83 protein-coding genes, 2 tRNA genes and 3 rRNA genes (2 of these 88 only partly in view) are annotated in these 115,343 nt (G+C 40.1%); 26 read left to right on the top strand and 62 right to left on the bottom strand.

The window, feature by feature from the left end; genetic code table 11:
- Nucleotides 1–765, top strand: partial view of a radical SAM family heme chaperone HemW gene (gene hemW, locus CBM24_RS01720; RefSeq protein WP_088160004.1) — the 3' portion only. Its footprint begins 363 nt before the window's first position; 765 of the gene's 1,128 nt are visible here — the last part of the coding sequence; its start codon lies off the left edge, out of view; its stop codon occupies nucleotides 763–765.
- Between the two features lie 134 nt (nucleotides 766–899).
- Nucleotides 900–2,351: a glyceraldehyde-3-phosphate dehydrogenase gene (locus CBM24_RS01715; protein ID WP_232475663.1), complete on the top strand. Its 1,452-nt coding sequence runs from the start codon at nucleotides 900–902 to the stop codon at nucleotides 2,349–2,351.
- 84 nt (nucleotides 2,352–2,435) lie between these two features.
- On the opposite strand, the gene CBM24_RS01710 is transcribed toward CBM24_RS01715, so the two are convergent.
- On the bottom strand, nucleotides 2,436–3,680 hold the full coding sequence (locus tag CBM24_RS01710) for a 3-deoxy-D-manno-octulosonic acid transferase (RefSeq protein WP_088160002.1): 1,245 nt from the start codon (nucleotides 3,678–3,680) through the stop codon (nucleotides 2,436–2,438).
- 65 nt (nucleotides 3,681–3,745) lie between these two features.
- Between CBM24_RS01710 and CBM24_RS01705 the strand changes: the two genes are divergently transcribed.
- Nucleotides 3,746–4,738, top strand: coding sequence for a UDP-glucuronic acid decarboxylase family protein (locus CBM24_RS01705; RefSeq protein WP_088160001.1), 993 nt, complete (start codon nucleotides 3,746–3,748; stop codon nucleotides 4,736–4,738).
- Nucleotides 4,738–5,769: a UDP-glucose 4-epimerase GalE gene (gene galE / locus CBM24_RS01700; RefSeq protein ID WP_088160000.1), complete on the top strand. Its 1,032-nt coding sequence runs from the start codon at nucleotides 4,738–4,740 to the stop codon at nucleotides 5,767–5,769. The genes CBM24_RS01705 and galE overlap by 1 nt, the downstream gene beginning before the upstream one ends.
- Nucleotides 5,770–5,891: 122 nt before the next feature.
- On the opposite strand, the gene CBM24_RS01695 is transcribed toward galE, so the two are convergent.
- The 8 genes from CBM24_RS01695 to CBM24_RS01660 all read right to left on the bottom strand — a co-directional run bounded on the left by CBM24_RS01695 (nucleotide 5,892) and on the right by CBM24_RS01660 (nucleotide 14,855).
- Nucleotides 5,892–7,562, bottom strand: coding sequence for a helix-turn-helix transcriptional regulator (locus CBM24_RS01695; protein ID WP_088159999.1), 1,671 nt, complete (start codon nucleotides 7,560–7,562; stop codon nucleotides 5,892–5,894).
- 327 nt (nucleotides 7,563–7,889) lie between these two features.
- Nucleotides 7,890–8,474 (bottom strand): 5-formyltetrahydrofolate cyclo-ligase, encoded by a 585-nt coding sequence (locus CBM24_RS01690; protein ID WP_088159998.1) that lies wholly within the window; start codon nucleotides 8,472–8,474, stop codon nucleotides 7,890–7,892.
- Between the two features lie 252 nt (nucleotides 8,475–8,726).
- The gene (gene efp, locus CBM24_RS01685; RefSeq protein WP_046674772.1) at nucleotides 8,727–9,287 is read right to left on the bottom strand and encodes an elongation factor P; all 561 of its coding nucleotides are present in this window, start codon (nucleotides 9,285–9,287) and stop codon (nucleotides 8,727–8,729) included.
- A gap of 257 nt (nucleotides 9,288–9,544) precedes the next feature.
- Nucleotides 9,545–10,174 (bottom strand): ATP-binding cassette domain-containing protein, encoded by a 630-nt coding sequence (locus tag CBM24_RS01680; protein ID WP_312208582.1) that lies wholly within the window; start codon nucleotides 10,172–10,174, stop codon nucleotides 9,545–9,547.
- A gap of 17 nt (nucleotides 10,175–10,191) precedes the next feature.
- The gene (lpxA, locus tag CBM24_RS01675; RefSeq protein ID WP_075990789.1) at nucleotides 10,192–10,980 is read right to left on the bottom strand and encodes an acyl-ACP--UDP-N-acetylglucosamine O-acyltransferase; all 789 of its coding nucleotides are present in this window, start codon (nucleotides 10,978–10,980) and stop codon (nucleotides 10,192–10,194) included.
- Nucleotides 10,981–10,990: 10 nt separating this feature from the next.
- Complete coding sequence (locus CBM24_RS01670; RefSeq protein ID WP_172840641.1) at nucleotides 10,991–12,391, bottom strand: bifunctional UDP-3-O-[3-hydroxymyristoyl] N-acetylglucosamine deacetylase/3-hydroxyacyl-ACP dehydratase; 1,401 nt, start codon at nucleotides 12,389–12,391, stop codon at nucleotides 10,991–10,993.
- A gap of 139 nt (nucleotides 12,392–12,530) precedes the next feature.
- Nucleotides 12,531–13,571 (bottom strand): UDP-3-O-(3-hydroxymyristoyl)glucosamine N-acyltransferase, encoded by a 1,041-nt coding sequence (gene lpxD, locus CBM24_RS01665; protein ID WP_088159997.1) that lies wholly within the window; start codon nucleotides 13,569–13,571, stop codon nucleotides 12,531–12,533.
- A gap of 33 nt (nucleotides 13,572–13,604) precedes the next feature.
- Nucleotides 13,605–14,855, bottom strand: a complete 1,251-nt coding sequence (locus CBM24_RS01660; protein WP_075990786.1) for an HD domain-containing protein — start codon at nucleotides 14,853–14,855, stop codon at nucleotides 13,605–13,607.
- A 220-nt stretch (nucleotides 14,856–15,075) separates the two neighbouring features.
- On the opposite strand from CBM24_RS01660, the gene CBM24_RS01655 reads away from it, so the two are divergent.
- Genes CBM24_RS01655 through CBM24_RS01645 form a run of 3 tightly spaced genes read left to right on the top strand, consistent with a single transcriptional unit; the run spans nucleotide 15,076 to nucleotide 18,122 of the window.
- On the top strand, nucleotides 15,076–16,629 hold the full coding sequence (locus CBM24_RS01655; RefSeq protein WP_075990785.1) for a bifunctional response regulator/alkaline phosphatase family protein: 1,554 nt from the start codon (nucleotides 15,076–15,078) through the stop codon (nucleotides 16,627–16,629).
- A gap of 12 nt (nucleotides 16,630–16,641) precedes the next feature.
- Entirely contained in the window at nucleotides 16,642–17,052 is a 411-nt protein-coding gene (tsaE, locus tag CBM24_RS01650) for a tRNA (adenosine(37)-N6)-threonylcarbamoyltransferase complex ATPase subunit type 1 TsaE (RefSeq protein ID WP_088159996.1), read from the top strand.
- Nucleotides 17,053–17,075: 23 nt separating this feature from the next.
- Nucleotides 17,076–18,122, top strand: a complete 1,047-nt coding sequence (locus CBM24_RS01645) for an ABC transporter ATP-binding protein (RefSeq protein WP_088159995.1) — start codon at nucleotides 17,076–17,078, stop codon at nucleotides 18,120–18,122.
- 9 nt (nucleotides 18,123–18,131) lie between these two features.
- Here the strand turns inward: CBM24_RS01645 and CBM24_RS01640 are convergent, their stop codons facing one another.
- Both CBM24_RS01640 and CBM24_RS01635 read right to left on the bottom strand, forming a co-directional pair.
- Nucleotides 18,132–18,983 (bottom strand): alpha/beta hydrolase, encoded by an 852-nt coding sequence (locus tag CBM24_RS01640; protein ID WP_075990782.1) that lies wholly within the window; start codon nucleotides 18,981–18,983, stop codon nucleotides 18,132–18,134.
- 79 nt (nucleotides 18,984–19,062) lie between these two features.
- Nucleotides 19,063–20,274, bottom strand: a complete 1,212-nt coding sequence (locus CBM24_RS01635; RefSeq protein WP_075990781.1) for an alanine dehydrogenase — start codon at nucleotides 20,272–20,274, stop codon at nucleotides 19,063–19,065.
- Between the two features lie 85 nt (nucleotides 20,275–20,359).
- Between CBM24_RS01635 and CBM24_RS01630 the strand changes: the two genes are divergently transcribed.
- The 5 genes from CBM24_RS01630 to ytxJ all read left to right on the top strand — a co-directional run bounded on the left by CBM24_RS01630 (nucleotide 20,360) and on the right by ytxJ (nucleotide 25,028).
- Nucleotides 20,360–22,333 (top strand): polysaccharide biosynthesis protein, encoded by a 1,974-nt coding sequence (locus CBM24_RS01630; RefSeq protein WP_410528382.1) that lies wholly within the window; start codon nucleotides 20,360–20,362, stop codon nucleotides 22,331–22,333.
- Nucleotides 22,334–22,411: 78 nt separating this feature from the next.
- Nucleotides 22,412–23,083, top strand: coding sequence for a tetratricopeptide repeat protein (locus CBM24_RS01625; protein ID WP_088159993.1), 672 nt, complete (start codon nucleotides 22,412–22,414; stop codon nucleotides 23,081–23,083).
- Between the two features lie 88 nt (nucleotides 23,084–23,171).
- Nucleotides 23,172–23,660 (top strand): 6,7-dimethyl-8-ribityllumazine synthase, encoded by a 489-nt coding sequence (gene ribH / locus CBM24_RS01620; protein ID WP_075990779.1) that lies wholly within the window; start codon nucleotides 23,172–23,174, stop codon nucleotides 23,658–23,660.
- Between the two features lie 287 nt (nucleotides 23,661–23,947).
- Entirely contained in the window at nucleotides 23,948–24,688 is a 741-nt protein-coding gene (locus CBM24_RS01615; RefSeq protein ID WP_157698354.1) for a hypothetical protein, read from the top strand.
- A 1-nt stretch (nucleotide 24,689) separates the two neighbouring features.
- Nucleotides 24,690–25,028, top strand: coding sequence for a bacillithiol system redox-active protein YtxJ (gene ytxJ, locus CBM24_RS01610; protein ID WP_198386024.1), 339 nt, complete (start codon nucleotides 24,690–24,692; stop codon nucleotides 25,026–25,028).
- Between the two features lie 121 nt (nucleotides 25,029–25,149).
- On the opposite strand, the gene CBM24_RS01605 is transcribed toward ytxJ, so the two are convergent.
- Together CBM24_RS01605 and CBM24_RS01600 are read right to left on the bottom strand one after the other, a co-directional pair.
- Nucleotides 25,150–26,175, bottom strand: a complete 1,026-nt coding sequence (locus CBM24_RS01605; RefSeq protein WP_232475662.1) for an isoaspartyl peptidase/L-asparaginase family protein — start codon at nucleotides 26,173–26,175, stop codon at nucleotides 25,150–25,152.
- Nucleotides 26,176–26,191: 16 nt separating this feature from the next.
- Complete coding sequence (locus CBM24_RS01600; protein WP_088159990.1) at nucleotides 26,192–26,602, bottom strand: RNA-binding S4 domain-containing protein; 411 nt, start codon at nucleotides 26,600–26,602, stop codon at nucleotides 26,192–26,194.
- Nucleotides 26,603–27,001: 399 nt separating this feature from the next.
- Here CBM24_RS01600 and CBM24_RS01595 point away from each other — a divergent pair, with 399 nt between their 5' ends.
- Genes CBM24_RS01595 through folP form a run of 4 tightly spaced genes read left to right on the top strand, consistent with a single transcriptional unit; the run spans nucleotide 27,002 to nucleotide 29,779 of the window.
- Nucleotides 27,002–27,820, top strand: coding sequence for a 2,3,4,5-tetrahydropyridine-2,6-dicarboxylate N-succinyltransferase (locus CBM24_RS01595; protein WP_075990775.1), 819 nt, complete (start codon nucleotides 27,002–27,004; stop codon nucleotides 27,818–27,820).
- Between the two features lie 24 nt (nucleotides 27,821–27,844).
- The gene (locus CBM24_RS01590; RefSeq protein ID WP_088159989.1) at nucleotides 27,845–28,423 is read left to right on the top strand and encodes an L-threonylcarbamoyladenylate synthase; all 579 of its coding nucleotides are present in this window, start codon (nucleotides 27,845–27,847) and stop codon (nucleotides 28,421–28,423) included.
- Nucleotide 28,424: 1 nt separating this feature from the next.
- On the top strand, nucleotides 28,425–28,904 hold the full coding sequence (locus CBM24_RS01585; RefSeq protein WP_088159988.1) for a DUF4920 domain-containing protein: 480 nt from the start codon (nucleotides 28,425–28,427) through the stop codon (nucleotides 28,902–28,904).
- Between the two features lie 32 nt (nucleotides 28,905–28,936).
- The gene (folP, locus tag CBM24_RS01580) at nucleotides 28,937–29,779 is read left to right on the top strand and encodes a dihydropteroate synthase (protein WP_088159987.1); all 843 of its coding nucleotides are present in this window, start codon (nucleotides 28,937–28,939) and stop codon (nucleotides 29,777–29,779) included.
- A 7-nt stretch (nucleotides 29,780–29,786) separates the two neighbouring features.
- Here the strand turns inward: folP and CBM24_RS01575 are convergent, their stop codons facing one another.
- The 23 genes from CBM24_RS01575 to CBM24_RS01465 all read right to left on the bottom strand — a co-directional run bounded on the left by CBM24_RS01575 (nucleotide 29,787) and on the right by CBM24_RS01465 (nucleotide 68,970).
- Nucleotides 29,787–30,809: a cytochrome-c peroxidase gene (locus tag CBM24_RS01575; RefSeq protein WP_088159986.1), complete on the bottom strand. Its 1,023-nt coding sequence runs from the start codon at nucleotides 30,807–30,809 to the stop codon at nucleotides 29,787–29,789.
- Between the two features lie 148 nt (nucleotides 30,810–30,957).
- Nucleotides 30,958–31,806: an MbnP family protein gene (locus tag CBM24_RS01570; RefSeq protein WP_088159985.1), complete on the bottom strand. Its 849-nt coding sequence runs from the start codon at nucleotides 31,804–31,806 to the stop codon at nucleotides 30,958–30,960.
- Nucleotides 31,807–31,828: 22 nt separating this feature from the next.
- Nucleotides 31,829–33,817: a TonB-dependent receptor plug domain-containing protein gene (locus tag CBM24_RS01565; protein WP_088159984.1), complete on the bottom strand. Its 1,989-nt coding sequence runs from the start codon at nucleotides 33,815–33,817 to the stop codon at nucleotides 31,829–31,831.
- A 5-nt stretch (nucleotides 33,818–33,822) separates the two neighbouring features.
- Nucleotides 33,823–34,728 (bottom strand): hypothetical protein, encoded by a 906-nt coding sequence (locus tag CBM24_RS01560; RefSeq protein WP_232475661.1) that lies wholly within the window; start codon nucleotides 34,726–34,728, stop codon nucleotides 33,823–33,825.
- Between the two features lie 414 nt (nucleotides 34,729–35,142).
- Nucleotides 35,143–35,520 (bottom strand): hypothetical protein, encoded by a 378-nt coding sequence (locus CBM24_RS01555; RefSeq protein WP_075990767.1) that lies wholly within the window; start codon nucleotides 35,518–35,520, stop codon nucleotides 35,143–35,145.
- Between the two features lie 197 nt (nucleotides 35,521–35,717).
- Entirely contained in the window at nucleotides 35,718–37,055 is a 1,338-nt protein-coding gene (locus tag CBM24_RS01550; protein ID WP_088159983.1) for a DUF5125 domain-containing protein, read from the bottom strand.
- 57 nt (nucleotides 37,056–37,112) lie between these two features.
- On the bottom strand, nucleotides 37,113–38,585 hold the full coding sequence (locus CBM24_RS01545; protein ID WP_232475660.1) for a glycoside hydrolase family 30 protein: 1,473 nt from the start codon (nucleotides 38,583–38,585) through the stop codon (nucleotides 37,113–37,115).
- Between the two features lie 79 nt (nucleotides 38,586–38,664).
- Nucleotides 38,665–40,182, bottom strand: coding sequence for a RagB/SusD family nutrient uptake outer membrane protein (locus tag CBM24_RS01540; protein WP_088159981.1), 1,518 nt, complete (start codon nucleotides 40,180–40,182; stop codon nucleotides 38,665–38,667).
- A gap of 11 nt (nucleotides 40,183–40,193) precedes the next feature.
- Nucleotides 40,194–43,139: a SusC/RagA family TonB-linked outer membrane protein gene (locus CBM24_RS01535; protein WP_232475659.1), complete on the bottom strand. Its 2,946-nt coding sequence runs from the start codon at nucleotides 43,137–43,139 to the stop codon at nucleotides 40,194–40,196.
- A 289-nt stretch (nucleotides 43,140–43,428) separates the two neighbouring features.
- Nucleotides 43,429–45,057 (bottom strand): DUF6377 domain-containing protein, encoded by a 1,629-nt coding sequence (locus CBM24_RS01530; RefSeq protein ID WP_088159979.1) that lies wholly within the window; start codon nucleotides 45,055–45,057, stop codon nucleotides 43,429–43,431.
- Nucleotides 45,058–45,221: 164 nt separating this feature from the next.
- On the bottom strand, nucleotides 45,222–49,772 hold the full coding sequence (locus tag CBM24_RS01525; protein ID WP_088159978.1) for an efflux RND transporter permease subunit: 4,551 nt from the start codon (nucleotides 49,770–49,772) through the stop codon (nucleotides 45,222–45,224).
- 13 nt (nucleotides 49,773–49,785) lie between these two features.
- Nucleotides 49,786–50,892 (bottom strand): efflux RND transporter periplasmic adaptor subunit, encoded by a 1,107-nt coding sequence (locus CBM24_RS01520; protein WP_088159977.1) that lies wholly within the window; start codon nucleotides 50,890–50,892, stop codon nucleotides 49,786–49,788.
- A gap of 184 nt (nucleotides 50,893–51,076) precedes the next feature.
- The gene (locus CBM24_RS01515) at nucleotides 51,077–51,439 is read right to left on the bottom strand and encodes a hypothetical protein (protein WP_070561742.1); all 363 of its coding nucleotides are present in this window, start codon (nucleotides 51,437–51,439) and stop codon (nucleotides 51,077–51,079) included.
- 145 nt (nucleotides 51,440–51,584) lie between these two features.
- On the bottom strand, nucleotides 51,585–52,517 hold the full coding sequence (locus CBM24_RS01510; protein WP_198386023.1) for an endonuclease/exonuclease/phosphatase family protein: 933 nt from the start codon (nucleotides 52,515–52,517) through the stop codon (nucleotides 51,585–51,587).
- Nucleotides 52,518–52,523: 6 nt separating this feature from the next.
- A complete protein-coding gene (locus tag CBM24_RS01505; protein ID WP_088159976.1) occupies nucleotides 52,524–54,815 on the bottom strand; it encodes a GH92 family glycosyl hydrolase in 2,292 nt (763 codons plus the stop codon).
- Nucleotides 54,816–54,980: 165 nt separating this feature from the next.
- Nucleotides 54,981–56,903, bottom strand: coding sequence for a RagB/SusD family nutrient uptake outer membrane protein (locus CBM24_RS01500; RefSeq protein WP_088163421.1), 1,923 nt, complete (start codon nucleotides 56,901–56,903; stop codon nucleotides 54,981–54,983).
- Nucleotides 56,904–56,922: 19 nt separating this feature from the next.
- The gene (locus CBM24_RS01495; protein ID WP_088159975.1) at nucleotides 56,923–60,177 is read right to left on the bottom strand and encodes a SusC/RagA family TonB-linked outer membrane protein; all 3,255 of its coding nucleotides are present in this window, start codon (nucleotides 60,175–60,177) and stop codon (nucleotides 56,923–56,925) included.
- Between the two features lie 158 nt (nucleotides 60,178–60,335).
- Entirely contained in the window at nucleotides 60,336–61,037 is a 702-nt protein-coding gene (locus CBM24_RS01490; protein ID WP_088159974.1) for a response regulator transcription factor, read from the bottom strand.
- Nucleotides 61,038–62,360, bottom strand: coding sequence for a sensor histidine kinase (locus CBM24_RS01485; protein WP_198386022.1), 1,323 nt, complete (start codon nucleotides 62,358–62,360; stop codon nucleotides 61,038–61,040). It lies immediately after the preceding gene.
- A gap of 88 nt (nucleotides 62,361–62,448) precedes the next feature.
- The gene (locus tag CBM24_RS01480; RefSeq protein WP_088159972.1) at nucleotides 62,449–64,743 is read right to left on the bottom strand and encodes a GH92 family glycosyl hydrolase; all 2,295 of its coding nucleotides are present in this window, start codon (nucleotides 64,741–64,743) and stop codon (nucleotides 62,449–62,451) included.
- Between the two features lie 10 nt (nucleotides 64,744–64,753).
- Nucleotides 64,754–65,476 (bottom strand): basic secretory protein-like protein, encoded by a 723-nt coding sequence (locus CBM24_RS01475; RefSeq protein ID WP_088159971.1) that lies wholly within the window; start codon nucleotides 65,474–65,476, stop codon nucleotides 64,754–64,756.
- A gap of 10 nt (nucleotides 65,477–65,486) precedes the next feature.
- Nucleotides 65,487–67,835, bottom strand: coding sequence for a GH92 family glycosyl hydrolase (locus CBM24_RS01470; RefSeq protein WP_088159970.1), 2,349 nt, complete (start codon nucleotides 67,833–67,835; stop codon nucleotides 65,487–65,489).
- Between the two features lie 148 nt (nucleotides 67,836–67,983).
- Nucleotides 67,984–68,970 (bottom strand): LacI family DNA-binding transcriptional regulator, encoded by a 987-nt coding sequence (locus CBM24_RS01465; protein ID WP_088159969.1) that lies wholly within the window; start codon nucleotides 68,968–68,970, stop codon nucleotides 67,984–67,986.
- 386 nt (nucleotides 68,971–69,356) lie between these two features.
- On the opposite strand from CBM24_RS01465, the gene CBM24_RS01460 reads away from it, so the two are divergent.
- The gene (locus CBM24_RS01460; protein WP_088159968.1) at nucleotides 69,357–70,790 is read left to right on the top strand and encodes an arylsulfatase; all 1,434 of its coding nucleotides are present in this window, start codon (nucleotides 69,357–69,359) and stop codon (nucleotides 70,788–70,790) included.
- 209 nt (nucleotides 70,791–70,999) lie between these two features.
- Here CBM24_RS01460 and CBM24_RS01455 read toward each other — a convergent pair whose 3' ends face one another.
- The 9 genes from CBM24_RS01455 to CBM24_RS01415 form a co-directional block, all read right to left on the bottom strand.
- The gene (locus CBM24_RS01455; RefSeq protein WP_088159967.1) at nucleotides 71,000–73,477 is read right to left on the bottom strand and encodes a phosphocholine-specific phospholipase C; all 2,478 of its coding nucleotides are present in this window, start codon (nucleotides 73,475–73,477) and stop codon (nucleotides 71,000–71,002) included.
- A gap of 141 nt (nucleotides 73,478–73,618) precedes the next feature.
- Nucleotides 73,619–75,142, bottom strand: a complete 1,524-nt coding sequence (locus tag CBM24_RS01450) for a SusD/RagB family nutrient-binding outer membrane lipoprotein (RefSeq protein ID WP_232475658.1) — start codon at nucleotides 75,140–75,142, stop codon at nucleotides 73,619–73,621.
- A 22-nt stretch (nucleotides 75,143–75,164) separates the two neighbouring features.
- Nucleotides 75,165–78,512, bottom strand: a complete 3,348-nt coding sequence (locus tag CBM24_RS01445; protein WP_088159965.1) for a SusC/RagA family TonB-linked outer membrane protein — start codon at nucleotides 78,510–78,512, stop codon at nucleotides 75,165–75,167.
- Nucleotides 78,513–78,515: 3 nt separating this feature from the next.
- A complete protein-coding gene (locus CBM24_RS01440) occupies nucleotides 78,516–79,472 on the bottom strand; it encodes a FecR family protein (protein ID WP_088159964.1) in 957 nt (318 codons plus the stop codon).
- 56 nt (nucleotides 79,473–79,528) lie between these two features.
- Nucleotides 79,529–80,083, bottom strand: coding sequence for an RNA polymerase sigma factor (locus tag CBM24_RS01435; protein WP_075990732.1), 555 nt, complete (start codon nucleotides 80,081–80,083; stop codon nucleotides 79,529–79,531).
- Between the two features lie 304 nt (nucleotides 80,084–80,387).
- Nucleotides 80,388–81,971 carry a DUF3843 family protein gene (locus CBM24_RS01430; RefSeq protein ID WP_088159963.1) on the bottom strand — a complete coding sequence of 528 codons (1,584 nt, stop codon included), beginning with the start codon at nucleotides 81,969–81,971 and terminating at the stop codon, nucleotides 80,388–80,390.
- Nucleotides 81,972–82,242: 271 nt separating this feature from the next.
- Nucleotides 82,243–83,043 (bottom strand): tyrosine-protein phosphatase, encoded by an 801-nt coding sequence (locus CBM24_RS01425; protein ID WP_232475657.1) that lies wholly within the window; start codon nucleotides 83,041–83,043, stop codon nucleotides 82,243–82,245.
- 177 nt (nucleotides 83,044–83,220) lie between these two features.
- Nucleotides 83,221–85,212: a DUF4836 family protein gene (locus CBM24_RS01420; RefSeq protein ID WP_088159962.1), complete on the bottom strand. Its 1,992-nt coding sequence runs from the start codon at nucleotides 85,210–85,212 to the stop codon at nucleotides 83,221–83,223.
- A 91-nt stretch (nucleotides 85,213–85,303) separates the two neighbouring features.
- Entirely contained in the window at nucleotides 85,304–86,008 is a 705-nt protein-coding gene (locus tag CBM24_RS01415; RefSeq protein WP_157698353.1) for a hypothetical protein, read from the bottom strand.
- Nucleotides 86,009–86,500: 492 nt separating this feature from the next.
- Between CBM24_RS01415 and CBM24_RS01410 the strand changes: the two genes are divergently transcribed.
- Together CBM24_RS01410 and CBM24_RS01405 are read left to right on the top strand one after the other, a co-directional pair.
- Entirely contained in the window at nucleotides 86,501–88,039 is a 1,539-nt protein-coding gene (locus tag CBM24_RS01410) for a DNA/RNA non-specific endonuclease (protein WP_088159960.1), read from the top strand.
- A gap of 64 nt (nucleotides 88,040–88,103) precedes the next feature.
- Complete coding sequence (locus tag CBM24_RS01405) at nucleotides 88,104–88,748, top strand: HAD family hydrolase (protein WP_088159959.1); 645 nt, start codon at nucleotides 88,104–88,106, stop codon at nucleotides 88,746–88,748.
- 135 nt (nucleotides 88,749–88,883) lie between these two features.
- Here the strand turns inward: CBM24_RS01405 and CBM24_RS01400 are convergent, their stop codons facing one another.
- Entirely contained in the window at nucleotides 88,884–89,090 is a 207-nt protein-coding gene (locus CBM24_RS01400) for a hypothetical protein (protein WP_088159958.1), read from the bottom strand.
- Nucleotides 89,091–89,300: 210 nt separating this feature from the next.
- Between CBM24_RS01400 and CBM24_RS01395 the strand changes: the two genes are divergently transcribed.
- Complete coding sequence (locus CBM24_RS01395) at nucleotides 89,301–89,579, top strand: DUF4342 domain-containing protein (protein ID WP_070561781.1); 279 nt, start codon at nucleotides 89,301–89,303, stop codon at nucleotides 89,577–89,579.
- A 65-nt stretch (nucleotides 89,580–89,644) separates the two neighbouring features.
- Here CBM24_RS01395 and CBM24_RS01390 read toward each other — a convergent pair whose 3' ends face one another.
- On the bottom strand, nucleotides 89,645–91,654 hold the full coding sequence (locus CBM24_RS01390; protein WP_088159957.1) for a beta-N-acetylhexosaminidase: 2,010 nt from the start codon (nucleotides 91,652–91,654) through the stop codon (nucleotides 89,645–89,647).
- A gap of 412 nt (nucleotides 91,655–92,066) precedes the next feature.
- Here CBM24_RS01390 and CBM24_RS01380 point away from each other — a divergent pair, with 412 nt between their 5' ends.
- On the top strand, nucleotides 92,067–92,876 hold the full coding sequence (locus CBM24_RS01380; protein ID WP_317042056.1) for a hybrid sensor histidine kinase/response regulator: 810 nt from the start codon (nucleotides 92,067–92,069) through the stop codon (nucleotides 92,874–92,876).
- A gap of 187 nt (nucleotides 92,877–93,063) precedes the next feature.
- On the opposite strand, the gene CBM24_RS27140 is transcribed toward CBM24_RS01380, so the two are convergent.
- The 7 genes from CBM24_RS27140 to CBM24_RS27135 form a co-directional block, all read right to left on the bottom strand.
- Entirely contained in the window at nucleotides 93,064–93,501 is a 438-nt protein-coding gene (locus tag CBM24_RS27140) for a hypothetical protein (RefSeq protein ID WP_157698351.1), read from the bottom strand.
- A 15-nt stretch (nucleotides 93,502–93,516) separates the two neighbouring features.
- Nucleotides 93,517–93,628 (bottom strand): 5S ribosomal RNA (gene rrf / locus CBM24_RS01375).
- 124 nt (nucleotides 93,629–93,752) lie between these two features.
- Nucleotides 93,753–96,634 (bottom strand): 23S ribosomal RNA (locus CBM24_RS01370).
- 227 nt (nucleotides 96,635–96,861) lie between these two features.
- Nucleotides 96,862–96,935 (bottom strand) — tRNA-Ala (locus tag CBM24_RS01365).
- Nucleotides 96,936–96,946: 11 nt separating this feature from the next.
- A tRNA-Ile gene (locus CBM24_RS01360) sits at nucleotides 96,947–97,020 on the bottom strand.
- A gap of 121 nt (nucleotides 97,021–97,141) precedes the next feature.
- A 16S ribosomal RNA gene (locus CBM24_RS01355) occupies nucleotides 97,142–98,671 on the bottom strand.
- The 16S, 23S and 5S rRNA genes sit together here with 2 tRNA genes alongside, the layout of an rRNA operon.
- Nucleotides 98,672–99,799: 1,128 nt before the next feature.
- Nucleotides 99,800–99,955 carry a hypothetical protein gene (locus CBM24_RS27135; protein WP_157698350.1) on the bottom strand — a complete coding sequence of 52 codons (156 nt, stop codon included), beginning with the start codon at nucleotides 99,953–99,955 and terminating at the stop codon, nucleotides 99,800–99,802.
- A gap of 58 nt (nucleotides 99,956–100,013) precedes the next feature.
- Here CBM24_RS27135 and CBM24_RS01345 point away from each other — a divergent pair, with 58 nt between their 5' ends.
- Complete coding sequence (locus CBM24_RS01345; protein ID WP_157698349.1) at nucleotides 100,014–100,634, top strand: hypothetical protein; 621 nt, start codon at nucleotides 100,014–100,016, stop codon at nucleotides 100,632–100,634.
- Nucleotides 100,635–100,701: 67 nt separating this feature from the next.
- Here CBM24_RS01345 and lepB read toward each other — a convergent pair whose 3' ends face one another.
- The 3 genes from lepB to CBM24_RS01330 all read right to left on the bottom strand — a co-directional run bounded on the left by lepB (nucleotide 100,702) and on the right by CBM24_RS01330 (nucleotide 103,827).
- Nucleotides 100,702–102,279: a signal peptidase I gene (lepB, locus tag CBM24_RS01340; RefSeq protein WP_088159952.1), complete on the bottom strand. Its 1,578-nt coding sequence runs from the start codon at nucleotides 102,277–102,279 to the stop codon at nucleotides 100,702–100,704.
- A 9-nt stretch (nucleotides 102,280–102,288) separates the two neighbouring features.
- Entirely contained in the window at nucleotides 102,289–103,020 is a 732-nt protein-coding gene (locus CBM24_RS01335; RefSeq protein WP_088159951.1) for a hypothetical protein, read from the bottom strand.
- 333 nt (nucleotides 103,021–103,353) lie between these two features.
- Nucleotides 103,354–103,827 (bottom strand): hypothetical protein, encoded by a 474-nt coding sequence (locus CBM24_RS01330; protein WP_088159950.1) that lies wholly within the window; start codon nucleotides 103,825–103,827, stop codon nucleotides 103,354–103,356.
- A 367-nt stretch (nucleotides 103,828–104,194) separates the two neighbouring features.
- On the opposite strand from CBM24_RS01330, the gene CBM24_RS01325 reads away from it, so the two are divergent.
- The 3 genes from CBM24_RS01325 (at nucleotide 104,195) to CBM24_RS01315 (ending at nucleotide 108,015) form a co-directional block, all read left to right on the top strand.
- Nucleotides 104,195–106,363: a TonB-dependent receptor gene (locus CBM24_RS01325; RefSeq protein WP_088159949.1), complete on the top strand. Its 2,169-nt coding sequence runs from the start codon at nucleotides 104,195–104,197 to the stop codon at nucleotides 106,361–106,363.
- Between the two features lie 111 nt (nucleotides 106,364–106,474).
- Nucleotides 106,475–106,951, top strand: coding sequence for a DUF4625 domain-containing protein (locus CBM24_RS01320; RefSeq protein WP_075990700.1), 477 nt, complete (start codon nucleotides 106,475–106,477; stop codon nucleotides 106,949–106,951).
- A 44-nt stretch (nucleotides 106,952–106,995) separates the two neighbouring features.
- Complete coding sequence (locus CBM24_RS01315; protein ID WP_088159948.1) at nucleotides 106,996–108,015, top strand: DUF4625 domain-containing protein; 1,020 nt, start codon at nucleotides 106,996–106,998, stop codon at nucleotides 108,013–108,015.
- A 103-nt stretch (nucleotides 108,016–108,118) separates the two neighbouring features.
- On the opposite strand, the gene CBM24_RS01310 is transcribed toward CBM24_RS01315, so the two are convergent.
- From CBM24_RS01310 to CBM24_RS01290, 5 genes are all read right to left on the bottom strand, one after another.
- On the bottom strand, nucleotides 108,119–108,568 hold the full coding sequence (locus CBM24_RS01310; protein WP_088159947.1) for a PepSY-like domain-containing protein: 450 nt from the start codon (nucleotides 108,566–108,568) through the stop codon (nucleotides 108,119–108,121).
- Between the two features lie 82 nt (nucleotides 108,569–108,650).
- Nucleotides 108,651–109,934: a sensor histidine kinase gene (locus tag CBM24_RS01305; protein WP_088159946.1), complete on the bottom strand. Its 1,284-nt coding sequence runs from the start codon at nucleotides 109,932–109,934 to the stop codon at nucleotides 108,651–108,653.
- Nucleotides 109,931–110,608, bottom strand: coding sequence for a response regulator transcription factor (locus tag CBM24_RS01300; RefSeq protein ID WP_088159945.1), 678 nt, complete (start codon nucleotides 110,606–110,608; stop codon nucleotides 109,931–109,933). The genes CBM24_RS01305 and CBM24_RS01300 overlap by 4 nt, the downstream gene beginning before the upstream one ends.
- Before the next feature lie 137 nt (nucleotides 110,609–110,745).
- Nucleotides 110,746–113,802: a beta-L-arabinofuranosidase domain-containing protein gene (locus CBM24_RS01295; protein WP_088159944.1), complete on the bottom strand. Its 3,057-nt coding sequence runs from the start codon at nucleotides 113,800–113,802 to the stop codon at nucleotides 110,746–110,748.
- Nucleotides 113,803–114,066: 264 nt separating this feature from the next.
- Nucleotides 114,067–115,176: an acyltransferase family protein gene (locus tag CBM24_RS01290; RefSeq protein WP_088159943.1), complete on the bottom strand. Its 1,110-nt coding sequence runs from the start codon at nucleotides 115,174–115,176 to the stop codon at nucleotides 114,067–114,069.
- Between the two features lie 118 nt (nucleotides 115,177–115,294).
- On the opposite strand from CBM24_RS01290, the gene CBM24_RS01285 reads away from it, so the two are divergent.
- Nucleotides 115,295–115,343 carry the start of an ATP-binding protein gene (locus CBM24_RS01285; RefSeq protein ID WP_088159942.1) on the top strand. The gene runs 1,883 nt beyond the window's last position, so the window shows 49 of its 1,932 coding nt (coding positions 1–49); it begins with the start codon at nucleotides 115,295–115,297; its stop codon lies off the right edge, out of view.

The raw sequence follows: 115,343 nt of genomic DNA, 5'->3' as shown, positions 1-115,343 counted from the left end.
GAGGATCTTAAATGGATGAACAGAGCACATAATCAGCAGGAAGCACTGGCTTCTATCATGCGGGTGCAAGATGCGGGCTTTGAAAATATTACCTGTGATCTTATTTATGGCTACCCACTGTTGACTGATGAGAAATGGCGCCACAATATGCAACAGCTGATTGACTTTGAAATTCCCCATATTTCTTCGTATTCCATGACCGTAGAAAATAAGACAGCGTTGGATCACTTTATAAAAAAAGGCTTAAGTCCAGCTATAGATTCAGATCAGGCAGCGGATCAGATGAGTCTTCTTATTCATACATTGAAAGCCGCGGGATATGAACAATATGAAATTTCCAATTTTGCAAAAAATGGCCTTTATGCACGTCATAACACAAATTATTGGAAAGGCAAACATTATCTTGGTATAGGTCCTTCGGCACATTCGTTCAATGGAACTTCCAGATCCTGGAATGTTTCCAACAACGCGAAATATATGACCTCAATCAATTCAAACCAACTTCCCCTGGAAATTGAGGAGCTTTCTACGCTGGACCAGATCAACGAAAGTATCATGACTTCGCTAAGAACCATGTGGGGACTGGATTTGATTGCGCTGGAAAGCAAATTCGGACAATCTGTCAAAAACCGAGTCCTAAAGGATGCTGAACCATTTCTAGCAGAGAAAAATCTCGTTTTGGAAGAAAACAAATTACGCTTGACGGATCCCGGTAAATTAATGGCCGATCATATCATGTCCGAATTATTCATAATAGAGGATTAACAAATAAATCACTAATATTTTATTAAAATAATAATACTACAAGTATTTACGTTTAAAAAATTACGAAAATCAAAATATAAGTCTATTTTCTAGGCGGTTTGTACTATGTTTGCATCATAATCTATTATAAAATTATGATGTCACACAAGCCATCTTTTGACTTAGAGATCAAAAGTTACAGAGAGCAACAAAACGCTGCCGTAAGCTTAATTCAAATTGTCAGTAACCTGTGGTATAACCACGCTATTGAACTTGTATTTTTTCGAAATCAACTCATTGATGTAAAATCGAGTTCAATTCTCAACCTGATCAAGGAAAGCGTCCTCCTTACCGACGAGCCATTCAATATTTCTGACACCCTCCACGTGGCACAGGTATTGGAAAAACTAACCCTATCACCTGCGCGTATCGATATCGGAAAACTTACCTTACAAGTCAAGAAACAGACTATTGAAAACAACGATCTACCTAGTTTTATTACAAATGAATTAAAAGATATCAATCAACAAGCGGAATTAAAACCACGCGATGTTGTGCTTTATGGATTTGGCCGTATCGGCCGTTTACTCGCCCGAGAGCTTATGCATAAAGCCGGTGCTGGACAGCAGCTTCGCCTTCGTGCCATTGTAACGCGGGACGCCAATGATAGCAAGTCCATATTGAAAAGAGCGACACTATTAAAAACAGATTCCATACATGGTGCGTTCGAAGGCGACGTACAGGTCGACATTCCAAATCAGGCTCTTATTATCAATGGCATCACTGTCCACCTTATCTCTGCCAAACAGCCAGAGGATATTGATTATACTTATTATGGAATACAGCATGCTTTAGTCGTCGACAATACGGGTGCTTTTCGAGATGAGCAAGAACTGAGTCGCCACCTGAAATCCAGAGGTGCCGCCCAAGTTTTATTGACAGCACCCGGAAAAGGTGTTCCAAATATCGTATATGCTGTCAACGAAAATGATATTGACGTGGAACAGCATGCGATATTTTCCGCCGCTTCCTGTACGACCAACGCAATCTCTCCTATTTTGGCGGTCCTTGAAAATAGAATAGGTATTGAAAAAGGGCATATCGAAACCATACATTCCTATACCAACGATCAGAACCTTGTCGACAATATGCACAAGAAGTCCAGAAGAGGGCGTGCCGCAGCGCTCAATATGGTGATCACAGAAACTGGAGCGGGGGCTGCCGTTTCAAAAGTATTGCCTTCACTGAAGGGCAAACTGACCTCCAATGCCATTCGCGTACCCGTACCAAATGGATCATTGGCAATTTTAAATCTCGAAATTAAATCTAAAACTACCGTCGAAGAAATCAATGCACTTTTAAAAGAGGCATCACTACAGGGTGACCTTGTCGAACAGATTAAATTTTCTAAAGACAATGAACTCGTTTCTTCCGATATCATCGGCTCCACTGCCGCTGCGATCGTGGATGCTCCAGCGACGATAGTCTCGGCAGATGGCAGGAATGTCATTCTATATGTCTGGTACGACAATGAATACGGATATTCCCATCAGGTAATGCGTTTATCTCGTCATATTACCGGCGTAAGAAGGTATACCTATTATTAGGGACCAGTAAAGCATCAAGAAGAACAAGAATAAATAAATCACGCGGAACCGGTTGAATATAGGCGGCGGCAGTACAGCTACCGCTTATATTTTTACGGGATTGCTTTTGAGGTATTTCATAATGATCGGTGTTGCTCCTGCTTTCTGCAGAACATATTCACGGGCCAGTTTTCCGGCCTCTTGACGGACAGTCTGATCTTCTAAAACAGCAAAAACTTTCTTTAATTCTTTAGCACTGGCAATGGCGAAACCTGATCCATTTTGCACAAGATCTTTCGCTTCCTGAAATTTCTTGAAATTTGGTCCAAATAGAACCGGTATGCCATATGTTGCTGCCTCTAGAGTGTTATGTATTCCAACGCCAAAACCACCACCAATATAGGCCAGTTGGCCATACCCATACAAAGACGAAAGCATTCCAATGTTATCGATAACCAGCACCTTTGAATTGGCTATTGTTGCGGCATCGTAGGTAGCCATGTCCGAAAAGCGGAGTGCCTTCGGCCAAAGGTTAAAAATGCTCGCCAGATGTGATTCATTGATTTCATGCGGAGCCAAGATCAGCTTATAGTCTGAATAATCCAAAAGCAATTCCTGTAGAGCCAGCTCATCCTCGGGCCAGGTACTTCCTGCAACCAGGGCCGGATTTTCCCCAATAAATTGGCTGATCTCAGGAATCATTTTTCTGCTTTTAGGAATGTCTACCACACGATCAAAACGTGTATCTCCGGCTAACCCGGCATTCCGTATCCCAAATTCTTTCAAAAGACGTACACTTTCTTCATTTTGCACAAAGAAGTAAGTCACATAACTTAAAATTTTCAGAAAAAAAGTACCATAGGCCTGAAAGAAAATCTGATCGGGTCTAAATATTGCTGAGATCAAAAACAAGGGAATGCCCCGTCTATGCAGGCCTTCAAAAAAATAATACCAATATTCATATTTCGTAAACACAGCGAAACTTGGATTGATCAAGTCGAGAAAAAGCCGTGCGTGCTGAGCAGTATCGTAGGGGAGATAAAAAACATAATCGGCCAAAGCAGTGTTTTTTCTGATTTCATAGCCAGAGGGAGAATAAAATGTTACAATTATTTTATGATCCAAATAATTATTTTTCACTGCTTCCAGGACAGGTCTTCCTTGCTCAAATTCCCCCAATGAAGCAAAGTGAAACCAAATATGTTTTTGGGAAGAATCAACCGTTTGTTTCATCCTCGAATACCAGTCTTTTCGTCCCTCTACCATGAGCTTGGCTTTGGCATGAAAAGGAGCCAAAATACGCAGTAAGAGTCCATAAAGAAAGATTCCAATTGAATAAAGCAAACGCATGTTTTTAAAATAATGTTTATCTTAGTCAAAGATATTAAACCCATTTCATTAAACGGAACCATTGAGTGGAAAATAAACATCGCAAACGGATTTTGATAACAGGAGCAGCTGGCTTCCTCGGTTCTCACCTTTGCGATCGCTTTATTGCGGAAGATTACGATGTAATTGGAATGGACAACCTGATTACCGGAGATCTACAGAATATAGCACATCTATTTAAGTTGGAAAATTTTGACTTCTATCATCACGATGTCTCAAAATTTGTGCACGTTCCCGGGCACTTGGATTATATCCTGCATTTCGCTTCGCCAGCCAGTCCCGTTGATTACCTTAAAATTCCCATACAAACATTGAAGGTAGGATCTTTGGGCACACATAATCTCTTGGGCCTAGCGCGTGCTAAACAAGCACGCATTTTGGTAGCCTCCACCTCTGAGGTATATGGCGATCCACTGGTTTCACCACAATCCGAGGACTACTGGGGCAATGTAAATCCCGTGGGACCTCGTGGTGTATACGATGAAGCGAAGCGCTTCCAAGAGGCAATAACGATGGCCTATCACAATGCACATGGTCTGGATACCCGTATTGTCAGGATATTTAACACCTTTGGTTCCAGAATGCGTCTCAATGACGGCAGAGCTATTCCCACCTTTATCGCACAAGCGATACGTGGCGAAGACATCACGATTTTTGGCGATGGTTCACAAACACGATCATTCTGTTATATTGACGACCAGGTCGAAGGCATCTTTCGCTTGTTGCATTCGGCATGTGCTACACCTATAAATATTGGTAATCCAGACGAAATCAGCTTGCTACAATTGGCCCATGAAATTGTCGAATTGACAGACAGCTCGAGTAAAATCGTCTACGAACCATTACCGGTTGATGATCCCAAACAACGGAAACCCGATATTGGCTTGGCCAAATCAAAATTAGCCTGGGAACCTCAAATAGACCGAAAAACAGGATTGAAAAAAACCATAGCATTTTACAAAAAGATCCCTTTGGATACCTTATCACATAAAGACTTTACTTACTATAATCAACAATAATGAACAAAAAAATACTAGTCACAGGAGGAACAGGTTATATCGGTTCGCACACAGTGGTCGAACTACATCAAGCAGGATATGTACCTGTCATCGTGGATGATCTGTCCAATTCAAACATCAAAATTTTGGATCAGGTTGAAAAGATCATCGGCGTTAGACCTGAATTTCACCAATTTGACCTTTGTGACACAGAACGCGTGAATGAATTTGTAAAAAACAATACCGATATCTCAGGAATTATCCATTTTGCGGCCTCTAAAGCTGTAGGTGAATCTGTACAGAAGCCTTTGAAATATTACCACAACAATTTCTTCTCGTTAATTAACTTATTAGAGGCATATCAAAATAAGCCTATTAATTTTGTCTTTTCTTCAAGCTGTACCGTATATGGTGAGCCAGACTACTTACCTGTAGACGAGAGTGCTCCCGTGAAAAAGGCAACCTCTCCTTATGGAAATACAAAACAAATTGCTGAAGAAATTCTACAGGAAACTGCTGCTGCATATGACAACTACAATATTATTGCGCTCCGTTATTTCAACCCTGTAGGTGCACATGAGTCGGCACTGATCGGTGAATTACCAAACGGTGTTCCTCAGAACCTGCTTCCTTTTATCACACAAACAGCCATTGGAAAAAGAGAAAAATTAACGGTATTTGGCTCTGATTACGACACACCGGACGGATCTTGCATCCGCGACTATATCCACGTTGTTGATTTAGCAAAAGCTCACGTTGCAGCAATCAGATTATTGGAAAAAGGCAACCCGAACGGAAAATACGATGTCTTTAATGTGGGAACAGGAAATGGATATTCTGTCCTTGAAGCGATCAAGGCTTTTGAGAAAGCTTCAGGACAAAAATTAAATTACGAATTTGGTCCACGTCGTGACGGAGATATCATCAAAGTTTACGGGGACGTCACTAAATCGGCCAATCAGTTGCATTGGAAAGCAGCACTTGGTATTGATGAAATGATGGCTTCTGCCTGGGCATGGGAAAAAAATCTGAAGGAAAATCCATTGGATTAAACAGTAGCCTCTGCTGCTACAGCAAAGCATTATACCCAGCTTAACTTTATATGACCGTCTTAAAAACGTAGACGGTCATAACTTGGCTCCCAAAGGGTCCTTCTGCCAACTGAAGGTCGACATTAAACAAACTCTTTGTCGGAAATATATTCCATGAGCATCCCGGCCTGATCTCCGAGCTTCTTTTTCAAGCGCTGCATAGATTTTTTTATCGCGTCTGGAGTAACCCCCAATACGTTGGCTACTTCCTTATTATTTAGCCCCAGTTTCATAAGCACAATTATCCTCAGATTAGATTCCGTTATATCGGGAAATCTAGATTGTATATCCTGGAGTAAATTGGGAAATTCTTTTACAATCAATAATTTAAATTCCTGCCATTTCTCTTCAGTGATGAGATGTGACTGCAACAATATTTTTAGCTCCTCGCGATCTTTTTCAACAACATTCCCTTTTTCTTCAAGCATCGCAGAAAGTACATTTATCTGTTCATTATTCCGCTTAAGATAAGCGACGTATTCTTCAACTTGGCTTTTAGAACTCACCAGTTCCCTGTCTAATTCTGCTTTTGTATACTTTAAATTAAGAAGCTGATATTCATAGTCACGTATCCGTTTTCTAGCACGGGATCGAATAGCATTATAAATAAAAAAGAATAATACCAATACCAATAAACTTAATATTAGCCATAATCGCCTCTCAGCTTGCTTTTTCTTAATAACAGCTTGTGCCAGCGATAATTTATCGGCGTACTTTTGCTTGTCGGCCATAAACTTCAATTGGGACAATACTGGATCACCATCTAAAAAACGTAGTGAGTCTTGGAGACGTTCTATTCTTCTTCGTGCATTCAGCTCACGACCTATATCGTTACTTTGCATCGCCAAATTCAACTTGTGAATCTCAAGTTCAAGTATTGTCTTCTTATCATCCGAGCCCAATAAAAGAGATTCAGCTTCCGCAATCATATGACGAACATCCTTCGTTTCCTTATTCGCTATATTTAATCGAATACGCATCACTAAGGCGAAAATTGTATTTCGGTCATTCCCAAGAGATCTGGAAATCTCAAGATCTTTATCTAGGAGCGATAAAGCCTTATGGTAATCCTTCATACCTTCAAACACAGCCGCCTGATTACCTAAGATCTTCGCGTAGCGTAATGAGTCATTTTCTGAAAGTGCTAAAGTTTGAGCCAATTCAAAAATTTTCATTGCCTGCAAGGTATCACCACCACTTTTCAATGTCAGTAAACCTAAATTGTCCAAGATTTCAGCTTTCAATTTCGGTGAAATTTGTTCTTGTCGTTGCCCTAAATCCAGATATTTAATTCCAGAAGTATAATCACCTAAAGTTCCAAAAAAATAGCCAAGCTTCTTGTAAGTTTGCGTTAGGTCTAAAACAAGCTCTTTCGGTATATCTTCAAGCCCTTTCTCTCCTTCCAAGATAAAAGGTAATGCCTCAGAGGCTTTCAGGCATCGATATAGGTAAAAGCCATACATTACCTTTACCCAAATGCGTACATTTTGATAGCTATAGCCTTCTTCAAGGTCCAGCGCTTTTAAATAGTATTTATCACTAAAGTTATTTCTTGCGCCTTCGGCATTAAACGACTGATCCGCCAGTAAACAATAATAGATTGCCAAAAGTGCCTTATCATTTTTTCGTACCGCTTGGCTAAAATATGGTGCAAGATATTTGCTTAACGACAGACTAGAGGATTGATACTGCGCTGATTCTTTTATAATTGTTTCGTAAAAGTTCTTCTCTTCTATCGAGGAATTGGAATCCATTAAATCCATACCATAGACAAAACGACAAGGGATGATTGTTAGAAAAAGAAAAAATAGAAGACATCGAAACATATCGGCTCAGGCATTGAATTTCGCAATAAAAATAAAAAATAATTTTAATTAAATCATCATGAGACAAAATCAACCAACCGCAAACACAGTTAAGGTTTAGACCGTAATCATGCCTTACATTCTTCGATTAAAAATAACAATAGTGTATTAAATAATACGCTACTATTGTTCGCGAATTAAACAAAGAAGCCACTTATTGGAAAACCTTGTGACTATTCACTAAACGTGGTGAGATTATTCTTTTGACCAATAGTATTACTTTTTATCAAAAAAATGATAAATATGATCTGGTGTTATAGCTTTCGTTAATTGGACATCATATTCATTTTTATCCGCAATAACATCAATTGGATTAAAAAAAGATAGTCCGACACGCTGTACACCAACTTTACAAGACGAGAAAAAACGGTCGTAAAACCCTTTTCCATAACCTACTCTATAGCCGAAAAGATCAAAAATTAACAACGGCACTATAATCATATCAATAAGCGATGAAGCTACCTTAATGCCAGAGGTTGGCTCTGGAATACCCCAGTTGTTCGTCTCAAATCGTGTATGTTCATCCAATATGAAATGTTGCATCGAGTAATCATCAAAATTAGATCGCGAAACAACGATCTTTATCTGCGGAAAAAACGCTTGAATATAATTTATTATTAAATATGTATTGGGTTCGTGGTATTTCCCTATGGGAAGGAAAATATGCAAAAATTCGACCCTTGAGAGATCAAGCTTTGTAAATTGCGAAAGTAATCGTTCATTGAGCGCAGTTTCTCTCTCTAAAGACAATTGACATCGCTTAGTTTTATATTCAAGTCGTAATTCTTGTTTCGATTTCATTTGTAGAATAGTTATTCCTAAAATTTATTTCCCTTTCTTACCAAAATCCCCATTAAATTCCATCACTTATGCCAAGATCAATCAAAAATAGCATTCCTTCCAATTCAATTTTTATTTAAGCTTCAAAAGCAAATAGAAATTCTCGTTCAGAATAGAAAAACCAGGTGTTAAACGCAGTCTAGTCATAAAAAAACGGCCTTGTAGCGAGCGCTAACAAGACCGAATAATCAACCTAAACCTAAAATCTTTCTATTATTTTACGCGCTCGATATAATTACCTGTTTGCGTATCGACTCTTACTTTCTCACCTTGATTAATGAACAACGGTACCATAATTTCAACACCAGTCTCTACAGTTGCTTTTTTCAACGCATTTGTAGAAGTATCTCCTTTTACAGCCGGTTCAGTATATGTAATTTCTAACTCAACACTTTTTGGAGCTTCTGCCATGATAGGCTCATCACTTTCAAAAGCAATAATTACAGTCATTCCCTCTTTCAAGAAACGAGCTGAATCACCGAACAAAAATTTAGGAATATTGAATTGCTCGTATGTATTGTTATCCATTACCACGAAGAAATCTCCATCCTCATACAAATACTGATAATCGCTAGTTTCTACACGTGCAATTTCTACAGATTCGTCAACTCTAAAACGGTATTCAACTAACTTACCAGTTTTAACATTACGCATTCTCGCTTGATAAAACGCACGTAAATTGCCTGGTGTACGGTGTATATATTCTTCTACGGATACTAATTCTCCATTAAATCTTAAGATATTTCCTGATTTTACCTCTGATGCCTTAGCCATTCTTTGAATTGAACTTTAAACGGTTATCTCATTATTGAGTCGTCAAAAGTACAAAAACTAATTGTGTTATTAAAATTTCATTCGCTACTTTTTTTTCTGAAAGTGTTTGTTTTTATTGGCCGGAGAGAACCTTCAGTTCACTTTCGTAGCTGTTAATGGTTATGCAATCTTGATGGTTTATGGGAAATAATCATTTTTGATACAGGACAAAAAACTTTTCTCCTATTTTTAATAGGGCAGAAACAATTGTTGATCCCCTAAGACTTGAAATCGACGATAGAAATACTTTCATCGCAGAATTCATACTCTTTTTTTTGGTTGGAACAGACGATAAACAATCTAGATTCCACTTTTGTGCGCTCAATTAAACGAAGATACCATTGTTCACCCGCACTATCCAAATTACTTGTAGGCTCATCCAACAAAACCAAGGCAGATGCAGAACAACAAGCTAGCGCTAGCTTTACACGTTGACGCATGCCTGATGAAAAAAACCGGATCTCTCTGTCAAGCGCATGTTCCAATCCCAATACGTTTACAACAGTTTCTTTATCAAAAGAAGGAAGATAATTTTTAAATTTAAAATGAAAATCAATCAGCTCGTTTAAGGTAAACTCCTCGATCAGTTCAACATAAGGAGCTGCGAGAGACAGCTGCTGATATATAGTTTCCACACCTAGGACTTGGTCTCCATCCGTGTAGATCAATTCACCCGATGAGGGTGTCAAACTACTTGAAAGCACTTTTAGGAAAGTAGACTTCCCAGAACCATTATGGCCAAGGATGGCATAACTCTTGCCGGACTCGAAGGTATAGTTTATATGCCTAAAAATCCATTCATTGTTATACCTCCTACCAATATCTTTTAATGTAATTTTCAAATTCACTAGAATCGACAACGCGACTACATCGCTCTATTATTGAATCCTTTCATGATACCCCGGCCGGAGTTCCGAATAAAATCCAAAATTTCATCACGGATTTCCGTTGCCTGATATTCAGCTTCTATAATTTCTATTGCTTTAGCCAGGTTTCTGTTTTGGACAAAAAGAATTCGATAAAGATTCTGAATCTCGGCAATTTGCTCTTCCGAAAATCCTCTTCTTCTCAATCCAACAGAATTAATACCAGCATAAGAAATCGGTTCACGTGCGGCCTTAACAAAAGGAGGAATATCCTTACGCACCAATGAACCACCGGTAACAAATGCATGCGAACCAATTTTGACAAATTGGTGAACAGCAACCATTCCAGCAAGTACAACATAATCACCTACTGTAATATGTCCAGCAAGTGTACTGTTGTTCGAAAAAACACAATTATCACCTACTTCACAATCATGTGCAACATGACTATAAGCTTGGATCAAACAGTTTTTTCCAATGACCGTTTTATACCTATCCTTGGTTCCTCTATTGATTGTTACACACTCACGAATGGTTGTATTGTCTCCAATTTCAGCTGTGGTAATCTCACCATCAAATTTTAAATCTTGAGGTTCCCCAGAGATTACTGCACCGGGATATATTTTACAGTTTTTTCCAATTCGAGCTCCATCCATGATCGTCACATTTGATCCTATCCAAGTGCCTTCACCAATGACGACATCTTTATAAATGGTTACAAATGGCTCGATGACCACATTTTTAGCAATTTTTGCCTCCGGATGAATATAAGCTAATGGCTGTATCATCTATACTACTTTAGTTGTTATTTACTCTTACGATCTGTGCCATAAGCTCCGCTTCACACACGATTTTCTCTCCTACCATTGCCACACCTTTCATTTTTGCGATACCTCTTCGGATCGGCTCCATCAAGTCACATCTAAAAATAACAGAATCCCCTGGAGTTACCTGCGCTTTAAAACGTGCATTTTCAATTTTAAGGAATAAGGTCAACCAATTCTCTGGATCAGGAACCGTCTTCAGTACTAAAATTCCCCCTGTTTGTGCCATAGCCTCTACTTGCAAAACACCAGGGAATAATGGTGCACCAGGAAAATGTCCCATAAATAAATCTTCGTTCATGGTAACATTCTTCAAACCCACAACATGTGTTTCTGTCAACTCAAGAATTTTATCGACCATAAGCATGGGTTGACGATGAGGTAAAATCTTCATGATTTCAACCGTATCGTATAATGCCGGCATATTGGGATCGTAAACTTTAATTTTTTTACGTGTTTTATCTTTCTTGATCTGCTCCTTTATCTTTTTTGCAAAAGCCACATTCGCTGCATGGCCAGGCCGTGCAGCCATAATATGCCCTTTCAAAGGTCTTCCGACTAGCGCTAAATCTCCAACCATGTCCAACAATTTATGTCGAGCAGGTTCATTTTGGTAACGCAATTGATTATTGTTTAATATTCCTTCCTTAGCAACTGCAACGGTTTCTTTATGAAAAAGATGCGCTAATTTTTGCAATTCCTCAGGAGAAGTCTCCTTGTCCACAATAACGATTGCATTACTTAAATCACCACCTTTAATAAGGCCATGATCAACCAACATTTCCAATTCGTGTAAAAAACAAAACGTACGCGAAGAGGCTATTTCAGATTTAAAATCCTCAATCGATGTTATTGCTGCATGTTGACTTCCCAACACAGGCGAATTAAAATCGATCATACAAGTCAAACGATAACCATCCATTGGCATGCCCAGTATCTCGACTTTGCGATCTGGCTCTGCATAATGAATATTATTCGAAATCTCATAATAATCCCGATCAGCATCTTGTTCTTCAAATCCCGCTTCCTCTAACAACTTCACAAAAATAGCTGAACTACCGTCTAGAATTGGTATTTCAGGACCATCAATATCAATCAGCACATTATCAATTTGTAAACCAATTAACGATGCCATCAAATGTTCAATTGTACTCACACTTGCTCCATTCTGCGTTATTGTCGTCCCCCTGGAGGTATCCGTAACATTATCCGCATCAACCAAAATTTCTGGTTGCCCCTCTAAATCTACACGTCTGAACTTAAACCAGTGATTTTCCGGAGCGGGTTTAATAGTCATCGATACAATTTTTCCTGTATGAAGACCTACCCCCGAAATTTCAACCTCGTTTTTGATGGTTCTCTGTTTTACATTCATTTCTAATAACATATTTTTAAATCAAAACTTCTTTTGACAAAACATTTATCCTTTAAGCTATATCGATGTTCGCCATCGCCTTGCTAGGAATGATTATTTCATCACAATTAAAGAACAGTTTATTTTCAATGAAAAATAATTATTTCAATTTTTTTTCTACTAACTTTTCTAACTCTTGGATTCGTTTTTCCAACTCAGGAAGACGTGCAAAAATTACATTGGAGCGCAACTGCGGCTGGTAAGGCATCACTGGCGTACCGCCCCACTTTTTACCTTCTTCTTTAATCGATCTATTCACTCCTGATTGGGCTTGGATTTGAGATCCCTTTGCAACAACAATATGTCCAACGACACCAACCTGACCTCCTAAAACCACATGTTCTCCAATTTTTGAACTACCAGAAATACCTGTTTGCGCTGCGATTACGGTATTCTTTCCAATATCAACATTATGTGCAATTTGAATCAAATTATCCAACTTAACACCATCGCGCACTATTGTAGCGCCCATTGTTGCCCTATCGATTACAGTATTGGCGCCAATCTCGACATTATCCTCCACTTGCACATAACCAATCTGAGGTACTTTTTTATATGTTCCGTCTTCTTGTGGAGCAAATCCAAATCCATCCGATCCAATCACAACACCAGAATGTACTACCACATTTTTCCCAATCTTACAATCATGATAAATCTTTACGCCCGGGTAGAGTGTTGTATTATCGCCAATCGTAACTTTATCGCCAATATAGACTTGTGGGTAGATTTTCACGTTATCTCCAATGGAAGCCCCACGCCCAATATATACGAATGCACCAATATAACCTCCTTGGCCGATCTCCGCTTCAGCATGTATAAAATGTGGTTCCTCACGTCCGCTTTTGTCAAGACGAAACTCATTATACATATTCAAAATAATAGAGAAAGCAGCATATGCATTCTTAACCCTTATGATCGTCAATGTTGGCTTAGTTGCCTGCGTCAATTGTAAATCTTCATTAACAATTACAATCGAGGCATCAGTAGTATAAATAAAATGCTCATATTTTGGATTTGACAAAAAAGAAAGATCGCCTTTTTTACCTTCCTCAATTTTGGCAAGGTTACCTACAGTAACTTCTGGATTTCCTTCAATCCGTCCTTCTAATAATGTCCCTATTTGTTGCGCAGTAAATTGCATGGTACAAATCTATGTTTTTTTATTAAAAAATAACTACTTGATGGAAGTAATTGCAACATATCCCACCTCTTTTGGATAACATAAGGCGTATTTAGCTACATTTTTCGACAGTGCTTCCAAATTACCTAGATCAGAAGCCTCCGTTATATCGACGAGCTCGCCCGATTTCAATAGTATTTTAATTTGATCCCTGGAAGAATTATAGGCCCGGTTTTGAATTTCTTGCATAAATACATAATAATGGATATCCTCTTGAGCCACCCCCATCTCAGCTTGTACTTTCGCCTTTACTAAATCAACATATTCTGGCAAGAATGGCTTATCACTCATGACAGATCGATATAAATTACGTTTCATAACACGTTGGCACATTGTACTTAAAATAGGATCCTCATGACGTTCCCATGTTTTTATGGCAGACATAATATCCGTATCATCTAAACGAGTAAACCAATCCAAATGTAACGGGTCATCCAAAAAGTTAGTTTTGTTGACCTGCTGGCTTAAAAACCAATGAAACGCCGGAGTAGAAAAGAGCTTATGGCCAGCAGCCGTCAAATATTTTGCCCGCTGCAGAATTTTAATCAATAACTGTTCCGCACCGATAACGGTCTTGTGTAAATAGACTTGCCAATACATCAACCGCCGCGCAATCAGAAATTTCTCTACAGAATAAAGTGCTTTATACTCCACCACTATTTCATCCTCCACCACATTGAGCATTTTTATAATCCGGTCAAATGAGATGACGCCTTCCGATACGCCTGTAAAAAAACTATCTCTATTGAGGTAGTCCATTCGATCAACATCCAATTGGCTCGACACCAATTGATGAAGAAATTTACGTTCGTATTTATTATTAAAGATTGTAATTGCAAGACTTAGTCTTCCACCCAGATCATTGTTGATTCGATCCATTAAAAGGGAAGACAATAGCTCATGAGAAACACCTTCAATCAAACTATGCTCCAAGGAATGTGAAAAAGGGCCGTGACCTATATCATGCAGCAATATTGCCGACAGAACAGCCTCCTCTTCATCCCCTGAAATTATAACACCTTTACTCCTCAAAGTTTCCAATGCCATCGACATCAAATGCATCGCTCCTATGGCATGCTGAAAACGAGTATGCAAAGCTCCGGGATAGACGAGATGTGTCATGCTCACCTGCTTGATATAGCGGAGCCTTTGGAAATAAGGATGTTGCACTAGGTCAAAGACCAATCCTGTAGGAATAGCGACAAATCCATATACCGGATCATTAATAATTTTATTTTTGTTCAATGTGGAGACAAATTAATACGATCATCAACACTATAAATATGAAACCGAGCCCTTTAATCGTGAACTCCTGGTTAACACTAGTATAAACTTAAAACAAAGATAGTTAGTTCATCGTTAAGAAATGTTAAAAATAAAATCTGAAGCACGATATTTGCTTATGTTAGCATGAGATCGAAAATCCGATCCTCCCCTCTACTACTAATAGACATATAATAACAAGATGCAAAAAACACATATTCTTTGGGCTGACGATGAAATTGACTTTCTAAAACCACACATTTTATTTTTAGAAAGCAAAGGTTACAAAGTTGACACAGTCAACAATGGAAATGATGCCGTTGAAGCCTTTAAAAATGGTTTTTTCCACCTCGTTTTCTTAGACGAAAATATGCCTGGGCTAACCGGGCTCGAAACACTTGCCATACTCAAATCGATCAACCCTACTGTCCCCGTTGTTCTGGTCACAAAAAATGAAGAAGAACATGTCATGGAAGATGCCATCGGTTCCAAAATAGATGATTATCTTATCAAGCCGGTCAACCCCAAGCAGATCTTGATGACAATAAAAAAATTAACGGAAAACAAACGTCTTGTCAATGAGAAAACATCCATGGCTTATCAACAAGACTTCCGCAATTTGGGGATGATCCTGAATGACAATCTGGATTTCAACCAATGGTCAGAAGTTTACAAAAAACTTGTCTACTGGGAATTGTCCCTCGAAAAGCTTGAAGATAACAATATGCATGAAATTCTGACGATGCAAAAATCCGAAGCAAACATGCAATTCTCCAAATTTATAGAAAACAACTATATCCAGTGGATTAATCGCCCCGAAAACGCGCCCATTCTATCACACCAGCTATTTAAGAAGAAGGTATTTCCGACCATAGAAGATGATATACCGACATTTTTCTTTTTAATAGACAATTTGCGTTTCGATCAATGGAAAATTATCAATGAGGTAATCACCGACTATTTTAGACTTGAGGAGGAGATAAACTATTACAGTATTTTACCAACAGCAACACAATATGCTAGAAATGCCATCTTTAGTGGATTAACTCCACTGGAAATGGAAAAACGCTTCCCGAAATTATGGCAAAACGATGAAGATGAAGGCGGCAAGAATTTATATGAGGATAAATTTTTGGAAGATCAGATCAAGCGACTTTATCGCAAGTCCATAAAACATTCCTACACGAAAATTTTGACCCTGGAACAAGGAAAAGACGTATTAGACAATCTCGGCAATTTGATGCACAATCAACTGAATGTATTGGTGTATAACTTTGTTGACATGCTTTCGCACGCACGTACGGACAGCTCTATGATTCGTGAATTAGCAAACGATGAAGCGGCTTATCGCTCCCTCACTTTGTCATGGTTTGAACACTCACCTCTATTGGAGGCTTTAAAATGGCTCTCACAAAAGAAAGTTCGTGTGATTATTACAACCGACCATGGCACGATCCGTGTAAAAAAGCCAAGTAAAATTGTTGGTGATCGAAATACAAATACAAATTTGAGATATAAGCAAGGGAAAAATCTGAACTATATTGACAAAGATGTTTTTGCTATCAAAAATCCCCACGAGGCACAGTTGCCTAAACTTCATGTTAGTTCAACATACGTCTTTGCCAAAGAAGATTCGTATTTTGTTTACCCCAACAACTATAATCAATTTGTCAATTACTTTAATGGAACATTCCAACATGGTGGAATCTCTTTGGAAGAAATGATTATCCCCTTTGCGACATACTTACCGAAATAGTAATTTTGCAACATGGAAATTATTGTAAATACGACAGCAGATCTGTCTCAAGCGGCTCAGACACTTTTAAATAGTTTTCCAAAGGACCGGATTTTTCTATTATATGGTTCAATGGGAGCAGGAAAGACAACTTTTGTAAAATACCTGTGTAAACAATTGAACGTACAAGATAGTACCTCTAGTCCAACATTCTCCATTGTTAATGAATATGAGTCTGCCGCTGGCCCCATATATCACTTTGATTTTTACCGCATTAAAGATGAGCAGGAGGCTTTCGATTTTGGCTATGAGGAATATTTCTATTCAGGTGCATATTGCTTTGTTGAATGGCCGGAGAAAATCCCCAATTTACTTCCTGAAGAAGCAAAAGAGATACATATTAGCATCATAGATGCAACAACACGTAAAATTTCTATTCGTTAACCTCCTTTTTTCGACTCCTTACTATGGCTCATTTATCATCTTGTCAATATATTCCATCTGATATCCATGTTCCTGGACTAGCGGCTATACACGCCGAGCACCTTAGCTTTTCCTTTCATGAGAACAATATGCAGTTTGCTGTTGAAAATAGTTCTTTCGATATCGATGAAGGAAAAATAACAGCAATCATTGGTGAATCTGGCAGTGGAAAAAGTACATTACTGCGACTTATCTACGGTCTTTTGGAACCAACTGGGGGCATTGTGCGCTATAAAGGTTGGCAGGTTCCAACGCGCAAGGACAAGTTAATCCCCGGACATGATGCCATGAAATTAGTCTCGCAAGGCTTTGACGATTTGAATACTTATGCCAATGTATGGGATAATGTTGCTTCGCAGTTGCCAAACACAGATATCAAACGCAAACAAGACAAAACTGCGGAAATATTACAACGTCTACGGATAGATCACCTCGCTAAAAAAAGAGTAGCAGACATCAGTGGCGGAGAAAAACAACGTGTCGCCATCTGTCGTGCTTTGATCAACGAGCCTGAAGTTTTACTAATGGATGAACCCTTCAATCAGGTTGATGCCTCTTTTAGGGATACCTTGCAACAGGACATAAAAGATATTGTTAAAGAAACTGGGCTGACCGTCATTTTAGTTTCACACGATCCTACGGAAGTACTTGCTTTAGCAGATAACCTCATCGTGATGAAATCTGGTAAAATCCTAGATCAAAACAATCCACATGTATTGTATAGCAATCCATCGCACCCTTATACGGCGCAATTACTGGCAAAAAGCAATATATTAAAAGTTGAGCAAGCTCAAAATTTAGGCATAACAAGCGAAAAACCAGTCGCGATACATCAAGAATGGATTTCAATAAGTCCTTCTGAGCAGTCTACTTTTTTTGTAAAAGATGTGCGATTCAGAGGTTTTTATTATGAAATCGTCGTCAGTAATAATGAGATTAACTTACATGCGATTATAACATCGCAGATAATTCCACAGAAACTACAGGCTGTCGATCTAACAATATCGCACTGGATACATTTTGACCATTAATTGTATATCCTAGTCTTGTGTGTCTAGCCAAGATAAAAATGCGTCAAACCATAACTTGTCTGAGGTTTTGTTAATTAACCCAAAGCCGTGCCCCCCTTGCTCAAAGGTATAAAGCTTGTTGGGCACTTTTGACTTGTCCAAAGCTGCCATCATTCTATAGCTATTTTCTATTGGCACAGCCATATCGTCTTTGGCATGCACAAAGAAAACCGGACAAACCTCAGAAGATACCTGCAAATTGGAAGAAAACAGCTTGATTTGGTCTTCCGAAGGGTTTTCTCCAATGAGATTTATACGTGAACCTTTATGTGTTATATCGTTTTCCATAGAGATTACCGGATAAATCAATCCTGCAAAATCAGGTCTTAGGGATACATGGGAAGGATTCGCTATGTAATCTTTCTTAAACTTCGTAATTAAAGTGGAAGCCAGGTGCCCGCCAGCGGAAAACCCTATCACCCCAACTTTTCGAAGTTCAGGATGCAAGGTTCGGATCAATTGCATTGCTCGCTGGGCATCTTGAAGAGGTCCTATTGATTTGTCACGCATAATGTTCGGCGAAGGCAATCGGTATTGTAAAACAAATGCTGAATAACCATTTTTTATCAACTCTTTAGCAACAGCATGACCTTCATGATCCATTGCTATATGAGAATACCCACCTCCCGGAATAACTAGTACGGCGATATTTTTATCAATACTTTTATCTGCCATATATGCAAATAACTTCGGTACATTTTTTTCTAAATTTACTTGCCCCTTATCAGTCGAGTTTGGAATGGAATCTGCATAAAGGTTGATTGTTTCCTGCGCCTTAACGAGAGAAATCAACGAACATAAAATCATAAAAATTCTTTTCATTAAAATGATATTTTAAAAGATAGCTCCAGACTACATATACTAGAAAAAACGAATCAAACATGAGCTGGATATCCATGGTTTATAAGGAAGAAACAACTAAAAGATCTAAATCTTTCGCCGTCATATTAAATCTTGAGGCCATGTCAACATTTGTAAGGTTTCCTTGGTATAAATAAATTGAACTCCGAATACCGGGATTCTTCCAAATTGCATTTTTCAGTCCCCCAAGTTCAGCAAAATCAAGCAAAATAGAAGTGAAGATATTGCTCATTGCATAAGTAGCTGTTCGCGCTACCCGAGACGCTATATTGGGAACACAATAGTGAATAACATCAAATTTACGAAAGATAGGTTTATCGTGAGAGGTCACCTCCGATGTTTCAAAATTGCCTCCCTGATCAATGCTTACATCTATAATAACGGAATTGGGTTTCATTTTAGAAACGGTTTCTTCCGAAATCACACAAGCCGAACGTCCATTACGCGCTCGCAAGGCGCCAATAACTACATCCGAACTGATCACAGCCTTATTTAAAATAATAGGTTGTATAACGGAAGTGAAAACACGGCTACCAAGATTGTTTTGCAGTCGTCTAAGTTTATAAATCGAATTATCAAACACCTTTACCTCTGCTCCTAACGCCAAAGCCGTTCGGGCAGCTTGTTCACCTACCGTACCCGCACCTATAATAACGACTTCTGTGGAAGCTACGCCTGTCACACCACCGAGCATCAGTCCCTTCCCTCCAAATGCATTGCTCAGATACTCTCCCGCAATTAAGGTTGCCGTTGCCCCTACGATTTCGCTCATCGCACGCACCACTGCTAGGCAACCGCCCTCATCTCTTAAATATTCATAAGAAATTGCAGTGATTTTTTTATGCATTAACGCCTTTAGTACATCCAGGTTCATGAGTGAAGGTTGTTGAGAAGATAATAAAAGCTGCCTTTCTTTCATCAACTTCACTTCACTAAGGATAGGGCTACCAACTTTAATGATCAGATCTGCTTGGTACACCTCTTCCCGAGAAGAAACGATACGAGCCCCCTGTTCACTATAATGATGATCTAAAAAATTGGCTCCAGCACCTGCTCCAGTCTCAATGATAACTTCGTGTCCATTTTCTACCAATAATGCAACCGCTAATGGCGTCAAGCAGATCCGCTTTTCCTGAAGCGAGATTTCCTTTGGAATGCCTATAAATAAACTTTTTGCATTCTTTTTCTTCTCAAACAGCATCTCTTTTGGAGAAATCATAGCCTGACTCGCAAGCTTTCCTAACTCATTCATCTTGTAAAATTGATAGTTAGCTAAAATTACAATAAAAAATCAATCTTATCAAACGAAGATAAATTTGGTTTGGCACGGCTTTGGAATGAAACAAATTTATCTACATTTGTTTAAACTAATCAGATATAGTACCATGCTCAGTAAAGTCAATATAGTGCCACGGTGGATCATTTTTTTATTGGACATCTTTAGTGTTTCCATCGCTTATCTCCTCGCAAATGTTATTTACTATGATTTTAACTTCGATTTTCTGCTCGACATTGATTTTAGCATTCGTTACATTTTATTTATAGCCATATGTTCTTTATCATTCTATCTCTTCAAGATGTATACTGGGATAGTTCGTTACACGAGCGCTATCGATTCAATACGTATATTATCAACGATAACATTTAGTGTTTTCGTTCTCCTGGTTATAAAATTAGTGATCCAAGCAAACGAGATAGAGCGAAACATTCCAACTGCACTCATTATCTTCTTTGCACTCTTCTCCTTTCTTATTTTAACCGTATATAGAACAATTATTAAAATTTTCTTTCTATACACCAAAAAAGTCAATGGATCCAGAAAAAAGACACTGATCTACGGTGCCGGTGACTTGGGAATTGCTGTAAAAAGAACTTTAGACCATGATGTACGATCCAAAAATGCTATTGTTGGATTCTTAGATGATAATGAACAAAAAATCAACAAGGTAATTGATGGGACCAAAATATATTCCTCGCAGAAGTTCAGCCATCTGATCAATACATTAAATGTTGAGGAGGTTATCATCGCTTCGCACAACATTCCTTCGGACCGTAAAAATGAAATTACAGATGTTGCGCTCGAAAAAAATGTCAACATATTAACGCTCCCTCCTGTTAAAAAGATCATGAATGGTGATCTTAATCCCAATCAGATCCAAAAAATAAAAATTGAAGATTTACTAGAACGGGAGCCGATTAAGATTAACGACGATCACATCCTAAGCCAAACGAGAGGTAAAAGAATCTTAGTTACTGGGGCAGCAGGCTCCATAGGTAGTGAGATTGCATCCCAATTGGGAAAATACGAGCCTCAGATGATTATCCTTTGTGACCAAGCGGAGTCCCCGTTACACAATCTCCAACTTGACCTTCAAGATGAATTTCCAAATCAAGTTTATCATACTTATATAGCAGACGTCCGAAGTACAAAAAGGATGCAATTACTTTTTGATACTTTCAAGCCGCATTATGTATATCATGCGGCAGCATACAAACATGTGCCAATGATGGAAAACCATCCTTTGGAAGCAGTACAGACCAATGTCATGGGTACTAAGAATCTAGCTGATTTAGCCGTGGAATTTCAAGTTGAAAAATTTGTTTTTGTCTCTACCGATAAAGCTGTCAACCCCACTAATATCATGGGAGCGACAAAGCGTATCGCAGAAATCTATGTACAATCGTTAAACAATCATTTGGAAAACTCCTTAGGGGCAACTGTGCACACCAAATTTATCACAACCCGATTTGGCAATGTCTTAGGCTCCAATGGATCAGTTATCCCTCGATTCAGAGACCAGATTCAAAAAGGTGGCCCTGTAACAGTTACGCATCCAGAAATTACGCGGTATTTTATGACCATTCCCGAAGCATGTCGACTAGTCCTTGAAGCTGGAACAATGGGACAAGGTGGCGAAATTTTTGTATTTGATATGGGTAAATCTGTAAAAATAGTTGAGTTAGCTAAAAAAATGATTCGTCTTTCAGGATTTAAACCGAATGAAGATATTGAAATAAAATTCACTGGATTAAGACCTGGTGAAAAACTGTATGAGGAATTGCTGAATGATTTAGAGAATACCTTACCGACTCACCACGAAAAAATCATGATCGCCAAAGTCAGAGAAAATAATTATGATATCGTGTGTATGAAAATTGGCGAATTGCAACAGCGTTTAGCGACACAAAACAAAAACGAAGTTGTCTATCAAATGAAAATTATTGTACCTGAATTCAAAAGTAAAAATTCCATCTACGAACAGCTAGACAAGGAAATTGAACTATCGAATGAGTCGGAAAACCAAAGTTAATTCACTTTAAAATTTGCAAAACACTTGCAAATTTGCTCGAAAAGTGTATTTTTGCAATCCATATTTTACTGATTAGTAATGTCTAAAAACACAAATAATACAAATCAAGGTTTCAAACCTTCAAAAGGATCTTTTTTTCAAGATAACCAAAAAAGTGTAGTGTTCATTTTAGGTGGTATCGTTGTATTGATCTTACTTTATTTTGGATATCAAAAGCTGTATCTAGATCCAAGAGCAGAAGAAGCTTCGAACCGTATGTACAAAGCAGAACAGCTTGCTACAATTGATTCTTTACAAAGTAAAGCAATCATGGGCGATGGTGCGTTTCTTGGATTTAAACAAATTGCGGACGAGTATTCCAATACAAAATCTGCAAATATTGCAAACGCCTATTTAGGAGGTTTATATTTGCGTCAAGGTAAATTCGATGAAGCTGCGAAAGCGCTTGAAAAATATGCTCCAACAGGAAGCCAAATTCTAGACCCACTCGTAATTGGTTTAACAGGTGATGCTTTTTCAGAGTTAAAAGACTACAAAAAAGCCGCTGATTATTACAAGCAAGCTTCTGAAAAATCAAGCAACTCGTATACAACTCCACTCTTTTTGAAAAAACTAGGACTTGTATATGAAGCACAAAATGACTATAAAAGTGCAGAGACTGCTTACAAGAAGATTAAAACAGATTTTCCAGAGAGCCAAGAAGCTTCAACAATTGATGGTTTATTGGGGCGTGTACAAGCACATTTATAAGAGAATAATTATAAAAATATAATAAAAAGAGGCTATTTGATAGCCTCTTTTTTTGTGACCATCTAAAATCACTATCTTTGTTACTATTATGGCAAGTAGCATTAAAAATTTATCCGACTTTTCGCACATCCAGGTTGCGGATGCAAGTCCATTCAAATTTGCAATCGTTGTTGCACAATGGAATGCAGAAATTACAGGTGCATTATTGAATGGTGCAATAAAGGGCTTGGAAGAGCATGGCGCTAAGGAAAACAACATCCAAGTCATAGAGGTTCCTGGAAGTTTCGAATTAATTTCAGGAGCAGACCTCGCATTCAGAAACCAGGGTTTTGACGCTGTTATCTGTTTAGGTTGCGTCATTCAGGGTGAGACCAGACACTTCGATTTTATCTGCGATGCAGTTGCAAATGGTATTGCCAATGTAGGGCTCAAATATAATAAACCGGCTGTTTTTGGCGTATTAACAACGGACAACCTTCAGCAAGCATTGGATCGTGCCGGAGGGAAACATGGTAATAAAGGTGAAGAAGCTGCTATTACAGCAATACAAATGGCTCATATTGCCAAAAAATTCTAGTTTGGTATCAATTTTGCCTACCATTCAATGATGAAAAGTATTACTGAGCACGACTTATTACTCAGGTACTTATATTTTAAACAAATCGATTAATAAAATATTCAGTTATCTTATTAATCGATTTTTATTTTTTCACTAGAATAAATTGTTATTGAATTGTCTTGATTGTAGTGTAAATCGGTTATACAACAGTCGGTAGTTTTATAGACAATGACGCAATGATGAAGTTTCATGGGATCAATTTTGATACGAATTACTTGATGATTGTTTCTTTAAAAAATAGGATTATGAAAACATTATCGAATGTACTCTTGGTCGTTATACTGACGTTATTTTGTCAGTTGGATCTAGTGGCACAAGACGATAGTCTAAACAAGCAGATTTGGCAAAGTATCGGTGGCCAGGAAAAATGGGATTCTTTGCAGTTTTTGGCTTTCTCAGCAAAGGGAAATACCATCTCAGACCAGTTGTCAAACGACGAACGAAAGTTCCTGTTCAATAGAACAACTGGAGCATGTCGATTTGATGGTTATAAGGGAACGGATCAGGTGACCTATTTGTTTAATTTTAAAAACCCAGGGTCAGACAAACTCTTTATTGGAGGGAATTTATCTACAGATGGGCCAGAGCTCAAGAAATCAATTAAAAATCAGCTATTTTCGGATCTCAATCTACTACTTTTGCCTACTTTGATCGGACAGAAGAATGTGCAGCTGAAAAGCCAGAAGGAAAGTTTCAGTGCTGGACAGAAATTAGCGATAGCAAATATCAGCTCGTCAGGCCCTATCTTTGGTTCAAAGATTGATGGTTTGCTTTATATTGATCAAAATACCGGTGAGATTGTCCGTTACGAATACGCAGATAAGGGCGAAAAAAACACCTATGAAGTGAGCAAATATAAGGAGATTGGCGACGGGATACGTTTACCCAGTTTCTTCAATTCCACAAGCAATGACCAAAAGAGTTGTATATTCTCCTCTATTTCATCTTTTGTACAGGTAGAACAGAAAAAATTTACAGAACTATAATATGATTAATTGGATAGAATTAAATACAGAAGAACAGCTACAGGAGCTTTATCAATCCGATAAAGTTGCGGCCATCTTTAAACATAGCACGACTTGTGGTATTAGCAATATGGCTAAGCGTAGTCTTGAGCGTATGTCTGCTACTTCAGACCATGATTATGCGATTTATCTTTTAGACCTTTTGCGTTACCGCCCACTATCGAATGAGATTGCCCAGCGTTGGAATGTAGAACATCAATCACCTCAAATACTGATTGTTGAAGGAAAAGACAGTTTATATGACGCTTCACATGGTGATATCCAATTTGATGAGATAGAACAATACCTAACGGCAATTTGACATAATAGGCCATAACTGCTGTTCAATAAAAATAGTTAGCATAAAATATCCCAAGCGATCTTCAACATGTATTGTATTGATCACTTGGGATATTTTATGATGCTGAAAACAGCTGAATTGGCTATTTATAAATTTCTACTGTTATTTTACCGTCTTTAGTCACCGTACCCCGATACATGCCGGCGGTATTAAAAGGCATAGCAACATGTCCATTTTTATCTAATGCTATCATGCCGCCATTACCGCCCATTTCACCAATCCGATCGATTACTTGCCTGCTCGCTTGATCAACACGTTCACCTTTATATTCCATTAAAGCGGACACCGAATACGCGGCCACGGTGCGGATATAATATTCACCCCATCCAGTACAGGAAACAGCACAGGTATTATTGTTCGCATACGTTCCAGCACCAATAATTGGTGAATCTCCGACCCGCCCAAACTTCTTGTTTGTCATCCCTCCTGTAGACGTACCCGCGGCCAAGTTTCCTGCTTTATCCAAGGCAACACATCCTACTGTACCAAATTTAGCGTCTTTATTGATGATGCCTAAACGTGAGCTTTGTTTTTGATCGTGATCTAGTTGTGTTCGTGTACTGTCATCCTTGCTCACTTTCTGCAAAGCCTCCCAACGTGCTTCCGTCCAAAAATAAGAAGGATCTACGATGGTTAATCCCACTTGCTTCGCAAACTCTTCGGCACCTTTACCCACCATCATAACATGCTCAGATTTTTCCATCACCGCCTTGGCTGCCGAGATTGGATTTTTGATCGTCGTCACTCCTGCAACGGCGCCTGCGGCCAAGGATTTACCTTCCATGATGGAGGCATCCAGTTCGTTATGTCCGTCATGTGTAAAAACCGCTCCTTTCCCTGCATTAAACAAGGGTGAGTCTTCCATAACATGGATAGCAGATTCGACGGCTTCCAAACTGGATTTACCTTCTTGCAACTTTTGATAGCCCATACGAAGCGCTTGCTCCAAGACGATCCTATAAGCTTGCTCCATCGAATCTGTCATATTCTTTTTCAAGATCGTCCCCGCTCCACCATGGATCGCCAAAACAAATTCACCCTCCGTCATGGCTACAGGTTTTTTATACGATTTACAGGAAATTGCCAACAGGCTTCCCACAATTATCATGGCGCATATCTTGAGGTTATTCATCTTCCTTCTCCCACCATTCTGAAGATTGTAAATCATCTATCTCACGACGGTCTTTTTTAGTAGGGCGCCCTGTACCGCGGTCGCGTTTCAGGACAGGAGCATGAAATACGGATTTAAACCCTACAGTTTCTTCAACAGGTGTTTGATCCTCGTAGAATTGAACAGCAGTCTTGGCGTCAACACGACGTTCCAAAAGACCTGTCACCATCACCACTTTTTTCTCAATTCCCTTTTGGACATGGTATACATCTCCGATCTTAACTTCATAAGAGGGTTTTATATTTTGGCCTTTTAGTTTCACCCGACCTGCCTTACAGGCCTCTGTTGCCAAAGTTCTTGTCTTAAATAAGCGAATTGACCACAAATATTTATCAATTCTCAATTTTTCTGATGTTCCAGCCATAATACAAAAATAATTATATTTTTAGAACCATTATAACCAAAAGCAATTATGGAAAATTCCTATTAAACTGAGTTCAATTATTAAAACGTCTTTCATCCGTTCGCCGGAAGAGTTTAAGAGCTAATTGCGGACAAGTTGTCATCAAATCCATACCAACTCCTGACTGCAAGCGGGTTGTTAAAACAATGTCTGTAGCGTGAATGCACCTTAAAAAGGTGGACTCAACGTGGACTCACTGTGCACACACTGTGGTTGGAGTCAGAAGTTGATCATAATTTGGTAGGCTGTTGTTATCAGGAAAGTCTATTGCAAGGAACAATGGATAAAGTTGTTTTTAAGTCCAACTTTATCTAAGTTTGTACATCAAAATAAACTAATTCAAATAAGAAAATAAATAATATGGTAGAGCCACTTAAAAAACTGATTGAGGAAGCTTGGGAAGATAGGCAATTATTAGAATATAAAGAATATACAGAAGCCATCCGCGCTGTTATCATGAAATTAGATAGCGGTGAAATCCGCGTCGCTGAAATGATCGGTACAAGATGGCACGTCAATGACTGGATTAAGAAAGCTGTTATTTTATATTTTCCAATCAATGATATGCGCGAAATGACTGCAGGTCCTTTTGTGTTTCATGATAAAATGAAATTAAAGACAGACTACAAGCACACTGGAGTACGTGTTGTACCAGGGGCTTCTGCTCGTTTAGGTGCATATTTGGCTAAAGGAGTGATTATGATGCCTTCTTACGTTAACATCGGTGCTTATGTAGACGAAGGTACCATGGTGGATACTTGGGCAACTGTTGGATCTTGTGCACAAATTGGTAAACATGTACATTTAAGTGGCGGCGTCGGAATTGGTGGCGTATTAGAGCCCGTACAAGCAGCTCCAGTTATTATTGAGGACAATGTTTTTATAGGTTCAAGAGCGATTGTAGTTGAAGGTATTCGTGTAGAAAAAGAGGCTGTATTGGGTGCTAATGTCGTATTGACAGCGTCAACAAAAATCATCGACGTTACGGGACCTCAACCAGTAGAATATAAAGGTTATGTACCTGCCCGCTCTGTTGTTATCCCGGGTTCTTACACCAAAAAATTTGCGGCAGGGGAATATCAAGTTCCTTGCGCTTTGATCATTGGTCAACGTAAAGAGTCTACGGACAAAAAGACTTCATTGAATGATGCACTACGTGATCATAATGTAGCTGTATAAAGTTAAAACTAGTATAAAGATAAGATGAGTGCATTCGTAGATCGTGAGGATTTGAATAAGGCCTTGGAGACGTTAAAAAACGGCGGATTAATTCTATACCCCACCGACACCATTTGGGGGATCGGTTGTGATGCCACCAATCCTGATGCCGTGGAGAAAGTTTTCCAGCTGAAAGGAAGAGATAAATCCAAAAGTCTGATCGTCCTTTTACACAACGACAATCAATTAGCAAGTTATGTAAATGAAATCCCGGATGTGGCTTATCAACTTATTGAATACACTGAAAAACCCTTGACAATTGTCTATTCGAATGCCAAAAATCTTGCGCCCAATGCGATTGCTGAGGACGGTTCAATTGGCATTCGAATTGTCAAGCACCCTTTTTGTGAACAACTTTTACAACGGTTTCGCAAACCGATAATTTCAACTTCAGCAAATATCAGTGGTGAACCAACGGCGAAAGATTTTGATGAAATATCTGATGCCATCAAAGATGGGGTAGATTATATTGTCGCCTATGACAGAGACGTAACAACAGATGGGAAATCATCTACTGTCATGAAGCTGGATCCAAGTGGTAAATTTGAATTTATTAGAAAATAGCATGAAAAAGATCGTTTTATTTTTTGCATTAGCATTTGCTGTTACCAATTTATCTTTCGCACAGCAAAAAGATATTCCCGCCGCCAAGCCTGGTGTAAAATATGGAAAAGAAATCTCTGCGTCCAATGCGATTTCAGTGGCAAAGCTTGAAAAAGAACTCACGCAAAAGAACGCATTCAACGGAAAGGTGACAGGTAAGGTCGTTGAGGTATGTAAGAAAAAAGGCTGTTTCATGACCCTGCAACGAGAAGGCGAAGAGCCTATTACCGTCCGTTTTAAAGACTACGGATTCTTCATGCCAGCAGACATTGTCGGCAAAACGGTTGTTGTCGAGGGTATCGCAAAGAAAAAGGAAGTTTCTGTAGCATCGTTACAACATGCGGCAAAGGATCTTGGTAAATCACAGTCTGAAATAGACCAGATTACACAAGCTAAAAAAGATATTAGCATTATTGCTGACGGTGTTTTGGTTGTCAAATAAGACGCTCTCACACCAAACCTAGCATTGTTCTGATGAAAAGATTCCACACTTCACCCTGTCACTCCATACTGGTCGATGGTACCTTAATGACCTTCGAAAAGCCCATTATTATGGGGATACTCAATGTGACTCCAGATTCTTTTTATGACGGAGGTGACAATACAACCGTCGAACTTGCGGTAGAGAAAGCAAAGAAGCTATTGCTTGAAGGTGCTCAAATTCTTGATATTGGCGCATATTCCTCACGTCCGGGCGCTCCATTAATTTCATCACAGGAGGAAATGGATCGAGCTCTTCCCGCTATTCGAGCAATTAAAACTGCATTTCCTGACGCTATTTTATCAATAGATACCTTTAGGGCAGACGTTGCTGCTGCTGCCATCAATGCGGGAGTGCACATCATAAATGATGTTTCGGGAGGTACACTCGATGATAACATGTTCGCCACGGTAGCAAAATATCAAGTTCCTTATATTCTCATGCATATGCGCGGTATTCCCGAAAATATGCAGGAAAAAACAGATTATACAGATATTGTAACTGACGTAGCCACCTTTTTAGGTGACCGCATTGCGACGCTAAGAAGTATGGGGGTGAAAGACATTATTCTTGATCCGGGATTTGGTTTTGCAAAGACAGTCGAACAGAACTATGAATTGCTCTATCGTGTCAATGAACTTCACTACTTCGAATTACCAATTTTGGGCGGAATATCCCGTAAATCCATGATTTATAAAAAAATCGGAATCACCGCCCAAGAAGCTTTAAATGGCACCACTGCTTTAAATACCTTACTTCTGGAAAGAGGCGTACAAATTCTCCGCGTACATGATGTAAAAGAAGCGAAACAATTGCTTGATCTCTTCTATTCATAAATCAGCATTATTTACCTACAAATTTGGGATCACTTAATGTCTTAATAAAAGCTATGATAGCTTCCTTTTCTTCTTCTGTCATAGGAATTTTTTTGCCATTTTCTTTAAGAATCGGATCAAGGTTAGCTGCATCCAAAACACCTTTGTCAAAATAATCCAGGACAGATTTTAACGTTGGGAACTGCCCAAAACTTCCATAAGGCGCTGTATATTCCGCATTTCTTAAAGAAGGTACCCGAAAAGCCATATAGTCCATTTCAATACCTGTGATACGTGCTCGCCCGGCCTCGTCTGGATGTTTATTTAAAGGAAACCCTACATTTCTAAAACTCTGATCGGTAAATAATTCTGTTGCATGGCAGCTTTCACATTTCAACTTAAACAGCTGATACCCCCGTTCTTCCTCAATCGTGAATTGCTCCCCTTCACCTCGTTTTACCTGATCATATTTACTGTCGGCCGAAATTAAGGTATACTCATATTGCGCAATACTGTTATAAATTCGTTCAGGTGTAATATTCTCGTCGCCAAAAGCCTTCTTGAACAATACTTTGTAGTCAAAATCCCCATTAATTTTACCGATAACCTCCAGAATAGAAGAGTTCATCTCCTCATGCGTGATAATTGGCACTAAAGGTTGCTTTTCCAGTTCGAGTATATTGCCATCCCAATTATAAAATTTCATAAAAGCCAAATTCTGCAAAGGTGGAGTGTTCCGAAATCCGACACGATCATCTATACCCACTGCCTGCATCTTTCCATCGGAAAAAGCCAATGAGGGATTATGGCAACTGGCACATGATATCGTATTATTTCCACTGAATCTTTTTTCATGAAATAGCTTTTCACCCAATTCAACACCATACTTTGTTGGCTTATTGCTATTAAATGTATTATTCAGACTCGGAAAATCCGCAGGAATACTGAACGTGACTGTTGGGTTGTCTTCCTGCGTAGATTCAACGATATCATCCCTACTACAGGATAAAGCAATCACTATAACTGTCAGGATTAAGATGACTTTTTTCATCCTTTTATTTTTATCAATGGCTGATGAATATTCAGAATGCACATTCGAAAATCATGGTACAATCAGACGGCGTTCTTTTGTTTATGCACAACGTATTTTCAGCAAATGGCTACAACCTCATTCAAGATCATAGCCATTTACGTAAAATTTAGTTAGAAACACTCTCAACAGTGAACATCCCAGCTGTATCACTGCTACCGTTACCACCGAGATTATCAACAAACTTCACCATTTCCACTGCAGAATGAATACTAGGCACAGCATTGTTGGCACCCAATGTAATGGTATTCGTTTTCCCGCTTAAGAGCTTATCGAAATCCGCCTTGATATTAATCTGTGGTACACTTTTTCCAACAGTAACTAAGGAAGGTAAATTCAACGTAATATCCCGATAAGCATCTACCCCCTGTTTATAAGTGGATTCATCACCATTTGTTCCGTTGATCGTACTTCCAGTGTGAATAGATAACTCTTTATGATCTGCATCATAAAAGCCTTCCAATTTCGTAAATCGGTAACCTGTCCCCCATTCCCAGTGCATTTTGGTGTCATTAGCCCCAGCTGTTGCATAGAAAACTGGGAATCTCAGTTGATCCAATGTATTTATTTCCTGTTTTACCCCCAAACCGAATTTGATCTGTTTATACTCGCCAACGGGTATATTACTCAGTACATAATTTAAAGTTGCTGCTTTCGCCTGATCAATTACTGTAGCCCCTTTATCCAGGTCATTTACATTATAAGGGATCTCCGATCCATCGGCTTTAATAAGCCTGATATTACTAATTACATACTTCAGCTCAGAAAACTGATGCAGTTGTCCACTGGCTGATGTATTTGTTGAGGCAGCTGGTGAATCTGCACTACCCAGCACAATTGTTGTATTTTTAAATGTATTGTTGAAATGTAAGTTAACACTGTTGGCGACATCTTCACTTTTGCTACAAGAAACCATAACCAAAGAAATCATCAGGAGCTTAATTGCATTGTTTATCATTTTATTCTAAGTTTTAAGGTATTTAAAAATTGATTTTTAAGGATGTAAAAATATTCCTACCCATGCGTGGTATATTTCCCCAATCTGCATAGGTACTATAGTATTCATTGAAGAGGTTCTCCGCACCGACCTGAAACATTGCATTCAATTTTCCAATAGTGAAGGTATAGTCTGCCGAAACATTCCATATCTTATAGGATGCAGTTTGGTCCTCTCCGTATTCAGGGCTAAAATTGACCTGGCTAAAGTCCCCGTTCATTGAAGTTTGCACACCGATCATTTTGTATCTGTAATGCAGTGATGTTTGATAACTTAAGGGACGTATAAAAGGCAGGTTTCCGCCCATATTGTCTTGCCCTCTGGCATAGGTAAGTACGACTTTCCAATCTAGGCTTGGCAAAATTTGATATTGCGCATTGAGTGCCAGGTTAAACAGAGTCGCATGATCTAAAGAGGTATAGCCTTTCACACCTACCGATTGATAGTTCATCGGGCTACCCAAACTCAAAATCCGGCCAATAATGTAGTCTTGGATAAAGAAATAATTGGCCTTGGCCCCAATGCTTAACTTTCCGGTCTTAAATCCGGCACTGGCATTGGCTTCATAAGAGACTTCATTTTTTAAATCCGGATTTCCGATATAGTCATAACGATCGAAACTGTTGTAAATGTAATAACCATACGCTTCCGAAACAGAAGGAGCACGATGCCCAAACCCTGTTCCTAGGGAAAAGTCAAACTGACCAATATTTAACTGATAACTAGCATGTAGGCTCGGAAGAATTCTATTTTTCTTCTGTGGAGAACCAGGATGGAAGATCCAATTGAATTCAACGTATTTCGAATAGTTATAGTTCAAACCCAATGAACCTCCAAAGACAAGTCTACTGATATCAGAAAGATCTAACGCGTTATTAATGGCTACACTCGCAAAACGGGTGGTCACCCATGGCCAGCTATAGGCAAACATGGTCTGTTTGGATCGATCCTGCGGATACATGCGCATCTCAGCTATCGAGAGATTATCGTAAGCATTTACCTGTATTTCCGAAGAATAGCGATCTTTCTGCAGATTAATTTTAGATAAAAGACCATAGGTCGTACTCCAGCCTGGCATATCCATATGAACCAAATTTTCCGGACGGGTCGTATCATCCATATAGTGCTCAACTGCATTAAAATAAACTTTGGTGTCCCATACTTTTACCAAGCCCTCTTCAAACAACTGTTTGTATGCAGCGGAAGTGATAATCGCTCTGGATAAGGATAAGTCCATTGGCAAAGCAGGAAATCCCACATCTTTTGCGCGATCAAAAATAGCATCAACCCTAACAGCAGAAAGCGGACTTGTTTTATAGGCCAAGCCCAACGACGCATTGAATTTATTATATTGCGAATGCCGTACTTCATCGTCATTTCCATCGTAATAATTTCCAGCCTTCCGAAAGGCAATACTTCCATCTGCCACAAATTTGTCACTTGAGTAATATAAATTCCCAAGATTGAAAGTCTGCTTATTATTGAATTCAAAACCTGTCTGATAGGCTCCGCCAATTTTTTTCTGCAGGCCAAACGCGGTATTCCTTCTTTTTAGATCTATACTGCCAGCGACCGTAGCACCATGCAGATTACCTTCCTGCCCCGATTTAATATCTATTGCAGCAAGGTTATTACTTTCTACATACGAGGTTATCGGGTCCATTTTATCCGTACATGCTCCAAAGACATGCATCCCATCGATCGTAATTGTCGAACGCTCGCTACTCATATTATTGAGCAGGGGTTCCCAAGCATAGGCACCACGTTTTATGAAGCTGATATTACTTGCAGAAGCCAAATATTCATCCACAGAAACTGTCATCTTCAGATCGTTTTCAATCCTCTTTTTGGCAGCTGCATTGACTGTAACCTCGGCTAGACGTCTCGTTGTATCGCGGGTAACAGGATTGTTTTGTCCGTGTACGTTCCATCCCAAAGACAACATAAAGAGAATAATACTTATCTTCCTCATAGCCTCTAGAATAGAATATCAATGTATAACTCACTTTTACGACCTTCTACACCCGGTGTAAAGTCCTTGGGCACCTCTGTTCCTGCTATTACCCTTCCATTTTGGTTGACCAAAATAAAATTCAATGTCCAGTTACCTGTCATTGTGTAATTCACAACACCATGGTACAATCCGTCGGCCTGTTGTACCAAGTCCTTATTATTGGGCGAAGAATGGTTCCCCATCGAAGGTTCTGGCATACGCGGATCCAATTGTAAGGTATATCCATTGACCGCCGTATAAGACAATTGTGCAGCGTCCAACTTATAAATCCCGGCGACCAGTTTATTTTCAGAAACAGTTGGTTTCCAAGGAGCAATCAAGGCGATTAAATACTGTTCGCCATCTTTCCCAGTGAAAGTGGTTAGGTTACGATTTTTATTTACCTGCGGCTTCACAGTTACATGTTGTGTAGCGGTGAAGGTCTGACCACCAATTGTAAAATCGATTTCCAAACTCCAGTTTACTGCTGCAGAACTTTCATCTGTAAACACACTGTAACCCGAAAAGTAGCGACCATCCAACGTGTAGTCCATTTCGGACTGGTGCGGACAAACAATTTTCATTCCTTGCACATTGGTTTGGACTGGAAGCAATTTGACTGAGGAAACGGCGACAGGTTCGTTATTTTGCTGCTTATTGATTATTACGCGGATATCATTATAACCGCGGTACAATACCCCCCCTAGAGCCTCAATACGAATACTATACCCTGACGAAACAAGGCTTGTAACCTCTTTAAACTCCGTATTCTCCGCTACAGTATTTCCACGTTCTGCCTCATAGTCTGTTTTCTCCTTTGTACAAGCGATTAGGAGAAAGGATATAATCGCGCTATAAAAAACCACTTTTTTTATAAATAAATCTCTCATCTATAATTTTTCATTTGTTAGGAAGCTATCCGATTTATTGCGTGAGCTCCGGAACTCAGGCAATAAATCAAAATGATATCCTATTGTGACGAACGGATATATTTCATCGTAATAGATGCGCTCCATTCAACTTCTAGCGAAATGAAACCATCATACTGATATTAAACAGATTATTAGCTATTATCAATATTCAAATGATTCGGATCCACACCGCGATGTAGCCCAAATAATTAAGAAGGTTTCATTGAAATAAATCGTTATTGAATAAATAGCTTAACCGAAAGATCGATTTTATGGACAAAGCATCACTAAAAGCAGTTTCACAGCGAAATTATAACGCGAAGGAAATCTTAGCATACCTTGTAATCCATCTTAAGTGATCGACTACTTAATCAAATAAAATATTAACTGGATTTAAACCAAAGGGGGGTGAAATATTGTAAAGATGGGATTATAGGAATAATCTTCTTTATATACTGGAAGCAGGCGCTCCACAGTGTCTTCATAAAGAGCCGTGTTTTTAAAAGTAAAATCTTGCGTATTATTTATAAAAACAACATCAATAATACGTAATTCAAGATTTTTTTGTTCCTTTTCCTCATGCTCGCGCATTTTCTTCATCAAAATACACTGGCCTCGACAGGCAAGCGCATTATCGTTAAAACGATTGATACATTCGTAACGTGCGATATAATCTCGATTCAACTCGAAGACGGTCCATAGCCATACCGTTGAGAAGCTCTGCAGGAGCATCAAGGGTAATAGAATCCATATAAACAGTCTGATTTTCATTCGAATATTTTATTCTCAATAGCAGCTTACATCCTTAAGATTACTTCTTTATCTTGTAAACTTACCAAATCGAGCTCATGCTAATTCGTTTTGAGTTTGGGCAAATATAACAAATGAATCTTGGAATAAACAAATGCTATTTAAAAGAAAAAGTCCTAGGCAGACTACTACCTAGGACTTATAAAACTCAATTTTAATTATTTTGATGCAATTGTCAAAACAGCTTTCTTATTGCCGGCAGTTAAATCCAATGTAAAAACATAGGTTTTACCTGCCTCTAAAACTTTGCCCGTTTTGATACCCAGATTGCCTGAATCACGACCATTCTTGCCATCCCCCACAAAGACGATATCATTTGAGGTTGTCACATCTGTACCCCCAAATTCACCGCCCCATCCTTTTTGATGGAAAAATTTGAAGTTGATGTTATCAGAATTTATGGACTCTCCTGCCTTAACAGTTATCTGGTATTTCTTGTTACCTAGCGGCACCAAACAAAGTGCTTTATCCGTATTCCAGCCCACTTGGTTACTGGATACTTTAGGCTTTCCAATTCCCTCACCAATAATCCAGACAGCCCCAGATCCATCATCTTGGAGTTTTGCCAAATCATTGCCTGTCATCGCCTCAACTACAAAGTATTTTAAGTTAAAGTCTGCGGTAACACGGTATTTTCCAGTTGATCCTTTAAACGATAGGGTTCCATCGGCCGCTTTGGTAAAGAAATCTGGATCGATCCACCAATCTTGCAGATCCGCAATCCCTTCAAAAGTCGTCGTTTTCCCTTGGGCCAGTTCGAGTTCAACTTTAGCATGTTTATCATCCAGTCGACTGAACTGCGATCCATTTAGCAGTACAACAATAAATGGAGATGCCTGAAATGTTAATGTATTAAATTGAATCGGGTATACACCAGAAGTCGAATTTGAAAAAGGAATTTCAGCGGTAGACCCCAAGTTAATAACATTATTGACCCAACCAAAATTCATCGCATTACCTTGTGTACCTACTTTTGGCGCTTGAATATAGCCTTTTACCTCAGCTGCAAAATTTTCTTTTGCCGCATATTGGTTTCGCCCTACCTTTTCCATGCGATAGGATTTGGATTCTGTGACTAAAGTTAAATATGGAAAGTCGGGTCTGCTCAGATTAATATCAAAAGATTGTTCGGTCATTTTTTGGCTAATATTCTGTACGACAAACTTAAGGGTTGCTTTTCCATCGGGAATATCTTTCAAGAACGGAACATAAATCTTTCCAGCATAGTCTCCATTTTGTTTGGTACGGATAACGGTTTCTGTTACCTTGTCGTCTGTAAAATACAATTGTGCTTTAACAGTAGACAGCGCAACTTCACTATCCGACACATGGACCTGAAACTCGAGACTATCCCCAAAATTTGCAGCCGAGATAGGCGATTTCAATTCGATTTTAGGATCCCCTATTTGATAGGTATATTTTTCATCCTTTTTACAGGAACTAACTGCAGTAATAGCAGCAGTTCCCAATAGTATATTGATGAGATATCTTTTCATTTGTTCATAATTTATGCGCTATCAATGTGATAGCGCTTAGGGTTTATCATCCTCCAGTTAATAGGTCCAACGGTAAGAAACAACCGATTTAGCTGGCACATCATAGCTAAAATGATGTTTACCGTCTGCGACGGTAATTTTACGGCTATCTTCCGACTCGTTTAACAGAACAATAGCGTAGGTCCCATCTGTATTTTGAAAGGCTGTATAAACTAACCCTTCTGCTGTATACCCAGAAGTACCAATCCGCGAGGCTCCTGATTTGACAACCGAAGAAAGATGACCAACAATATAGTAATGCGAATTGCGCGTTATATTCTTATAATTTGCCTTACTAATATCCACGGCGCCATAACATGTCTGACAGCCACCTTCGCGATTTGGCCCTTTGTCAGTATCAAGCATCAGGTTCCATACAATAACCCCCTTACTCCAATTGTTCACTGTACCGAGAGCCACTTCACGCATATCCTCCATCAAACGTTTTTCAAGATTGCGTCCATCATTCCATTCCCCAATGGATGTTTCCGTAAATACCAATTCCTTGTCTGGGCGTTGATTATGAATATCAATAAGTTCAGCTTTATCCCCACCATAATTATGGTACGCCGCTCCGGCGAAGAATGAAGCCGCTCCGGCATCGTTATAAATCTTTACTGGGTAATCAGACTGATCGGCAATATTATCATAGTTATAATTATGATCAAATGCATAGATCTTTGTTGATAAGTTAGCCGCTTTTAATTGCGGGCCCAAAGCTTGTTTGACAAAAGCCTGTTGTTCCTGCCATGACATATAAAGCGAAGCGGAATTTTTTCTATTCAATGGTTCATTTTGAACAGTAATCGAATAAACATTAATGCCTTCTTTCTTCAGTGCCTGGATCCATTGAACGAAATACCAACCATAGTCCTGATAATATTTTGGATTTAACTGACCACTGGTCCATGAATCAAAGGGCTTTAAATCAGTTAGGTTGTTAACCTTCATCCATTTCGGTGGAGTCCATGGGGAGCCCATGATTTTTATGGATGGATTGATAGCAAGTATTTCTTTAAGCACCGGAATGATATATTGGGTCTCTTCAGACTGCAATCCAAAATTTTCCTTTCCTTCTTTGTCCCAACAGGTATATTCACTCAAAGAGAAGTCGGAACATCCAATAGCAATACGGATATAGTTCATTCCCATTCCATCTTTATCTGAAAAAGTCTCTGTAAGGAATTTTGTCCGATCTTCCTTACTCATTTTCATTAAATTATAACATGTTGAGCCTGTGATGGCTGCACCGAAGCCGTCCATCGTCTGGAATTTCTTAGTAGGATCTAGCGTAATTGTATTGGGCGACATATTAAATTTGGAGCTGAAATCAACAAAGCGCTTTCCAAAATCCAAAGACCGACTGCCTGTCGTCGTATAAATGGTAACATCACCACTTTTTTTAATTTCATCACCTTGCGAAGGTGTATAGCTGTCACGGTTACAAGATGTTGCCGTCACTAGACAGGACAACAAGAATGTATATATCATAGTTTTTTTATTATTACGTTTCATCTGTTAATATATTTGTCTCCATCCATCAGATGGGGGATTCCACTTGTTAAATCAATTAATACCCCGGATTCTGAACTAGATTAGGATTCTGATCAATTTTTGGTTGCGGAATCGGTAAACGGTAAGAGTTCTTCGTGAAGGGATACACCTGTGCCTTTCTTCCAGCGTCTTTTGCATAGACCGCATTCATGACAGATTCCACCTTGTCCAAGCGCACAAGATCGAACCAGCGTTGTCCTTCGAAGGCTAATTCCAGACGACGTTCTTTCAAATAAGCATCTAATAAAGCATCCTTATTTGAACGTATCGCAGTTGACAATTTTGGTAATTTAACACGTGTGCGAATTTTGTCAATAATGTCTGCTGCGCCGGACAAATCTGATCCCTGTTGAATTAAAGCTTCTGCCTTAAGCAATAAAAGATCTGCGTAACGAAGCTTGACAATACTATTAAATGCAGAACGTAATTTAAACATGAATGGATAATGGTTTGACGGATAATAGTTGCTCCAAGTAGTGGAATAATAAACAATAGATTGCCCCAAACGAACCTGGTCCCCTTCATTCGTATATGCTTGTATCAAATCCCGTGATGGGGTTATCCATTTTGCCCATGTGAAGTTATTATCATAATTGGACAAATCCCGTCCAAACATCCAAGTCGCCCAGTTACCTCCACCTGAAGTAAACTGTGCCTCCAAAATCGATTCTTTCGTATTCCGTTGCGCAAGATCGGTGTTGCTTGCATTCATTGCATATAAATCCGAGTAATTGGTATTCAGATCAAAACCATCCGCAGTCAATGCGTCAACAAATTGAATAACCTTAGCATAATCGCGAATTGGTTTTTCGGCATAGATCTTTGCCAGCATAGCTCGTGCTACGGATTTGGTAAATAAAGTTTTATTCCCATTATTGTTGGCTGGTGCATCAGCCAATCCATCCATCAAATCTTTTTCGATCTGCTTATAAGCTTCTTCTTCGGTAGCTTGTTTTGGAAAATATTGCGGATAAACTTCATTGACATTATCACCGGTAATATCGGGTGCAATTGTGGTGATGACAGGGATAGATCCGAATATACGGACCATATCAAACATCGCCAATGCTCTGAATAGTTTAGCTTGTGCTTTATAAGTCCTAATTTCTGTATCGCTCACCGATTTATCGGCGACACTATCCACATAAATGATCAATCGATTTGCACGTCCAACATCTTCCAGATATCTTCCCCAATCCCGGTCAACCACAGAATTAGACCCTTCAATAGAATTATTTTCAAAAGGTACAACTTCCGCTCCGGTTGTTCCAGCATAGGAATTATCGGCGTGCGAATCGCCAATCAAGAGGAGGTCGAGATACCAATGTTCCTGCCGATCTTTCATCTGCTGGTAAATTCCGGCCAAATAAGTTTCAACTTCGGCTTTGTTCTTGAAAACAATCTGCGTTCCTGTCTCTGTCTTTCCTTGACTAACATCCGAATAATCTGAAAGTGGATCACGGTTCAAAGAGCAAGAAAATAAAAACAAAGAGCCGGTTAGCAAAGAAAGAGCGTTACTTATATATTTTTTCATGATACAGACAATTAAAACTCAATATTAAGACCTAAAACAAATGAACGATTCTGTGGATAGGTTCCCCAATCAATACCCTGGATTCTAGACTCAGATCCAGCAGAGAACTGGTTTACTTCGGGATCCATACCGGAATATTTAGTCAAGGTAAACAGATTACTTACAGATAGATAAGGCTGAATTTTATGGATACCAATACGTTTCAGTCTCTCGGGAGAAATGGAATAGCCTAGGGAAACATTTTTCATCCGCAAATAACTACCATCTTCAACAAAATAAGTTGAATTTTTCATGTCAAACCCAGCTTTCGGAACGTTGGTAATCTGTCCCGGTACACGCCAACGATCCAATACAACAGTAGTTTGATTTCGGCCATCATACATCCCCTCTGTTTCCATGCGGCTCGCATTGAAGATATCGTTTCCGTAAGTTCCCTGAATAAATATACTGAGGTCGAAATTTTTCCAGGAGAAGCTGTTTGTCATACCATAGACAAACTTTGGAAGAGGATTACCGATATATGTGCGGTCGCTCGATGAAATCTTTCCATCGCCATTCAAGTCGCGGTAAATGAGCTCGCCGGTTTCAGGGTTTACACCATCAGAGATATAACCGAAGAATCCTGCAAGTGATCTTCCTGGCTCATTCTTCACTACAAAATCATTGACATAATCGTTTGTCTTTACATCGTAGTACACTTGTTGTAGATCCAGTTGTTTCAGTTTATTTCTGTTAAAAGAAATATTAAAATCGGTATTCCAAGTCAAGTTTCCGGTCAGATTTTTTGAATTTACCGCAAATTCAAAACCATGGTTGTTCAGTCGGCCGCCATTTCTTTGGATTGTGGTTGCTTGCTGTCCTGCGGGCAAGCTTGCATTCATTAAAAGATCTTTCGTATCCTTGTTGTAATAATCTGCACTGATCGTCAGTCTATTGCTCAACATGGTGATATCAAAACCAATACTGGTTGTGCTTGTCGTTTCCCAAGTCAAATCTTTCGCCCTTAAGATTGTTGGTTTATTGATATTTGGCAATGAATTGTCTTTTCCCTCAACGAACCACTGTTGACGTTGGATCCCACTTAACTGCAGGTACGCATAATCACCTAATCCATATTGATTACCTGTCTGTCCCCATCCGCCTCGTATTTTAAAGTCGTTTATCCAGGTTATATCTTTCATAAAATCTTCGGAAGAGATTCTCCATGCAGCTGAAACCGATGGGAAATATCCCCAGCGACGTTCCGGACTCAACTTTGAAGAACCATCGGCACGCATATTTGCGGTCAATAAATACTTGCCGTCATAGTTATACATTGCGCGTGCGAAATAGGACATAATCCCCCAATTGGATGCTGTAGATCCAGTTCTATCCCAAGAGATTTTATTTGCAGCATTGAGTGTTTCAATGATTCCATTTGCATAGTTTGAACCATAGATATAGCTTCTGGAGTACTTGGAATCCGTCCATGACGAACCGCCCATTACTTCCAAATTATGCTTTCCAAAGCTCTTCGTGTACGTCAAGAAATTGTCCCAAGTCAACACGGTATTTGTATTACGAATATCTGAAGCCTCCCCGAATTGGTTTCTTCCCCAAGCTGTTGTCCAAGGGTCCAAAAAGGTGGTCATCACACCTGATCTTCTATCCAATGAAAACGCAGTCTTCCAAGTTAAATTAGGCATAAAAGAAACCAGTGCACTTCCTGTGGCAACAAGTCGGTTTTCGCGGTTATTATTATTTCTTGTCCGGGCTAGGTTTTCCAAAGGACTGGTGATGTTGTTGATCCCATAGAAATTATTATAGAATCGATCCGGATTGGTTGGATCCCATACAGGCGCGTAGGTTGGTGTTGTAATCACCGATGTAACTACGCCCCCACGATTAGAACCCAATCCTGAGGTAATTCCATTATCATTGTTATCGGAATAATTGATATTCGCATTTACCTTTAGCCATTTTCGGACTTGATTATCAATATTAGCACGAAAATTATATCGTCTAAAGAAGGATCCCTGTAATGTTCCTTTTTCGTTCAAATATCCCCCACCCAAATAATAGCGAAGCTTCTCATTGCCATCCGAGACGGATATTTGATGATTTTGTTGGATCCCCGTCTTATAGGTTTCTTTAAACCAATCTGTTTGATCCAACAATCCCTCTGGCAGATTTATCATACCTATTTCATCCTGTAAATCTTTGTATTGACTGGTATTTAAAACTTTAACCGTGTTATTGACAACATTGGCTGTCCATTGTGTTCCCAGCGTAATTTTTGCTTCTCCGGCTTTCCCTGATTTTGTCGTAACCAAGATAACACCGTTCGAACCACGCGAGCCGTAGATCGCTGCCGATGACGCGTCCTTTAGAATTTGAATATCCGTGATATCATTAGGAGACAAGAACTTAATATCTTCCACAGGAACTCCATCAACAACATACAAAGGAGTGGTATTACTATTAAAAGACGTTATTCCGCGAATTTGTATCTGAGGTGCTGCACCTGGCTGACCACTCGGCTGAATAACAGTGACCCCAGCAGCTTTACCTTGAATGGCTTGCCCAAAATTAGTAACGGGTCTCTTTTCTAAGTCTTTGGTGGAAACTGAAGAGATTGCAGTCGTGACATCTTTTCTTTTCACGCTACCATAACCGATTACAATAACATCCTCCAGCAAATTGGTTGAGGAATTTAATTGGACAATCATGGTACTGTTGGCGGGTAGTTCTTTACTGTCGTAGCCAACAAAAGTAAATTGGAGTATACTGCCCGTGCTAGCTGAAATTTGAAAACGTCCATCTCCGTTACTGGAGACTGCGTTATTACTTCCTTTTTGTGTAATGGTTACTCCAGAGAGTGGTTTCTGATCTTGGGCATCCAAGACACGTCCACTAACTTGAATTCGGTCTTGGGCAAACACCAAATTCACCAAAGTAAACAAGAAAGCTAACCCCATTGAAAAGGCAACTTTTCGTGTAAAGTAAATCATATGAAATAAAAAAATTGGTTATTGTTTAATCTTTTGGTTATTCCAAAATGGCAATGAGTTTCCCCTGCTTCATTGCTCAAAACAAAACTAAGATCACCAAGACGGAGAAAAAAGAGCTAGTACTTAAAAAGTACTGAAGAAAAAACATAAATAACTAAAAACAAGATCACTATAAAAAACACACACCCTTAAAAAGTACCTAAAGGAGCGTAAAATTGTCTTTAACATAGCTAATTTTCGGGTATTATAGCACATTTTATGCCCGGTCGATCACCGCAATCTGACATACAGCCGCCTCGAAAGCATCACGATTTCCCGCGGCTTTATTACGTACTTTTGTTCTGTAATTATAAACCGTCCGAAGCGAGTATCGCAGGAAACTTGCAATCTTCACGGAATCATCGATCCCTAATCGAATCAATGCGAAAATCCGAAGTTCGGTATTTAACAACTCTGTCTTTTTGGGATAGATCTTCTCCTCTTCCTGAAGGAGTGCATTGAATTCATCAACAAAGGTTGGATATAGATTTAAGAAGATACGATCAAAATTAACATAAAGTTGCTGCACTTCCCTTTCCTCCATTTGCGTTGACTTTAACTGTTCCCGCAGCGCATCCCATTGCTGATTCGTCGCTTTTTTCAGTAATGCCTTTCTGATATCTTCCATTTTATCGATGTAACTCGAACACATGTCAAAAAATTGGGCGATATATTCTTCTTTAATATGGTTGGATTCCGACAATTTAAGGTTAGTCTGGTTGATTTCGTTATTCAATGATCGAAGTTGTTGGTTTGTAGCCGATAATTCCGACCGTATCCTTCTCAAATGTTGCACCTGTCTATAGATAATGACAAGTCCAATAATGACACCGATCAATAAAATACTAACGATAATGACCAGTCCAACCAATTGTCGATTTTGACTACTGATTTTCTGCTGATAGGCGGCATTGATAATGGGATAAGAAGAGGTCCCCTCAATAATGCGATACCGTACTTTACATAACATCGCATCGTCGATTGCTTTTTCAATAAACTGAAAAGCCCGATCAAAATCCTGTTGGTCGTAATACGTTAACGCCAGATCATGAAAAGATGCGTTATCACGATTTGCCATTTCAATATCTGCACTGGCCGATATTGAAAGGTAGTAAATTTGGCTTTTCGTATCCTTTTCATATTTATAAATGAGCCCCATAAAATAGGCGATCAGCGCGCGCTGCTCAATATCCTTTTTATTCTCATTCCATAGGATTAACAATTGCTTTTTAGCGTCCTCCCGGTTACCGTTAAACAGCGTTTTTATCGCAATGGTGGTACGATATTCCAAGGAAGACTTCGGTAGTACCGTTAACAAAGAATCACGATATTTTTCACTTGCCTGGTAATATTCTGACCGATTATTGCTCTGACCGTAATGACTATAAAAGGAGCTGTAGGTATCGTAATACTTGGCAAGAAGCTCCCTACCTAGATGAGCGGGATCGACTTGCTTCAACAATTGTGAAGCTTCTATATACCGTCCGATGGTGGAATACACCCAGGCCAAATCGAGATGAATCACTGCCTGTAGGGAGTCATTAAGCGGTGGAGCGAGCTTTTGACACAGTAAAATATAAGTAAGCGCTGCGTCAGAATCAAACTTCTTATAATTTTCAAAGATTTCGTAGTTCTTCTTCAAAAATTGAGCGGGATTGCCTTCTAATGCTTTTGCCTCCTGTTTTAATTTCTCCAATTTATCTTCACGGTTCTTGATGTAAATTTTCTGATTTTCCATCAGATATTCCAATCGTTGCAAAACCCGGGTGCTATCGGAAGCCACTTGTGCAGATAGGTAAAGACTAAAATGTGCGAAAAGAATAAAAAGAAAAATGCGCTGCAACATAATAAAATCGGTTCAAGATAGTGTAGACTAAACTACATAAAAATAACAACAAAAAAGAGGACGTCTCACGACGGCCTCTTCCCCTGACCCAGTTAAGGGTCCAAGAATTAACAAGTTAATTCTTTATCGCATGAAAAATAGTTTTCTTTTTAATCCTTAATCACCTATTTCCAACCTCCTCCCAAGGCTTTGTAAAGTAGAATCTGATTTAAAGTATTCTCTTTCTCCAATTCTACTTTTCCGATTTGGGCTTCCAGAGACTCTTTTTGTGCTGTAACGACATCGAGAGAAGTCACCCGCCCAGCAATAAATAGTTCCTGTGCCGCTTCAATAGAGAGGTTTAACGCTTGAACATGTTCATCGACAAAGCTACGTCGTTTGACGATCGCCTCTTGCGTCATGACAACATTGGAAACTTCGTTATAAGCGTTTACAACTGCTTTTTCATAGTCTACAAACGCAATTCCATAATCTGCTTTCGCGATCTCATACTGCGTTTTAAGCTGTCTTTGATTAAATATCGGCAGTGTAATACCGCCAAATAAATTATACGCAATAGATTTATCCAAATTAAATAACTTGTTAAAGCTAAAGCTCTGTAATCCGATAAATGGACTTATTGCAACAGAAGGCAAAAAAGCCAAACGTGACGCTTCCTGATTATTCGAAGATGCAATGACTTTCAAATAAGCGGCCTTAATATCTGGGCGTTGGTTCACGAGATCATCTGGCGTACCAAAACGCATTGCATGATACAAATCTGCATTTTCGGTATATGTACTTCTTACAATAGGTTGATAAAAACGCCCCAACAGGCCGTTGATATGGTGTTCCCAAAGTGCTATTTCCTGACTCAATTGTTCTTTGGCAGCTTTCGAGTTGGCTAATAGTGCTTTAAATTGTTGCACAGAAAGTTCAGTCGCATAACCGGCATCTTTTTTCACCTCAACAACCTCCAGTGCATTTTTATGTAATTCAATATTCCGATTGTAAACTTTTATCTTTTGATCCAAAGCAATTAGTTCATAATAAGCTGTCGCAATATTGGATACCAATTCCGTTTCTAATAGACGCTTGCCTTCCTGCTCAGCTAAAAAGCTAAAATAAGCGGCCTGCTTTTGACTCTTCAACTTTCCCCAAAGATCAATCTCCCAGGACGAACGAAGTCCTATAAAATAATCTGGGATAAATGGTTCGGGCAATTTTTCATCACTTTTCAAGTTCTCCGAAAAATTTGAATCATAATTACCTATTCCTGATTCTGTATAATGCCCATATTTCCGAATTCCTCCTTCTACTGCAGCCTCTACAGTTGGCCCCAAGGCCGCCTTCCGTTGTTTAAAATACGCTTGTGCAGATTCCAACCGCAAAATGGATTGACGTATATCTAAATTGTTCTGCAGCGCAGAATCAATTAGAGAAACCAACTTCGGATCTTTAAAAATTTCCTTCCAAGACCGGCTTCCTACATTTAAACTATCTGGAGAAAGATGTTTGGAAAAAGAAGTCGGTACATTTAATTTCTCCGGTTGAAGCGTTTTTTTGGGAACCGAGCAACTACCAAATAAAATAAGTGCAGCTATGACTAAAGACGCTTTTTTAACGACCTGTTTCTTGTTGTCCTTTTTTGAAAATAAGATCACTAATCCCGGGATGACAATTACCCCGAGTATGGTTCCGATAAGCATTCCTCCCACCGCAGCGGTACCGATACTTCGGTTACCCAATGCTCCTGCTCCACTGGCCATCATCAAGGGAATTAGACCTGCAATAAATGCAAAGGAAGTCATTAATATCGGACGCAAACGGGCAACAGCTCCTTCGATTGAAGCGGTCACGATATCCATTCCCTGCTTATATTTCAAATTGGCATATTCCACAATCAGGATCGCATTCTTACCTAGCAAACCAATCAGCATGACCAATGCGACCTGCGCATAGATATTGTTTTCCAATCCAAAGACTTTCAAGAAGATAAATGCACCAAAGATCCCTGCCGGAAGACAGAGCAGAACAGGTAAAGGCAACAGAAAGCTTTCATACTGTGCACATAACAACAGATAAACAAACAGAAGACAGAGTGCAAAAATATACAAGGCCTGATTTCCGGAGATTTTCTGTTCACGAGTCATCCCCGACCATTCGATACTATACCCTTGCGGCAAAGATGATGCAATTTTCTCGACTTCTTCGATAGCTTGCCCGGAGCTGAAACCAGCTGAAGACTGTCCAGTAATCATTGCTGAACTAAACATATTGTAACGGGTAATTTGTTCAGGACCATAAATTCTTTCCATCGAAATAAAGGCATTGTATGGTACCATCTCACCCGTCTCATTCTTCACATATAAGCGTAATACATCTTCTGGTCTTTGGCGATATTCGGGACCAGCCTGTACCATGACCTTATACATCTGTCCGTAACGGATGAAATTTGTCGCGTAAAGACTTCCCATTAAGGTCTGCAGCGTATTCATGGCATTCTCCACCGATATTCCTTTTTTTGCAGCCATATCGTAGTCCACCTTCAGCATATACTGTGGAAAGTTCACATCAAAACTGGAGTTGATGTCCTGAAGAACATCACTTTTTTCCATATCGTCCATAAACTTCTGTAATACCTCGGCCGTCTTGTTGAGATCCTCATTACCGCTACGGTCCAATAAACGTAATTCAAAACCCGAAGAGTTACCAAAACCGGGGACTGTTGGCGGCGGAAAGAATTCAATCTCTCCATCAGCAAAATCCTTTGTTTTATCCCGCAATTCTTTAATGACATCATTTACCGTTTGATCTCGCTCTTTCCAAGGTTTAAGATTGATCATCCCCATCCCATAAGAAGCACCAGATACTTCAGTTATGATACTATACCCCGACAATGTAGACACCGTTTCAACAATATCGAGTTTCCGTGATACGGAGTCAATTTTATCCAAAACACGTTCTGTACGGTCTACGGTTGCTCCCGGTGGGGTTGTTACAGCTACATAGATCATTCCTTGATCCTCGGTTGGAATAAAACCTGAGGGTAAGATGGCACTACTTCCCCAGGTCGCTAGAAAGAATCCTCCAAGTAGAAGGAGAGTCAGTCCACGTCGCGCACTGGTTTTTACCAAAATTCCCTTATAGCCGAAGGCAGTCTTGTCATAAATGGCATTGAATTTTTTAAAGAAACGGTCCAACCAGTTATTCGAAGGTTTACGGTCATGGGGCGATTTTAGGAAAAGCGCACATAAAGCGGGTGTCAATGTCAACGCGTTGATACCTGAAATAACAATGGCAGCCGCGAGCGTCAATGAAAATTGACGATAAAATATCCCCACCGGCCCTGAAAGAAAGGCAACAGGAACAAACACGGCAGACATTACCAACGTAATGGCCACAACAGCGCCACCGACTTCTTTCATTGCCTCCAATGTCGCTTCCATAGGTTGAAGATGTTCTTCTTCCATTTTTGCATATACAGCCTCGACAACGACAATTCCATTGTCTACTACAATACCTATGGCCAGTACCAAGGCAAACAAGGTCAGTAGGTTGATTGAGAAACCTAACATCTGCATAAAAAATAATGCCCCAATCAAACACACTGGTACAGCCAAAATTGGTATAATAGTCGCCCTAAAATCCTGTAAAAAGATAAATACAACGATAAAAACTAAAAGAAAAGCCTCCAATAAGGTTTTGATGACAGAAGAAATTGAGGCATCCAAAAACCGCGACACATCATACCCCATGGTATAGGTCATGCCAGTCGGGAATTGCGTTTCTTTCAATTCTGCCATGCGGTCTTTTACACGCTGAATAACCTCTTGTGCATTTGATCCCGGCAATTGCTTTAGCATGATGGATGCGGATGGACGTCCATCAGTTTTGGATACCATTTCATAATCCAATGAACCAAATTCAACATCTGCTACGTCTTTTATACGGATAATAGAACCATTTGAAGTAGCTCGAATAGGTATATTGGCATATTCCTCAATTTCAGTGAATTTACCTGGATAACGCAATACATATTGTTGCATGTTACGCATTTTATCGGAACTGATACCGGTTTGTCCTGGCGCAGCCTCGATATTCTGTTTTCGTAATGCGGCCACCACATCCTCCGTAGAGATATTATAAGCTGCCATACGGTCAGGTTTAACCCATACACGCATTGCATAATCACGCATTCCCATAATCTGAGCGAGACCGACACCTTCGATCCGTTTCAGTTCCTTTAGAATGTTGATATCTGCGAAATTGTAAATGAATCTTTCATCCGCAGTTTCATCATCGGTAAAAACATTCAGATACATCAGCATGGAGTTGACCTCTTTTTCGGTGGTTACCCCTGCTTTGATGACCTCTTCAGGGAGTTCATCCAATACAGTAGTTACCCTATTCTGTACGTTTACAGCCGCAATATCTGGATCTGTACCAACTTCAAAAAAGATTTGAATAACCGTGCTGCCGTTATTGGTAGACACTGAATTCATGTAAGTCATCCCAGCTACACCGTTGATTGCTTTTTCCAAAGGAATAGCGACAGCATTTGTACTCACCTCAGCATTGGCACCTGTATAATTGGCATTGACGACTACCGAAGGTGGTACAATGTCCGGAAATTGTGTGATGGGCAATGTAAATAAGGCCAACAACCCTAAAAGTGTAATAAACACCGAAATAACCAACGACAATATGGGTCGTTTTATAAATGTTTCAAACATAATTTATCCTCCCCTACAGTTTCCTCATTTTTGGATTAATCTTCATTCCACTCCGCAGTCCCTGTACTCCCTCATAGACAATCTTGGCGTTGGGATCTAAACCTCCATCCACAATGTAATAATGCCCCACACGCGGGCCCGCTGTAAAAGGTGTCATTTTTACGGTACTATCTGCCTGTACTGTATAAACGTATGTCTTATCCTGAATTTCAAATACTGATTTTTGGTGTACAAAGGTATGTTCCCCTGTCTGCATTGGCACCGCAATCTTACCTGTTGCGCCATGCTTTAAGATATGCTCGGCATTGGGAAATTGAACCCGAAGGGCAATGGATCCCGTATTGGCTTCAAATTCACTTTCTACCAAATGGGCAATTCCCTCGTGTGGATACAGCTCACCATTGGCCAAAATTAACTTGACCGATTTTTGCGTTTCCTTACCGTCCAGTTTATCACGCATAAGTGTCAGATACTCTCTTTCAGAAATATCAAAATAAACGTTCACTTTGCTTAAATCGGAGATCGTCGTAATTAAGCTACCCTCGGTCAATAAAGAGCCTTCTCTCAATAAGATACGGTCTATACGGCCGTCAAAAGGAGCTTGTATAACAGTATAGTCCAATCTTGTCTGTGCCTGATTAACCAAAGCTCGGGCTTCTTCTATCTTAGAATTGGCCGCTTTTAATTGAATTTTTAATAAATTATATTCGGAAGAGCTTACAATATTCTTGTCAACCAATTTTTGAGTTCGTTCCATTTCCAGCTTAATCTTTTGCGCTTCGGCAATGGCATTATCATACTGTGCTTTGGCCTTGGCTAATTCCGAACGATATTCCTCATTATTATACTTAAACAGCATTTGGCCTTTCTTTACCCAAGCCCCCTCGTCTACATAAATTTTATCCAAAAAGCCATTCAATTTGGAACGAATTTCGACGTTTTTTAGGGCTTGAACATCCGCAATATACTCCTGATAAACAGTCGTATCCATTACCATTAAAGGTACTACAGGTATATTTTTGAGTTCTTCTTTCGAATCAGCGTTAGCGTTGGATGAATGGCATGAAGCCAGCATCCCAACCATACCCACGAAAAGGCACAGTAAAAGTAATTTCTTCATAAACGATAAAAAATGTAAAATGTTAAACCCTCCTACGGTATTTTAAAATCAGTCGTTAGGAGAATGTGTTAGATGGGAGCTACAGCAATTCTATAGCGTAAAGAGCGGCCCAAAGCCTTCCATACCATATATAGAAATAAAACTAAATTGTTGCAGCCTCCGCTAGAAAATTAGAGGAGCGTAACTAGAATGGCCTAAAACGGGATAGGAAGCGATAATACCCTGGTAAGCATAGGGTTTTAGATCGGTAAAAAGGATGTTCATCATCTTTTGCAAAACATAATGCCGTAAAGACGATTCCAAAAACAAAAATAAAAATTGGTAGTACTTGACTATTGAGTGAAAATATACGATAATCATCTTGCAATAGTACTTTTTCTTCTTGGGAAGAATGAATGGGTTCCAAATCCAATACGTCATCCAGAAAATACTCCACAATGGTCTCACCTGCATGCAACACCTGTCCAGTTGCCGAAGAGAAAGACTCATAGGTCAACAGATTAAGGTATGCAAAGAGTGTTAAAAAATGAAATATTTTGCCTAACATATCGAAATTTCGAATCACAAAGGTATGACTTTAAATAGCTAAGATTATTTTATTCGTGTAAAAAAACCATGACAGCCTAAAAAATTAGCTGTCATGTCCTTAAATATCTCTAGTTTATTAGATTAAAGGCGATAAATTTCAAATGTTACAATTTGATTTTCACCACTAATGGAAAATGATCCGATGGTAATCTTGTCTCGTACTGTTTAAAAGAAAGTTCTTTAGGGAAATCACCCTTTTTAACCTCTTCACTATTTTCTTTAACACTACGATAAGATTCTGTTAAAACAGCATAATGCTTTACTTTAATCCGAGGAGTTACGAATACATGATCTATACGGCTGTCTGTCCAAAGATTATTATCGAAAGCATTAAATGTACCGTTCCATGTAAATTTAGTCGGAGCAAGCTCAAAACTATCTTCTATAAAATCGGATTCTTGTAGGATGTTATAAATTTCATTATTTTGATCGACATTGAAATCACCGGTCAATATAGCTAGTTCCCCTTTTACAAACTCTTTCATTTTTTTGACAACCAACCGACTACTATTTTCCCGGGCTTTGACACCAACATGATCCATATGCAAATTAAAGTACCAAAATTTCTTCCCAGAATTAATTTCCTGCAACTGCACCCAAGTACAAATACGAGGTAAGGCAGCATCCCAACCTTTTGAAGGGCGATCTGGCGTCTCAGAAAGCCAGAAGACGCCACTTTTTAATTTCTTAAATTTCTTCTTTTTGAAAAATATAGGCGCAAACTCTCCCGCAACTTTACCGTCATCCCGACCAACACCAACATAATCATAATCAGTAAGACGTTTTTTCAAATCTACCAATTGATTTACCAATACCTCCTGTGCTCCAAAAACATCGTAATCCACAAAATCAATTAAAGAAGTGATTACTGGAAATCGCTGATCCCAACCGTTACCATTTTTACGATCTCCGTCATTGTCATAACGGATGTTGTAGCTTCCTACTGTAAGACCTATTGAATTTTGTGAAAAGGCATTTAAAACAAATAAATTGATTACAAAAATAAGACTTAGCGATATAATACGTAATTGCTTCATAATATATTATTTTATTTTTTCGTTACTAAAGGAATATGGAGCATCTTCTTTTTTTGTACCTCTATTTTTATTCGGTGCTTCGCTCATTTTGAAATCAAGTTTGGCACCCTGCAATAAATCTTTATAACGGATATAATTATGACTATAAGGCTTTCCATTCCAAGTTAGTTGATCTACGTAGACCTGATTTGCTCCCTGTTGTTTAGCTTGGATATTCACTTTTTTCCCATTTTCGAGATTTAGTGTCACCTTATCGAATTGTGGTGAACCAATCACGTATTCGCCCGAGGCAGGAGAAACGGGATAAAATCCCAGCGAAGAGAAGACATACCAGGCTGAAGTCTGCCCGTTATCTTCATCACCACAATAGCCGTCTGGTGTAGGCAAATAAAGTTTATCCATTATTTTGCGCACCCAATATTGTGCTTTCCAGGGCTCTGCAGCATAATTATACAGATAGGGCATATGTTGGATAGGCTGATTTCCATGCGCATACTGCCCCATATTCATCACCTGCATTTCACGCATTTCATGGATCATTCCGCGACTTTTCATACCCTCATAACTCGGAATAACAAACACCGTATCCAACATGGACACAAATGATTGATTACCACCCATCAAATTAATTAAACCCTGAGGGTCATGGAACACACAAAAACTCCAATGCCAAGCATTTCCTTCCGTATATTCTCTTGACCAGGCACTTGGATCAAAATCTGAGACGAACGATCCGTCTGCTTTTTTTCCACGCATAAGTTTTGTACTTGGGTCAAACAGATTTTTATAGTTCATCGCACGTGTTGCATAAATAGCTGTTTCAGCTTCCGGTTTGCCCAATGCTTTGCCAAATTCATAAATACACCAGTCATTGTATGCATATTCCAGTGAACGTGCTACATTTTGGTCTACTTTTACATCAGCAGGTATATAGCCCAATTTATTATAATATTCATAACCGAAGCGTCCCGTCGAAGAGTGTTTCGGATAGGCACTATTGGCCCCATGCTTCAGCGCTTCCCATAACAGGTCTTTATCATAGCCTTTCCGATCAGTAATCAAAGCATCTGCTACAATAGAAGCGGAATTGTTTCCAATCATCGATGCACGATGTCCTGGTGAAGCCCACTCCGGAAGGTAACCACTCTCCTTATAAGCATTGACCAACCCTTCCTGCATCCGATCATTCATCGACGGATACAATAAATTCAACAGGGGAAACAAACTTCTAAAGGTGTCCCAAAAACCTGTATCCGTAAACATTTCCCCAGGCAGGACCTGCCCATTGTAAGGGCTATAGTGCATACGCTTGCCTGTTCCATCAATTTCAGAAAAATCCCTCGGAAAGAGTGTTGAGCGGTATAAACAAGAATAAAATGTACGCAACCGGTCAATATTGTTATCTTCAACCTGTACACGCCCGAGGATTTCGTTCCACTGTGCCTTACCTTCGTCAACAACCTGTTGAAATGTTTTGGACTTCACTTCTTTTAAATTAAGTTCTGCCTGCTCAAAACTTATAAAGGAAGAAGCAATACGGGCGGTGACCTTTTCCCCTCTTTTCAAGGAAGAGAAACCCACAACTGCTCCGGCGTGATTGTCCTGAATTTCCAATTCATCTTTATTTATCGCTCCACTTTTAACAGCAGCTTTGTAGGAGAATGGTCTATCGAAAGTAATGACGAAGTAATTCTTGAAATTCTCTGGAACACCACCGCTATTTTTTGTTGAATACCCGATAATCTTATTTTCCTGCGGAATTACTTTAATATAAGACCCCTTATCAAATGCATCAATAATAACATAAGCACTGTCTGTTTTGGGGAATGTGAACTGAAAGATTGCTGCCCGTTGTGATGGAGACAATTCTGTTGTCACATCGTGATCCGCAAGGTAGACGCTATAATAATAAGGTTTTGCAATTTCCGCTTTATGTGAAAACCAGCTCGCCCGCTTTTCCTGATCAAATTGCGGTGTGCCTGTTATTGGCATGATTGAAAACTGACCATAATCATTGTTCCAAGGGCTTGGCTGATGGGTTTGCTTAAATCCTTTAATTTTATCTGCCGTGTAAGTATATACCCAACCATCGCCCATATTTCCAGTCTGTGGGGTCCAAAAATTCATACCCCAAGGCCGAGCGATCGCAGGATAAGTATTACCATTAGACAATTCATACTTCGATTCAGTACCGATCAAAGGGTTAACGAAATCAACAGGCGAGGTTTGTTGCGCCATTCCAGCATGCGCCGCGAACAGAAAAAGAATACTGCCTGTTAGTTTTTTAATATTAAACATAAATGAAGCGTTTGGTTAAGCTTAAAATTATTAGCAAAAAAGCTAAAACGTATTAGTAAATATAAGTAAGAAATTTAAATATAGTCGATTGCCTAGGTCTTTTTCACAAGATGGTTACAAAAAAACCGCAATCAAATGATTGCGGTTTTTAATATCACGCAAAAACTACCACCCAGGATTCTGCCCTAACGAGGGAGATTTTTGGATCTCTGAGTTTAAAATAGGAAATAGGTAATGAGTTGGAGCAGTAAAAACTCTACTTTCAACAAAGAAACGTTCCATTTTATAACGTTTATCACCAATTTGGATTTTACCATTTACGTCTTCAACGGCTCTCATGCCATTAATCATATTCTGAAGTTTCGGATAAGCTGTATTACTATTCTTCCAGTAATTTATACTTCGCTCGTTATTTGTACTACCTGATGCAGTAAAGTTCTGATATTTAGTTTTCTCCACCGAACTACTAGGTTCTAGATACAGGCGACTATCAAAAGCTCTCTTATTCTCATAAAAGAATTCGACCCTTCGTTCACGGTAAATGTACTCACGCATCAAATTTTTATCAGCAAGTGTTGTCAAAGGCATGGGCGCCATAAAAGACCTCGCTCTTACCTGATTAATTAAATCATAGATCTCTTGCGTCGGTCCATCAACTTCATTAACTGCCTCTGCATAAATGTAAATAAAGTCTGGCAAACGCCATACTGGAGGGGCACTGATGATAACACTGCCATTCTTATTCCAAGCTTCCTGCAAAAATTTCCTCAGATAATATCCCGTGCGTGTTGCATTATTAGCGCCAATCTGATCTGCTCCGCTCGCAATATTTGTCTGGGATGGATTATTGTTTCCGCCGCGGAATGCTGCACCATGAAATATAATGTCGCGATAGAAACGTGGATCCCTTTTTACTGAAACGTAAGGATTCCCGTCATCATACCCGTCCTGTTTAGCCTTGGCACTATAAATCGGATAACCAAAACCATCTGGTGAAAGGTATTCATACTCATCGACTTGCTCCTGAACAGGCATCTGACGAGCTCCACCGCCTCTACTTGGCGGATATACATCACCAAACCACCCCTCTCCCTTATAGCGCGTAAAAAACAAAACATACTCATTTTTGAACGCCTCCATATCATAAAACATCTGCCAGAGACGTGTATAAACTGTTGAGTTGCTCGTGTTTTGCCCCCCGCTATCTCCAAAATCGGTATTTGAATATTTCTGATACAGGCTATAACGTTTTCCACCTGCAACCTTACTTTCAAGAACTGCCTTAGCAGCCTCTTTAGCTTTCACCCAACGCTGAGGATCATATGTAGCGTATTCGGACTCAAACTTACGTGTCCCATTATAACCTTTTGCGGCAGCTCCATTCCAAAGTGGTGTAGCGGCCATCCACCGTGCTTCTGCAATCAGCCCAAGGCATGCCCCTTTATCGATACGTCCAAAATTCTGCCCCTCCCATTTTTCCGGGACAGCATTATATGCTGTTGTTGCATCAGCAACAATTTTGTCAATAACTTTATGAACTGACTCACGTTCGAAGTTCATATTTTCCGTCGCCGTAATTACATGGTCTATATAAGGAATCTCACCATATATACGAACAGCCATTAAATGAAAGTAAGCTCTAAGAAAGTAGACCTCTCCAACGCGCATAGGAAGTGAGCCTGGCTCCAGGATATCATCTGGTGTACTATATTTTTTAATTCCTTCCAAAATGACATTGGTTCTACGGATCCCGTCAAACATACTACTCCAAAATTGCCCGTTGTCTCCTGGTAGTCCATTGATATTCCAATCGCCGGTATTATATCTATTCGTAATATTTCCCTCTACTGTAGAACCTTCGGCCTCATCGGTTATTGCAGCACTCGAAAAATGATAGAACCACGAGATAGGCTGATTGACACCCTTCGCTTTAGCATACACATCCGTAACGAGCTGATTTACTTTTTCATAACGAGTAAAAACCTCATCTTCCCGGATCTGATCGTCGGGTAATTTGTCCAAATATTTGTTGCAACTTGCGATCATAAAAGCAACCACACCTGCCATAAAAAAAAGTATTTTTTTCATCTTCAATACATTCATAAGATTAGAAATTAAGATTTATTCCAAAGTTGTAGACTTTGAGAATCGGGTACCAATAACCGCTCGTATTTCCCATCTCAGGATCTATACTTAAATCCTTTAAACCTGACCAGGTAAATAGGTTCATCCCTTGCGCATAAACGCGTAATTGGTTCAAACCAATTTTTTTAATAAGATCTTTCGGTAAATTATAACCAATCTCTATATTTTTGAGCCTTAAATATTTAGCATCATATAAAAACAAACTACTGTTGCTATTTTTATTATTCTCGGAATTGCCAATATGTAGAGCGGGGTAAGTTGCAGTTTCGGCCGTTTCCGGTGTCCAACGTCCCATATGAATTGGTCGAACGGAGCCGAGTTTATCTTGATCAAAAGTCGGGAAATCCCATACAGCCGCATCTTTCAATAAAATTGAAGAATTTAACGCTCCTTGAAACAAAAGACTAAAATCAAAACCCTTGTATTGCAGCGATATTGGTAAACCAAATTGAATCTCCGGGCTTCTAGGATTTCCCATCACTGTGCGATCCCCTAAATCTGTAATTTTACCATCACCGTTCAAATCCTTATATACGACATCGCCTGGTCCTACTGTTCCCCAAGGTTGAAAATTACTCTGATTTAATTTGTCCGCCTCGGCCTGATCTCTAACGAAGTGATCGAAAACATAGACAAAATTTTCATAAAGTCGTTTGCCCGTTGCTTGTCTGTATTCATATTGTCGTGGCACCTCTTGTCGGTAGATCAACTTATTTCTAGAAAAGGTGAAATTAGGTTTTAGAGAAAATCTGAAATTATCCCCAATCATGTCTGAATAACTCATCTCAATATCAATACCACGGTTGCGGACCTTTCCAATATTGATCAGCGGAGAGCCTTTACCAACTACGCCAGGAAAACCAATGTCATCCGCTCCTAGTTCGGTAATAATATCATAACGATAATCTTCAAAAACATCAATACTAAAGTTCATCTTATTCTTTAAAAAGCCCATATCAAGACCGATATTGGTTTTTCTAGATTTCTCCCATGTTATATTTTCGTTTGCCAGGCGTCCTTCACGAAGGCCACTTAGTCCATTGTTAAAATTCTGTTCCCCAAAACTATAACCATCTCCTCCCTGAAAAAATGCGAGATATCCGAATCGAGCGTCACCTGGCATTTTATCATTACCCACAAGCCCCATCGAGGCTCTAAGCTTTAAAAAGCTAAGCCAGTCTTTGGTATTCGACATAAATTTCTCCTTGCTAACCACCCAACCCAATGCTCCAGCCGGGAAAAATCCATAACGTTTTCCCTCTATAAAATTTTCGGATCCATTGTAACCAAAGTTAAATTCCGCCAAATATTTTTCTAGATAATTATAGGTAAACTGCCCTGTCATACCTTGATAACGGATATCAACACTGGCTCTTGAATTCGCCGCATCATAGACAGACTGGCTCGAGCGATTGAAAAGCAACATCCCAGTTACATTATGCTTATCGTTAAATAGACGATTGTAATTTATTTTTCCTTGAATGAAAGTTCTATTAAAAGGACTACTTTGTGTAAATGAATTTCCAACGGTTTGATCTACCGTATATTTGTTCCCATTTCTGTAAGTACCCTCATAGTATTGCGGATTCATAAAAAGATCGATACCATCTGTAGGCTGAAAAGTTGCATAATTGGGATATACCCTATATCCTTCACTATAGGTACCCAACTCGCGTCGGACCCATTGTTGCTCTCTAGCATCATAGGAAAATATTCCGTCAACAGAAAGTCCCTTGGTAATAAAATCCATATTCCAGCCGGCAGCAAAACTGCCTTCCAAATAGGTATTTTTTTCTGTATGATATCCTGATCTAGTCAACTCCCCAAGAACATTAAATCGGTAAATTTGATTACCAAACAACAAGCCCGAGGGATTATTCAGCAGATACCCCTGCGTAGAAGGTTGGCTATTGGGTTCAAGAATGATGGGTAAATACGGGGGCTGTGTCATTGCCAGAGTCATCAATCTACTTGCGGAAGTTCCAGGTGAAGTTCGATTGGTAATACGAGCACCTAAATTGAGTTTTACCCACAAGTTTTTAGTAATGTTGACATCAATATTGGACCTAAAATTATAGCGCTGAAATTTAGGAGAAACATTATATTTAGATAAATCAACATGGTCATAATTATTATCTTGTCCCATGTAACCGCCCATCACAAAATATTTCGCAATATCATTACCACCCCGTATTGATAGATTATATTCGTGCTGAGGTGCAGTTCTAAAAATATAATCGAAATAGTCCCAGTTATAACCTAACCCGTCCGAATTATCACCCTTTGCCCTTCGAAAATTGTCTATAGCATCCTGACTAAATAATTTCAAGTTATCGATATTTCCACCAGACAGCTTCGCATCATTCATTAACGCTTCATTGTAGAGAGTCGCGTAATCTGCAGATCCTAAAAGCTTCGGCAATTGTGCAGGTGTATTTAGTCCATAAGACGCTTTGAAGTCTACGGTTGCTTTATCGGCGGATTGTCCTCGTTTTGTGGTAACAACGATAACCCCATTCGCTCCACGAATTCCGTAGGGTGCCGTAGCTGCTGCATCCTTCAAAATGGAAACAGTCTCAATTTCGTCTGGAGCCAAATAGCTCATATCGCGTTCAATTCCATCCACAATTACAATGGGGGATTGATTACCATAAGTTGACTTACCACGAATAAACAATTCTGAACGATCTACTCCTGGCTCACCTCCAGCATATTGGTTGACAACCAGTCCTGGTAATCTTCCTGCAAGCATGTTATTAATATTTGCTGCAGGACTCTGTACAAGATCCTTAGTCGTAATCGTTGCGACGGCGCCCACAACATTTCTTTTCTTCTGTGTTGTGTATCCAACAACCACAACATCCTCTAGTGCTTTTACATCTTCTACTAGGCTAACCTGTAACGTTGACCTTCCGCCCGCCACAATTTGTTGAGGCTGAAAACCAATATACGAGAAGGTCAATACCGCATCCTTATAGGGAATTTCTATTCGATATCGACCTGATGCATCTGTTTTCGTTGATTTGCCACTCGCCTTAACCACAATGGTGACACCTTGCAAAACTTTCCCTGTCGAACTGTTTAAAACTGTTCCCTCTACAATAATACCCTCTTGTTGGAAACTGAAGTGGCTAGACGCAGCTTTCAATTCGGTCCACAAATTGAACGTGCTACACACCGAAAGCGTAAAAAATAATGGAATTACCTTTCTTTTCATAAATGATAATTAATGATTGGTTTACTAATACAACAATTGGTCATCAATTAGTTATTCCTTTGGAATGAACACCTCCAAAGAAATCAACCTTAAGCTGATAAACTAATTCGTTTTAGTAAAATTAAAAAGAAAGAAAAGAGAAAGTTGTTAATCGATTGTTAATGACAATTATTGAAATCGACCTCTAAAATAAATCCCACTTTGTAAACAGTTTTAATAGCAACATACCGCGATCTTTTCAGCATTTTTCTAATCTTGCATATAAAAACATCAAGACTTCGTCCCAAAAAATAATCGTTATCTCCCCAAAGAGCAAGTAAGATCTCTTCTCTTTTCAAAACAACATTCGGTTTATTTGCTAAGAATGTCCAAAGTTCGAATTCACGTGGTGATACTACCTGCCGAGATTTATCATTAAATTCTATTGCAAGTAAATTACGGTCAAGTTTAATGTCACCAATATTGAGTTGTAATTGACAAACAACAGGCTGCTTAACCATATAATTTTGAAGTTTCAGAGACAATTCTTCAACATCAAACGGCTTTGTTATATAATCATTGCCCCCTAGACGGAGGCCCTTTAATCGATCTGGTTTAGACAGTCTTGCTGTAAGAAAAAGCACAAACTGGTTTTTATTTAGCTGAGAAATATATTCAACGAATTGAAACCCATCCCAGTTGGGAAGTTGTATATCTACTACAAGGATATCATATTTATCAATCTTATAATAAGATATTCCCTCTTCAGCAGACATTGCATGACTAACATCAAATCCGAAATTTGACAGATAATCTATGAGCATTGTCGCTAAATCAAGATCATCTTCAATCAGCAATATATGTCCATATTTCGGTATCATCTATTTTATTATTGGTATTGAAATAGAAAATGTTGTTCCAGGTTGGCTATCTGATTTAACGTCAATTTTCCATCTATGAATCCGCATGACTTCCTTTACGAAAAAAAGCCCCAGGCCCAGCCCATTTGAAGAAGCTTCTTGTTTACCCCGATATCCCTTCGTGAAAATATACGGCAATTGGTTATGTGAAATACCTATTCCATTGTCTTGTACAGTCATCACCACCGTATCTCTAGCGCCAATACTCAAACGAATATGAATATGCTTTATTCGCTCTTTATTATACTTCAGGCCATTATCGACCAAATTGTTTACCGCGGTAACAAACATAAATGGGTTGACAAGCACCCTAGCCTCTTTAACGTTTTGATCCACTAAGATTTGAATCGTCGCACTTTCTGATACTAAAATCGCAAGATCTTGTTCTAATTGATCCATAAGTTCTGCCAAAAAGTGTTCCTCTAGACTCACCTCTTCTTGATTAAACACACTCAAATCAATCGCTTTGTTAACTAATCGATCCAAACGGTTTATCTGACGCATCAAGGTGTCCAAAGTTGTTGACATTTTTAACTTATCATCTTTCGAAACTTTTACCGCCAAATTGGTTAAACCAATTCGTATGGTTGTCAATGGTGTATTGAACTCATGTGTGACATTGTTAATAAAGTCAGAAGCCATTTCTGCCATTCTTTTTTGCTTTATCCAGCTACTATATGTCATCAAATACAACCAAACAATACCAATTATACAGCAGCCCGACAGCAATAATAATGGGAAAATGGATCTTAATACAGAAAAATTTGTATCAATATTTCCAACGTACAACGTAAAAGCCACACGATTTGACATCTTACTATTTGCAGTTATTGCAATCGACGATACGATATTGTCTTTGTCAATAAATCTAAATTCCCCTCCAATAGGAATATGCTGATCTTTCCCAAAGTCCAGGATTGGTATAAAGGTCTTCGCATCAAAAGTCACCGAAATATCTCTCAACACAATGGCATAACCAAAGCCTTCACCCAAATTGACTTCGGATCTGATGACCTGGAATAGGCTATCCATCGCAGGATGATTTCGAAGCCTCATTATCAAGGTCTTCGCGATACTATCTTTCAGACTATTGAAAGCATTTCTATCGTCTTGATAATAAGCTCTCAGACGAACTAAATGAGGCATTAAGGTTGAATCGACAAGTTTCTGTCCGCCCGGGAATATCTTATCGTTGGAAATATGCTTATCGTAAACAACCTTAATTTCCTTTTTTTCTTTTTGAAATAGTTCGCCTCTTTTGATCTCATATGATCTTGCAATCATGAGATACTGTAATATCAAAAACAAAACTAAGCAACAGATAGCTATCCATTTATATACACCTGACCGTCTCATTTTTGCAAACAGACTATTATTTGTTCGGTTTATTGCTCATCTCGAAGATTAATTCACCGCCATTTATAATGCTGCTATAGGGCAATAGAAAATCAGCCAATTTCCGCCCATTTAAAGAAACGGATTTAACGTAAACATTCTTCTCAGACTGGTTACGGGCAACTATAGAAAGACTGCGTCCGTTTTCAAGATTAATTTTTGCCGATTTTACCAAAGGACTGCCAATCCAATAGTTATCTTCCCCAGGTGCCACCGGATAGAAGCCTAATGCAGTAAATAAATACCAAGCAGACATTTGTCCACAGTCATCATTTCCCCCTAAACCCGCATGACCATTATGATACTGATTCCGTATGATTTGTCTTACACGCGCCTGAGTTTTCCAGGGACTCTTGGTTATATTGTACAAGTATGCCACATGATGGGAAGGTTCATTTCCGTGCACGTAATTTCCGATAATGCCATCTCGGGTAATATCCTCCGTATGTTCAAAATATTTATCCGGTAATTCCATTGTAAACAGAGAATCCAAATAAGACGCTAAACGTTTTTTGCCTCCCATTAATGCCATCATTTCAGTAGGTTGATGCGGTACATACAGGCTGTAATTCCATGAATTACCTTCAATAAATCCTTGCCCATGTGTATCCAAAACATCGAATTTCTCCTGAAATTTACCCGCTGAATTCTTCGGACGCATAAATCCAATAGCGGAATCATAGAGTGATTTCCAACTTTCAGCCCTTTTGGAAAAAGTCGTGTAAATATCCTCTTTTCCCAATTTTTTCGCTAATTGCGCGATACACCAATCGTCATACGCATATTCCAATGTATTAGAAACAGATGTTCCCGATACATCTGCAGGAACATATCCTTTATCTATGTAAGCCCCAATCCCCTCGTACTGACGTGTATTTGCTGTTTGTACACAAGCTGCTAATGCAGCCTCAGCATCACCTTTGTAAACGCCTTTGAGGATAGCATCAACAATGACCGATACGGAATGATAGCCACTCATGCACCAGTTATCATTTGCATAATGCGACCATATCGGCAACATCTTCAATACACTCTGGTTATAATGAGCCATCATGGATGCCACAATATCTGCATTCCGAGAAGGATTAATTAAATTCAACAGCGGATGAAAGGCCCTAAAGGTATCCCACAATGAAAATGAGGTGTAATTCGTAAACCCTTCAGCGCGGTGCACCTCCTGGTCCAACCCTTTATACTCACCATTGCTGTCCATATACACCGTCGGCATTAAGCTTGCATGGTACATAGCTGTATAAAAGTTGACAAGGTCTTCCTTGTTCAACATTTCAGCTTCTATCTTATGCAACTCCTTTTCCCAGGCGTTCTGCCCTTGCTTAACGTAACCGTCAAAATTCCAGTCCGGAGCCTCAGCCTCCATATTGGCCAATGCATTCTTCATGCTTACTGGACTTAACGCTACTTTCAGGAGGATGGCTTCTTGTGCTTTTGTATCAAAATCCAAGTGAAGCTTAATATTGTGTGCTGCAAGATCAGGGAAATTGTTCTGTTGATCAAACTTACGCCAGAAACCATTATAGACAGATTTTCCATCTTCATATTTGGCGCCGTAATTCTTAAACGCTTTTGATGTCTTTATCGCAAAGTATACGGTGCGGGTTCTTGACCAACCGTTTGTCTGGCGGTAGCCTACCAGGGTTGAATCGTTCAAGACCTTGACCACGGTCCAAACATTCTTGCCGTCATAATTATAGATCCCAGCAGTTAAGTCTACAATAAGATGTGAAGCATCCGATTCTTTGAACGTATAACGGTGCAGTCCTACACGTGTTGTTGTCGTTAATTCAGCTTTAATCTGATGTTTATCCAGTAAAACACTGTAATAGTTGGCCTCAGCCCGTTCGTTGGCATGCGAATATGGTGATCGATAACCATCTTGTGGTCGATCAGCTGTACCCGGGTTTAATTGGACTTTTCCTTGTGTCGGCATGATCTGTATATCACCAAGATCGGAGTGACCTGTACCGCTAAAATGCGTATGACTAAACCCGACAATAGTCGGGTCATCATACTGATAACCAGCACAATATTTATAAACATCACCGTTATACCGCCCATTGACAGCATACGATAATGTATCCGTATCAGGGCTTAATTGTACTGCGCCGAATGGAACTGTCGCCCCCGGAAAAGTATGTCCCATTTTCGCCGTACCGATGAGCGGTTTGACATACTGAACTAATTTCGTTTCTTGTGCCTTTAATAGATATGGGACACTAATTAATCCCAAAAAGATTAAACTTCTGATATTCATCGCTTATGAATTATAGTTTGGGGTTTTGGCTATAATCGGCCCACAGCTCATCAATAGTTTTACCCGTCTCCACTTTCCAAAAAACATCACTATAGCTTTTGCTACGCATCGCCGCATCCAATTTTTTGACAAAATCCTTCTTTATATGTAGATTGATCCAATACAAAAAGCGCGCTGTAATACGATAAGAATCTGTGTATTTCTGCTTTTCGTTATATTCTGGCAGCTTCCAATTTGCTCCCGCATTATCTATTCCATCGTCAAATCGCACAAAATCGGCTATCCCCTCGGTAATCCACCAAGGGCCCGCCCCGTCAGGGTATGCTTGGACAATATGCATTACCTCATGGGTAACCACATCAATATCGCCCGGATTTTTGGCAAACCAAGCTGGACTGTAACGGACAATCCCACCCGCTGTCGCTGCCACACCTTTATAGTCCGGATCAATAACGAAAGACACCTTTTTTATGGTCTTTTTATTATATTTCTTGGCTAGTTTAGGATAGTTTGTAAAATATGCCGCCACCAACCTTTCTTTTAAAGGAGCACTAAAATCTTTGTCTTTATTTATCCAAATCAAGGTGTACCCACCTTTACTGATACTATCAACATCCACAGCCACCTTGCGGTCGTTTTCTGTATGTTTCCAGTTGTCCTGCGCGAAAAGTGAACAAGAGTATGCCAAACCAAATAAGGTAACAACTACTTTTAAGTTTTTAAAGTTTATCATAATCCAATGATTATTTCTTTTTGTTCGATTTCAACTTGATATTTGTTTGCAAATCCGTTGTCATTGAATAAGGCGCTGAATTTTTGGACGATCCCCTCGTATAATTGGGTTTTGCCGCCATGTCAAAATTAAGTGTGCCACCTTCATGCAATGCTTTGTGACTTAACCAGTTTTTACCATAATCCTTACCATTCATTTGCAATGTGTTTACATATACATTTTCAGCTGAGTTCTTTGGTGCATCAATGGTCAATGTCTTACCATTTTCAAATGTTAAGGTCGCTTTTTTAAATAATGGGGCTCCGAGCACATATTCATCCGTCGCCGGACAAACCGGATAGAATCCCAGCGCTGAAAAAACATACCATGCAGAGGTTTGACCATTATCTTCATCACCACAATAGCCATCAGGTGTAGGCTTATACATTCGGTCTATCACTTGACGCACCCAATATTGTGTTTTCCAAGGTTGGCCAGCATAATTGTACAAATATGGCATATGCTGAATTGGCTGATTACCATGTGCATATTGCCCCATATTCGCAACTTGCATTTCACGTATTTCATGGATAATACCACCATAATAGCTATCGTCGAAATCTGGGGACTGAACAAACACCGAATCCAACATGCCCACAAAAGTCTTCTCTCCTCCCATCAGATCGATCAGCCCCTGAACATCGTGAAATACGCTCCACGAATAATGCCAGCTATTTCCCTCTGTGAATGCGTCACCCCATTTCAATGGATTAAAAGGGGCCTGGAATTTTCCATCTTTATTCTTTCCACGCATAAGATTGGTCGATGGATCAAATAAATTCTTGTAATTCTGTGCACGCTTAGCATACAAATCAATCTCAGCCTTCGGGCGGTTCAACGCTTTTGCCAATTGGTAGATCGTGAAATCGTCATAGGCATATTCCAATGTACGTGCTGCATTTTCATTGATTTTAACATCATATGGCACATAACCCAAACTATTGTAATATTCAACGCCTTTTCTTCCAACAGCACTCATTGGTCCTTCGTTATTAGCACCGTGTTGTAAGGCTTCGTATAACTTATTGATATCATAACCGCGCAATCCCTTCATATATGCATCCGAAACGACCGATGCAGAGTTATTTCCCACCATGATATCGGCATATCCCGGACTGCTCCATTCAGGAAGGAAGCCTCCTTCTAGATACGCGTTAAGTAAACCTTCCTGCATCTCCTTATTAATGGAAGGATACATAAAGTTTAAGAATGGGTACAACGCTCTAAAAGTGTCCCAAAAACCTGTTCCTCCAAATAAATAACCGGGAAGTGTTTTTCCATTATATGGACTGTAATGTACAGCCTTTCCTTGCGCATCAATTTCATATAATTTGTTCGGGAAAAATAAGGTCCGATACATCGTCGAATAGAATGTACGCAGTTGATCAATATCATCACCTTCTACTTTAATTTTTCCTAAAGTCGAATTCCAGATCTGACGTCCGTCTTCTTTTATTTGATCAAAAGATTTGTTACCTAACTCATTTAAGTTTAATAAGGCTTGCTCGGCACTGATAAAGGAAGACGCCACTTTCACCTGCACTGGTTTCGTTTTGTCTTTTACCTTAAACCCGACGATTGCACCAGTGTGATCACCTTTGATCTGAAGTTGCCCATCCTTCTTCTCTTTGCCTTCCCAAGTAGCGACACTTGCAAAAGGTTGATCAAAAACCAAAACAAAATAATTCTTGAAATTAGCAGGTAGTGGGCCGCGTGCATATTTCGAAGAATAGCCAATTATCATATTTTTTTCTGGAATAATCTGAACTTCAGATCCCTTTTCATAAGCATCCAAAACAATATAAGCATCGTCTGTTTTATTAAACGAGATCCTAAACATGGCTGCGCGTTCTGTTGGTGTCATCTCTGCAGTCACATCGTGATCTGCTAGATAAACCGAATAATAATACGGTTTTACAATCTCCGCTTTATGTGAAAACCAGCTCGCACGTTCATCTTGATCAAATACAGGCTTTCCAGTTACAGGCATGATAGAAAAAACACCGTAATCATTCATCCAGGGTGATGGCTGGTGAGTCTGTTTTAATCCACGAATCTTATCAGCAGTATATTGATACTGCCATCCGTCGCCATTTTTCCCTGTTTGTGGTGTCCACATATTCATTCCCCAAGGTCTCGCAATCGAGGGATAGGTGTTACCATTGGACAACTCAAATTTGGATTCGGTACCCATTAATGGATTAACAAGATCGACAGCTTCTAGCTGCTGTCCTCTAAATTTCTGAGCCAAAACCGGTTTTGCGTAAAACAAACCCAAAGACAATAACGACCCTAGAAAAACACTTAAAGATTTCTTCATTATTTAGGATATATAAAAATATTTCTACTAAAACGTATTAGTAAAGATATAAAAAAGAATATTAAATCAAAATAAAGACCTGGAATTGGACAAACACGTCTTATGATTTTTACAATTCAATTTCTATATATCCATTTGTTGTCCCTTTTTATCGCTTGATCAATTTGGTCGAAATGACATATTCTTTTGGTATGGATATCCCCTGATCTATTTCCTTTAACAAAACTTTCACACAAGTTTTAGCCAGAGGTTCCAATGGTTGCTGAATACAGGAAATTTTAGGAATCAAAATATCAAATAATTCATGGTCATCAAAAGAAAACATCGGAAAATTATAGCTATTCTCAGGTGCCGACCGTAATACCTTCAATCCGAGAATACAAAGATAATTTGTGGTAAAAAATAGACCATCTAAGCCTACCTGCTTAGCAGCCCAATTTTTCAACATACGTGAACCTTTCTGCTTCAGGTGCTGATAAGGTAATTGCAGTATACGAGGTTCCATTCCATATGTGTCACAAAACGCCAAATAAGCACGCTTACGTGCCAGCATTTGTGGTTGATCCGAATCGATGGTTACCAGCCCAAAATTTCTACAACCAATAGATTTCAAATAGTCACATGCATTCTTCCCACTAACTTCATTGTCAATATGTACATAATGGGTTTCCACTGTTGGAGAATTTCTATCAAAAACTACCAACGGAACCTTATGTTCCAATATTTTGCGCTGATATTCTTCCAGATCTACTGTCGGAGCCAAAATAATACCCTCCACTTTCTTTTCCAACATCGAATCGATGATATCGCGTGCATTTTGCGGATCTCCAAGCGTACTACTGTAGAGGACATGATAATTTTTCTTTCGGAACAATTCCTCTACATACAATGCAAATGGACCAAAAAAAGAATCCCCAATATTCTCTACAATTAGACCAATAGTATTTGACCGCCCCGTTGCTAAACTCTTCGCGAGCGCATTGGGCTTATAGCCAACTTTTTCAACGTATGCAAGTACGCGGTTTTCCAATTCCTTGCTAATGCGGGCTCGCTCGGCTTTGTGATTAATGACTAACGAAACAGTTGATTTAGACACATTGAGTTCCTGTGCTATTTCTTTAATTGATTTGGCCATAAGAGCATTTTCATAAAATTAGGGTGAAATTAGAAAATAAATATGAACATATCGGAGATTACAATTGATAGCACACAATAAATTATTACACAATCGTATGCGTAGGCAGCAAAAAAGAACAGATTATCCAATTAAGGCTCTTTCATTACCGTTGTTATCCCTCCACGAATGCGAGCGAATACGATCAAAAAGATATTTTTGCTTAGATTTAAACTTCATTCTTTATGAATAGCAAATGTCTATTACAAATAGATGTATAAAAAAGGAATACAAACCATTATTGATAACCATCAGAATTTCTTAAAAGATTAAGATGACCATTATCTAAATTAGTGGCCTATCCTAACCAACAAAGAGATTTGATTTGACGAATGAACTAGATGCAAATGAAAACACGTTTTATGTTATCTTTTCTGATGATGTTAACAGCTATGGCTGTAGCGCAAGAGAAAGACAAAAGACCCAATATCATACTTATTATGGCGGATGATCTTGGTTATGGAGACCTTGGGGTATATGGTCAGCAAAAAATTGAAACGAGGCATATTGATTCATTGGCTGCTAAAGGAATGAAATTTGATAACTTCTACGCTGGTACATCTGTATGCGCTCCGTCGCGGTCATCGTTAATGACAGGACAGCACACCGGCCATACCTATATACGCGGTAACAAAGAAATTGAGCCCGAAGGACAACAACCTCTAGCCGACTCTGTACAAACTTTTGCTATGCTTCTACAACAGGCAGGATATACAACCGGTGCGTTTGGAAAATGGGGACTTGGCATGGTCCATACAACAGGTGCTCCTGATCAAAAAGGATTCGATGAATTCTATGGCTATAACTGCCAACGTCAATCCCATCGCTACTACCCAACTCACCTCTGGCATAATAACGAAAGGATAGAACTCCATGGCAATGGTTTAATGGCCCAAGGGCAGTATGCACCAGCATTAATCCAAGAAAAGACCTTGAAATTTATTGATGAAAATAAAGAAAAACCTTTTTTCCTTTATGTACCTACAGTTCTTCCTCACGCCGAATTATCAGGTCCAGATGACAAATATTATCAGTTATATGCAGACAGGTTTGATGAAAAACCACATAAAGGAAATGACTATGGCGCACAAGCGACTGTTCCCGGTTACGCTTCGGTAGAAAAACCGCATGCCATGTATGCGAGTATGGTAAGCCGTATGGATGCTTATGTCGGTCAAATTGTTGATCGGTTACGCGAAAACAAGCTATTGGATAATACAATTATCATTTTCACGAGCGACAACGGATCGCACAAGGAAGGCGGAGCCGATCCCAATTTTTTCAATAGCTCTGGCGGGTTACGCGGCAACAAACGCGACCTCTATGAAGGTGGCATCAAGACTCCTTTCATTGTTTATTGGCATGGTAAAGTTGCCGAAGGGAAAACCTCAAACTACCTGGGCGCTTTTTGGGATATTATGCCTACGATGGTCGAACTTGCCGGGACAAAAAAACCGCATTATACAGACGGAATTTCATTTTTGCCAACGCTGCTAGGTAAAAACAAGCAACAAAAACAGCACCAATATCTGTACTGGGAATTTCATGAAGATGGGGGACGTCAAGCCTTGCGCCAGGGAGATTGGAAACTTATCTTACAAAAAGTTACAAGTAGCCAACCTACAGCCGAACTATATAATCTCAAACAAGATCCAAAAGAACAACACAATATTGTCCAGGAAAACCCAACGAAAGTAAAAGAATTACGTCATCTGATTGAAAAAGCGCATGTCGAAAGTGATATTTTCCCATTAACAAGTGTAAATATGCACATAAAATAAGGTTTGGGGAGTAGCAAACTGAGCGTTATTTTCCCCAAAAAACATTAAAATTCCGGAAAGTATAGCAACAGGAAAAAGATACCAAGAAATAGAAATGATTGACTTCCTATACAGGCACAAAAAAAGATCCTAGCCCACTGTAGAACTAGGATCGTATAGATAAAGAAGTACCGCCAACAGATACCATTTATCAATGAATCGTTAGCTTATTATCCCAACTGAGGGTCAGTTTTCGAATGATTACCTGTTTCCACACGCCCCGCAAACTGGCGTTCAAATTTGGTTCCCTCCACGTGCAGCGTCACATCATACCAACCATGGGTTTTATGAGATTCCACAATCCACTTCGTAGATTTCCCTGCCGCAAGTACAATAGATTTCTTCCAGGTGCTGTAAGCATTATCTTCTACATGTACATGAAATGATTTTTCCCCTTTGTTATGGATCTCCAGTACAAGATTACCCGTCAAAAGACCTTTCTTCCCGATTTCATAGGTCGCTCCAACAGATAAGGGTTCCTCCTGTCCTTTAAATCCGCGCATAAAACCATTAGGTCCGTACACTGTTAAATCGTAAAGGTGATCTTTAAAGTCTGCCAAGTTCCAGTCAAAGCTTAGTTCCTGCCCAGCAACAACTGCAAATGGCCAAAATCTCACACCTTCCTTATAGCTGGGTCCACTATAGACATTAAATGGGCTGTTTAGCGATTTACTACCAAATACCTTATTGCCCGCCTCTAGTGTCAGATGAATCTGATTGTGTTCCTTAGCAAAAGAGTCCTTAACATAAAGCTCGTACGCCAGAGCGTTGGAGTTTTTCTGACCTTTCTCCTGTCTTGCCAACAGCTTCGAATGACCTTTAGACCGCAATCCTGCTACATCCTCTTTCGACCAAACATGAAAATTATTGGGCAATGGTTTCGCTTTCGCCTGATCAATCGCATAGATCTGCTGATTCCGATCAAGGAAAGGCAAATTAACAGCATTCGATCCTTCAGCTTTCCGAAATACCGATGTCAAATCACCTGTGATGGCCCGGCGCCACGAACTGATATTCTCCTCTTTCACATGCTTGCCCAACTTTTTTTCAAAGAAATGCTCCATAAACTGAATCGTCGATGTGATATCGCAAATCTCCGAATTGACCCAACCGCCTTTTGACCAAGGTGACGCTACAATTAAAGGCACCCGGTAGCCCAGCCCCACCGGACCTTCCGTTGCATTACTTTTTTCTTCACCATCGGCAAGCTCCTGGGCTAAACTCACATATTCGCCACTATAATCCAATTCCGGTGAAGTTTTTCCAGAACGATGATCTGCTGGGTTAGGTGCTACAAACGGAGGGATATGGTCAAAATAACCATCATTCTCATCATAGTTCAGAATAAAAATAGTCTTCTTCCAGATTTCGGGATTTTCTGTCAGAATATTTAAAAGCTCCGATACATACCAAGCACCATACATAGGTGCACTCGGATGATCTGAGAAGCTTTGTGGTGCTACAAGCCAAGATACTGCAGGTAACTTCCCAGATTTCACATCATGTCTAAATTGGTGCAAAACATCCCCCTTAGGAACTCTAATCTTTTCACCCTCCTGTGCCACCACGCTTGTCTCACGATAGAAAGAATCACCCTCGTTCGTTTGAAAAGCGCGTTCATGCAAGGTACGCTGTTCTTTAGGAAGCTGCTGAAAAGCATGATCCGTAAGACGTGCCAAATGTTTTTGGTAGCTATTCAGCTGCTCCTGCTTCTGCTTAAGTTTATTCTGTGTTTTTTGGACACTCTCAGAGCTATTATTCGCTAATGCCTTTTCAAGTTCTTGAATTTCAGCGGGTATTTCTGCCACACGTTTACGCATAAAATCAAGATGGCTTTTCTTGAATTCAATATGATATTGCGCAAACCATTCCAAATTATTGTCTGTAAAATTTCCCAACAGATCCTCACCGTCTAAGCCACTTTCTATACTGACTTCATTTTGGTAGACTTTCCAGGAGATCCCTGCTTCTTCCAGTCGTTCCGGAAAAGTCTTCCAATGTGCCCAACGGTTAAAATAGATATCTGAATTCCGCACCAATGGCTTTGCTCCTTTGTGTGGTACGCAGGTTCCTGTCCAGAAAAAATGGCGATTGGTTGTTGTACCTGTAATGGACGAACAGAAGTGCTGGTCACAAATGGTAAAGGCATCAGCTAACGCATAATAGAAAGGAATATCCTCCCGTGTATAATAACCCATTGTTAGCGGAATTTCTTTCAAGACCTTTCCTCCTGGACGCTTCGCTTCAATCCAGTTATCGTGTTTTCCCTGATTACGGGCTGCCATCTGATTTTCCCAGGAATGTGGTAAATTTCCGGTCCAGGCAGCATTTGAATTTTTGATATCCAGTCGGAACGGCGAATAGGTCTTACCTGCAGCCGACGATTGCAACCATACAGGGTTACCACTAGGCAATTTAATCGCCCGTGGATCATTAAACCCTCGAACCCCACGAAGTGTTCCAAAACTATGATCAAAAGAACGATTCTCTTGCATTAATAATACAATATGCTCGGCATCTAAAAAGGTACTTCCAGTGATCGGTTCAATAGCCAATGCACGTTGTATGGCATCTGGCATAGCACTCTGTAAGCCAAAAACACCAGCTAACAAGGAAGCCTTCTTAATAAAATCTCTTCTGCTATCCATAAATAAATTTGTTATCTCTCTACTAAATTCAATGGTCTAAAGCGAATATATCCATTCGCTGTCGTTTTTAATGTAACGTTTTTAACAAAAATCCCCGCAAACGATTGATCTCATCTACGGGGATTGTTTTTTTCGAAGGACTTATTTCAAAAGCCACATCAATTGGTTGATCTCATCATTGCCTTTATATTGGCGCTGCATTGCCTCGTCCAAATTTGCAGAATTATAATTGTACTCTAATGATGGGTAACGCCACCGCATCGGTATTTTATCCGGTGCGACTGAATTCAAACTTGATGTTGGATTGATTTTCCATTTAGGATAGCCCGTTCTTCTGTAATCATAATATGGAGTCATACGCCCCTGCAAGTAACTGGCTAAATATTTTTGTGTCATAATAGCCTCCAGTTGTGCTTCGAGTACGACCGGAAATTGATTTCCATAAGTTGTTACTGCTGTATTGATGTAGTTGGCATCCAATGGCATATTATGAGTATATTGAGCCGTATTCGGCGTATTATCCGCTATAAATTTCATTGCGGCTTCAATTCCTTTCTTATACCAATTAACGGAAGATTCCGCAACCCAGCCCCGTGCGGCAGCTTCAGCTATCACAAAACATAGATGTGCATAACTGTATTGTTGTGTTGGTTCACCACTAACTAGTTCCGTATAACGGTCATTCAATTTAGAATAATCATTTTTCTTCTTTAACTCAGCAATTTCACTAAAAGAAAGAGAAGGATCTGTCCCTATGTACGCGCTAAAATCATTAGACTGTTTGCCGTTTGTGATCTGTAATGCGGAAGGATTCGCATAATAAAACAATCTTCTATCTTGATATTGTTTCAATCGGTCAATAACCTCTGTCGAAACAATAGGATAAATAACAAAGCTATTACTAATCTTATAAAAAGGATAAGTTTGGCTGGCTTTGTCCTCATGAACGACCTGAAAATTATCTGCATTACTACCAAAGATCGGTTTACTGGTCAAGATTGATTTAAAACGATCTTTTATCTTTAGATCGGCATCACTTTCTTTTTTGCTTAATTGAATAAGAACATTTAATGCAAAGCTGTTTACCAATTTGCGCCATTTCGTGACATCTCCAGCGAACAATGGATCACCATCAAATTTTTCACCTTCCGAAAAGAGCTTATCTGCAAGCTCCAACTCGTTCAAAATACCCAGAAAAACATCTTTTTGAGTATCATATTTAGGGAAATAAACTTTATCCGTTTCCCCTTTTAATGCATCTTTATAGGGAATATCTCCAACACTCATTGTCCCCTCGTAAAACTTCATGGCACGAGCAAAATACATCAGACCATTATACGAGTTCTTGAGTTTTTCACTTGTTGCAAACTCTCCCATAAAATGAGCATCATTGATCGAAGTCATGGAGATATCCCATTCGCCGAGGCTATTGTATTGATATCCCTCTGTTAATTCTGTCCAAGCAATCTCTTTGGTAAGCATATAAGGCTGCATAAAACCTTTAGTTGAGGACTGGCGTGCCAAATTTAATATTATACGAGTAGCCAACATGGAAGGTTTAACAACCGATGGTGTCTCAGGATTGGTATTGATCTCATCAAATTTGGAACAACTTGTCGACATCACCAAAGTACCAAGGGTGATATACGTCAATAATCTTTTCATGTTCATATTTGTCATGTAATTTTTAAAAAGTAAGGTTAATATTGAAACCAATGTAACGCATCGATGGTGAACTTAAATCTTCAGAACCAACATCTGGATCTGAGAAACGGAACTCTTTGGTCCACAACAATAAATTTTGCCCAGTCACACCGACACTGGCGCGTTTCGCTTTAAACTTCGAAGCGATCTTATCGGGCATTCGGTAACTAAGCGACAATTCACGAAGTTTAATGAATGTTTCGTCCCAATAATTCCATCGGCCTGAATAGGCTCGTTTGTAATACCCCTCATATGAAACCACTTTATCATTTGGAGCAAATACACGCGTATCCTCTGTAATCTGACCGTATTTATCATAGGTCACACTACCGGAAACAATTTTCACACCCGGAGCGATAAAGGTTTTATTGCCATTAACCACTTCCTCATAACGGTATGGTGTATCTGAATCAGGATGAGAACCTGTCTGCCATAAACGACCATTCATTGTTGAGTAGGACATCCCTTTAATTCGACCATCTAGGCTAAAACCAAATGAGAAGTCTCTATAACGAAACTGATTTGAAAAACCCCAAAACCATTTTGGCGCAGTATATCCTATTAATTGATTGGCATACTGAGCTGAAATTGGCATCCCAGAACTATTTAGTATCATCTGTCCATCCGGAGAACGCTCCCAGTCCTTATATTCGATATAATCGGCCCGCAATCCTTCCTTAACATATAATGCATCTTTTGAATATTGAGGATCCAACTTGTGGAAATAGCGCATGTTCTGAGAAAGGTTCATCGTAATATCCCACTGGAAATTTTCACGCTTAATCGGTGTACCTCCCAATGTGATTTCATGCCCTTTAGTCATCTCCTCCTCCTTTGTATTGATCAAACGCTCCTCAAATCCGGTAGTTTTTGAAATCTTAGCTTTGACAATCTGATTGTGTAATAAGCGATAGTAGCGGGTATAATTACCATACAACCGATTGTTCAATACCGCGAAATCAAACCCGAACTCCGTCAAATCACGTTGCGTAGGTGAAATCGAATAGTCTTTGATAATATTCGGATAGGAGGCTGTTGGCAGGCCATTCCAAACATTGCTTGTTACCGTAAAAGTTGAATTTATCTCATATGGATTCAGTACAGATTTTGTAATAGCCCAAGATCCCCGTACTTTGAACATGTCCAACCAGAGAGGCTTTGATGGAAGTAGGTCCGTAACAACAACACTTCCTGAAACTGAAGGATAAAAATAAGAGCGATGATCCTTCGTTAACGTTGATACCCAATCATTACGTCCAGTAGCTTCCAAAAAGATCGCATTTCGCCAAGACAAAGAAATACGTCCATAAAGGCCATTCCGCATTTCTTTAACACGGGACTCAACCGCTTTTGCCGGATCGATTGAATTCCGTAATGAATAAAATCCTGGAATCGACAAACCGTTAACTGTATTCGCGATCAAATTATTATCCTTGCTGTAGAAAATAGACCCCCCTAATAATCCATCAACTCCCCAATCGCCAAAATTTTTCTTGGCAGTAAAGATCGCATCATTCGTCGTCGCAAAGCCATCATAATCGGCTTTCATATACTTCCCTTTACTATCAAATCCACCAAAATCTTCAAATCCACCCCGTGTTCCATATATTCCGATCGGATTTTGCTGAGTCCTTGACTTGCCATAATAATCATAACCAGATCGCACCATGAATTTCGCCCAATCGTTAACCTTATAATTCAAGGTAACAGCAGCATTCACCTTATTGACTAATTCGGGAGTAGTTTTTTCGTGCGCGATCAAGTATGGATTGTCATACCATCCTTTATACATCCAATTTTGAGACTGGTCTTTCACCAGCCAATAGTCTTTGTAATCTTTCAAATTATATTCAGGGCCGGTCCACACTAAGATATTATAGATGTATCCTTGATCATTATAGCCAGAACCAAAATTATTAGAGGAAGAACTTCGGTTATACCCAAGCCTAGTTTCCAAGTCAAATTTCTCGCTGATCTTGGTTGTTCCTGTCACCGAAATATTTGTCAGGTTCAACTTTTGATTGGGATACTGTCCTTTATTATAAATATGGTTAATGGATGTTCTTATGCTTCCATGGTCCCCTTGATTCGTAAAGCTGATTGTATTGTTGGTGATGAAGCCTGGTTCCAAAAAGTTTTTAAAATTGTCCTTACCCTTTGACGTAAGCTCACTTACTTCATACTGTTTGCTAATTGGATTCCATTGTTCGGCAGTTCGGCCAATATCCAACTTATCCCCCCAGACATAATCATCATTGTTAAATTTTCCGGACTCGCCTGAAGAATAGCTATGTTGTACCTCAGGCAACGCAAGATAGCCTGAAAAGAACATATTATTGGTATTCACCGTAATCTCTGTTCCTTTCTCTGCTAGACCTTTTTTGGTCGTGATCATGATTGCTCCTCCTTGTCCCTTACTTCCATAAAGGGCGGTAGCGGTAGCTCCTTTCAAGACCGTCATATCCTGAATATTGTCGACAGGGACATCCCTTAGGTCCATATTTTCGTAAGCCACGCCATCAATGACCAAAATAGGGGTCAGTCCACGTACTTCGATTTGTGGTGTTTTGTTAAATTCTGTACTATTCATAACACGTACACCAGAAATACGTCCAGTCAAAGTCGTTCCGACATCTACTCCTTTCACACGAGTCAAATCTTCTCCCTTCACACTTTGAGTTGAATACCCCAAAGCCCTTTGCTCTCTTTTTATTCCCAACGCTGTAACAACAACCTCTTCCAATGCTTCGGAAGATTTGGCTAGTTTAATAGTCCCTGCTTGTGTCGACAAAATTTCAACACTTTCATACCCTATATAGGAAATCTGGAGGATCGCATCGTCAGCAGTATCTGGCAGTTTGAAGACACCGCTTCCGTCGGTAGTTACAGCAATGGCAGTCCCTTTAACCCGTACGGTCACACCAGCAATAGGCTGTCCCGTTTCTTGGTCGACAACCTTACCTCGGATCTCTTTGGCGGCGTTAGAAACTGGCTTGTCGTTTTTCACCTTAGTATCGTTGCCAGTTTTTCTCGATATCACATAAAGCTTCTCATCAATTTTTTTGACCTCAAGATTTCCGTCTGAAATTGTCTGGATAAATTGAACAATTTGTTCCTTTTTCAATTTATCAAGGTCAGCGGCTTCATTGATCTTTTGGTTCGAGATCGAAGCGTCATAACCAAATTTGACGTTGAATTTCTGTTCCATTCGCGTGAGGATTTTCCCGATTCCTTCACTGGTTGAAAATTGTGAGGCCATGGTCTGAAGTGCGAGCGACTGAAAGAGCAGCGCACTTCCCATAAGTTTTAAATAGTAATTGGTTCTTTTCATAAATTACTTTTTATGGATAATTGTTTGATTAAATGCAGTATTAAGCATCTTGAGAGATTTTTCCAAATCGCTAGCCGGTAGATAACCGGTATAGCTTTCAGTCCGGAAAGAATCGATTAATTCGAGATAACTGTCAGGATAAAGATTATTTAGATCGGCTACGATCTGTGTGAGTGGAACTTGATTAAATGACAAAAGATCACTTTTCCAGTTCGATGCAGTGCTCGTATCCGCTTTGGATACATCAAATTGCTTGTGTTGCTTATCATAGGCGACTTTCTCACCGGGACTAACAACAGAATATTGTCCGGCACGTGAGACCCGTACTTTACCATGATTCAACACCAGGCTGCTACGTCCTTCAGAACAATTTAAATTAAATGCTGTACCCAATACACGTACATCAAAGTCGCCAGAACTGGCAATAACAAAAGGTTGCTCCGGGTTCCTCGCTACCTCAAAAAATGCTTCCCCAGAAAGCTTTATCCGACGTAAACTGTCTGTATCGAAATCTGACAACAATTCAATCTCTGCCCCTTGTCGAAGAGAAACATGTGTACCATCTGGCAATATAAGGCGCTTAACAAATTTTGTCGGATTGGAATAATAAACAATTTCAGAAGCTGTCGTCCCATGTTGTTCCTTAAATTTAAATTGGAATAGGCAGGCGAGACCGATCAACAGTAAACAGGCGGCGGCAGAAATGACAGACCAACGTCTTTTCCAAATAGGTATTACTGGCTGAGTCAACGAGGTCCCTGTAATCGTAAAGAAGATATCCTCGGAAGTTGTTTTATTTAGTTCACAATCGCGATCGTCCAGCGAAACGACTTCCTCCACACCTGGAAGTTCATCCCTGTCACAAGATGTCAGTAAATCAAGAAATATGGCGTTTTCCTCGGGACTAAGTTCTCCCTTAAGGAATTTTTTATATAAAGCAGCTATTTTGGAATTCATCATCTATGCCCATCTTTAAATACATATACGTAACTAGATGACCGAAAGACGATGCGGCTCTAAAAAATATTTAAAAAAATCAATAGGGCTATTGAAATCTCAAAATGATCAATAATATATTGCCGAACGAACTTATTGCCTTTGACCAATTGATCACGGACGGTATTAACGGAAATCCCAAGCCTATCTGCAATTTCCTGATTATCCAAAAACTCTTCTTTACTCAAAAGAAAAATTTCGAGTCGCGCTTTTGGGAGTTTTGAAATGGCCTCACGATAAACTCGCTCCAAATCTTTAAACCGAATAGCTTCCTCATTCGAATTGTCTACCAATTTGGTCTGATCGATATCTGAAGCTTGAAATTGGAATCTGATCTTTTGTTTCCGCAATTCGTCAAATACAAGGTTTCGGGCAATCGTATAGAGGTAAGACTGCGGATTTTTATTTCCGTCTAATTCCGCCCATTTTTTCCAAATTCGGGAGAATGTTTCCTGGACTAAATCTGCGGCAGCTGGCTCTTCTTTCAGATGTAAATAAGCATATTTATACACTTTGTCCTTATACAACAAAAAGAAAGTTTTAAAATCCAGGGCATTATTATTTTCAATAGGCATCCTTCATCACATATAATTGATCCTACAAGTTTAGTGAGAATTTTTTAAAATATGCCCATGAAATGCATAGGATGTGCGGCATGTAAGCTCAAGCAAAATAAGTGGTAACAATTTAATTATAATGAATTTACATTAAATTAACACGAGTGTCATGGGATATTCGATCAACAAAATAATAGCCAGAAGACCGCGCAATCTTATACAGCAAAGAATTGCCTGACTTAAATACATAAAAAAGTTCCATTGCAGGTAGGCAATGGAACTTTTTTATGTATTCCTATATTTTTTTAGTCGACTACACAAGTTATTTTAACAACGGAAATGGTCCCAAAAAATAAGTTCCTCGCTTATAGAAACGGAGAAAGAAATCAAGCACCGCATCGTCCACTGGAAAGAAGAACTGCTTATCCACCTCCGCCTTAAATAGATTAACATAATACTTCGGCAACTCGCTCGGAAAGAAATCTTCAACCAAAAGATTCAAAAAATACCGCGCATAAGGTACCTCACTTTGATCATCTTTCTCTACAAAGTTGTTATTCTTTAATGGAAAAAATTCCGCTATACCGCCAAAAACTTCTAAACCCGTTTTTGGATTAAAGAATACCGTAACTTGGGCATCTTCCGTAAGATCCAAATTTGATTCTGGAAGTGGAGATTCTTCTTTGCTCGGATATTTTTGCTGATACTTCTTAAAGAAATCTGTTGCAAATTCCTTCACTTCTTTTCCTTCCATAAACGCAACAGCCGCCTTATGTTCTGACTGGAACAATTTGCCCATATCTTTCAGCTGCTTTTCCGTTTTCTTCAAGCTCTTATCCTTACCATTCAAGGCCTCAATGCGATAAGTCATCTCATACTGCTCCGGTAAATCAAAATTTACCTCGTCGGTATTCACAACGGTCATGATTCCAGAGAGATTCCAAGCATCTTTCCATGGCACAATTTCCATATAGAAAGATAAGGTTTCCGTAGGTTCAACAAATTGCTGTATAGAGTCCTTAAAGATTTTAAATGCTGTCTTTGTACCGATATGTTTTACATGCACATAAAGCTCGTCCGCTTTTACATATTCAAAAAAACTATTAATACGATTACCTAAAGTTTTGACAATACCATATAGCGCATGTTCTTTGCCAACCACCTCAGCTACAAATTCAGATGCCTTCAATGCAAACAGATGCAGTCTGTAATTATTGAAATGGTTATCTCGAACGCGATAGATCATCTGTTGTAACTGATTCTGATCGTGTTGATATCGCCCTATCTCCGCAACTTGCATCAAATGATTGAGATTGGTGTTATATTCACCCGCTGTCAGGTAATTTGTGGCAACAAGCTTTTCAATAAAATTACGGACTTCAAAATAGTTCGCCCCTTCGTCCAAAACATATTCTAGTTTTAACTTTTCATTTTCAGGAGCAACTTCATAATGTTCTTCCAAGATCGAATAGGCCAAATCTGTAACCAATTGGATCAAACGACCACGGGGATCAATAAATAAATGTGGATTACGTTCACTGAAAAATAACCAGGTCAATACAGCTATATCTTCACTATTAATATCCTCAGCATAATAATCCGTTAGGTCATTATCATTATAAAAAGGCAAAAGTTGATTGTATAGTTCTGTATGGATCGTTCTAAAAGCAGCAAAAATTCCTGTTTTCGCAATAACGTCTTCTAAGTAACACGTTAGATAGATACTCAATGTCTTTAAAGCATCGGTATGGATGAGATCATTTGTCTCTTGCTCCTCAAACCATAGTGTAGATAAACTATCATTGATTTCATTTGCAACGCGTAAGTAATAACTATCTATTTCGTTTGTTTTTTGATAAGTATGGTGTGCTATCCAGTCTTGAATAAAAATTCTGTTTCCTCTCATATGAAAAATGCTAAAACCAAAAGTAGCCAAATTTTCGAAATATCCATACGGGCAAAACACAAACGCGGACGAAAATAATCTACATAAGTTAAAGCAACCGCAAACAGCAAATAACACCCAAGAACCCCTCGTGAAATTTTAAAATACGTCCTTACTGCGAAGCAGACTAACTGGACTAAAAGCAGGCGGTATCTGCCAGGAAAGATAAAATTATCACAAAAAAAGAGATACCTAAAAAGGTATCTCTTTTTCCAATGAATATATTTTGATGCTAGCCGGTAGCGATCACATTCTTATTACTTCCCAAATGGTCTTGCAATGACGGATTCAATATGGTACATGTTTTGAGTAAATCACGTACAGGATATTTAGCCACCACATCTTCCAAAGCGGCCAAATGGCGTTCATGATGTGCGTCTGACCCCACAAAATCATACATCCCAGATTTAATCATCGTCAAAGCTGCCGATTTCACCTCAACACCATAATACCGACTGATAGACAACAAGTTTAGCTGCAACATGCAACCGGCATCCTTAATCTGTTTATACATATTAAAGTTATAATGGTAATAATTATAACGTTCGGGATGCGCTAAAATAGGTTGATAACCGAGATTTTGTATATCCAATATCGTTTGAAATAGCGCTTTGGATTCTTGCAAATAGGACATCTCTATAAGCACATAACCACCGGGCATAACACAGAGTTCATTTGATCCGATGAGATTCACGATCCCGTCATCAATCATATGTTCAGCTGCAGCATGAATTTCCGGCATATTAGGCATCCCAGCCATACCAACTAGTAATTTGTCCTTAGCAGCATCAATCGTACGAATCGAATTTGGATGTACACCATCCATAATATGTGGTGTACAGATAAATTTCTCGAAGCCCATTCGGCCAAGCCCTTTCAACAAGACTAATGATTGTTCAATTGATTGACTTCCATCATCTATTCCAGGAAGGATATGGTTATGCATATCCACCTCCAAGAAGGCCAATTTACCGACAACCTTTACTTTTGAATCCTGAGTTTTGTTTCCAAACAGTTTTGAAAATATCCCCATATCGTGATATATAAATCGTTTAGTTATTTTGTTTTCCCTGCGAATAATTAAACATCAAAAGTACGACAAACACAGTAAACGATCTTAATATTATTTTAACATCATAAAATATAACCATAATATTACAAAAGAAAACCAAACAATAGTGCAATAAAATTGCTCAGCAACCTCCTTTAGTTACTTTTTATTTAATTCCGCCAAAATTTGATCGAGTAAATAACTGATCGCACCATCACTGGTCTGCGGCAATCTTGTCGACATTTCAACCTCAGCACGGTTACCAACCACACCTTTGGAAGTAATTGCGGTACTGCCATATTGATTGAGTTGCGCCAGTGTTGTTTCCCATTGTTTATCAGGTGCAACCCCCATTTCCTTTAACATTGTCGGTAACTTTTGTAGGTCAATAGCCGCAGACATCTTATTTTGCTTCATCACTTTTACAAAGTCTTTATTTCCGGGAGCATTCGTCTTATTCTGACGGATATCATTTAGGGACAATGAGTCATTACTAACCATTACCAAATCTTCTTTCAAGAGAACATACATTGGAAAATCCTTGGCTTTCTGTTTTGAAAACGAATAAATACCGTCATAGACCTGCCCAACTTGCTTTGAAACAGCCATGTCCAAGCCTTTTTTTATCAGACGTTGATCCTTTGATGTGAACATCCAAATAAATACTGGAAGTGTTTCTTCCTTCGTCTTTTTCACTTCGGTTGCATTGTAATCATCGTCATAGGTGTAATCGATATAATCTTTTTTGAACTTACGAAGACCGTTAACAACCACGAGGTGGTCTCCTGGCATTACCTGGGCAATGGCCTTTTCATCTAGTGCTATTTCAAGAGCCATCAGTCCCCATTCGACAAGGTCCTGTTGAGGCCCCAATAAACCGCTATAATATTTTGCCATATAGGCAGGCATCTCTCTCAGATAAGCCTCCGAATTAATATTCACATTAAAAAAACCTAAGGTTTTATCCGTTAAATATTTACTGAACTTCGAATTAGGCTTTCGCGCATACATTCTTTTGGTCATCTCAGCAAGGTCCTTATCTAAACCTACAGATCCCTTTAATTTCAGCACATTGCCCTCTTGCACTAAATCCAATACCCCGTCTTGATAACCCGTTTTGAACTTATCCAGTTTAATTCCCATATAATAATAAGGAAGAGAGGTGGTATACGGCATAAGACCACGGTACAGATCCTCTACATGAGGAACATACAATCGAATAAGCCCGAGATTCTTTAAAACCTTCTCCTGATCTGCAATTGACAAAGACTTATAACTCCCTGAAACCAAACGGGTAACTTCATTCAATAACCATTTATCACGTAAACCGTGACGAATCGAATCGTTTTTCCGATTTTGATCTTCATAGGCCGTATATAGCGAATCATAATAACCCGGATCATGCATGTCTGCCGCGTCAGCCGCTGCATCCGCAGCCGCAGCCGCAGCAATATCAACAACTGGTGGCAGTACTTCTGTCGCACCTACTATCGTATCAGGTTCCGCAGCTATAGCAACCGGTGGGGATACTGGCACCGCTAGATTTTCATCCGCATCCCAGACTACGGCAGCAGAGTCCATTGCGGCTACAGTTGTATCTGCCCAAGCATCTTCGTCATCAGCTGGACGTGCAACGTAATCCACCTTTTTGATTCCATAACGACTAGCGATCGAATCATTATCCAAAAAGGTAGTATTTGTCGTCGCCGAAATAAATCGAGCAACCCGATCGTTATACACCAACATACTGCCGGCTTTGAGCCCTATGCTCGTATAACCATTGGCAAATGCCTTGGGTTCTCCAGCCTCATGAAGCAGTTTCTCAAATTGCCCCCTGTTGTTCAAGGAAAATATAAATTCCGTAAAACTGATACTATCGGTCTTTCTGGTATAAAAATAGGCCGTTTGAGATAAGTCTACTCCCAAATTTTTAATATCATTGCTCGCTGATATTCCCGATTTCTCAAAAAAACCTGCTTTCTGAAGCAACTCGTTCAGCTTATTTGCATTAGCCTTCTGTACAATATCTTTTACGTTAAAGGCCGCAATCATTTCTGCATCTTCGGGGATCTGTTTGATCAAGTCCTGCGCCTTTACAATTGTCCCAAAAGACAAACAGGCTAATCCTACCAGTATAATTTTTGATTTCATCTTATAAATAATTTTTCAGCTACACCCACCGTACTCTATAGAAGCACTTTCAGCAACTAAATATGGTCCTGGGTTCACCAATGTTATTAGGTTATTTTGTTAATGTGATTTTATTTGCCAAACTCGATTTACCATATACCAAATCCATAAAAGGTAGCTTTAGCAAGACCCCTTTCTTATTTCCGGCAACCTTTGCCAGGCCGTTTGCATGAGAAGCTATCGGTTTTTCAAAACGAATAATCTGCGTGTAGAATGCATCTGCAAACTGGGTCGTATTATCGCTTCCCAACTGATTGAATTTTGTCTTCCAGTCAGCAGAAGCCACAAATTTGCGTTCAAACACATTACTTTGCGCGTTATAATAATAGCGGTTTGAATTCGATATCTTCGTTTTAAATCGATTTGCCAATATATCTGAAAAGGCATTCAACGATTCTATCTGACTAAAGTCACATGAAATATTAACGATATAATTGGTAAAATCTGTGCTGTACTGTACATTAGAAATACCTTTAGTCTGCTTGAGCAGCTGAACAGCAGATCGAATCTCTTTCTCCATATCGGCTTGAGAAGGGATCTGTATGCCCTTGATACTTTTCATCTTCATTAAAGAAGCTACCTTGGTCTTGCTTTTACTTAAATTCAATGTCGCTGCAATATGCCCAGAACCATTCGTTTTTAAGTCGATCTGCTCAACAAAATCAAAACAGCTCGATAATGTCAACGCCATTACAACGGCACAGATCATCGTATAAAATCTTTTCAATTTTCCTTTCACTTTAAGTACTTCTTCCATTACAACGTTGTAACGATTAATAATTTGTCGAATCAATATATGTTTTGACATGAACAGCAAACATTGTGCTATTTTTTTCCTATTGACAAATTTATTAAAAACGAGAATGCAGTTTACTACCTGATTTCAGGGAAAAATTATGCAAAACAATGCAATGCTATTACTCCTTCACAAAGGAATTAAAACTGCTATCCTTAGCCCGACGCATCACGAGGACAAAAGCAATATTATTGTCTTAACAACTGTTTAAAAATGCTAAATATACATCCAATGAGATGCTAAAAAACCTGAATAGTCCCTAAAATATCTATCTCAAGATCAATTGAATACAAATCTTACAACCAGTAGCACTGAAAATATAGCTATAATGTATAGTCAACTTGCCTATTTTTGCCGTCATTTTATCAATATATACGAACTATTCATATGACGAACAAGAACACAGCAATCCCGGATCAAAATATATTCTAGATAGCTTACTTTATAATTGCATTGCTTACTTTTAGCTCTTGTCAGAAAACCGAATCTAGAATTGATCGAGCAGCGGTACAATTTACCTCCACCATTGTAGGCCAAATCAATACAAAAACGACAGGGACTTCTTGGGATAAAAATGATCAAATTGGTGTTTATATGTACAGAGCCGGCCAGTCTTTGGTAGCAACGTCGCTTATCAACCAAATCCAAAATCACCCCTTCACGTTTAACGGTTCGCTTTTTCAAAGTAGTAGCCCAGTCTTTCTACCCAATGAAAAAGTAGACTTTATCGCCTATTATCCTTACAAATCACTAGTAGACTTTCAATACCCCATCAATGTAAGTGATCAGTCCAATGTTGCAGCTTTAGACCTGATGTATTCAAGCAATGCCAAAAATATCGATAAAAGCAACAACACAATACCCCTTATTTTTGTACGACAGTTGAGCAAAATCAACATTAATCTATCCATTACCAATACAGCCGCATTGGAGACCAATCAGATTATAGTAAAAATGCCAGCGATAAACATCCAAGGAGGATTCGATTTGACAACAGGAAAATTGGATGTTAATTCTACCGAGAAAAAGGATGTGCAAAAAAAGGTATCTGTAAATGCCAATAAAACCACTCGCATAGAGTTTGTGCTACTGCCCGGAGAAGATATCACAGGAAAAGCGATTAAATTTATTGCCACTAATGGTGAAACCTATACCTGGACAGCACCCCATAATCAGCAGTTAAAGAATTTAGTAGCGGGTGGCCAGTATAGTTTTAATATCAACATTGACAATGGAAAACTGACGGGAGAAATTGGTGATTCACAAGCTTATCTAGAAATACCCAAAATGAGTAATCTCAGTAGTGATGAGATATTTATACAACATTTTATGCCAGACCCAAGCGATAGTAGGAATTATGCAATGCTATATGATAAAAAGCTAAAAATGGCGTATTGGGTTGCATATCCCCTGTACAACAGTATTTTAGGCTCAGGCAACCGTACGGATGCCTGGGGTTACGACCCTGCTGTATCAACAGCATTTCAAGCCAATCTATTTAAGGGATTTCAACCAACAGGCTACGACAGAGGACACCAGTTGCCAAGTGCAGACAGGAATTTCAATATCGCTCAAAATAAAACAACATTTTATTTTACCAACATGACAGCACAGGTTTCACGCCTTAACCAAGGGATTTGGGCAAACCTGGAAACGAAAGTCAGAACCTGGACCGCACAGTGTGACACGATGTATGTCGTAACCGGCGCAATACCTAAGACAAGCACAGATAACAGCCTCGATTTTGCGCAGGACAACGACGGAAAAGATATTGCGAAACCAAAATACTATTTCAAAGCCATGGCAATGAAAAAAGGAAACGAATATTATACCATTGGTTATAAAATAGACAATGTCATTCCTCCCGCAGGAAGCACATTCGAAAATTATAGGTTAACCGTAAGCGAGCTGGAAAAAATAACTGGATTCACTTTTTTCCCTGATCTAAATGATACGCAGAAAGGAAATATAAATACCTCCATTTGGAAATAATTAGGTTCCTTTTAATCTCATCATTCCACTATGGTTCTATCTCAATTTTTACTAGATTTATCAGATGAAGCTTATACTATTTGATCTGGACGGAACACTGCTAGACACATTACAGGACCTCGGGGACAGCTGCAATGCTATTCTTGAACAATATGGATATCCAACCCATCCCCTTGTTGCTTATAAGAAATTTGTCGGCAACGGTGTCCAAAAACTTATCGAACGCGCATTACCGCAAGAAGCACGGACAGAAAATATCATCTCAACTTTACTCCGTGCCTTTAAAGTGTATTATGAACAAAAACCTGTATCGCATACACGACCCTACACAGGGATCATACCGCTACTACAAGAACTGAAATCATTAGGCTATCTCATCTCGGTAGCATCAAATAAATACCATGAAGCGGTGATACCTTTGATGGCCGAATACTTTCCCGATATTTCATTTGATCTCGTCCTGGGGCATCGAACAGGTCGCCCCGCCAAGCCTGATCCCGATATTGTCTTCGACAGTATCCAAACACTCGGTGTTAGCAAACAAGATTGCTTTTATGTAGGCGATTCATCCGTGGATATGGATACCGCCAATAATGCAGGGGTAACAGCTATTGGTGTTACTTGGGGCTTTCGGGAAGAGAGCGAGTTAAGACAACACGGTGCACAGCATATTATCCACCATCCACAGGAACTGTTGGAAATTCTATAAAAGAAAAGCGGGACCTAAATCAACACTGATTTAAGTCTCGTTTTTTTCTCGTTCACTCCCAATGGTCTCGAGTAGCGCTCATATACATTTGAAATGCCGATGAGATCGCGAAAAACTTCGCGCGAATGCCACGAATTACATTTTCTCATCCATGAGTTGATCACTCTGTCCTTTTGGCTTACCAAGCTTCATTTTTACAACAAAAGCTTTATCTGCACTAAACGTTGCCGGAAGAACAATATCATAATATGTATTCTTATCAAGATCCAAACCAATGTGGGAACGTTTAAGAGCTAATGATTGACCATTTTGCAACAAGACAGCTTCTACCGGAATTACCACGATTCTATATAGTCCAACTTATTCAAAGACAAACAACACAACTATTCGGGACGATCAATATACTGTTTCTGTAAAAAAGTATTAACCGATAAAAGCGGGTCGTTTACCGAGATTGTCTCGAGATAAACCTAATGCCCCTCTTCAGGGCCATATTTGCTTCCTATCTTTGAGTCATCAAATAAGAAATAAAAAAATTAAAAAATAAACATCATGGCAACTAAAACAACATTCAGCATCAACAGTAAAACAATTACTAAAGTCTTTCAAGATCTTTTTGATTCCTTCAAAAGCTCCCGTTTAAAAGTTTCATCCAAGAATGGACAAGAATACTTAAATATCTCCTTGTTATTGGCTGTAATCATCGGAATTATTTTCCCTGTAGCTTTCATTGCATTGATTATTTTAAGTCTGATTGCACCGATTGAAATTGCAATCCTTCAAGAAGTAAAAGAAGAGCATGCTAATCAAAAGATGATTGAGCTCAAATAAATAAAGCTTCAATACCTTATAAAGAGCTAGGGCTTTCCAACGGTTGGATAGCCCTAGCTCTTCTCTTATTTCCTTTCTATCTTATCAAACGCTGTATTAGGAGACAAATTAAATGTAAAATTTCCTTTTGAATCCACACCGCCAGCGCCTCTAACGCGGGCTTTGATTTCGTATTTCGATTGGGGATTATAATTCGTCACTGTAAAATTGTAGTAAAAAGGTTTGATCTTGTTGGTTCCCCTAAATTTATCCGCAAGCGCATGATGTCCATCCTCTGCAATGACCTGCCCGTCCTGTAGCAATTGTACGGCATCAATCTCCAGAAAATTCTTCCCCTCCACAAAGAAAAATCCAGCTTGCGCTCGTCCATTATCGTAAATCTTCCTGCTCACATCAAAAGTTAGAGAACTATACGTTTCCTTGATATCATTAGGTCCCCATGATCCCGCAATATATCCCCCGGGACGATAATAATCAATACGCATGGAATCTAATCTTGGAAGATTGGCATCCAATCGATGGCTGAACGCTGAATAATCTTTTGCTGACTTAGCAGCCCATCCAATTTCAGCAACCGCAAGCAATCGCGGAAAATTCTGCACATTCAGGTCTTTAATATCCTGGGCCAACGCTGTCCACATATTTCCCTGAACACCAAGGACAAGCTGATCCTCAGCCGGACTAAGCCCTGCAGAAGGATCAAATTCATACACTCTTTTCAGCGAGTTTATCTGCGGATAGGCCAGGTCAGTCATAGTCCCATCATTCCGATCGGCCTGTGTAATATCAAAATAGAGATGCGATGCCGGTGTGGCCACGGCTTTAAACCCATCTTTGGTCGCTTCCTTGATCGCTTCTTCACCAAGCCAGCTCATAATCGCTGTACTCTTTGGTAAGTTTTCAGCATCGGCCAAAATATCATTCCACCCGATCGGTTTTTTCCCTTTCTGTACGATGATATCAGAAACGCGTTGAACAAAATAGCTCTGAAGTGCTTTGACATCCTTAATCTGGTGCTGCTTCATAAAATCCTGCACATGAGCCTCTTTTTCCCACAAATCGTGACGAACCTCATCCCCTCCAAAATGAATATAACTACCTGGGAAGAGATTAGCGATTTCAGTGAACACATTATTTAAGAATTCATACGTAAACTCTTTTGTCGGATCCAATGTATTGGGGGTAAATTGATTTCCCCAATATCCCCAAGATGACCCAAAAGGAAAGATGTGATTCGGGTAGGAATTTTTGTTTACCCCAAGTTCAGGATAGGCTAATATGGTTGGCCATGAATGTCCAGGAACATCAATCTCGGGCACAATCGTAATATTACGCTCTCGAGCATATTGAACAACTTCCTTGATCTGCTCCTGTGTATAAAATCCACTGCGTTCTGCAGGTTGTTTTTCTGTTCGATGAAATACCGTCGCATCTTCCATGGTCAATTTCGGATATTTCTTTATTTCGATCCTCCAGCCCTGGTCATCCGTCAAATGCCAATGGAACGTATTCATTTTGTATAATGCCATGACATCCAAATACTTTTTCACGGTTTTCACATCGAAGAATGTCCGGCTCACATCTTTCATATAACCGCGCCAATGATAGCGGGGATAATCTTTAATTTTCACAGCCGGAATATTCCAGCTTATTTCTTTGGTTGGGTTACTACCCTCGAAAGCTGTCGGTAAAAGTTGCCGCAGTGATTGCGTTGCATTGAAAAGCCCATGGGAGCTTTTTGCTGTCACGACCACTCCCCGATTGGAAACCTCAAGCTGATAGCCTTCATCATTAGGTGTTGTCAATTTAGAGTCTAGTCTAAATTCAATACTATTGCTCGCCTTTTTCTTTATGTTCAGGGGATAATGCGTTACTTTCCTCAGCTGCTCAACAAACAAAGACACATCTTTCGCATCGCAGTTCTTAAAACTTAAGGTAGTTTGTGGATTTAACAGAAACTGGCCTGCTCCCCTATTGATTTCCTGAGGTTTGGGGATAATAGCAATCCCAGACTGCGCATGGAGCCCTTGCACAAATAAAAGGGATAACGCTGCTGAACAGAGGAGTGTTTTCATTAAAATTTAAGTTTTTATTTTTAAATAAACAGACAAAAAAAGACCGTTTATTGGTTTCGTTATGCAAAATAAAAAATAAAAAATGATCCTTCTACTCCAACTTTCAATCAAACGATTGTGTAAGATTTTCAAAAAGTAGCTCGTTGACTACAGGCACACCAAGAGGATATCATTTTTTAGTATTAAATTTGACTTCCAGACAAAACAAAATAGGCTATAGCTAACTTATTGGGGTGAAAGAACAATAACGTGAAAAACAGTAAAAAATTAGTTATTATCAGGACAGTTTTAATTGCTTTTCTGATTCTTTCCTTGGTTTATATCGGTTCGATATTTACCTATCAATATATTGAGTACCAAAAAACCGAAGCCCGTTTAAATAAAACATATAGTTCTAAAAATAAATTGACGAATCTTTTCTACGAAGCTCATTAGTTATATTGATATTGATCCCAACATCTCAATCAAAAGCGGAACATATCGTGTACGTCAGATTGTTTCCAATCTGCTGAGCAATGCGATTAAATATACAAATAAAGGTCAGATCGAGGTGAAAGCATTTATCAGCAGCGATCAGAGCTCCAAATTACATATAGTAGTTAAGGATACAGGAAAAGGTATCTCTGCAAAAGATCAAGGACATATTTTCGAACAATATTATATGACCGATCAAAAATCCAAGTATAGTTTCGGATTGGGCTTACATATATCTAAGCTTATGACCGAGCAACTAAACGGAACCTTAAGTGTTAGAAGCCAACAGGGTAAGGGATCCATATTTACATTAGTCGTTCCATTAACCGAAGAAATTAAATACATGAAACAAATAACGAGCTTAGACAAACTTTCAAAAAACTTACGTTTTGTTGTTGTTGATGATAACCCAATTAATAACTTATTTGTTAAACAGGCATTACTACATTTCTATGATGTAAAGATTTTCGAAGATTCCTCCACTGCAATCGCATACCTCGAAAAGAATAACGCTGACATTATCATTACTGATCTCAAAATGTTTGGCCCTACCGGTTGGGACATTTTGAATACTGTCAAAGACAGTAATCTTAAACAGGAATGGAACAGCAAGGTTATCGCCCTCACTTCAGACGAGTCACAAGTAACCGTACAAATTCCCGAAGGCCAGGTACATCGATTCGATGGTGTTATGACCAAGCCTCTGGACAAGGCTATCCTTGCTCAGCTTATAGCAAAGATTTTGTAAGCGTGCTAGTCAAAAAAATTAGGGAAGGCCTTTTGACCTTCCCTAATTTTTTTGACTCCTACTCGCGTTTACTTGCGGTATTTAAGTAAAGACATTACTCTTCAATACCTGTGTAAAAAAAACTACCTGCCGTATCAAGATTCCTTACGGAATTGGATAGCCTTCCTATTCTTGCTTAACTCCATTTTTACAAACAAGGACCATATAATCCACCGCTAGCATAGGCAAAAGCTACAAACCTATTACGAAGCTGTTTATAGACAACATAAATAGCAATAAAGGCCGATGCCGATAGTCCTAATTCAAAACTTCGCCATGTTCTAGCTATCTCCCGCAAAGGGATGAAAAGAGTTTCTGAGGAATATCCGGTTATTCGGGAAGTAATGCTGCAGCTTGCAGGCTTAAAGAAAAGGACATTGGGTTTAAGAGAGATAGGGGCAGTGTACCAGTACCACTGAGCACAGTGACAGTTGCAGGATAGCGACAGTTGCGGAACAGCTTCCGATGGAGCAGGCTCACCGACGGTCCTGTGCTGCGATAACCGAAAGGCGGAGGATATGCAATAGCCTGTACATGGAAATACGGAAGTACTTAAACGAAAGAAGCCCTTGACTGTTTCCAGCAAGGGCTTCCGTGTAAAAAAAGGCACCGACCTACTCTCCCACCTGTTACGGCAATACCATCGGCTCTGGCGGGCTTGACTGCTCTGTTCGGAATGGGAAGAGGTAGACACCGCCGATATAGGCACCTAAAAATCTTTATTGACATTGTGATCTTATATGATCATCTTCATGCCAACTGACATAGCTATTGAAAGAGTTACGTTTCCTGTTTGTTTCTTAAAAATTAAAGAGGAAGACAACAGTGTCTGTCTGCTTGAGAAAGCTTCGGGCTATTAGTACCACTTGGCTTTGGTCTCTCAACCTTTACACCTATGGCCTATCAACGTAGTCATCTTCTACGACCCTATAAGGAAGTCTCATCTCGTGGCTAGTTTCGCACTTAGATGCTTTCAGCGCTTATCTATTCCAGACGTAGCTACCCTGCCGTACACCTGGCGGCATAACAGGTTCACCAGAGGTCTGTCCAACCCGGTCCTCTCGTACTAAGGTCAGATCCACTCAAACTTCCAACGCCCACAACAGATAGGGACCGAACTGTCTCGCGACGTTCTGAACCCAGCTCGCGTGCCACTTTAATGGGCGAACAGCCCAACCCTTGGGACCTTCTCCAGCCCCAGGATGTGACGAGCCGACATCGAGGTGCCAAACCTCCCCGTCGATATGAGCTCTTGGGGGAGATCAGCCTGTTATCCCCAGCGTACCTTTTATCCTTTGAGCGATGGCCCTTCCATACAGAACCACCGGATCACTATGTCCGTCTTTCGACCCTGTTCGACTTGTCGGTCTCACAGTCAAGCAAGCTTATGCCATTGCACTCCACGTACGGTTACCAAGCGTACTGAGCTTACCTTTGAAAGCCTCCGTTACCTTTTTGGAGGCGACCACCCCAGTCAAACTACCCACCAAACAATGTCCTCGGCATTGCCGAGTTAGAAACCGAATACAGAAAGGGCGGTATTTCAAGGTTGATTCCATGACTCCTGGCGAAGCCACTTCAACATCTCCCGCCTATCCTACACATCCTGTACCCAATCTCAATGTTAAGCTATAGTGAAGGTGCATGGGGTCTTTCCGTCCCGTTGCGGGTAATCGGCGTCTTCACCGATACCACAATTTCACCGAGCTCATGGCTGAGACAGCGCCCAGATCGTTACACCATTCGTGCAGGTCGGAACTTACCCGACAAGGAATTTCGCTACCTTAGGACCGTTATAGTTACGGCCGCCGTTTACTGGGGCTTCGATTCAATGCTTCTCTTGCGATGACATCCCCTCTTAACCTTCCAGCACCGGGCAGGTGTCAGGCCTTATACTTCATCTTGCGATTTTGCAAAGCCATATGTTTTTGTTAAACAGTCGCCTGGGCCTTTTCACTGCGGCTGCTCTTACGAGACAGCGCCCCTTCTCCCGAAGTTACAGGGCCATTTTGCCGAGTTCCTTAGCCATGACTCACTCGAGCACCTTAGGATTCTCTCCTCGACCACCTGTGTCGGTTTGCGGTACGGGTCTTCATAACCTGAAGCTTAGCGGGTTTTCTTGGAAGTCTGTTTACCTGCTCTATCAGCGCCACCGGAGCTTTGCTGTACTATTGGGTTTCAGCAGGGTCGGCGGATTTGCCTACCGTCCCTATACCTACGCCTTTCAACGAACTATTCCGTCAGTTCGCGGCAGTGTCACTACTCCGTCACCACATCGCAGTTATGAAGAGTACTGGAATATTAACCAGTTGTCCATCGGCTTGCCCCCTTCGGGTGCGCCTTAGGTCCCGACTGACCCTGATCCGATTAACGTTGATCAGGAAACCTTGGTCTTTCGGTGGGCGGGTTTCTCACCCGCCTTATCGTTACTTATGCCTACATTTGCTTTTCCATAACCTCCACAGTTCATTGCCAAACTGCTTCCCCGGCGATGGAATGCTCCCCTACCAGATGCATATCTTTCAATGCAAATCCATAGCTTCGGTACCGTTCTTGATGCCCGTTTATTATCCACGCCCGGCCGCTCGACTAGTGAGCTGTTACGCACTCTTTAAATGAATGGCTGCTTCCAAGCCAACATCCTAGCTGTCTGGGCAACCGGACCTCGTTAGTTCAACTTAGAACGAATTTGGGGACCTTAGCTGATGGTCTGGGTTCTTTCCCTCTCGGCCTTGGACCTTAGCACCCAAAGCCTCACTGCCGGCTATATTTGATAGCATTCGGAGTTCGTCTGGATTTGGTAGGATTTGACTCCCCCGCACCCAATCGGTAGCTCTACCTCTATCAAACTCTACGCCGACGCTGTTCCTAAAAACATTTCGGGGAGTACGAGCTATTTCCCAGTTTGATTGGCCTTTCACCCCTACCCTCAGGTCATCCGGAAACTTTTCAACGTTTATCGGTTCGGTCCTCCATTACATGTTACTGCAACTTCAACCTGCCCAAGGGTAGATCACAAGGTTTCGCGTCTACCTCATCTGACTATGCGCCCTATTAAGACTCGCTTTCGCTTCGGCTGCGTCCCTGAAGGACTTAACCTTGCCAGACAAGAGTAACTCGTAGGCTCATTATGCAAAAGGCACGCTGTCACAGGACCTGCCTGCTCCAACCGCTTGTAAGCACACGGTTTCAGGTTCTTTTCACTCCCCTGTTCGGGGTTCTTTTCACCTTTCCCTCACGGTACTGGTTCACTATCGGTCTCTCAGGAGTATTTAGCCTTACCAGATGGTGCTGGTGGATTCCCACAGGATTTCTCCGGTCCCGCGGTACTCAGGATACCACTATGTCAACATTCTTTACCTGTACGGGGCTCTCACCCTTATTGCGCAGTTTCCCACCTGCTTCCAGTTCATAGCGCTGTACAATGTCGTGGTCCTACAACCCCGACCATGCCGTAACATGATCGGTTTGGGCTCTTTCCCGTTCGCTCGCCACTACTTGGGAAATCATTGTTATTTTCTTCTCCTACGCCTACTTAGATGTTTCAGTTCAGCGCGTTCGCGTTTTATACGACTATTCTTCAAATAGTCAGGTTGCCCCATTCGGAAATCTCTGGATCAAGTCGCATTTGCCAATCCCCAAAGCTTATCGCAGCTTATCACGTCCTTCTTCGCCTCTGAGAGCCTAGGCATCCCCCGTGTGCCCTTATTTACTTTCTTCACCGGCATAGCCTTTTGCTACTATGCGGCTGCTTTTGATATATATACACATATGCTAGGTTCGGGATCGTCCGGCATTCACCGAGGGTCTCTCCCTTACTTCAGACACATACACGTATTGTCTCTATACTGTTGTCTTCTCTTGTAATTTTTTTTCTCTTTCAATATGTCAAAGAACTCTTTTTCCGGTATCCTGAAGTATATCTTTATATACTTCACCGGAGATGTGGAGAATAACGGATTCGAACCGTTGACCCCCTGCGTGCAAGGCAGGTGCTCTAGCCAGCTGAGCTAATTCCCCATTCGTTTTCGTAGTCCCGAGCAGATTTGAACTGCTGACCCCTACATTATCAGTGTAGTGCTCTAACCAACTGAGCTACGGGACTAGCTTATCTTGTTCATCTCTTTCTCTCGGTCCTGCTCCCTTAGGGGCGGGCACTTTCTTCTGATGTTTTTTCTTCCTGCAATCATATGTAACGTGACGAGCACCGATCTTCGATACTCTAGAAAGGAGGTATTCCAGCCGCACCTTCCGGTACGGCTACCTTGTTACGACTTAGCCCCAATTATCGGTTTTACCCTAACACGCTCCTTTCGGTAACATGCTTTAGGTACCCCCAACTTTCATGGCTTGACGGGCGGTGTGTACAAGGCCCGGGAACGTATTCACCGCGTCATTGCTGATACGCGATTACTAGCGAATCCAACTTCATGGGGTCGAGTTGCAGACCCCAATCCGAACTGTGAATGGCTTTTAGAGATTAGCATCATATTGCTATGTAGCTGCCCGCTGTACCATCCATTGTAGCACGTGTGTAGCCCCGGACGTAAGGGCCATGATGACTTGACGTCGTCCCCACCTTCCTCTCTGTTTGCACAGGCAGTCTGTTTAGAGTCCCCACCATTACATGCTGGCAACTAAACATAGGGGTTGCGCTCGTTGCGGGACTTAACCCAACACCTCACGGCACGAGCTGACGACAGCCATGCAGCACCTAGTTTCGTGTCCCGAAGGACGAGTGCGTCTCTGCACTCTTCACTAACTTTCAAGCCCGGGTAAGGTTCCTCGCGTATCATCGAATTAAACCACATGCTCCTCCGCTTGTGCGGGCCCCCGTCAATTCCTTTGAGTTTCACCCTTGCGGGCGTACTCCCCAGGTGGATAACTTAACGCTTTCGCTGGGACGCTGGCTGTCTATCGCCAACATCGAGTTATCATCGTTTAGGGCGTGGACTACCAGGGTATCTAATCCTGTTCGATCCCCACGCTTTCGTGCATCAGCGTCAATACCAGCTTAGTGAGCTGCCTTCGCAATCGGAGTTCTAAGACATATCTATGCATTTCACCGCTACTTGTCTTATTCCGCCCACTTCAAATGGATTCAAGCCCATCAGTATCAAAGGCACTGCGATGGTTGAGCCACCGTATTTCACCCCTGACTTAATAGGCCGCCTACGCACCCTTTAAACCCAATAAATCCGGATAACGCTCGGATCCTCCGTATTACCGCGGCTGCTGGCACGGAGTTAGCCGATCCTTATTCTTCCAGTACATTCAGCTAGATACACGTATCTAGGTTTATTCCTGGACAAAAGCAGTTTACAACCCATAGGGCAGTCTTCCTGCACGCGGCATGGCTGGTTCAGGCTTCCGCCCATTGACCAATATTCCTTACTGCTGCCTCCCGTAGGAGTCTGGTCCGTGTCTCAGTACCAGTGTGGGGGATTCTCCTCTCAGAGCCCCTAGACATCGTCGCCTTGGTAAGCCGTTACCCTACCAACTAGCTAATGTCACGCGAGCCCATCTCTATCCTATAAATATTTAATAGCTAACCGATGCCGGTCAGATATGTTATGCGGTGTTAATCTCTCTTTCGAGAGGCTATCCCCCTGATAGAGGTAGGTTGCTCACGCGTTACGCACCCGTGCGCCACTCTCACCATCTTCGAGCAAGCTCTCCGATGGATCCCGTCCGACTTGCATGTATTAGGCCTGCCGCTAGCGTTCATCCTGAGCCAGGATCAAACTCTCCATTGTAAAATGAAGTTTTTGATTCCAACTATTTATAATAATCAGAATTCTTTTTTTATATCTCTGATCTTGGATCGAATTGAACGAATTACTTGAATTTGTTCATGACTTTCGTTTGTCTACTCGTCACGCTTACATGATTGTGTTTTCTTAAAGAACTTTGTCGCTTCAACTTCCGTATCCGCTATATTCCGATGGGCATTGCGCCCCTCTTTATCTTTTTTGTTTTTCCCTTCGTTTCCGTTGGGACTGCAAAGGTAGAAATCTTTTCTGAACTTCCAAAAACTTTTTCAAGTTTTTTTTCTTTTCCCTTTTTTCGATTTCCGCGTTTAAAATTAAACCGGGCGGGATTTTAGATCCTGCCAGGCTTCTCTTAAACCCTTCTTTTTTCATGGCTCCTTCTCTCGAAGTAACCGTCTCTCCCTTGCGGAGTGGTGCAAAGATAGGGAGTTTTCGGGCAGACTTCCAAGCCTTTTGTTCTTATTATTTTCATTTTATCCTTAACTGCCTGTAACGGTGCGAGATTCTTTTTGTAAAACAGGTGATCGGAAGGCTGAAATGGCTGATCCGGCCGCCAGATTGGGCCACATAGCGGCATCAGGTAACGAAAACATCCTGAATTGCACCTGCCGGGTCTACTGCCCCACCGACACAGCATAGCAAAGGGAGATCGGAAAACGCAAACATACCCGAACAGAGAACAACAGAAGAATACCGCAGCACAGCAAAAGAATGAGAGCATACACCGCTCCGGATTACCCATTAAATGATCACACTCTTTTACTACTTTACTTAGGGTTTGTTTAGGTATAGCTTAGGTTATAGCTAAATAAATCCTAACCAAAAGCTAACTAAATACTAATTAAAATCTAACTTAAAGAAGAACTAAATAAAAGCGAATAAACATAACATTATGTAAATAACCCTACAAGTATCCCAGCATCCAACCAGAATCACCATGATATAGGCATTTTTGGAGGGTTTATGGGATCAAAGAAAATGAGCAAGAGAAAGCGTTCAGCTTGTAACACGTTTAGAATAACGACTAAGTTCAAAAAACATAACAACCAAACAAAAGGCTCCGAATCAATTTAGATGATTCGGAGCGTCAGACGTTATTATAGTTTACATGCTCTAATCTCTTAATGCTGTAAGATCAGCCTTAGGCTTGGGCAAGTTCATGTTTTTAATTGCCAGGCGACAGGCATCAACCACTTCCTGCGTCATGGTATAGGTATACATAATCGTCGTATTCCAACGTACCAACAAAAAAGAATCCGTATTTATCAAATAAATCTGTCAAATCCAATTTGGCCACTTCGCAGGCTGTTTTAACAAAATTCAGTTGATGAACGGCAGGATTACGCTCTCCCATCATCCGATCGGATCTCCAATCCGAACCCTGTCTTCTCGGTTTATTCATATTCTGCTGACGGAAATTAAACAATGGACGTGTCTGGTGTACGTGACCTACCTCAATTCCGGGACTAAAGTTGAACTGATAAGTAATACCAAAAGGAATCTCTCGCCACTGACCGGCCTTTCTACTTCCGGCTTTAGCTTTTATTCCAACAATGGCGCCCAGCTCTGGTCTGTAGGCGGTGAAGCAGGTTATTTTTTCCAAGATAAACTAGCTGTCAAAGCAGGATTAGGTTTCACTGGTCAAAGATATGTATTCGATTTTGATGGCCAAAAAATCGAATTGAATTCTACACATTCGTTTATTTATAAAGCGGGATTAAAATACTATATTATCAATCAATTTCCCGTGCAGGTAGATCTAGGTGGTATTAATAGTGGTGGCGAGAATGCTTTGATTTTCGGAGGTCAACTCGGTTATGCCCTATTTTTAAAAGAAAACATTGCCATAGAGCCGGCAGTACATTATGATCATGGCTTAAAACGACAATGCCGATGGCATCAATGCTTTCAGCGCAAGGATAGGCTTTTCACTGCATTTCTAGAATGACTAAAAAATAAAAGGGGAAATAATTATAGTAATCATTTCCCCTTTTTTTGTCAGTATTCTTTCTTTATTAATGGATACCTTTAAAAATTCTATTCCATCGTATTTTGGAAAGCCCATTGCCATTTGCGTTCCAGCTCATCCAGGTAAATAATGCTTTTCCGACAATATGATCCTCAGGAACAAATCCCCAGTCCCTCGCATCGAGCGAGTTGTGCCTATTATCTCCCATCATCCAATAATAATCCATTTTAAAGGTGTAGGAATCTGTTCGATTTCCATTGATATAAAGCCCATCTGTTTTCTTTTCCAACAGGTTATTTTCATACACCCTTATGGCTCGCTCATAGAGTGGTAAGGTCTGTGCATTCAGAGGAATAGTCATGCCCTTTCGAGGAATAACAAATGGGCCAAAGTTATCGTAGTTCCATTTATATTGTGGATCGTTCGGAAAAGTATTTGCTTGAGCCACTCCCGGTTTTTCCAAGTTCATTTGCATAGATTTGACATTGGACCAGGATTTCACCATGGCTGCCTGATCTTTCGTTAAAAACATTACATAAACTCCGGGCTGAATAGCAGAGACTTCTATTCCCATATCTCTCAGGCGCTGTTCGTCCAGACCTGCCTCATCTGTGATCACGGTATAATCCATCTGGCTTTCCGGGGCTACAAAACCTGGTTGGTCGTTCACAAACAATACTCCTTCTGTCATGCTGATTTTATCCCCGGGCATTCCCACACAGCGCTTAATTAAATGTTCGCGTTTATCGACTGGCCGAGTCTGAATTGTAAATTGTTGATGTACTGCTTCACGCCCCATGCTACGCACCAAGTCATAATAGGGCAAGTCTTGATTTTCAACAGCAACGGTGTCACCTGCAGGTGCATTAAAAACGATCACATCATTCCGTTTTATTTCTTGAAATCCGGGCAATCGTTTGTAAGGAATTTTAATGAGTTCGGAGAATGCTTTTCCCCCTACTAATGGCATCGTATGATGTGCAAAAGGAAAGGCTATAGGTGTATTTGGAATACGGGGGCCGTAATTTAGTTTACTGACAAAAAGATAATCTCCAATGAGGAGAGACTGTTGCATAGACCCCGAAGGAATCATAAATGCCTCCAATAAAAAACCACGAATCAAGGTTGCAGCGACAGTCGCAAAAACAATCGCATCCGCCCATTCTCGTACCATCGATTTTTTATAGGGATATTTCTTCTTATAGTCTGTATACGATTGATGCGCAATTTCCAGTTCAGATTCCTTTGTCGCCACGCGACCTTCGGCATGCGCTACTTTCAGATTTTTGGCATATAACCCATTCAGAAATTGCACATTTTTATCTCTGCCCCAAAGTGGTAGCACGATAAACGGAACCAGCACAGCAGCGCAGTTTTCCCAAAACCTTCGTTTCCCAAAACAATGAATAAAATCGAGGTAGAGATTATAAAAGATAAAAACATTGACGATCGGAACAATCAACAGGATAAGCTGCCAGGTCTTCTTGCCGAGTATCCGCGATTGAATCCACTGACTATAGACGGGAACAATTCCCTCCCAGCCTTTGCGCCCTGCCTTTTCAAATAGCAACCAAAAGCCGTAGGCTGCGACTATAGTCAATACAATAAAGATGGTAAGTATCATAAATTCGTTTTAATAAATAAACAATCGCTCTGTTGATTCCGGAGAGCTCTTCGATTTTTGTAATTCGTTATATCGCATGATATATTTAATAAAAAGATCATAATCATACTTTTTTTCATTTTCAAACTCAGCAAATAACTCCGGTTCGTCGTTGATCAACTTGGCGAAAATAATTGGCCTTTTCTTTTTGACATCACTAAACCACCCATTATGGTTGCTATTGATTTCAACGACCTCGCCAGTTGATTTTTTCAATGCATAAGCATGTTTATATTTATTGACCATGATATTTCCCATCGTACCTGCACCACCACCAATAGCGATGCCGGCCCCACCACTGACCTTCGTTTCCGAAACATAATATGCAATAATTTCTCCATCAGCCAGTACTTCTGCGAAAGTGGGATTTTGATTGAGCCCCTTCTGAATTCGATACATCTTTGGAGATGTCCCAGGCACAGCTTCTAATCCGTCTTCTACATAAGAGGGCGCATAAACTTTCTTTTTGGACTGCCAATATACACGATAGATATCGCCCGGCTCAAACGTTAACTTTTCTTTTTGCTGATTCTCAAATTTGAGTTTTTGATCTTTTACAGAGGAGATTTTCCCATAAAGGGTATCTGCATTCATAAGCACTAAGTAGTCTAAATTTTTGGCGACTTCCTGTGCGTGAGCTGTGATCGAGATGCCTACACAGGAAGACAAAATCACGGCAGTTAAAATTGATATGGCTTTCATTGGAGTCTGTATTTGTCAATAGCTTACGAACCTATTAACCTATTTTGATTGTATTAATGATATACTTGGCACTCTCCGTCCAAGCTTCATGTAAAACTACATAAAAATATGAAATTCAAGTTCGGCCTTCGGAGTTTTAACGTTTGTTAGCATTTTGTTTTGCTAGGCGCATTCCTACAATATTGCGCAAAGATTTTAAGATCCCTAAAAACGACCTCTAACAATACAAGTCGATACAGCCGTATTTCTCCAGTAAACAACAGCTGTACTTCAAAAAAACAAAGCCACATCATTTTCGGTGATGTGGCTTAACTGATTGCTTATGCAAAAAGATTAACTTTTATATTTACTTTCAAATGCTGTGGATGCTTGATTGACACCATTGCTCATATTTTCAAACGCTTTATTGATATTTTCAAGCAATGCAGACTCTTTAGCAGCATCAGGTGTCTTATTTTTTCGGAGTTCAATCAATTTCGGATAATCCTCCGTAACGATTTTTTTATACCCATTTAAGCCATCAAGAACGGCTTTTTGGAATGTCGCATCGCCTTTGAAATCTCCCAGATCTTCGACTTTCTTGATATCATCATTCAAAGATTTTTCCCAATCTGCGCGGACCCGTTCGGCTTTCGTATAATCGGAGCCATTCATGGCGGCATTCATGTCTGTCACATGTTTTTCACTACTATTTATAACGGTAATAATTGAATTGTTGTATGCTGCAGGATCTTTTTCTCCCGAACCACAACTTGACAGGCTCAGAACCGCTGCGGTCATCATGCCCGTAATAAATTGTTTAATCATATTGATCTATTTTATAATTTGTTTTTCCTCATTTTTCGTAAAAATAGCAACACCACATCATCCATAGGACAAGCTTTAGTGCATCAAAAATCTGTTTAGGTTACGCTAGCAACCGCTATTTCACCAGTGCCTTTTTCTAATTATGAATACCACTCACCAATGCATAACACTCTAAATCAAAGATAATTGAAGCCGAAAAATATTACTATCGCTGAAATCAGGGATTTGTTTCTTCAAGCCTTATCATGCAACATTGTTGCTTTTTATTTCTTTTTTTTATTAGCTTTGTTGCAACTTAATTGCAATATATTAATTGGAATACCATATGTATTGCACGAATTACGCTTTACGAATCGAATCCACATAGATGAATAGGTATATCATTTTTTCACTTATCGCAGCACAACAGCTATTTTTCCCATGTTATGGACAGGAGAAGAGTATCGAGCTTGAAGAAGTAAAAGTTGGCGGGCGACGTTATCACCGGGCAGCAGAAGGAGCATTATCGATCCAGCTATTGACTGCCGACTCTATACAAAAATACCAGGCGGGAAGTTTAATGCAGACACTAAGCAGGCTTCCCGGCGTAAATGCCATAGGCATAGGTGCTAATCAGTCTAAACCGCAGATTAGAGGGCTCGGATTTAATCGTGTGGCCACGGTAGAAAATGGCATTAAACATGAAGGCCAGCAATGGGGGTTGGATCATGGATTGGAAATCGATCAATTCAGTGTAGGGAGTGCCGAGGTACTAAAGGGGGCCAGCTCATTTTTGTATGGCTCAGATGCCATTGGTGGTGTCATTCGGCTATCACCGCCAGCGGAACTACAGGAGACAGGTTTTAAAGGGCAGTTTAACCTATTAACAAAGTCAAACAACGCGACTTTTGGCGGATCGCTACAAGCACAGGGCCGAAAAGGGAATTGGGTATTTGGAGGAGGATTCACGCACCTGGAATATGGCGATTACCGTGTCCCCACAGATACAGTCTATGTTTACAATTATGCGGTACGCCTAAAAGATCGGCATGTTCGTAACACTGCGGGACGAGAGACACATTTTCAACTACGCGGCGGATATCTATCGGATCGTTTTTCTTCGATTTTCTACCTGAGTAATTATCATACAAAGTTTGGCTTCTTTGCCAATGCGCACGGCTTGGAACCAAGGGGCGTAGATACAGCACTTTATGACAAATCCAGTCGTGACATTGGTTTCCCAAGCCAGACGGTCAATCACCTGAAACTTATTAACCGCAACTCTATCGATCTGGATAAGCACAAGCTTTGGATAGACCTGGGCTATCAGAAAAATTACCGGCAAGAATATAACAATTACACCGCGCATGGTTATATGCCACCTGTTTATCCAAAAGATATGACTATCCCCATCAATTTGGAAAGGTTATATGACAAACAGGTCTATAGTATCTCTGTAAAAGACCAATTTGAGTTGGCCACACATCGACTTACCATTGGCGCAAATGGAGAGTATCAGGATAACCGTATTGATGGTTGGAGCTTCCTTATCCCCACTTTTCGCCAAAAGGCAATGGGCCTATTCGTCTATGATCAATACAAACTCGCGGACGAAACCATGCTATATGGGGCATTGCGTTACGATTACAGCCATATTCAGACATCACCTTATCAGGATTGGTTCGAATCACAGCTGGAAGAGAATCAGTCGGGCAGAATAGTCCGGGCTTCGGCGCTCAGCCGCCGTTTCAATAGTCTGGTTTGGTCTGTAGGAGCGGCACATCAATTCGGCGATCTGGAAACAAAAATCAATGTAGGAAAAAGTTTCAGGGCCCCCATTGCACAGGAGCTCGGCGCCAATGGTGTCAACTATCACTACTTCAGTTATGAAAGAGGCAATCAATCATTGTCTCCCGAACAATCCTATCAACTGGATTTATCATTGACCTGGAGTCCTAGAAAAGTCTTTGTTGCCTTTACACCATTCTTTAATTACTTTTCCAATTATATCTATCTCAATCCTACGTCAAGCTACGATCAATATTATGGTGCCGGCAATCAAATCTTTGAATATATGGAAAGTCGTGTTCGCCGTTATGGAGCAGAATTGAAGCTCAGCTATCAGCCTCTGAAACAATGGAAAGTAGAATTATTGGGTGAATATGTTCGATCGGAACAACTATCGGGTGCAAAGAAAGGATATACACTTCCTTTCTCTCCGGCACCTTCAGCTTTGATGGACATCAGCTGGACAGCAAAAAATGGCAAACATTTTAAAGAGACCTACCTTTCCGTCGATTGCAAATGGACAGCAGCGCAATATCATGTTGTTCCACCAGAAGAGTCCACAGCAGATTATCAGGTCTTCAACTTCCGGGCAGGAACACAACTTCGGTTTTCGGGATCTGTCCTTCAATTACGCTTACAGGTTCAAAATCTCTTTGACAAGAAATATATGGATCATACCAGCTTTTATAGGCTGATCTCTTTGCCTGAACAGGGAAGGAATTTTATCCTATCCATTGGAGTTCCCTTTGGAAAACAGTCCCGATCATAAGATTATTAAAACTAAACCCTTTGCTCCCGATAAACAACCGTTGAGCAATATACGAGCATCGCAAGCTTATGAATATCGCTTAACACATACACAAATGAATAAAATTTATATATGAAAACACTTCAAAAATACACACTTATTACAGTGTTACTTGCCATGACTGTTGCCTGTAAAAAAGATAAGGAAAGCATTGATACCGAAAAACCGACCATCGCCATCGATTCGGAAACGGCTTTCCCAAAACAATGCAGCACAATTAAACGAGGTACAAGTTTTACTTTCCACAGTAAGCTATCTGATAATGTCGCGCTCGGGAGCTATAGCATCGACGTACACCATAATTTTGACCATCATTCGCATAGTACAGAAATCGGCGAATGCACGGTTGAGGCGATCAAAACTCCCATCAAGCCCTTCACCTTGGTCAAGACAGTCAATATTCCGGGGCAACCACAGCAATATGATGCCGAATTAAAAATCGATGTGCCAGCAGATATCGATCCGGGTAATTATCATTTTATGATTCAGGTGACTGACCTGGCGGGATGGAGTAGCCAGAAGGGGATCAGCATCCGTATACTCGAGTAATACCATACCTATTTATCAACTCAATTTAATTAAATCCATTTTACATGAAAACTAGAAACATTCGCTTCTTCTTCCTGTTAAGTACAATTCTTTTAGGCTTCCTATCGTCCTGTAAGAAAGATAACGAGGAAATTCCAGCACTTGCAAAACCCCAGATAGGCACACTTGAAATCGGCAGTGGCAATAACAAAACTGTCCAAGCGGGATCAGATCTTCATCTTGAAGGTGATATTGTTGCCGAAGCACTGATTGCTAAAATCGAAATTGAGATTCATCAAGAAGGTGGTGGTCAGTATAAGTTTACAAAAGCCTATACGGATGGAAAATACATTGGCGTGAAAAATGCGACATTTCATGAACACATTGATGTTCCCGCTGATGTTCCCGCCGGGGCATATCATTTTCATTTTACGGTAACCGACAAAGCCGGAAATGCGACTACAGCTGAATCACCGTTGACTATACAAGGTTCAGATGCCAAAGTTGCTTATAAGCTTGTATTTACGGAAGTAGCCGGCGAAGCCCATGGAGACCATTTCCATGATCTTGCCGACAAAGAAAAAGTAGAACCAATTGCTATCAGCTTTGACGACAAGGGAACAGCATTGGCCGGAGGACATGCTCACCTCAATCCCGCAGGTATCTATAAAATTGAATTAAAACAATTTGATGCTTCTTCCAAAGAAATCCAGGCGCAATATATCAGCAATAAAGCAACAGCAGATTATTACAAAGCATTCCTTACGGGTGGTCCTTTTGTTTTAAACCCCAACAGCAGTACAGGTAGCGGTGCGATCTTTCAAACGAAAGAAACGACCTATGGTGATGGCTCTGCAGTCAACGGAGCAACGGAGACGACAGGGATTATCACTTATTTTACAGCAGGAAAAGACAATGAAGGTGAGAAAAATGTATTCTTTGTACTTCGCAAATTTAACGATGCCAGCACAAAGGCAAAAGTTACCCGTACTGACTGGAACTTATCGGATTATGCCACTAAGTTTGCTGGTCAAGACCTCATAAAGCTATCTTTTGAACTCCACGCAGAGGAAGGAGAAGATTAGTTAGCGCGATAAACTCAGCCTACCTGCCCAAAAGAACCTTCATGATTTCGCCGCTATGAGTGCGTGTAAAATCATGAAGGTTTTATTTGTACAGAAATATCGTTTAGTCCCTTACTTTCGTAAGCACATTTCCCTGTGGATCGAGTACCAGCTTCCACTCCTCTTTTCGACTTTTCACTTCAAACGCATAACTCACTTTCTGCTCGGCGGTAATCTTTTTTGCGTCTTCAATACGATATCCCGGAAAATCTCTTTTCACCCGGTTCAGCACACTCTTTGGTAGTTCTCTTTTGTTGATTTCAGTTTTATACCGCAAAAGTTTTCCGTTATGCTGAAACCAAGCTTCTTGGTCAATGCCAAATAGGCCCGTTTCAAACTCAGCTTCATAAACATTCCCCTTCAATTCCCAATCTACTTTTTGGGCTTTTGGAAATTTCTGTTGGAAACTATTCACCACTACAGCGGGCACTTGACTTTGTGGTATATCTTGAGCAATAGCTCCTGTTGTTGTCAGTGCAAGCACGAAAGCACTCCAGATTAATTTACAGTTCATGATTCTATTTTTAAGTGTACTACAAAATAAAAAAGCGAATCTGTAAAGATTTGGGAACACTTACCTTCTCCTACTATATTTTCTAAGGTAACATATTGAGCTGAAAGCTATGCTGATTATTTTCATAACGGTAGACGATTACAAAGCCATAGAGGTGACAGATGGCCTGCACAATGGCCAGCCCCAAGCCAGTACCTTTGGATGCTGCATCTGATTTATAAAAACGGGAGAATACCAGATTAGCATCCAACGCTGCATGTGTACTCGTATTGGACACCGTAAGCCCTTTGTTCGTTATATGGATATTCACCTCGCCGCCTAATCTATTGTGGAACAAAGCATTTCGCAGGAGATTTGATACCACTATATTAGCCAAAGCACCATCCATTTGTACCCCCAGCTGATCCTCTTGTACAACATTGATTTTTACCTGTTTAAATTCAGCAATGGTCTCAAACTCCGTTACAATATTCAGCACAAGCGTATTGAACGAAAGATCCTCATTGTGCAAAAATTGTTTATTCTCAATTTTACTCAACAGCAACAAGGATTTATTGAGGCGCACAAGCCGCTCGGCAGTAGCTAATACTGCTGCGACAGTCTCTGACTGTTCTTGGTTCAACCCCTCTGTTTCCGCCATGATTTCCAATTTGTTGATCATAATAGCCAATGGTGTCTGTAATTCATGAGAAGCATTGCCAATAAACTGTTTTTGCTGTTCATAGCTTTCTTCGTTATGGCGAATTAAGGTAGCCACAGCAAGCTTTAGGTCTTTAAATTCCTGGATCTGCGTATCCATAGTAGGCTTCTCCTTGGTTTTGCCTAAACGAAACCGTGTCAACTGATCCAAGAAAGTATATAATGGTCCCCATAAACGTTCTATGACGACTTTATTGATGGATACGATACTGATGACCAACAAAACAAATAAAATAACAACAGAATAAAAGAGATTCTTGATTAGATCGCTTTCTTCGATCATCGAGTTGATGATCGAAAGTTCATAATAATGTCCTTGATGTTCAAATGCTGTCGTCAACATTCGGACTGGTTCCAGTTCCGGCTGGGGATCATCATCGTCCTGCATATACAACATGGTGTCCTTATAAACGTTTTGCATCTTAAGGGCCTGTTCTTCGGAAATCTGGCGTACCTTATAGTTATTTATCCCAAACTCTAAATCTGGGGCTACGGTAGGATTGCTGGAAAGTTCTTGGATAATGAGCCGCTTTTGGTTTTCGAGTTCTTCGTCGATATTATCGTGGATCACCTCCAGCATAAATAGATAGAACACTGTTGACCAGAGGGCGATGACCACCAACACGGAGATAGAAAGATACTTTAGTGTTTGGTTGGCTAATCTCATTTTTCGACAAGTTTATAACCGATTCCATATACCGCTTCAAAATCCACATCAGCATGACTAGCCAAGAATTTTTTGCGCAAGTTTTTTATCTGTGAATAGATGAAATCAAGATTATCCGCCTGGTCCGTATTATCTCCCCATACATGTTCTGCCAGCGCACTTTTGCTGACCAGTCTATTTTTGTTCAATAAGAAGTAGTTGAGCATATCGAACTCTTTCCGATTTAACGGCACAGGCTCCTGTGCAATAAATAAGCAGCGTTCATTAAGATCCAGCACGATGTTTCCCATTTCCAATGTATTCTTACCTTCCCGTTGTTTCCTTCGTAACACAGCTTTAATCCGTGCATTCAGCTCAGCAATATGAAAGGGTTTTGTCAAATAGTCATCGGCCCCAAGCTCGAGTCCCTTTAGCTTATCGTCCAGAGAATCCTTCGCGGAGATAATGATCACATTATCGGACTTACCTTCATTTTTGAGCTGATCGAGGATCTGCAAACCATTACCTCCAGGCAACATGATGTCGAGCAGGATACAATCGTAATCATAAACAGCGACTTTTTCAAGAGCTGATCCATAATCAGCGGCAGTTTCTACCGTATATTCTTCCTTAAGTAAAGATGCCTTCACAATTTCCCTTAAATCCGCTTCGTCTTCAATAACCAATATTTTCATCTTCTTAATTCTATTTAGCGAAAAACTTGTGTAAACAATAGTATTCTGTCCATGCTAAATGACAATTTACATACACAATTGTTTATGACAAAGGTACCTTGAATTTGGGAAAGATTTAGGAACACACTGCTTGCCTCTTATTTTAAGCTGACATCCAGGTAAACCGAATGACGTCCGTAAGTATCATAAAAAGGTTTATAAAGGACATCATCAATGTAAAATTCCAATGTTTCGGGATTCCCTTTAATAGACTTAGCAATATCCTTTGCGTCTAAGGTTACTTTACGCCAGTCCTTTCTTGCTGCAGGTTCCTGGGCTGCCAATAAGATCGGTCCATAAAATAGGCTGGCAATATTGGGTTGATCCATAACCGGGTCCAGATGAAACTGAAATGGCATTTTAAGGTTAATCACATCGCCATCTTTCCAGGTACGGTTTAAGGTCAGGTAAGTGCCCGGCTCAGCTTTAATTTTTTGATCGACTCCATTTATTGCAACAAAAAATCCCTTTGTTGCCCAGCTTGGCACCCGCACATGAAGGTCAAATTTGCCATTCCCCCGTATGGTCAGCGCTGTTTGATCCGCTTTCGGAAAACTGGTTTGTTGCTCGACGCTGATTCCGCGTTCCGTCCAGTGTAAGGTAGAAGGAATATACAGATTGACATACAGCGCCTGATCATCCTTGCTTTTAAAATAGATTGTATTCTGCAATTTAGTACTGCTCTCAATAGCCGTACCATTACAGCAGGTAAAGCCTTTCATATTGGCATTTCCAAACTGCTTAATAGATCCTGCGCGTAAAGGCACATGATACGTATTTGCTGGACTATTTTCTGCAACAGAAGCTAAGATATGATTGTATAATCCACGTTCATAATAATCCATCAACTCTGCGCGCTGATCGAACATAAACAAGTCACTTGTCAATTTCAGCATGTTGTAGGTTGCACAGGTTTCGTTCTGCCCACCTGCAGAAAATCCATTTTCATATAATGTCGCCGGCTGGCTAATAAAGCATTCGGCATTGGCCGGATTTCTGGCCCCAGCCACACCACCGATACTATACATATAATCGTTGGTGGCCTTATACCAAAAGTTGTCCGCAATTTTATAATATTGGGGCTCATTGGATACCCGGTATAACTCCATACTGCCCACAATTTGAGGAATATGCTGATTGGCATGTAACCCCCTAAAAGTATCTACATTTTTGGCCAGTCCATGCGTATGCGCGGCATTGCCGTAGAACATATCAATATTGTCAAATAAGCGGGCGGTTTTTAAATAGTTCTCTTCACCCGTTATACGATATAACCTTGCCATCACTTCATTCATTCCACCAAATTCACCTGCGATATACGTATTCCACATCTTGATTAATGTCTCTGTCGGGACTTTATTTAAGCGTGTATACACCCAATTGCCCATTCCCTGCGCGATCTCCAATGCTTTTTTATTTCCACTTACCTCATAAACATCCATCAGGCCGGCCAGGATTTTATGCAGGGTATAATAAGGTGCCCAAACCTGGTTCTTCTGCCCGCCATATTTTGCGCCATGTTCAAGCATAATAAACTGATCCGGGGGATAGGCACTGATAAAGCCAAGTCCCCAGTTCCAATAATCTGTACGGATTCCTTCGTCACTCAGGTCAGAATCATAAGCTGATTTACCGGGGCCATAAGGTACCGCAGCAGGATCCGCAATAGAAGCCTGTCCCGCTTGTCTCGGCGTACCCGACAACTTTGACAAGGCATAAAGCACGTTGACCATGGTATCCATCTTCCCCAAAAATTTTGACTGGAGTGCCTTATCATAGCCTGTACTCGCATAAGCTTGTGCAATTGCCGTCAGGTAATGTCCTGTAGCATGACCGCGCAGTTTGATATCCTGGCTGTCCCATACCTCCAAAGGTTGCGCACCGATCGGTTGTTTTCGCCCAAACGCGTGTCGAAACATATAGAGGAATGAATTGGGATCCGATTTTGCCAATGTATCAATGAATTTATTGCGATTTTCAATAAACTTCGTTTGATGCTGCTTTACATCCGTATTAAGGGAAACCTGATCCAAGTGAAATGCCTCCAATTTTAAGCTAGGCATCTTGGACTTTACCTTCCCTTTGACTGTAATGATGGCTTTGGGTTTCAGATCTGTCCCGGGAACACGCCCCGTGACGGTGTAAGCTGTTTGCTGCGCGACGGCACTATTGTCGGTTGGTGCAGGCCACAACACACGCACTTTTGGTCCCACCATACCGTCTTTATATGTACCGAAGACATAACTCGGCAATCGAGGCAGCTCGCCTATCGCTGTTTCTACGGTGACATCTGCAACCCCTGTTAAGAAGGCATTATAAAGCGCTGCTTTATTCATTGGAAATCGCGGTAGGTCATCCTCAGCCTTACCTTTAGAAGCAACATCTTCACGCACACCCTTCAACGCATTTCTATACACCATGCCGATCTGGTTTTGATTCAGTGGCACACGATAAATGCGAAAATCATGCAACAGTGCATTTAAACTTAAATTTCCACCTAACAGGGATTTTCCGATGTATAGTGTCCTCTTACTACCTGTCTGTCCAAAAACCTCGGTCAGCTCCTGTGGGATGTCTTTAACTTCTCCAGCCGGCATACCATCCAAATATGTTTGCATGGTCCCCGTAGCAATATCAACCACAATGGCCAAGTGCACCCATTTGTTTAAAGGCACAGCCGAAGAGACTGCATTTTTTACTTCGGCCTTCTTTTGGGCGATTATCCCCATATAGCCATTTTGTAGCGCTGTACCTGTTGGTGTCCCTGCAAAATGCCTCGCGATATCTTGTCCAAAATCGAATAAATACTGGCCAGACTGCGCTGCACGTAAGTACATCCAGCCTGTAATGCTGATTGACTCGAGATCAGCGAGTACTTGCGCTGGAAGTACAACAAAATCGTCCTTTCCTCCAGCGAGAGAAAGCACCTTTGTAAATTGCTTATCTGACACAAATGACGCTTTTGTCCCCTGGAATTTACCATGTAGCCCATTGCGCGACCAATCCTTAAAATCCCCATCAAAGACATAGCGGGCCACCATGCCTGTCTCCCCGATACCATCTAGGATCTGATCCCCACCCTGTGCCACAGCTACAGCTGTCATTTTGATAAAAATTGTGAGAATTGCTGCAAAATATATCGTATATCTTTTCATATCGCTATCTTTTATTCGCTAATGATTTATTGTTTAAAGATCACCCTCTAGCCCGGTCAAAGCTATTACCGTATCCTTTTCCTTGATTGTCTTCAACAGAAGACGAACAAGAAGAAAAGCAATCCCTATTAATAAGCTTCCAATTAATAAGCTTCCAAAATCGAAGAATATTTTCTGTATTGCTGTCTATTTGACATTTATAAAATTAATGACTCTACATCATTATACATAGGTTTATTTTAGCCGATATTCTCCAGATTTTAACTACTGTCCGTCGAGTCTACTGTCGTCCACGGGCCCACAAATCCTACAGCCCGCCAGGAGAGGTAAAAACGCCAATATGCTACGAAAATGCTTCATGATCCGCGGTTCAATCCGATCGCTCAGCAGATAAGCCAGGGCAAGCATAAGAACTATAACACCTGAAAGGAGCAGGTATTTATTCAGATACAGATACAGGTGATTAAAAATAATAAAGCCGATGTGTTGATGGATTAAATACAGTGGATAGGTCAACATGCCGATTTTAACAAATCCGGACGAATTGATCGCCTGGAGCTTTTTACAGGAAACCAGTAACATGAGCAGGTAAAACACAACGATGGTCGCACCAATAATATAAGGGGAAAAGTCACTGTGAAAAGTACGTTCCAACCAATGGATGCGCCCCACAGCACCATCGATGGAAATGTACAAACACCAAGGTAAAGCGACAAAATGCTGGACTTTTGGTCCATGCAGAAAAATCTGGCAGAATATAATTCCCGCAATAAAATACGCACTCCAGTCGAGTAAAAAAAACTCGTGGAGCCCATCATAAATTTCCGAAGGCCCAACAAAAAAGCGTAGGCTGGACAATAGCAGCCAAAAATAAACCAAGTAATCCAAGCTTATTTTTTTAAATCGATTCAGAATTAGAAACAAAGCGATGATCAGGTAAAACTTCAACTCCACATAAAGTGACCAATAAGCGCCATCGACATCCCCCTGTCCCCATAGTTTTTGCACCATGGTCAGATTGGCCAATAGTTGTGTAAATGTGACATGATAACGCGGTGCGCCCCACAAATAAGAAACGATAAAAGTCAACAGCAAACAAATCCAATACATCGGATACAAACGCTTGAAGCGGGAATAACAGAACTTACGCAGTGAAAGATGTTTGATGGAAAAAGCAATCACAAAACCACTAATGATAAAAAATAAGTCTACGCCCAGGTAGCCGTATTTAAAATATTCTCCGACGCCATCGAAACCCAATAGCGACATATTTCCGGCTGCATACCCCCGGTATAAATAATGATATAATACAACCGCGGATGCTGCGATAAAGCGAAACAGGTCGATTTGATAAATTCTTTTGGACTCAGACATTTGGCTGCAAATATAGCCAATAATTTTGCCTATTCTTCCGAAATAGAATACCTTACAATTAAGTGTCCTACTAATTTGGATATTTGCTATTTTTACCGCTCATTCAAATGAGAAACCAATGCGCCAACTATCTTTCCTATTTATTGCTATCCTAATCGAGGTTTGTA

It is taken from the genome of Sphingobacterium sp. G1-14 (assembly GCF_002196555.1).
GTDB classification, from domain to species: domain Bacteria; phylum Bacteroidota; class Bacteroidia; order Sphingobacteriales; family Sphingobacteriaceae; genus Sphingobacterium; species Sphingobacterium siyangense.
The sequence above is the reverse complement of the archived record's forward strand: the minus strand, read 5'-3'. Positions and strand labels throughout refer to the sequence as shown.

What these genes read in the sequence shown, in the direction of transcription:
- CBM24_RS01715 (WP_232475663.1), top strand. Translation starts at nt 900, where the DNA reads ATGATGTCACACAAGCCATCTTTTGACTTAGAGATCAAAAGTTACAGA.
- CBM24_RS01710 (WP_088160002.1), bottom strand. Translation starts at nt 3,680, where the DNA reads ATGCGTTTGCTTTATTCAATTGGAATCTTTCTTTATGGACTCTTACTG.
- galE (WP_088160000.1), top strand. Translation starts at nt 4,738, where the DNA reads ATGAACAAAAAAATACTAGTCACAGGAGGAACAGGTTATATCGGTTCG.
- CBM24_RS01695 (WP_088159999.1), bottom strand. Translation starts at nt 7,562, where the DNA reads ATGGATTCCAATTCCTCGATAGAAGAGAAGAACTTTTACGAAACAATT.
- CBM24_RS01690 (WP_088159998.1), bottom strand. Translation starts at nt 8,474, where the DNA reads ATGAAATCGAAACAAGAATTACGACTTGAATATAAAACTAAGCGATGT.
- efp (WP_046674772.1), bottom strand. Translation starts at nt 9,287, where the DNA reads ATGGCTAAGGCATCAGAGGTAAAATCAGGAAATATCTTAAGATTTAAT.
- lpxA (WP_075990789.1), bottom strand. Translation starts at nt 10,980, where the DNA reads ATGATACAGCCATTAGCTTATATTCATCCGGAGGCAAAAATTGCTAAA.
- CBM24_RS01670 (WP_172840641.1), bottom strand. Translation starts at nt 12,391, where the DNA reads ATGAATGTAAAACAGAGAACCATCAAAAACGAGGTTGAAATTTCGGGG.
- lpxD (WP_088159997.1), bottom strand. Translation starts at nt 13,571, where the DNA reads ATGCAATTTACTGCGCAACAAATAGGGACATTATTAGAAGGACGGATT.
- CBM24_RS01655 (WP_075990785.1), top strand. Translation starts at nt 15,076, where the DNA reads ATGCAAAAAACACATATTCTTTGGGCTGACGATGAAATTGACTTTCTA.
- tsaE (WP_088159996.1), top strand. Translation starts at nt 16,642, where the DNA reads ATGGAAATTATTGTAAATACGACAGCAGATCTGTCTCAAGCGGCTCAG.
- CBM24_RS01645 (WP_088159995.1), top strand. Translation starts at nt 17,076, where the DNA reads ATGGCTCATTTATCATCTTGTCAATATATTCCATCTGATATCCATGTT.
- CBM24_RS01640 (WP_075990782.1), bottom strand. Translation starts at nt 18,983, where the DNA reads ATGAAAAGAATTTTTATGATTTTATGTTCGTTGATTTCTCTCGTTAAG.
- CBM24_RS01635 (WP_075990781.1), bottom strand. Translation starts at nt 20,274, where the DNA reads ATGAATGAGTTAGGAAAGCTTGCGAGTCAGGCTATGATTTCTCCAAAA.
- CBM24_RS01630 (WP_410528382.1), top strand. Translation starts at nt 20,360, where the DNA reads ATGAAACAAATTTATCTACATTTGTTTAAACTAATCAGATATAGTACC.
- CBM24_RS01625 (WP_088159993.1), top strand. Translation starts at nt 22,412, where the DNA reads ATGTCTAAAAACACAAATAATACAAATCAAGGTTTCAAACCTTCAAAA.
- ribH (WP_075990779.1), top strand. Translation starts at nt 23,172, where the DNA reads ATGGCAAGTAGCATTAAAAATTTATCCGACTTTTCGCACATCCAGGTT.
- CBM24_RS01615 (WP_157698354.1), top strand. Translation starts at nt 23,948, where the DNA reads ATGAAAACATTATCGAATGTACTCTTGGTCGTTATACTGACGTTATTT.
- ytxJ (WP_198386024.1), top strand. Translation starts at nt 24,690, where the DNA reads ATGATTAATTGGATAGAATTAAATACAGAAGAACAGCTACAGGAGCTT.
- CBM24_RS01605 (WP_232475662.1), bottom strand. Translation starts at nt 26,175, where the DNA reads ATGATAATTGTGGGAAGCCTGTTGGCAATTTCCTGTAAATCGTATAAA.
- CBM24_RS01600 (WP_088159990.1), bottom strand. Translation starts at nt 26,602, where the DNA reads ATGGCTGGAACATCAGAAAAATTGAGAATTGATAAATATTTGTGGTCA.
- CBM24_RS01595 (WP_075990775.1), top strand. Translation starts at nt 27,002, where the DNA reads ATGGTAGAGCCACTTAAAAAACTGATTGAGGAAGCTTGGGAAGATAGG.
- CBM24_RS01590 (WP_088159989.1), top strand. Translation starts at nt 27,845, where the DNA reads ATGAGTGCATTCGTAGATCGTGAGGATTTGAATAAGGCCTTGGAGACG.
- CBM24_RS01585 (WP_088159988.1), top strand. Translation starts at nt 28,425, where the DNA reads ATGAAAAAGATCGTTTTATTTTTTGCATTAGCATTTGCTGTTACCAAT.
- folP (WP_088159987.1), top strand. Translation starts at nt 28,937, where the DNA reads ATGAAAAGATTCCACACTTCACCCTGTCACTCCATACTGGTCGATGGT.
- CBM24_RS01575 (WP_088159986.1), bottom strand. Translation starts at nt 30,809, where the DNA reads ATGAAAAAAGTCATCTTAATCCTGACAGTTATAGTGATTGCTTTATCC.
- CBM24_RS01570 (WP_088159985.1), bottom strand. Translation starts at nt 31,806, where the DNA reads ATGATAAACAATGCAATTAAGCTCCTGATGATTTCTTTGGTTATGGTT.
- CBM24_RS01565 (WP_088159984.1), bottom strand. Translation starts at nt 33,817, where the DNA reads ATGAGGAAGATAAGTATTATTCTCTTTATGTTGTCTTTGGGATGGAAC.
- CBM24_RS01560 (WP_232475661.1), bottom strand. Translation starts at nt 34,728, where the DNA reads ATGAGAGATTTATTTATAAAAAAAGTGGTTTTTTATAGCGCGATTATA.
- CBM24_RS01555 (WP_075990767.1), bottom strand. Translation starts at nt 35,520, where the DNA reads ATGAAAATCAGACTGTTTATATGGATTCTATTACCCTTGATGCTCCTG.
- CBM24_RS01550 (WP_088159983.1), bottom strand. Translation starts at nt 37,055, where the DNA reads ATGAAAAGATATCTCATCAATATACTATTGGGAACTGCTGCTATTACT.
- CBM24_RS01545 (WP_232475660.1), bottom strand. Translation starts at nt 38,585, where the DNA reads ATGATATATACATTCTTGTTGTCCTGTCTAGTGACGGCAACATCTTGT.
- CBM24_RS01540 (WP_088159981.1), bottom strand. Translation starts at nt 40,182, where the DNA reads ATGAAAAAATATATAAGTAACGCTCTTTCTTTGCTAACCGGCTCTTTG.
- CBM24_RS01535 (WP_232475659.1), bottom strand. Translation starts at nt 43,139, where the DNA reads ATGGGGTTAGCTTTCTTGTTTACTTTGGTGAATTTGGTGTTTGCCCAA.
- CBM24_RS01530 (WP_088159979.1), bottom strand. Translation starts at nt 45,057, where the DNA reads ATGTTGCAGCGCATTTTTCTTTTTATTCTTTTCGCACATTTTAGTCTT.
- CBM24_RS01525 (WP_088159978.1), bottom strand. Translation starts at nt 49,772, where the DNA reads ATGTTTGAAACATTTATAAAACGACCCATATTGTCGTTGGTTATTTCG.
- CBM24_RS01520 (WP_088159977.1), bottom strand. Translation starts at nt 50,892, where the DNA reads ATGAAGAAATTACTTTTACTGTGCCTTTTCGTGGGTATGGTTGGGATG.
- CBM24_RS01515 (WP_070561742.1), bottom strand. Translation starts at nt 51,439, where the DNA reads ATGTTAGGCAAAATATTTCATTTTTTAACACTCTTTGCATACCTTAAT.
- CBM24_RS01510 (WP_198386023.1), bottom strand. Translation starts at nt 52,517, where the DNA reads ATGAAGCAATTACGTATTATATCGCTAAGTCTTATTTTTGTAATCAAT.
- CBM24_RS01505 (WP_088159976.1), bottom strand. Translation starts at nt 54,815, where the DNA reads ATGTTTAATATTAAAAAACTAACAGGCAGTATTCTTTTTCTGTTCGCG.
- CBM24_RS01500 (WP_088163421.1), bottom strand. Translation starts at nt 56,903, where the DNA reads ATGAAAAAAATACTTTTTTTTATGGCAGGTGTGGTTGCTTTTATGATC.
- CBM24_RS01495 (WP_088159975.1), bottom strand. Translation starts at nt 60,177, where the DNA reads ATGAAAAGAAAGGTAATTCCATTATTTTTTACGCTTTCGGTGTGTAGC.
- CBM24_RS01490 (WP_088159974.1), bottom strand. Translation starts at nt 61,037, where the DNA reads ATGATACCGAAATATGGACATATATTGCTGATTGAAGATGATCTTGAT.
- CBM24_RS01485 (WP_198386022.1), bottom strand. Translation starts at nt 62,360, where the DNA reads ATGATTGCAAGATCATATGAGATCAAAAGAGGCGAACTATTTCAAAAA.
- CBM24_RS01480 (WP_088159972.1), bottom strand. Translation starts at nt 64,743, where the DNA reads ATGAATATCAGAAGTTTAATCTTTTTGGGATTAATTAGTGTCCCATAT.
- CBM24_RS01475 (WP_088159971.1), bottom strand. Translation starts at nt 65,476, where the DNA reads ATGATAAACTTTAAAAACTTAAAAGTAGTTGTTACCTTATTTGGTTTG.
- CBM24_RS01470 (WP_088159970.1), bottom strand. Translation starts at nt 67,835, where the DNA reads ATGAAGAAATCTTTAAGTGTTTTTCTAGGGTCGTTATTGTCTTTGGGT.
- CBM24_RS01465 (WP_088159969.1), bottom strand. Translation starts at nt 68,970, where the DNA reads ATGGCCAAATCAATTAAAGAAATAGCACAGGAACTCAATGTGTCTAAA.
- CBM24_RS01460 (WP_088159968.1), top strand. Translation starts at nt 69,357, where the DNA reads ATGAAAACACGTTTTATGTTATCTTTTCTGATGATGTTAACAGCTATG.
- CBM24_RS01455 (WP_088159967.1), bottom strand. Translation starts at nt 73,477, where the DNA reads ATGGATAGCAGAAGAGATTTTATTAAGAAGGCTTCCTTGTTAGCTGGT.
- CBM24_RS01450 (WP_232475658.1), bottom strand. Translation starts at nt 75,142, where the DNA reads ATGAAAAGATTATTGACGTATATCACCCTTGGTACTTTGGTGATGTCG.
- CBM24_RS01445 (WP_088159965.1), bottom strand. Translation starts at nt 78,512, where the DNA reads ATGAAAAGAACCAATTACTATTTAAAACTTATGGGAAGTGCGCTGCTC.
- CBM24_RS01440 (WP_088159964.1), bottom strand. Translation starts at nt 79,472, where the DNA reads ATGATGAATTCCAAAATAGCTGCTTTATATAAAAAATTCCTTAAGGGA.
- CBM24_RS01435 (WP_075990732.1), bottom strand. Translation starts at nt 80,083, where the DNA reads ATGCCTATTGAAAATAATAATGCCCTGGATTTTAAAACTTTCTTTTTG.
- CBM24_RS01430 (WP_088159963.1), bottom strand. Translation starts at nt 81,971, where the DNA reads ATGAGAGGAAACAGAATTTTTATTCAAGACTGGATAGCACACCATACT.
- CBM24_RS01425 (WP_232475657.1), bottom strand. Translation starts at nt 83,043, where the DNA reads ATGGGGATATTTTCAAAACTGTTTGGAAACAAAACTCAGGATTCAAAA.
- CBM24_RS01420 (WP_088159962.1), bottom strand. Translation starts at nt 85,212, where the DNA reads ATGAAATCAAAAATTATACTGGTAGGATTAGCCTGTTTGTCTTTTGGG.
- CBM24_RS01415 (WP_157698353.1), bottom strand. Translation starts at nt 86,008, where the DNA reads ATGGAAGAAGTACTTAAAGTGAAAGGAAAATTGAAAAGATTTTATACG.
- CBM24_RS01405 (WP_088159959.1), top strand. Translation starts at nt 88,104, where the DNA reads ATGAAGCTTATACTATTTGATCTGGACGGAACACTGCTAGACACATTA.
- CBM24_RS01395 (WP_070561781.1), top strand. Translation starts at nt 89,301, where the DNA reads ATGGCAACTAAAACAACATTCAGCATCAACAGTAAAACAATTACTAAA.
- CBM24_RS01390 (WP_088159957.1), bottom strand. Translation starts at nt 91,654, where the DNA reads ATGAAAACACTCCTCTGTTCAGCAGCGTTATCCCTTTTATTTGTGCAA.
- CBM24_RS01345 (WP_157698349.1), top strand. Translation starts at nt 100,014, where the DNA reads ATGAACGGCAGGATTACGCTCTCCCATCATCCGATCGGATCTCCAATC.
- lepB (WP_088159952.1), bottom strand. Translation starts at nt 102,279, where the DNA reads ATGATACTTACCATCTTTATTGTATTGACTATAGTCGCAGCCTACGGC.
- CBM24_RS01335 (WP_088159951.1), bottom strand. Translation starts at nt 103,020, where the DNA reads ATGAAAGCCATATCAATTTTAACTGCCGTGATTTTGTCTTCCTGTGTA.
- CBM24_RS01330 (WP_088159950.1), bottom strand. Translation starts at nt 103,827, where the DNA reads ATGATTAAACAATTTATTACGGGCATGATGACCGCAGCGGTTCTGAGC.
- CBM24_RS01325 (WP_088159949.1), top strand. Translation starts at nt 104,195, where the DNA reads ATGAATAGGTATATCATTTTTTCACTTATCGCAGCACAACAGCTATTT.
- CBM24_RS01320 (WP_075990700.1), top strand. Translation starts at nt 106,475, where the DNA reads ATGAAAACACTTCAAAAATACACACTTATTACAGTGTTACTTGCCATG.
- CBM24_RS01315 (WP_088159948.1), top strand. Translation starts at nt 106,996, where the DNA reads ATGAAAACTAGAAACATTCGCTTCTTCTTCCTGTTAAGTACAATTCTT.
- CBM24_RS01310 (WP_088159947.1), bottom strand. Translation starts at nt 108,568, where the DNA reads ATGAACTGTAAATTAATCTGGAGTGCTTTCGTGCTTGCACTGACAACA.
- CBM24_RS01305 (WP_088159946.1), bottom strand. Translation starts at nt 109,934, where the DNA reads ATGAGATTAGCCAACCAAACACTAAAGTATCTTTCTATCTCCGTGTTG.
- CBM24_RS01300 (WP_088159945.1), bottom strand. Translation starts at nt 110,608, where the DNA reads ATGAAAATATTGGTTATTGAAGACGAAGCGGATTTAAGGGAAATTGTG.
- CBM24_RS01295 (WP_088159944.1), bottom strand. Translation starts at nt 113,802, where the DNA reads ATGAAAAGATATACGATATATTTTGCAGCAATTCTCACAATTTTTATC.
- CBM24_RS01290 (WP_088159943.1), bottom strand. Translation starts at nt 115,176, where the DNA reads ATGTCTGAGTCCAAAAGAATTTATCAAATCGACCTGTTTCGCTTTATC.